Origin of the sequence: Amycolatopsis sp. NBC_00438, from assembly GCF_036026695.1 — a bacterium.
Lineage (GTDB): Bacteria > Actinomycetota > Actinomycetes > Mycobacteriales > Pseudonocardiaceae > Amycolatopsis.
Genome location: NZ_CP107923.1, coordinates 1185501 through 1299098 on the forward strand (window position 1 = coordinate 1185501; position 113598 = coordinate 1299098).

Annotated in this window: 111 protein-coding genes, 1 tRNA gene and 4 pseudogenes (2 of these 116 running past the window's edge); 67 read left to right on the forward strand and 49 right to left on the reverse strand. The window is 70.8% G+C overall.

All coding sequences use genetic code 11. The features are described 5' to 3' along the window. Positions 1-168: the 5' portion of a C40 family peptidase gene (locus tag OG494_RS05675; RefSeq protein ID WP_328452634.1), read on the reverse strand. 885 nt of this gene lie to the left of the window's left edge; 168 of the gene's 1053 nt are visible here — the first part of the coding sequence; its start codon is at positions 166-168; its stop codon lies beyond the left edge, outside the window. A 368-nt stretch (positions 169-536) separates the two neighbouring features. Here OG494_RS05675 and OG494_RS05680 point away from each other — a divergent pair, with 368 nt between their 5' ends. The 5 genes from OG494_RS05680 (at position 537) to OG494_RS05700 (ending at position 5619) form a co-directional block, all read left to right on the forward strand. Further along, positions 537-740 (forward strand): heavy-metal-associated domain-containing protein, encoded by a 204-nt coding sequence (locus tag OG494_RS05680; RefSeq protein WP_328452636.1) that lies wholly within the window; start codon positions 537-539, stop codon positions 738-740. Beyond that, the gene (locus tag OG494_RS05685) at positions 737-1582 is read left to right on the forward strand and encodes a hypothetical protein (protein ID WP_328452638.1); all 846 of its coding nucleotides are present in this window, start codon (positions 737-739) and stop codon (positions 1580-1582) included. The genes OG494_RS05680 and OG494_RS05685 overlap by 4 nt, the downstream gene beginning before the upstream one ends. Beyond that, positions 1579-3759, forward strand: a complete 2181-nt coding sequence (locus tag OG494_RS05690) for a heavy metal translocating P-type ATPase (protein ID WP_328452639.1) — start codon at positions 1579-1581, stop codon at positions 3757-3759. Before OG494_RS05685 ends, OG494_RS05690 begins: the two co-directional genes overlap by 4 nt. Positions 3760-3839: 80 nt before the next feature. Beyond that, positions 3840-4670: a peptidoglycan-binding domain-containing protein gene (locus OG494_RS05695; RefSeq protein ID WP_328452640.1), complete on the forward strand. Its 831-nt coding sequence runs from the start codon at positions 3840-3842 to the stop codon at positions 4668-4670. A gap of 130 nt (positions 4671-4800) precedes the next feature. Then, positions 4801-5619 carry an LLM class flavin-dependent oxidoreductase gene (locus OG494_RS05700; protein WP_328452642.1) on the forward strand — a complete coding sequence of 273 codons (819 nt, stop codon included), beginning with the start codon at positions 4801-4803 and terminating at the stop codon, positions 5617-5619. Here the strand turns inward: OG494_RS05700 and OG494_RS05705 are convergent. After that, positions 5573-6517 carry a threonine/serine dehydratase gene (locus tag OG494_RS05705; RefSeq protein ID WP_328452644.1) on the reverse strand — a complete coding sequence of 315 codons (945 nt, stop codon included), beginning with the start codon at positions 6515-6517 and terminating at the stop codon, positions 5573-5575. The genes OG494_RS05700 and OG494_RS05705 overlap by 47 nt on opposite strands. An 84-nt stretch (positions 6518-6601) precedes the next feature. Between OG494_RS05705 and OG494_RS05710 the strand changes: the two genes are divergently transcribed. Beyond that, positions 6602-7486, forward strand: a complete 885-nt coding sequence (locus OG494_RS05710) for a LysR family transcriptional regulator (RefSeq protein ID WP_328452646.1) — start codon at positions 6602-6604, stop codon at positions 7484-7486. A gap of 16 nt (positions 7487-7502) precedes the next feature. On the opposite strand, the gene OG494_RS05715 is transcribed toward OG494_RS05710, so the two are convergent. Further along, a complete protein-coding gene (locus OG494_RS05715) occupies positions 7503-8510 on the reverse strand; it encodes an aldo/keto reductase (RefSeq protein WP_328452648.1) in 1008 nt (335 codons plus the stop codon). Between the two features lie 126 nt (positions 8511-8636). On the opposite strand from OG494_RS05715, the gene OG494_RS05720 reads away from it, so the two are divergent. Further along, positions 8637-9485 carry a helix-turn-helix transcriptional regulator gene (locus OG494_RS05720; protein ID WP_328452650.1) on the forward strand — a complete coding sequence of 283 codons (849 nt, stop codon included), beginning with the start codon at positions 8637-8639 and terminating at the stop codon, positions 9483-9485. Positions 9486-9619: 134 nt separating this feature from the next. Here OG494_RS05720 and OG494_RS05725 read toward each other — a convergent pair whose 3' ends face one another. Beyond that, the gene (locus OG494_RS05725) at positions 9620-10543 is read right to left on the reverse strand and encodes a LysR family transcriptional regulator (protein ID WP_328452652.1); all 924 of its coding nucleotides are present in this window, start codon (positions 10541-10543) and stop codon (positions 9620-9622) included. A gap of 73 nt (positions 10544-10616) precedes the next feature. Between OG494_RS05725 and OG494_RS05730 the strand changes: the two genes are divergently transcribed. The 4 genes from OG494_RS05730 (at position 10617) to OG494_RS05745 (ending at position 14920) form a co-directional block, all read left to right on the forward strand. Beyond that, entirely contained in the window at positions 10617-11546 is a 930-nt protein-coding gene (locus tag OG494_RS05730) for a DMT family transporter (RefSeq protein ID WP_328452655.1), read from the forward strand. 10 nt (positions 11547-11556) lie between these two features. Further along, positions 11557-12453, forward strand: a complete 897-nt coding sequence (locus OG494_RS05735) for an NAD(P)H-binding protein (RefSeq protein ID WP_328452657.1) — start codon at positions 11557-11559, stop codon at positions 12451-12453. Further along, positions 12450-13067, forward strand: coding sequence for a CPBP family intramembrane glutamic endopeptidase (locus OG494_RS05740; RefSeq protein ID WP_328452659.1), 618 nt, complete (start codon positions 12450-12452; stop codon positions 13065-13067). The genes OG494_RS05735 and OG494_RS05740 overlap by 4 nt, the downstream gene beginning before the upstream one ends. A gap of 68 nt (positions 13068-13135) precedes the next feature. Then, positions 13136-14920 (forward strand): glycoside hydrolase family 76 protein, encoded by a 1785-nt coding sequence (locus OG494_RS05745; RefSeq protein WP_328452661.1) that lies wholly within the window; start codon positions 13136-13138, stop codon positions 14918-14920. Between the two features lie 88 nt (positions 14921-15008). On the opposite strand, the gene OG494_RS05750 is transcribed toward OG494_RS05745, so the two are convergent. Continuing rightward, entirely contained in the window at positions 15009-16202 is a 1194-nt protein-coding gene (locus OG494_RS05750; protein ID WP_328452663.1) for a carbohydrate-binding protein, read from the reverse strand. A 146-nt stretch (positions 16203-16348) separates the two neighbouring features. Here OG494_RS05750 and OG494_RS05755 point away from each other — a divergent pair, with 146 nt between their 5' ends. Continuing rightward, positions 16349-16966, forward strand: coding sequence for a SecDF P1 head subdomain-containing protein (locus tag OG494_RS05755; RefSeq protein ID WP_328452665.1), 618 nt, complete (start codon positions 16349-16351; stop codon positions 16964-16966). Between the two features lie 10 nt (positions 16967-16976). Here OG494_RS05755 and OG494_RS05760 read toward each other — a convergent pair whose 3' ends face one another. Together OG494_RS05760 and OG494_RS05765 are read right to left on the reverse strand one after the other, a co-directional pair. Next, entirely contained in the window at positions 16977-17738 is a 762-nt protein-coding gene (locus OG494_RS05760) for a hypothetical protein (RefSeq protein ID WP_328452667.1), read from the reverse strand. A 10-nt stretch (positions 17739-17748) separates the two neighbouring features. Then, a complete protein-coding gene (locus OG494_RS05765; protein WP_328452669.1) occupies positions 17749-18228 on the reverse strand; it encodes a MarR family winged helix-turn-helix transcriptional regulator in 480 nt (159 codons plus the stop codon). Positions 18229-18310: 82 nt separating this feature from the next. Here OG494_RS05765 and OG494_RS05770 point away from each other — a divergent pair, with 82 nt between their 5' ends. After that, a complete protein-coding gene (locus OG494_RS05770; protein WP_328452670.1) occupies positions 18311-18952 on the forward strand; it encodes an FMN-dependent NADH-azoreductase in 642 nt (213 codons plus the stop codon). Positions 18953-18999: 47 nt separating this feature from the next. Here the strand turns inward: OG494_RS05770 and OG494_RS05775 are convergent, their stop codons facing one another. After that, complete coding sequence (locus OG494_RS05775; RefSeq protein ID WP_328452672.1) at positions 19000-19713, reverse strand: M24 family metallopeptidase; 714 nt, start codon at positions 19711-19713, stop codon at positions 19000-19002. Positions 19714-19905: 192 nt separating this feature from the next. Between OG494_RS05775 and OG494_RS05780 the strand changes: the two genes are divergently transcribed. The 4 genes from OG494_RS05780 to OG494_RS05795 all read left to right on the forward strand — a co-directional run bounded on the left by OG494_RS05780 (position 19906) and on the right by OG494_RS05795 (position 22640). Continuing rightward, complete coding sequence (locus OG494_RS05780; protein ID WP_328452674.1) at positions 19906-20115, forward strand: TOBE domain-containing protein; 210 nt, start codon at positions 19906-19908, stop codon at positions 20113-20115. An 81-nt stretch (positions 20116-20196) separates the two neighbouring features. Further along, the gene (locus tag OG494_RS05785) at positions 20197-20703 is read left to right on the forward strand and encodes an ATP-binding protein (protein ID WP_328452676.1); all 507 of its coding nucleotides are present in this window, start codon (positions 20197-20199) and stop codon (positions 20701-20703) included. A 98-nt stretch (positions 20704-20801) separates the two neighbouring features. After that, positions 20802-21950 carry a GlxA family transcriptional regulator gene (locus OG494_RS05790; RefSeq protein ID WP_328452678.1) on the forward strand — a complete coding sequence of 383 codons (1149 nt, stop codon included), beginning with the start codon at positions 20802-20804 and terminating at the stop codon, positions 21948-21950. Positions 21951-22013: 63 nt separating this feature from the next. Then, a complete protein-coding gene (locus OG494_RS05795; protein ID WP_328452680.1) occupies positions 22014-22640 on the forward strand; it encodes a response regulator in 627 nt (208 codons plus the stop codon). A gap of 24 nt (positions 22641-22664) precedes the next feature. Here OG494_RS05795 and OG494_RS05800 read toward each other — a convergent pair whose 3' ends face one another. Further along, entirely contained in the window at positions 22665-26084 is a 3420-nt protein-coding gene (locus tag OG494_RS05800) for an indolepyruvate ferredoxin oxidoreductase family protein (RefSeq protein WP_442874384.1), read from the reverse strand. A gap of 177 nt (positions 26085-26261) precedes the next feature. Here OG494_RS05800 and OG494_RS05805 point away from each other — a divergent pair, with 177 nt between their 5' ends. After that, on the forward strand, positions 26262-26708 hold the full coding sequence (locus OG494_RS05805; protein ID WP_328452682.1) for an Lrp/AsnC family transcriptional regulator: 447 nt from the start codon (positions 26262-26264) through the stop codon (positions 26706-26708). Further along, on the forward strand, positions 26698-27435 hold the full coding sequence (locus OG494_RS05810) for a GNAT family N-acetyltransferase (RefSeq protein WP_328452684.1): 738 nt from the start codon (positions 26698-26700) through the stop codon (positions 27433-27435). Before OG494_RS05805 ends, OG494_RS05810 begins: the two co-directional genes overlap by 11 nt. A gap of 25 nt (positions 27436-27460) precedes the next feature. On the opposite strand, the gene OG494_RS05815 is transcribed toward OG494_RS05810, so the two are convergent. The 3 genes from OG494_RS05815 to OG494_RS05825 all read right to left on the reverse strand — a co-directional run bounded on the left by OG494_RS05815 (position 27461) and on the right by OG494_RS05825 (position 30973). After that, positions 27461-28462, reverse strand: a complete 1002-nt coding sequence (locus OG494_RS05815) for a hypothetical protein (protein WP_328452686.1) — start codon at positions 28460-28462, stop codon at positions 27461-27463. Positions 28463-28571: 109 nt separating this feature from the next. Next, entirely contained in the window at positions 28572-30203 is a 1632-nt protein-coding gene (locus OG494_RS05820) for a thiamine pyrophosphate-binding protein (RefSeq protein ID WP_328452688.1), read from the reverse strand. Beyond that, on the reverse strand, positions 30200-30973 hold the full coding sequence (locus OG494_RS05825; RefSeq protein WP_328452689.1) for a cyclase family protein: 774 nt from the start codon (positions 30971-30973) through the stop codon (positions 30200-30202). Before OG494_RS05825 ends, OG494_RS05820 begins: the two co-directional genes overlap by 4 nt. A 118-nt stretch (positions 30974-31091) precedes the next feature. Between OG494_RS05825 and OG494_RS05830 the strand changes: the two genes are divergently transcribed. From OG494_RS05830 to OG494_RS05875, 10 genes are all read left to right on the forward strand, one after another. Then, positions 31092-31493, forward strand: coding sequence for a GntR family transcriptional regulator (locus OG494_RS05830; RefSeq protein ID WP_328452691.1), 402 nt, complete (start codon positions 31092-31094; stop codon positions 31491-31493). A 22-nt stretch (positions 31494-31515) separates the two neighbouring features. Continuing rightward, positions 31516-32409, forward strand: a complete 894-nt coding sequence (locus tag OG494_RS05835) for an ABC transporter ATP-binding protein (RefSeq protein ID WP_328452693.1) — start codon at positions 31516-31518, stop codon at positions 32407-32409. Further along, positions 32406-33374, forward strand: a complete 969-nt coding sequence (locus OG494_RS05840) for a transporter (RefSeq protein WP_328452695.1) — start codon at positions 32406-32408, stop codon at positions 33372-33374. The genes OG494_RS05835 and OG494_RS05840 overlap by 4 nt, the downstream gene beginning before the upstream one ends. A 275-nt stretch (positions 33375-33649) precedes the next feature. Further along, positions 33650-35200: a S1 family peptidase gene (locus OG494_RS05845; RefSeq protein WP_328452697.1), complete on the forward strand. Its 1551-nt coding sequence runs from the start codon at positions 33650-33652 to the stop codon at positions 35198-35200. After that, positions 35200-38343 (forward strand): serine/threonine-protein kinase, encoded by a 3144-nt coding sequence (locus tag OG494_RS05850; RefSeq protein WP_328452699.1) that lies wholly within the window; start codon positions 35200-35202, stop codon positions 38341-38343. Before OG494_RS05845 ends, OG494_RS05850 begins: the two co-directional genes overlap by 1 nt. A gap of 8 nt (positions 38344-38351) precedes the next feature. Then, a complete protein-coding gene (locus tag OG494_RS05855) occupies positions 38352-39788 on the forward strand; it encodes a VWA domain-containing protein (RefSeq protein WP_328452701.1) in 1437 nt (478 codons plus the stop codon). Further along, entirely contained in the window at positions 39785-40915 is a 1131-nt protein-coding gene (locus tag OG494_RS05860) for a hypothetical protein (RefSeq protein ID WP_328452702.1), read from the forward strand. Before OG494_RS05855 ends, OG494_RS05860 begins: the two co-directional genes overlap by 4 nt. Further along, entirely contained in the window at positions 40912-42225 is a 1314-nt protein-coding gene (locus OG494_RS05865; RefSeq protein WP_328452704.1) for an ABC transporter substrate-binding protein, read from the forward strand. Before OG494_RS05860 ends, OG494_RS05865 begins: the two co-directional genes overlap by 4 nt. A 29-nt stretch (positions 42226-42254) precedes the next feature. Then, positions 42255-42638: a CU044_2847 family protein gene (locus OG494_RS05870; protein WP_328452705.1), complete on the forward strand. Its 384-nt coding sequence runs from the start codon at positions 42255-42257 to the stop codon at positions 42636-42638. Between the two features lie 145 nt (positions 42639-42783). Then, a complete protein-coding gene (locus tag OG494_RS05875) occupies positions 42784-45216 on the forward strand; it encodes an RICIN domain-containing protein (RefSeq protein WP_328452708.1) in 2433 nt (810 codons plus the stop codon). Positions 45217-45288: 72 nt separating this feature from the next. Here the strand turns inward: OG494_RS05875 and OG494_RS05880 are convergent, their stop codons facing one another. Together OG494_RS05880 and OG494_RS05885 are read right to left on the reverse strand one after the other, a co-directional pair. Then, positions 45289-46143: an SAM-dependent methyltransferase gene (locus tag OG494_RS05880; protein WP_328458880.1), complete on the reverse strand. Its 855-nt coding sequence runs from the start codon at positions 46141-46143 to the stop codon at positions 45289-45291. Positions 46144-46218: 75 nt separating this feature from the next. Beyond that, a complete protein-coding gene (locus tag OG494_RS05885; protein WP_328452710.1) occupies positions 46219-46422 on the reverse strand; it encodes a hypothetical protein in 204 nt (67 codons plus the stop codon). 234 nt (positions 46423-46656) lie between these two features. On the opposite strand from OG494_RS05885, the gene OG494_RS05890 reads away from it, so the two are divergent. Continuing rightward, a complete protein-coding gene (locus OG494_RS05890) occupies positions 46657-47391 on the forward strand; it encodes a sugar phosphate isomerase/epimerase family protein (RefSeq protein WP_328452712.1) in 735 nt (244 codons plus the stop codon). Next, a complete protein-coding gene (locus OG494_RS05895) occupies positions 47388-48491 on the forward strand; it encodes a Gfo/Idh/MocA family protein (protein ID WP_328452714.1) in 1104 nt (367 codons plus the stop codon). Before OG494_RS05890 ends, OG494_RS05895 begins: the two co-directional genes overlap by 4 nt. Here the strand turns inward: OG494_RS05895 and OG494_RS05900 are convergent. After that, complete coding sequence (locus OG494_RS05900) at positions 48488-49075, reverse strand: TetR/AcrR family transcriptional regulator (RefSeq protein ID WP_328452716.1); 588 nt, start codon at positions 49073-49075, stop codon at positions 48488-48490. The two genes, OG494_RS05895 and OG494_RS05900, sit on opposite strands and share 4 nt — an antisense overlap. Positions 49076-49198: 123 nt before the next feature. Between OG494_RS05900 and OG494_RS05905 the strand changes: the two genes are divergently transcribed. From OG494_RS05905 to OG494_RS05915, 3 genes are all read left to right on the forward strand, one after another. Further along, on the forward strand, positions 49199-50011 hold the full coding sequence (locus OG494_RS05905) for a DeoR/GlpR family DNA-binding transcription regulator (protein WP_328452718.1): 813 nt from the start codon (positions 49199-49201) through the stop codon (positions 50009-50011). Beyond that, positions 50008-51204 (forward strand): MFS transporter, encoded by a 1197-nt coding sequence (locus tag OG494_RS05910; protein WP_328452720.1) that lies wholly within the window; start codon positions 50008-50010, stop codon positions 51202-51204. The genes OG494_RS05905 and OG494_RS05910 overlap by 4 nt, the downstream gene beginning before the upstream one ends. Before the next feature lie 132 nt (positions 51205-51336). Beyond that, complete coding sequence (locus OG494_RS05915) at positions 51337-52281, forward strand: ketopantoate reductase family protein (RefSeq protein WP_328452722.1); 945 nt, start codon at positions 51337-51339, stop codon at positions 52279-52281. Positions 52282-52308: 27 nt separating this feature from the next. Here OG494_RS05915 and OG494_RS05920 read toward each other — a convergent pair whose 3' ends face one another. Further along, the gene (locus tag OG494_RS05920; RefSeq protein ID WP_328452724.1) at positions 52309-53298 is read right to left on the reverse strand and encodes a cation diffusion facilitator family transporter; all 990 of its coding nucleotides are present in this window, start codon (positions 53296-53298) and stop codon (positions 52309-52311) included. Positions 53299-53352: 54 nt separating this feature from the next. Here OG494_RS05920 and OG494_RS05925 point away from each other — a divergent pair, with 54 nt between their 5' ends. Further along, positions 53353-53721, forward strand: a complete 369-nt coding sequence (locus OG494_RS05925; RefSeq protein WP_328452726.1) for an ArsR/SmtB family transcription factor — start codon at positions 53353-53355, stop codon at positions 53719-53721. Here OG494_RS05925 and OG494_RS05930 read toward each other — a convergent pair. Genes OG494_RS05930 through OG494_RS05940 form a run of 3 tightly spaced genes read right to left on the reverse strand, consistent with a single transcriptional unit; the run spans position 53718 to position 56396 of the window. Beyond that, on the reverse strand, positions 53718-54251 hold the full coding sequence (locus tag OG494_RS05930; protein ID WP_328452728.1) for a hypothetical protein: 534 nt from the start codon (positions 54249-54251) through the stop codon (positions 53718-53720). The genes OG494_RS05925 and OG494_RS05930 overlap by 4 nt on opposite strands. 23 nt (positions 54252-54274) lie before the next feature. Next, positions 54275-55084, reverse strand: a complete 810-nt coding sequence (locus OG494_RS05935; protein WP_328452730.1) for a MerR family transcriptional regulator — start codon at positions 55082-55084, stop codon at positions 54275-54277. Positions 55085-55091: 7 nt separating this feature from the next. Further along, a complete protein-coding gene (locus OG494_RS05940; RefSeq protein ID WP_328452732.1) occupies positions 55092-56396 on the reverse strand; it encodes an amidase family protein in 1305 nt (434 codons plus the stop codon). A 524-nt stretch (positions 56397-56920) separates the two neighbouring features. Between OG494_RS05940 and OG494_RS05945 the strand changes: the two genes are divergently transcribed. Next, the gene (locus OG494_RS05945; RefSeq protein ID WP_328452734.1) at positions 56921-57367 is read left to right on the forward strand and encodes a nitroreductase family deazaflavin-dependent oxidoreductase; all 447 of its coding nucleotides are present in this window, start codon (positions 56921-56923) and stop codon (positions 57365-57367) included. A gap of 894 nt (positions 57368-58261) precedes the next feature. On the opposite strand, the gene OG494_RS05950 is transcribed toward OG494_RS05945, so the two are convergent. Together OG494_RS05950 and OG494_RS05955 are read right to left on the reverse strand one after the other, a co-directional pair. Then, complete coding sequence (locus OG494_RS05950) at positions 58262-58900, reverse strand: maleylpyruvate isomerase family mycothiol-dependent enzyme (RefSeq protein WP_328452736.1); 639 nt, start codon at positions 58898-58900, stop codon at positions 58262-58264. 66 nt (positions 58901-58966) lie between these two features. Next, the gene (locus OG494_RS05955) at positions 58967-59758 is read right to left on the reverse strand and encodes an ANTAR domain-containing protein (RefSeq protein ID WP_328452738.1); all 792 of its coding nucleotides are present in this window, start codon (positions 59756-59758) and stop codon (positions 58967-58969) included. A 105-nt stretch (positions 59759-59863) separates the two neighbouring features. On the opposite strand from OG494_RS05955, the gene OG494_RS05960 reads away from it, so the two are divergent. Both OG494_RS05960 and OG494_RS05965 read left to right on the forward strand, forming a co-directional pair. After that, entirely contained in the window at positions 59864-60463 is a 600-nt protein-coding gene (locus tag OG494_RS05960; RefSeq protein WP_328452740.1) for an HSP18 transcriptional regulator, read from the forward strand. A gap of 29 nt (positions 60464-60492) precedes the next feature. Continuing rightward, positions 60493-60678 (forward strand): hypothetical protein, encoded by a 186-nt coding sequence (locus OG494_RS05965; protein WP_328452742.1) that lies wholly within the window; start codon positions 60493-60495, stop codon positions 60676-60678. 150 nt (positions 60679-60828) lie between these two features. On the opposite strand, the gene OG494_RS05970 is transcribed toward OG494_RS05965, so the two are convergent. Next, positions 60829-61611, reverse strand: a complete 783-nt coding sequence (locus OG494_RS05970; RefSeq protein ID WP_328452744.1) for a cellulose-binding domain-containing protein — start codon at positions 61609-61611, stop codon at positions 60829-60831. Between the two features lie 162 nt (positions 61612-61773). On the opposite strand from OG494_RS05970, the gene OG494_RS05975 reads away from it, so the two are divergent. From OG494_RS05975 to OG494_RS06000, 6 genes are all read left to right on the forward strand, one after another. Next, on the forward strand, positions 61774-62721 hold the full coding sequence (locus OG494_RS05975) for an NmrA/HSCARG family protein (RefSeq protein WP_328452746.1): 948 nt from the start codon (positions 61774-61776) through the stop codon (positions 62719-62721). A gap of 11 nt (positions 62722-62732) precedes the next feature. Beyond that, a complete protein-coding gene (locus tag OG494_RS05980) occupies positions 62733-63803 on the forward strand; it encodes an LLM class flavin-dependent oxidoreductase (RefSeq protein ID WP_328458881.1) in 1071 nt (356 codons plus the stop codon). Positions 63804-63831: 28 nt separating this feature from the next. Next, on the forward strand, positions 63832-65535 hold the full coding sequence (locus OG494_RS05985) for an AfsR/SARP family transcriptional regulator (RefSeq protein WP_328452748.1): 1704 nt from the start codon (positions 63832-63834) through the stop codon (positions 65533-65535). An 81-nt stretch (positions 65536-65616) separates the two neighbouring features. Further along, positions 65617-65700: transfer RNA gene (locus OG494_RS05990), tRNA-Leu, on the forward strand. A 140-nt stretch (positions 65701-65840) separates the two neighbouring features. Next, complete coding sequence (locus OG494_RS05995; RefSeq protein WP_328452750.1) at positions 65841-66311, forward strand: hypothetical protein; 471 nt, start codon at positions 65841-65843, stop codon at positions 66309-66311. Beyond that, positions 66308-67375: a tyrosine-type recombinase/integrase gene (locus OG494_RS06000; protein WP_328452752.1), complete on the forward strand. Its 1068-nt coding sequence runs from the start codon at positions 66308-66310 to the stop codon at positions 67373-67375. Before OG494_RS05995 ends, OG494_RS06000 begins: the two co-directional genes overlap by 4 nt. A 39-nt stretch (positions 67376-67414) precedes the next feature. Here OG494_RS06000 and OG494_RS06005 read toward each other — a convergent pair whose 3' ends face one another. Further along, on the reverse strand, positions 67415-67756 hold the full coding sequence (locus OG494_RS06005) for a hypothetical protein (protein ID WP_328452754.1): 342 nt from the start codon (positions 67754-67756) through the stop codon (positions 67415-67417). A gap of 218 nt (positions 67757-67974) precedes the next feature. Here OG494_RS06005 and OG494_RS06010 point away from each other — a divergent pair, with 218 nt between their 5' ends. Both OG494_RS06010 and OG494_RS06015 read left to right on the forward strand, forming a co-directional pair. Further along, positions 67975-68331 carry a transposase gene (locus OG494_RS06010; RefSeq protein ID WP_328458882.1) on the forward strand — a complete coding sequence of 119 codons (357 nt, stop codon included), beginning with the start codon at positions 67975-67977 and terminating at the stop codon, positions 68329-68331. After that, the gene (locus tag OG494_RS06015; protein ID WP_328452756.1) at positions 68282-68779 is read left to right on the forward strand and encodes an IS5 family transposase; all 498 of its coding nucleotides are present in this window, start codon (positions 68282-68284) and stop codon (positions 68777-68779) included. Before OG494_RS06010 ends, OG494_RS06015 begins: the two co-directional genes overlap by 50 nt. Positions 68780-69654: 875 nt before the next feature. Here OG494_RS06015 and OG494_RS06020 read toward each other — a convergent pair. Beyond that, a complete protein-coding gene (locus tag OG494_RS06020; protein ID WP_328452758.1) occupies positions 69655-70002 on the reverse strand; it encodes a hypothetical protein in 348 nt (115 codons plus the stop codon). A gap of 625 nt (positions 70003-70627) precedes the next feature. Here OG494_RS06020 and OG494_RS06025 point away from each other — a divergent pair. After that, the gene (locus tag OG494_RS06025) at positions 70628-71236 is read left to right on the forward strand and encodes a hypothetical protein (protein ID WP_328452760.1); all 609 of its coding nucleotides are present in this window, start codon (positions 70628-70630) and stop codon (positions 71234-71236) included. Positions 71237-71241: 5 nt separating this feature from the next. Here the strand turns inward: OG494_RS06025 and OG494_RS06030 are convergent, their stop codons facing one another. Beyond that, entirely contained in the window at positions 71242-72438 is a 1197-nt protein-coding gene (locus OG494_RS06030; RefSeq protein ID WP_328452762.1) for an IS110 family transposase, read from the reverse strand. A 233-nt stretch (positions 72439-72671) separates the two neighbouring features. Here OG494_RS06030 and OG494_RS06035 point away from each other — a divergent pair. The 3 genes and pseudogenes from OG494_RS06035 to OG494_RS06045 form a co-directional block, all read left to right on the forward strand. Next, positions 72672-73212: pseudogene (locus OG494_RS06035) on the forward strand (transposase); the annotation flags it as partial. Positions 73213-73308: 96 nt separating this feature from the next. Further along, positions 73309-75687: an McrB family protein gene (locus OG494_RS48305; RefSeq protein ID WP_442874466.1), complete on the forward strand. Its 2379-nt coding sequence runs from the start codon at positions 73309-73311 to the stop codon at positions 75685-75687. Further along, positions 75665-76870, forward strand: coding sequence for an McrC family protein (locus OG494_RS06045; RefSeq protein WP_328452764.1), 1206 nt, complete (start codon positions 75665-75667; stop codon positions 76868-76870). The genes OG494_RS48305 and OG494_RS06045 overlap by 23 nt, the downstream gene beginning before the upstream one ends. A gap of 31 nt (positions 76871-76901) precedes the next feature. On the opposite strand, the gene OG494_RS06050 is transcribed toward OG494_RS06045, so the two are convergent. From OG494_RS06050 to OG494_RS48310, 4 genes are all read right to left on the reverse strand, one after another. Next, positions 76902-79220, reverse strand: a complete 2319-nt coding sequence (locus OG494_RS06050) for a tetratricopeptide repeat protein (protein ID WP_328452766.1) — start codon at positions 79218-79220, stop codon at positions 76902-76904. Beyond that, positions 79217-79612: an RIP homotypic interaction motif-containing protein gene (locus tag OG494_RS06055; RefSeq protein ID WP_328452768.1), complete on the reverse strand. Its 396-nt coding sequence runs from the start codon at positions 79610-79612 to the stop codon at positions 79217-79219. Before OG494_RS06055 ends, OG494_RS06050 begins: the two co-directional genes overlap by 4 nt. Positions 79613-80296: 684 nt before the next feature. Beyond that, positions 80297-80455 (reverse strand): hypothetical protein, encoded by a 159-nt coding sequence (locus OG494_RS06060; protein ID WP_328452770.1) that lies wholly within the window; start codon positions 80453-80455, stop codon positions 80297-80299. Next, positions 80391-80864 (reverse strand): tetratricopeptide repeat protein, encoded by a 474-nt coding sequence (locus OG494_RS48310; protein ID WP_442874385.1) that lies wholly within the window; start codon positions 80862-80864, stop codon positions 80391-80393. Before OG494_RS48310 ends, OG494_RS06060 begins: the two co-directional genes overlap by 65 nt. Positions 80865-81045: 181 nt before the next feature. Here OG494_RS48310 and OG494_RS06070 point away from each other — a divergent pair, with 181 nt between their 5' ends. Continuing rightward, complete coding sequence (locus tag OG494_RS06070) at positions 81046-81390, forward strand: hypothetical protein (protein WP_328452773.1); 345 nt, start codon at positions 81046-81048, stop codon at positions 81388-81390. 322 nt (positions 81391-81712) lie between these two features. On the opposite strand, the gene OG494_RS06075 is transcribed toward OG494_RS06070, so the two are convergent. After that, entirely contained in the window at positions 81713-82507 is a 795-nt protein-coding gene (locus OG494_RS06075; protein ID WP_328452774.1) for a MerR family transcriptional regulator, read from the reverse strand. 78 nt (positions 82508-82585) lie between these two features. On the opposite strand from OG494_RS06075, the gene OG494_RS06080 reads away from it, so the two are divergent. Continuing rightward, positions 82586-82948, forward strand: coding sequence for a nuclear transport factor 2 family protein (locus OG494_RS06080; protein ID WP_328452776.1), 363 nt, complete (start codon positions 82586-82588; stop codon positions 82946-82948). A gap of 40 nt (positions 82949-82988) precedes the next feature. After that, entirely contained in the window at positions 82989-83819 is an 831-nt protein-coding gene (locus OG494_RS06085; RefSeq protein WP_328452778.1) for an SDR family NAD(P)-dependent oxidoreductase, read from the forward strand. Positions 83820-84000: 181 nt separating this feature from the next. On the opposite strand, the gene OG494_RS06090 is transcribed toward OG494_RS06085, so the two are convergent. From OG494_RS06090 to OG494_RS06100, 3 genes and pseudogenes are all read right to left on the reverse strand, one after another. Next, the gene (locus tag OG494_RS06090) at positions 84001-84633 is read right to left on the reverse strand and encodes a GNAT family N-acetyltransferase (RefSeq protein WP_328452780.1); all 633 of its coding nucleotides are present in this window, start codon (positions 84631-84633) and stop codon (positions 84001-84003) included. Next, positions 84630-87071: pseudogene (locus tag OG494_RS06095) on the reverse strand (PHP domain-containing protein). Before OG494_RS06095 ends, OG494_RS06090 begins: the two are co-directional and overlap by 4 nt. Positions 87072-87841: 770 nt before the next feature. After that, entirely contained in the window at positions 87842-88339 is a 498-nt protein-coding gene (locus OG494_RS06100; RefSeq protein ID WP_328452782.1) for a MarR family winged helix-turn-helix transcriptional regulator, read from the reverse strand. Positions 88340-88428: 89 nt separating this feature from the next. Between OG494_RS06100 and OG494_RS06105 the strand changes: the two genes are divergently transcribed. The 4 genes from OG494_RS06105 to OG494_RS06125 all read left to right on the forward strand — a co-directional run bounded on the left by OG494_RS06105 (position 88429) and on the right by OG494_RS06125 (position 92397). After that, positions 88429-89457 (forward strand): amidohydrolase family protein, encoded by a 1029-nt coding sequence (locus OG494_RS06105; RefSeq protein WP_328452784.1) that lies wholly within the window; start codon positions 88429-88431, stop codon positions 89455-89457. Between the two features lie 813 nt (positions 89458-90270). After that, a complete protein-coding gene (locus OG494_RS06110) occupies positions 90271-91473 on the forward strand; it encodes a cytochrome P450 (protein ID WP_328452786.1) in 1203 nt (400 codons plus the stop codon). Between the two features lie 14 nt (positions 91474-91487). Then, on the forward strand, positions 91488-92099 hold the full coding sequence (locus OG494_RS06115) for a TetR/AcrR family transcriptional regulator (protein WP_328452787.1): 612 nt from the start codon (positions 91488-91490) through the stop codon (positions 92097-92099). Between the two features lie 145 nt (positions 92100-92244). Continuing rightward, entirely contained in the window at positions 92245-92397 is a 153-nt protein-coding gene (locus OG494_RS06125) for a hypothetical protein (RefSeq protein ID WP_328459241.1), read from the forward strand. Positions 92398-92449: 52 nt separating this feature from the next. On the opposite strand, the gene OG494_RS06130 is transcribed toward OG494_RS06125, so the two are convergent. Together OG494_RS06130 and OG494_RS06135 are read right to left on the reverse strand one after the other, a co-directional pair. Continuing rightward, positions 92450-93133, reverse strand: coding sequence for an SDR family NAD(P)-dependent oxidoreductase (locus tag OG494_RS06130; RefSeq protein WP_328452789.1), 684 nt, complete (start codon positions 93131-93133; stop codon positions 92450-92452). A gap of 120 nt (positions 93134-93253) precedes the next feature. Continuing rightward, entirely contained in the window at positions 93254-93907 is a 654-nt protein-coding gene (locus OG494_RS06135) for an NAD(P)-dependent oxidoreductase (RefSeq protein ID WP_328452791.1), read from the reverse strand. 133 nt (positions 93908-94040) lie between these two features. Between OG494_RS06135 and OG494_RS06140 the strand changes: the two genes are divergently transcribed. Beyond that, on the forward strand, positions 94041-94721 hold the full coding sequence (locus OG494_RS06140; protein WP_328452793.1) for a TetR/AcrR family transcriptional regulator: 681 nt from the start codon (positions 94041-94043) through the stop codon (positions 94719-94721). A 490-nt stretch (positions 94722-95211) separates the two neighbouring features. Here OG494_RS06140 and OG494_RS06145 read toward each other — a convergent pair. Then, positions 95212-95778 (reverse strand): annotated as a pseudogene (locus OG494_RS06145) (IS256 family transposase); the annotation flags it as partial. Positions 95779-96329: 551 nt separating this feature from the next. Here OG494_RS06145 and OG494_RS06150 point away from each other — a divergent pair. Beyond that, the gene (locus OG494_RS06150) at positions 96330-96743 is read left to right on the forward strand and encodes an ATP-binding protein (protein ID WP_328452795.1); all 414 of its coding nucleotides are present in this window, start codon (positions 96330-96332) and stop codon (positions 96741-96743) included. 174 nt (positions 96744-96917) lie between these two features. Here OG494_RS06150 and OG494_RS06155 read toward each other — a convergent pair whose 3' ends face one another. Beyond that, on the reverse strand, positions 96918-97502 hold the full coding sequence (locus OG494_RS06155) for a hypothetical protein (RefSeq protein ID WP_328452797.1): 585 nt from the start codon (positions 97500-97502) through the stop codon (positions 96918-96920). A gap of 945 nt (positions 97503-98447) precedes the next feature. Here OG494_RS06155 and OG494_RS06160 point away from each other — a divergent pair. Beyond that, complete coding sequence (locus OG494_RS06160; RefSeq protein ID WP_328452799.1) at positions 98448-98780, forward strand: helix-turn-helix domain-containing protein; 333 nt, start codon at positions 98448-98450, stop codon at positions 98778-98780. Positions 98781-99015: 235 nt separating this feature from the next. Here OG494_RS06160 and OG494_RS06165 read toward each other — a convergent pair whose 3' ends face one another. Then, on the reverse strand, positions 99016-99282 hold the full coding sequence (locus OG494_RS06165; protein WP_328452801.1) for a hypothetical protein: 267 nt from the start codon (positions 99280-99282) through the stop codon (positions 99016-99018). Positions 99283-99837: 555 nt separating this feature from the next. On the opposite strand from OG494_RS06165, the gene OG494_RS06170 reads away from it, so the two are divergent. Further along, complete coding sequence (locus OG494_RS06170; RefSeq protein ID WP_328452803.1) at positions 99838-100050, forward strand: hypothetical protein; 213 nt, start codon at positions 99838-99840, stop codon at positions 100048-100050. 145 nt (positions 100051-100195) lie between these two features. Here OG494_RS06170 and OG494_RS06175 read toward each other — a convergent pair whose 3' ends face one another. Continuing rightward, complete coding sequence (locus OG494_RS06175; protein WP_328452805.1) at positions 100196-100357, reverse strand: hypothetical protein; 162 nt, start codon at positions 100355-100357, stop codon at positions 100196-100198. Between the two features lie 247 nt (positions 100358-100604). Continuing rightward, positions 100605-101090, reverse strand: a complete 486-nt coding sequence (locus OG494_RS06180) for a hypothetical protein (protein WP_328452807.1) — start codon at positions 101088-101090, stop codon at positions 100605-100607. A 291-nt stretch (positions 101091-101381) separates the two neighbouring features. On the opposite strand from OG494_RS06180, the gene OG494_RS06185 reads away from it, so the two are divergent. Beyond that, a complete protein-coding gene (locus tag OG494_RS06185) occupies positions 101382-101969 on the forward strand; it encodes a DMT family transporter (protein ID WP_328452809.1) in 588 nt (195 codons plus the stop codon). 282 nt (positions 101970-102251) lie between these two features. Further along, positions 102252-102610 (forward strand): annotated as a pseudogene (locus tag OG494_RS06190) (IS5/IS1182 family transposase); the annotation flags it as partial. Positions 102611-102714: 104 nt separating this feature from the next. Here the strand turns inward: OG494_RS06190 and OG494_RS06195 are convergent. The 4 genes from OG494_RS06195 to OG494_RS06210 form a co-directional block, all read right to left on the reverse strand. After that, a complete protein-coding gene (locus OG494_RS06195; RefSeq protein ID WP_328452811.1) occupies positions 102715-103008 on the reverse strand; it encodes a hypothetical protein in 294 nt (97 codons plus the stop codon). Between the two features lie 25 nt (positions 103009-103033). Then, positions 103034-104236: a non-hydrolyzing UDP-N-acetylglucosamine 2-epimerase gene (gene wecB / locus OG494_RS06200; RefSeq protein WP_328452814.1), complete on the reverse strand. Its 1203-nt coding sequence runs from the start codon at positions 104234-104236 to the stop codon at positions 103034-103036. 92 nt (positions 104237-104328) lie between these two features. After that, a complete protein-coding gene (locus OG494_RS06205; RefSeq protein ID WP_328452816.1) occupies positions 104329-104508 on the reverse strand; it encodes a peptidase in 180 nt (59 codons plus the stop codon). Between the two features lie 38 nt (positions 104509-104546). Continuing rightward, positions 104547-105320, reverse strand: coding sequence for a choice-of-anchor P family protein (locus OG494_RS06210; RefSeq protein WP_328452818.1), 774 nt, complete (start codon positions 105318-105320; stop codon positions 104547-104549). Between the two features lie 615 nt (positions 105321-105935). On the opposite strand from OG494_RS06210, the gene xrtP reads away from it, so the two are divergent. The 3 genes from xrtP (at position 105936) to OG494_RS06225 (ending at position 108847) form a co-directional block, all read left to right on the forward strand. Continuing rightward, the gene (gene xrtP, locus OG494_RS06215) at positions 105936-106502 is read left to right on the forward strand and encodes an exosortase P (RefSeq protein ID WP_328452820.1); all 567 of its coding nucleotides are present in this window, start codon (positions 105936-105938) and stop codon (positions 106500-106502) included. Further along, positions 106502-107887 (forward strand): glycosyltransferase, encoded by a 1386-nt coding sequence (locus OG494_RS06220; protein WP_328452822.1) that lies wholly within the window; start codon positions 106502-106504, stop codon positions 107885-107887. Before xrtP ends, OG494_RS06220 begins: the two co-directional genes overlap by 1 nt. Before the next feature lie 642 nt (positions 107888-108529). Continuing rightward, a complete protein-coding gene (locus tag OG494_RS06225; protein ID WP_328452824.1) occupies positions 108530-108847 on the forward strand; it encodes a hypothetical protein in 318 nt (105 codons plus the stop codon). A gap of 632 nt (positions 108848-109479) precedes the next feature. Here the strand turns inward: OG494_RS06225 and OG494_RS06230 are convergent. Both OG494_RS06230 and OG494_RS06235 read right to left on the reverse strand, forming a co-directional pair. After that, positions 109480-110652, reverse strand: coding sequence for a CU044_5270 family protein (locus OG494_RS06230; RefSeq protein WP_328452826.1), 1173 nt, complete (start codon positions 110650-110652; stop codon positions 109480-109482). Continuing rightward, positions 110645-111253 carry an RNA polymerase sigma factor gene (locus tag OG494_RS06235; protein WP_328452828.1) on the reverse strand — a complete coding sequence of 203 codons (609 nt, stop codon included), beginning with the start codon at positions 111251-111253 and terminating at the stop codon, positions 110645-110647. The genes OG494_RS06230 and OG494_RS06235 overlap by 8 nt, the downstream gene beginning before the upstream one ends. A gap of 156 nt (positions 111254-111409) precedes the next feature. Here OG494_RS06235 and OG494_RS06240 point away from each other — a divergent pair, with 156 nt between their 5' ends. Continuing rightward, positions 111410-111634, forward strand: a complete 225-nt coding sequence (locus OG494_RS06240) for a hypothetical protein (RefSeq protein WP_328452830.1) — start codon at positions 111410-111412, stop codon at positions 111632-111634. A gap of 13 nt (positions 111635-111647) precedes the next feature. Here the strand turns inward: OG494_RS06240 and OG494_RS06245 are convergent, their stop codons facing one another. The 3 genes from OG494_RS06245 to OG494_RS06255 form a co-directional block, all read right to left on the reverse strand. Further along, positions 111648-112421: a hypothetical protein gene (locus tag OG494_RS06245; RefSeq protein ID WP_328452832.1), complete on the reverse strand. Its 774-nt coding sequence runs from the start codon at positions 112419-112421 to the stop codon at positions 111648-111650. A gap of 155 nt (positions 112422-112576) precedes the next feature. Next, entirely contained in the window at positions 112577-113230 is a 654-nt protein-coding gene (locus tag OG494_RS06250) for a response regulator transcription factor (protein WP_328452834.1), read from the reverse strand. After that, positions 113227-113598 carry the final stretch of a sensor histidine kinase gene (locus tag OG494_RS06255; RefSeq protein WP_328452836.1) on the reverse strand. 795 nt of this gene lie beyond the right edge of the window, so only the last 372 of its 1167 coding nucleotides appear in the window; its start codon lies off the right edge, out of view; its stop codon occupies positions 113227-113229. The genes OG494_RS06250 and OG494_RS06255 overlap by 4 nt, the downstream gene beginning before the upstream one ends.

The following is a 113598-nucleotide window of genomic DNA, read 5'->3' on the forward strand; positions in this document are numbered from 1 at the left end:
GGCCGCGAGGTCGCGGTACTTGGCCAGGGCCTCCGACCCGGTGGGCGGAGCCTGGAGGGCGGGGATGGGGGCGGCGGTGGCCGTGGGGTCGGCCACGGTGATCATGGCGATCACCGCGGCGGCCGCGAGGGCACCTGACACCACGCGCTTGACGGGATGCGAATGCACGGTCGCGCGGGTCTCCTTTGCTGTTCGGCCGCCGGTCGGGGGACCGGGGCGGCGAGTCGGGGGCCTCGTCCGCGCTGTCCCGTCACGATGCGCGCTCTCCCGCAACAGGTGAGCCACGCGGTGTGGGGGTCCGGTACCCGGCAGGGGGGTATCGGCGGCGATCTCGCGTAGCCACCTGTCGGTGGCGCGGGGCCGCGAGATCTCGAACAGGTTACGAAAAGAACACGGGAGAGTCCATAGGCATCACGTGGGAACTCTCCGTGACGCCGTCAAACACGGCTGGACCAGGGGCGGCGCGAATTTTTGTGTCGGTCCTTACAAGCCGTCACAGCGTTGCTTACCCTACCCCCCTAGGGTATATCTGGGGCATGAGCGACAGCACCTACACCGTCAGCGGCATGACCTGCGGCCACTGCGCCCGGTCGGTCGAGGAGGGGATCCGCGCACTCGACGGCGTCACGGCCGTCGCCGCCGACCCGGCCACCGGCGCCGTGACCGTGAGCAGCGCCGCCGCGCTCGCCGTCGAGGACGTGCGCGGCGCCGTCGAAGAAGCCGGATACCGGCTGCCGTGAACACCGCGGCAAGGCTTTCCGCCTACGGCGCGGCCCTCGTCCTGGTCGCCGGGGGCGCCTGGGCGCTCGGCGCCGCCGTCGGGCCGTTCCCGGGCCAGGCCGAGGCGCACGGCGGCGAGGAGATGACGCACGGCGAAGCGGTCGTCGACCTGCCCGGCGGCTTGGCGTCGTCCCAGGACGGCTACACCCTGACGCCCGCCGATGTGACGCTGACCCCCGGCGCGCCCACCCGCTTCACGTTCCGGATCACCGGCCCCGGCGGCGCGCCCGTGACCGCGTTCGACGTCGAGCACGAGAAGCGGCTGCACTTCATCGTCGTGCGCCGGGACACCGCCGGCTATCAGCACCTGCACCCCGATCTCGGCCCCGACGGCACGTGGACCGTGCCGCTCACGGTCGCCGACGCGGGCAGCTACCGCGCCTTCGCCGATTTCACGCCTTCGGGTGCGAAGCCGCTGACGCTCGGCGTAGACCTCTTCGCGCCGGGGATGTTCCAGCCGGCCGGGCACCCGGAGTCGCGCTTCGCCGACGTCGGCGGCTACCGCGTCCGGCTCGACGGCGACCTCGTCCCCGGGCAGTCGTCCCGGCTGACGGCGACCGTGACGAAGGACGGCCGTGAGGTGACCGACCTGCAGCCCTACCTCGGCGCGACCGGCCACCTCGTCGCGCTCCGCGGCGGGGACCTGGCGTACCTGCACGTCCACCCGGCCGGGCCGGGGCTCGCGTTCGCGGCCGAGGTGCCCTCGGCCGGGACCTACCGGCTGTTCCTGGACTTCCGCCACGGCGGTGTCGTCCGCACCGCCGCGTTCACCGTCACCACCGGAAAGGAGGCGGCGCGATGACCGTCGACCTCGCGATCACCGGCATGACCTGCGCGTCCTGTGCGATGCGGATCGAACGCAAGCTCAACAAGCTGGACGGCGTCACGGCGACCGTCAACTACGCCACCGAGAAGGCGAAGGTCGCCTACACCGGTGACGTCGAGCCCTCGGACCTCGTGGCGCAGGTCGAAGCGGCGGGCTACGGCGCGACGCTGCCCGCGGAAGAGCCGCCCGTGATCGAGGAGGACGACGGCACCCGCACGCTGCGGCAGCGCCTCGTCACCTCGGCCGTGCTGTCGCTGCCGGTGGTCCTGCTGGCGATGGTGCCCGCGTGGCAGTTCACCTACTGGCAGTGGATTTCGCTGACCCTCGCCGCGCCGGTGCTGGTGTGGGGCGCGTGGCCGTTCCACCGCGCCGCGTTCGTCAACCTCCGCCACGGCGCCGCCACGATGGACACGCTCATCTCGCTCGGCACCCTCGCCGCGTTCGGCTGGTCGCTGTACGCGCTGCTGTTCGGCAGCGCGGGCACCCCCGGCCTGCGCCACCCGTTCGAGCTCACCATCGAGCGGATGTCCGGTGACGGCGCCATCTACCTCGAGGTCGCCGCAGGCGTCACGACGTTCATCCTGGCCGGGCGCTACTTCGAGGCCCGTTCCAAGCGCCGCGCCGGTGCCGCCCTGCGGGCGCTGCTCGACCTCGGCGCCAAGGACGTCGCCGTCCTGCGCGACGGCCACGAGCAGCGCATCCCGGTCGGCGAGCTGGCCGTCGGCGACCGCTTCGTGGTGCGGCCGGGGGAGAAGGTGGCCACCGACGGCGTCGTCGAGGACGGCGGGTCCGCGATCGACGTGAGCCTGCTGACCGGCGAGAGCGTGCCGGTCGAGGTCGGGCCGGGGGACGCCGTGGCCGGCGCGACGGTCAACGCCGGCGGCCGGCTCGTCGTCCGGGCCACGAGGGTCGGCGCCGACACGCAGCTGGCGCGGACCGCGCGGCTCGTCGAGCAGGCCCAGACCGGGAAAGCCCAGGTCCAGCGGCTCGCGGACCGCGTCTCGGCGGTGTTCGTCCCGATCGTCATCGCGCTGGCCGTGGCGACGCTCGCCTTCTGGCTCGGCGCGGGCGGGACGCCGTCGGCCGCGTTCACCGCCGCGGTCGCCGTGCTGATCATCGCCTGCCCGTGCGCGCTGGGCCTGGCCACGCCGACGGCGCTGCTGGTCGGCACCGGCCGCGGCGCGCAGCTCGGGATCCTGATCAAGGGGCCGGAGGTGCTGGAGTCGACCCGGCGCGTCGATACCGTCGTGCTCGACAAGACCGGCACCGTGACCACCGGCCGGATGTCCCTGGTCGAGGGCGACGGCGAGGTGCTGCGGCTCGCGGGGGCCGTCGAGGCCGCCTCCGAGCACCCCGTGGCCCGCGCGATCGCGGACGCCGCTCGCGGGCGATTCGGCGAGCTGCCCGCGGTTTCGGGCTTCCGCAACACGCCGGGCCTGGGCGTCGAGGGCGTGGTCGAGGGCCACCGGGTCGCCGTCGGCCGGGCGGAGTTCGTCGGCGGCGAGCCCTCCGGGTCCTCCGAGACCGCCGCGATCCACGTCGCCTGGGACGGCGAGGTGCGCGGCCGGCTGGTCGTCGCGGACACCGTCAAGCCGACCTCGGCCGAGGCGGTCCGGCGGCTGCGCGCCCTCGGCCTGACGCCGATCCTGCTGACCGGCGACAACGCCGCGACGGCCCGCGCGGTCGCCGCCGAGGTCGGCATCGAGCGGGTGATCGCCGAGGTGCTGCCGCAGGAGAAGGCCGACGTCGTCCGGCGCCTGCAGGCCGAGGGGCACGTGGTGGCGATGGCCGGCGACGGCGTCAACGACGCGGCCGCGCTCGCCCAGGCCGACCTGGGTCTGGCCATGGGCACCGGCACCGACGTCGCGATCGAGGCGGCCGATCTGACGCTCGTGCGCGGGGACCTGCGCGCCGCCGTCGACGCGATCCGGCTGTCGCGGCGGACGCTGGCCACGATCAAGGGGAACCTGTTCTGGGCGTTCGCCTACAACGTGGCCGCGCTGCCGCTGGCCGCGGCGGGCCTGCTGAACCCGATGCTCGCCGGGGCGGCCATGGCGGTCAGCTCGGTCTTCGTGGTGACGAACAGCCTGCGCTTGCGTCGCTTTCAGAGGAGCCTTTCAGAGGAGCACAGTCGGACGAGCACGAACGGGTGATTGGAGCCCGTTTGTACGTCCCTTGTATCCGGCCGGGTGATCGTGGTGGCGTAACCGGATCCGACCGATGGAGGACAGGGATGTTCACGAAGGCCGCCGTGTTGACGGCACTCACCGCCGCGACGCTCGCTGTGGCGGCGCCGGCCCAGGCCGCGCCGGCAGCCACGACCGCGCTGCCCACGGCGAACATGGAGGCCGTGCTCAAGGCGGCCCAGATCGACCCGCGCCGCGCCGACGACACCCAGACGCCGGGCGCGCACGACAGCGTCCTGCTGGTGGAGCAGGCGCTGCAGGCGAAGGGGCTGCTGGACAGCAAGTACGTCGACGGCTACTTCGGCACGACGACGATCACGGCGTACTCCCAGTACCAGAAGTCGCTGGGGTACACCGGGATCGACGCGTCGGGCCTGCCCGGCAAGACGTCGCTGGAGAAGCTGGGCACCAGCCGCTACACCGTGACGAGCGCGGTGTCCGCGGGCAGCCGGGTGGCCTACCGCGGGGTCACGATCAACACCCGCACCAAGGCGATGCTGCTGGCGGCCGAAAAGATCGCCGGCCTCACCGTGAGCCTGACCCAGGGTTCCTACAACCCGGGCGGCGTCGACGCATCGGCCGGGACGCACGACGGCGGCGGCGCGATGGACATCTCGGTGTCCGGCATGTCGGCGGCGACCCGGACGACGCTGCTGAAGGCGTTGCGCAACGTCGGGTTCGCGGCCTGGTACCGCACGCCGGACCAGGGTTTCGCCTACCACATCCACGCGATGGCGATCTCCGACCCGGACCTCTCGTCGGGTGCGCAGCACCAGACGGGCGACTACTACCTGGGCAAGAACGGCCTGGCCGGCCGCGGCGCCGACGACGGCCCCTCGGTCCCGAAGGTCACCTGGGAGGAGTACCAGCGCGGCTGAGGTCGCTCCCGAAGTCCGTGAAGGCCCCCTTGAGGGACTCAGAGTCCCTCAAGGGGGCCTTCACGGACTTCGTGGTGGCACGACGGGGCGCGACGGTGGTTGGATCGGAAGCGGAAACAGGGGTGATTGGATGTCCGAGAAGGCGTTCCGGTTCGGTGTGGTCGCGGCGGCCCAGGAGGGCGGCGCGAAATGGCGGGAGACCGCGCGCCGGGCCGAAGAGCTGGGTTATTCGACGCTGCTCTCGCCGGACAACCTGAACCTCCCGACCCCGACGGCGTCGCTCGCGACGGCCGCCGCGGTCACCACGACCCTGCGCGTCGGCTCGTTCGTGCTGGCCAGCCCGCTGCGCACGGCCCGCGCGGCCGCGTGGGAGGCGCACAGCCTGACGGTCATGACCGACGGCCGGTTCGAGCTGGGCCTCGGCACCGGCCTGCCGTCGATGCGGCAGCAGGCCGAGGAGCTGGGCCTGCCCTACGGCAACGGCCAGGAGCGGCTCGACTCGATCTCCGAGACGATCGACCACGTCCGCCGGCTCGACGGGGACGCGCACACGCCGGTGATGCTCGCCGCGGGCGGGCCCAAGGCACGGCGGCTCGCCGGGGCGAAGGCCGACATCGTCACCCTGGCCGGCGGCGTGCTGACCACGCGTGACGAGTTCAAGTCGCACGTCGAGGAGATCCGGACCGCGGCCGACGGCCGGGACCTCGAGCTGGCCTTGAACATCTTCGTCGTCGGCGAGGTCGTCCCGCCGTGGATCCGCGGGTTCATCGGTGTCGACGCCGAGACGCTCATCGAGCACGACTCGCTGACGATGCTGCGCGGCAGCGTCGAGGACATGGCGGGCGAGCTGGAACGCCGTCGCGACGAACTGGGCGTCTCCTACGTCAGCGTCAACAGCGCCTTCATCGAGGAGTTCGCGCCGCTGGTGGCGCGGCTGACGGGGAAGTGAGTGTCGCGGGGTCGGTGTTGGCCCCGCAGAGCAGGACGGCGACGCGCTCGCCCGGTGCGGGCGTGTAGGCGCCGCTGAGCACCGCGGCGAACGCCGTCGCCCCGCCCGGTTCGACGGCGAGGCGGTAACGGTCCCACAGCGTCGTCCGCGCTTCGGCGATCGCGGCGTCCTCGACCAGGACCGAGCCCGCGCCCGTGCGGGTGGCCACGGCGAAGGCGATGTCCCCGAGCCGGGACGCGCCGAGCGAGTCGGTGGCCAGGCCGGACACCTCGACCCGCACCGGCTCGCCCGCGTCCAGCGCCGCGTGCAGCGTCGGGATCGTGCGCGGTTCGACGCCGATGACGCGCGCCCGGCCTTCGACCGCCGCGGCGATGCCCGCCAGCAGGCCGCCGCCGCCGACCGCGACCAGGATCGTGTCGAGCGCGTCCACCTGCTCCAGCAGTTCCAGGCCGACCGTGCCCTGGCCGGCGCAGATCTCGGGCTGGTCGTAGGCGTGGCAGAACAGGGCGCCGCTGTCGGCCGCGTGCTTCACCGCGGCGTCGTAGGCGTCCTGGTACTTGTCGCCGGCGAGCTCGACGGCCGCGCCGAGCGCGTGCAGCTTCGCCACCTTGACCGCGGGCGCCGTGGCGGGGACGAAAACCCGTGCGGGTACAGCGAATTCGCGGGCGGCGTACGCCACGGCGAGGCCGGCGTTGCCGCCCGACGCGGCGACCACCCCGGCCGCCGACAACGCACCGGCGGCGATGATCCGGTTGAACGCGCCGCGGGCCTTGAACGACCCGGTGTGCTGCAACTGTTCCAGCTTGAACCACACGCCGTCGTCCGCGAAGACCGGCGTCCGGCGGACCCGGCCGCGGATCCGGGTGGCGGCCTGTTCGACGTCCGAAGTGCTGATCATGGCCTCAGCATGCGCGCGGCCGGACGTAAGCACCAGCGACGTCTCCTATGCTGCCATCAGCAACGCTTACGGCTGGAGGCCCCCGTGCTCGACGCCCACCGCTTGGCCCTGCTCGCCGAAGTCGCGCACGCCGGGTCCATTGCCGGTGCGGCACAACGGCTTTCGTTCACGCCGTCCGCCGTCTCGCAGCAGCTGGCCAAGCTCGAACGCGACGTCGGTGCTCCGCTGGTGCACCGCAACCCGCGCGGCGTCACGCTCACCGCCGTCGGCGAAGCGCTGCTCACCCACGCCGAAACGATCGTCGGGGAGCTGCGGACCGCCGAGCGGACCGTGCGGGCCCTGCTCGGCGAGGAACCGGCGCAGCTGACCGTCGGCACGTTCGCCAGCGCGGGCGCGACCCTGGTCCCGCCCGCCCTCGCCGGGTTCCGCGAGGCGCACCCGGCGGTCGCGTTGCGCCTGCTCGACCTGGAGCCGCCCGACGGGTACGGCCTGGTCAGCTCCCGCGAGCTGGACCTGCTCATCACCCACCGCTATCCCGGGGCGCCGCTGCCCGATCCGCGCGGCCTCGAGCGGACGCTGCTGCGTTCGGAGCGCTTCCGCCTGATCCTGCCCGTAGGCCACGCGAAAGCCGGCGTCCGCCGCCTCACCCTGCGCGGGCTCGCGGGGGAGGATTGGATCTCGGGCAGCCCCGGCGTCCCCAACCGGGTGTGCCTCGAGCAGCTCGCCGACGCCGCCGGGGTGCGGCTGCGCGTCGCCCACGAATCCCGCGACTACCAGGTGATCCTGGCGCTGGTCGAGGCCGGGCTGGGGATCGCGTTCGTGCCGGAGAGCGTGCTGGAGCGGGCCGGCCTCGCCCGGATCGAAGTCCGCGACGCGACCGACGCCCAGCCGGCCCGTGAGGTCTTCCTGGTGCACCACAAGCGCCCGGGCCGGCTCGTGACGGAGATGGCGGACCGGCTGCGGGCCTGAACTCAACGGGTCTGATTCATCGCCGCCGCAGCCGCGGGTTCTCGATCGCCGGCGCGGCGGCCTGGTAGTTGTCGTGGCGGTTGACCTCGGTGCCGGGCGGCACGATCGCGTCGATCCGGTCCAGCACGTCGCCGGGCAGCGGTCCGGACGCGGCCAGCAGGTCGTCGAGCTGCTCCGGGGTGCGCGGGCCGATCAGCACCGACGTCACGGCCGGGTGACTCAGCACGAACCGCAGCGCGAGGTGGGCGAGCGGCAGGCCCGCTTCGGCGGCGACCTTCCGCAGCTGCTCGACGGCCTCGGCCCGGGCGCGGTTCTCCGGGATCGAGAGGTCGAACACCTCGGGGGACATGCCGGCGCGGTGGCCGCGCGCCGGGTCGCGGTCGGTCAGCCAGCCGCTGGACAGCGGCCCGTAGGTCAGCACGCCCATGCCGTGGCGCTGGGCCGTCGGCAGGACGTCGTTCTCGATGATCCGCGTCAGCATCGAGTACCGCGGCTGCTCGGTGCGGAACCGGTGGTGCCCGCCGCGCCGTGCGGCCCACTGCGCCTCGACCATCAGCTCGGCGGGGAACGTCGAGGACCCGATCGCGCGCACTTTGCCCGCGCGGACGAGCTCGGACAGCGCGCCCAGGGTCTCGTCGATGTCGGTCAGGTGATCGGGCCGGTGGAGCTGGTAGAGGTCGATCCGGTCGGTGCCGAGCCGCTTCAGGCTGGCTTCGACGGCCAGCTTGATCCAGCGCGGCGAGGCCCCCGCCTGGTTGGCGTCGGGACCCATCGGCATGGAGAACTTCGTCGCGAGCACGACGTCGTCGCGGCGGTCCTTGATCGCCTCGCCGACGATCACCTCCGACTCGCCGTGGGAGTAGACGTCGGCGGTGTCGACGAAGTTGATCCCGGCGTCCAGCGCCGCGTGGATCATCCGCACCGACTCGGCGCGGTCGGTGTTGCCCATGGCGCCCAGCATCATCGCGCCGAAGGCGAAGCGGCTGACGGACATGCCTGTGCCGCCCAGGATTTCGCGTTCCATCTCGTTCTTCCTTCTCGGTGACTTGCCTCCAGGTAACCCCCGCCGCCCGCCCGGGTGGGAGGACTGGCCCTACCGGGGGTCCAGCAGACCCCCGCACGCGCGCCGCGGCCGTCCTACGCTGGACGGATGAGCGAAGGCAACCCGGAACTGCGGGACTTCCTGCGGGCCCGCCGCGCCCGGGTGACGCCCGAGGACGCCGGGCTCCCGCCGGAACCCGGAGTCCGGCGCGTCCCGGGGCTGCGGCGGGAGGAGGTCGCGCGGCTGGCCGGGGTGAGCGTCGACTACTACGTCCGGCTCGAACGCGGCCGGAACCTGAACGTCTCGGAGTCGGTGCTGGACGCGATCGCGCGGGCACTGCGGCTGGGCGAAACCGAGCGGCGGCACCTGTTCGCGCTGGCCAAACCGAGCCGGCGGCGGCCACGGACCCCGGCACCCCAGCGCGTCCGGCCCGGGCTGCTGCGGGTGCTGGAGACGCTGACCGACGTCCCGGCGATGGTCACCGGCCGGCGCCTGGACGTGCTGGCCGCCAACCGGCTGGCGAAGGCGCTCTACCGCGACTTCGACGCGCTGCCGCCGCGTGAGCGCAACATGGCCCGGTTCGTGTTCCTGGACCCGCTGGCCCGCGAGCTGTACGCGGATTGGGAGTCGTCCGCGCGCAGCGTGGTGGCGACCCTGCACCTCTACGCGGGCCGCAACCCCCACGACCCGGCCCTGGCCGAGCTGATCGGCGAGCTGTCGGTGCGCGACCACGACTTCCGCGGCTGGTGGGCCGACCACGACGTCTACCAGCGCACGCACGGCACGAAGCACTACCGCCACCCGGTGGTCGGCGACCTGGTCCTGGGCTACGAGGCGATGGCCCCGACGGGCGACCAAGACCAGGTGCTCGGGGTGCACACGGTGGAGCCGGGCTCCCCTTCGGCGGAGGCGCTGCGGCTGCTGGCGAGCTGGGCGGCGGAACCGGCGACGTCCTGACTCGGCCGGCCGGCCCGGTGACGCGTGTGGCCGACCGCCGGCTCGCTTGGGCAGCAGTGCCGGATCTCTGTCGTCGGACGCGCGGCACCGGGTGCCCTCGTGGTGTCCTTCAGCGGCTTTCGGCAGTGGGCAGCTCAGGCGACCGGGCGCATCGCGCTTTCGAAGCGCGCCGACGCCTCGCGCAGTGCGTCCAGGCACGCTCGGACCGCGCCACGGTCCTCTTCGCCCGCTCGGCAGATCGCGTGGATCGTGCGGGTCAGCGCCGGCCTGGTCGTGAGGATGCGGACGCCGTCCGGGACGCGCTCGCGGGCCAGGCGGGGGACCAGCGCCGCGCCGACGTTGCCCGCCACCAGGGCCAGCTGGGTCGGGTAGCCGCCCACCGTGCAGCTGATCCGGGGGTCCAGCCGCTGCTTGCGCAGCACCTGGACCAGCCACTCGTGACACCCGGAGCCGGCGCTCCAGCCGATCCACGGCAGATCGTCCACTTCGGACAGATCGACCGCCTTGCGGTGCGCGAGGCGGTGGCCGGCCGGCAGGGCGAGGTCCGCGACGTCGGCGAACAACGTGATCCGGGTCGTCTCCGGGGGCAGGACCGTCGGGCGGTCCGCCCAGCTCTCCAGGACCGCGACGTCGAGGTCGCCGGCCAGGACCCGGGGCATCGTCTGCTCGGCCTCGCCCTCGTGCAGCGTCACCTCCAGCCGCGGGTGCTGGGCGGCCAGCGTCGCCAGCGCCGGGGGCAGCAGCGCGTGCACGGTCGTCGGGATCGCCCCGATCCGCAGCGGGCCGATGACGTCCTCGCGCAACAGCTCCAGGTCCGTCTTCGCCGCGGCGACCTGCGCGAGGATGCGTTCGGCGTGCCCGGCCAGGACCTGGCCCGCCTTCGTCAGCCGGACGCCGCGGCCGCGGGGCTCCAGCAGCGGCTGGCCGGCCTCCCGTTCCAGCTTCGCCAGCTGCTGCGAGACGCCCGACGGCGTGACGTGCAGGGACGCGGCCGCCGCGGCGACCGAGCCCTGGGTGGCGACCGCGTGCAGCGCCCGCATCCGCTCGAGTCCGAACACGGTAGTGATGCTACCGAAATCCCCGCAGAAACATTCGCTTGTCCTTGACAGTCGACGCGCTCACGCTGGAGGCGTGACCACGACCGCGCCTCGCCCCGCCACCAAGACCCCCTTCACGCAGCGCGTGGACCCGCGCCTGCTCGCCGCGCTCGGTAGCTTCTGCATCTCGCTGTCGTCGGTCTTCATCAAGGTCTCGCACACCAGCGGCGCCACCAGCGCGTTCTGGCGGTGCCTGCTCTCGCTGCCGGTCCTGCTCGCGCTGGCCTGGTGGGAGCGGCGCAAGGCCGGCCCGGAAACCCGGCGTCGCGTGCTCTTCCCGCTGCTGGCCGGCGCCGGGCTCGGCCTGGACTTCGTGCTCTGGGGCGAGGCGATCCCGCGCGTCGGCGCCGGCATCGCGACCGTGCTGCTCGCCGTGCAGGTCGTGATCGTGCCCGTGCTGGCGTTCGCGTTCCTCGCGGAACGGCCGTCCCGGCGGTTCCTCGTGGCCGCGCCGGTCCTGCTCGGCGGGGTCGTGCTGGCCGGCGGCTTCGCCGGGACCGGCGCGTTCGGTCCCGACCCGGTCACCGGCGCCGTCGCCGCGCTGATCGCCGGCGCCGGGTACGCCGGCTACCTGTTCCTGATCCGGCTCAGCGGCGGCGCCGGGACACAGTCGCACTCGCTGCTGCTGGCGACGATCTCCGCCGGCGCGGTCGCGCTGGTGCTCGGCGTCGGGTCCGGCACGCTCGACCTGGCGCCCGGCGGGCCCACGTTCGGGTGGCTGATCGCGCTCGCGCTCGTCGGCCAGCTGACCGGCTGGCTGCTCATCTCCGCCGCGCTGCCCCGGATGTCCGCCACCTCGGGCGCGACGCTCATGCTGCTCCAGCCGGTCGGCGCGGTGCTGCTGGGCGTCGGCCTGCTCGGCGAGTCGCCCGGCGTGCTCCAGCTGGTGGGCTGCGCGGGCGTGCTCGCCGCCGTGTGCTTCGCCGGGACCGCGCGACCTGCGGGACGGCGCCGTCGCGGCTAGCGTCAGCGGCATGCGAGTGCTGGTAGCGGGAGCGTCGGGGTTCGTCGGCAGCAAGTTGTGCCCGGCGCTGGAAGAAGCGGGGCACGACGTGCTCGCCATGACCCGCCGTCCCGACAGCTACGAGGGGGCCGGGGAACCCGTCCGCGGCGACGTGGCCGACGTCGGCTCCCTGCGGGACGCGCTGAAGGGCGTCGACGCCGCGTACTACCTGGTCCACTCGCTGGACAGCTCGGACTTCAAGCGCCGGGACGCCGAAGCGGCGCGCGCCTTCGCCCGGGCCGCGTCGGACGCCGGGGTCGGCCGGATCGTCTACCTCGGCGGTCTCGGCGACGACGGCGACACGCTGTCGGAGCACCTCGCCAGCCGCCGCGAGGTCGAAGAGCTGCTCGGCGAGACCGGCGTGCCGGTCACCGTGCTGCGCGCCGGGATCGTGATCGGGCACGGCGGCACGTCGTGGGAGCTGACCCGCCAGCTCGTCGAGCACCTGCCGGCGATGATCACCCCGCGCTGGGTCGGCACCCGCACCCAGCCGATCGCGATCGCCGACGTCATCCGCTATCTGGTCGGCGTGCTCGACCACGCCGACGCCGCGGGGCGGGCGTTCGACATCGGCGGCCCGGAAGTCCTGGCCTACCGGGACATGCTGCAGCGCGTCGCGGAGATCGAAGGCCGGCCGTTGATGATCGTGCCCGTGCCGCTGCTCTCGCCGCGGCTGTCGTCGTACTGGCTTTCCCTGGTCACCGACATCGACGTGCAGACCGGGCGCTCGCTGATCGACTCGATGACCAACGAGGTCGTCGTCCGCGACGACAGCATCCGCCGGATCGTCGAGTTCGAGCCGATGGGCTACGACGAGGCCGTGCTTCAGGCCCTCGGCGAGCGCGCGAAGAGCCGGCGGGCCGGATGAGGCGGCGGTTCCTGACCGCCGTGACCGCCGCCGGGACGGGGCTGCTCGGCGCGTCCCTGTCCAGCCCACCCGGCTCGGCCCGGTTCTACGGCCTCACCGCGGGAGTCGCCGCGACCTGGCTGGCCGGCGCCCGCGCGGCCGGGCCGGTGCACCGGGGCCGGCGCGACGTCGTGCAGCCGGTGCTGGCCGGCGCGGGCGCGTTCGGCGTGTTCTACGCCGGCGCCCTGGTTTCGCGGCACATCCCGCCGTTGCGCCGCGCGATCGCCGGCGTGCTCGACTACGCCCATCGCGGTTCGACGGCGTCGGTGGTCGTGACGACGCTCGCCACCGGCGCGGCGGAGGAGGTCTTCTTCCGCGGCGCCCTCTACGACGCCGCGGGCGCGCGCCGCTCGACCGCCGTGTACGTGCTTTCCACCTTCGCGACCCGCAACCCCGCTCTGGTACTGGCCTCCGCGGTGATGGGGTCGCTGTTCGCGTGGCAGCGCCGCCGCTCCGGCGGCGTCCAGGCGCCGGTGCTGACGCACGTGGTCTGGTCCGCGCTGATGCTGGCGGTCATGCCCCGCCTGTTCGCGTCGCCGTCGGCCGATGTCCGGAACGAGCCAGAACCGCGCTGAGTCCTTTTCTCCCGGCACCGGATTTCCTATCCTGAAAAGAAAAACCCGGTGCGTGGAGAGGGATGTCGATGCGGACATTGCTCGTGCTCCTGCTCGTCCTCGGTTCCCTGTCACCCCTCTCGCCCCGGCCCGCCGCGGCGGCCACCGCGGTGTGCGTGACGTCCTGCGACACGCTGGATCCCTCGCGAGCCGCGCGAGAGAGCTTTCCCTTGCCCGACAAGGTGATCAACGGCCGGGTCGTGCGGCTGCACGTCTCCGACCCCGACGGCATGGCCTGGGCGAGCATCGACAACGGCGTGGCCAACGACGCCGTCTGGCTCGACCGGTCCTGGGACGGTGGCGCGAGCTGGGAAGGCCTGCTGGGCAAGGCGACCGTCCCGGGTTCGTGGACCGGCACCCGCACGCTGATGTACAACCTCACCGATCCGGCGCACCACCGCCGAGGTCTGGTCCGGGCCTGCGGGGACGCGCAGGGTGTCGCCTGCACCGCGTGGATCTACCCGGACGTCTGCGACGCCGCGTGCGACCGGAGCGCTCCGGGCACCGGGGACGCCCAGCCGGTCGCGCCGACGACCCTGTTCGGCCGCACCATCCGGCTCCACTTCGACGGCCGGGGCATGGCGTGGGCCGGGATCGAAGCGGGCGGCGCCGGCGACGAGATCTGGCTCGACCGCTCCTGGGACGCCGGGGCGAGCTGGCCGGACGGTTCGTCGCTGGGCCGCACGAGCGTCGCTTCGGGCGCGACCGGCACCCGCACCACGGCGTTCGCCACGCGGGACCCGCGCGGCCGGCTGTACGGCGGCGCCGTGCGCGCGTGCGGCCGGGAAGCCACACACGCCTCGGGCAGCTGCACGGCCTGGGCGCGTCCGGCGACGACCCGCGCCGCCGGCGCGGTGGACGCGCTGATGTGGTCCTACGACCCCTACACCGCGTGGTGGCCGTCGAGCTGGTGGAACTCGGCCGTCGCGGTGACGGCCGTCGCGGACGCGGGCGGGTTCGACGCGGCCATGGCGCGCACCTTCGACGTCAACAAGGCCGCTTTCCCCGCCGGGGGACGCAGTTCCGACCCGATCGAAGGCGACTTCGTCAGCCGCGCCATCGACGACAGCGGGTGGTGGGGCCTGGCCTGGATCGCCGTCTACGACCGCACCCACGACGCGCGTTACCTCACCGAAGCGGTGACGATCGCCAACTACGTCAACGGTTTCTGGGACACCGGGAGCTGTGGCGGCGGGGTGTGGTGGAACCGCGAGCGCACGTACAAGAACGCCGTCACGAGCGGGTTGTACCTGCGGCTGACCGCGTCGCTGCACACGCGGATCGCCGGCGACACGGTGTGGGGCCGGCGCGCCCGGACCGCGGGCGACTGGTTCCTGAACAGCGGCCTGATCAACGCGAACGGCCTGGTGAACGACGGCCTGACGTCGTCGTGCGCGAACAACGGCCAGACGGTCTGGACCTACAACCAGGGTCTCGGCATCGGCGGGCTCGTGGAACTGTGGCGCGCCACCGGCGTCACGTCCTATCTGGACGCCGCGAAGAGACTGGCCGACGCGGCGATGTCCCGGCTGACCTCGAACGGCGTGCTCGTCGAGTCCTGCGACGCCGCGAACTCCTGTGACGACAACCAGAAGCAGTTCAAGGGCATCTTCATGCGCTACTTCGGCGACCTGGCGAACGCCACGGGGTCGGCGGCTTATCGCACCTTCGCGCAGAAGCAGGCCGACACGCTGTGGGCCGGCGATCGCGACTCGCTCAACCGGATCGGCCAGCGCTGGAGCGGGGCCACGCCGAACACGACCGACTGGCGGACCCAGGCGTCCGGGCTGGAAGCCGTGCTCGCCGCGGGATGACCGGAATGGCCGAGGCGGCACTTTCACGTGAAAGTGCCGCCTCGGGGTCTCGGCCCGGCACTTTCACATGAAAGTGCCGGGCCGTGGTTCAGCAGTGGCCGAGGTCGGCCCACTGCGCGGTAAGGCCGGGCTCGGAGCCCTGCGTCCACCAGTTCGCCTGCCAGAGGTGGTTGCTGTGCTTGACCCGCTGACCGCCGAGGTAGACGGTGCCCCAGTCCCATTCCGCCGCGCTCGAACAGTTCGCCGGCTGGGTCGGGGTCGTCGGCGTGGTGGGTGTGGTCGGGGTGGTGGGCGTGGTCGTCGGCGGCGGGCTGGTCGGCGTGGTGCAGTTGCCGGAGCCGACCGTGTCGACGTGCGCGGTGCCCGCGCCGCGGTAGGTCGAGGCCTGCGCGACCGCGGCGGCGGGGGTGACGACCTGGTTGCCCGCGTAGTAGGTCCAGTCCACCTGCTCGGTGTAGGTGCTGGTGCCGCTCGTGTGGCCGGCCGTGTCGATGAACCACATGTTGTAGTTGATCGACATCGGCGTGCGCGGGTAGACGGGATCACCCTGGGCGTCGGTGGTGTGGTCCGCGGTGAGCACGCCGTCGAGGTAGTACTTCACGTGCCCGCCGGAGACCTGCGTGACGATGTCGTGCCAGCCGTCGAAGCTGCGGTTCTGCGCGGTGGAGGTGCGCAGGCCGTCCCAGGTCGGGTTGTTCCAGTAGGTGTACCAGGACGTCTGGTAGTTGGCGGTCGAGCCGCCCCAGCCGCCGTTGGGCAGGTACTCGGAGAAGTCGAGCTCGCTGTAGAGCGGGTCGCGGTCGTACCGCAGCGGCGAGATCGTGAAGTAGGTTTCGTTGACGTGGTCGCCGTCCGTGCCGCTGGCCGGCGCGTCGGTGAACTTCACGCGGCTGGCGTAGGTGCCTTCCTGGAACCGCAGCTGGTTCTGGTACATCTCCGCGTGGGTGGTGCCGTTCGCGCTGCCGTCGGTGGAAGCGTTGAGCTGCGCCACTTTCTCCCCGTTGACGGTGGGGAAGCTGATGTTGCCCGTCAGCCAGCGCGCGCCGGGCACGCCGGGGCTGCCGACGTCGTTGCGGGTGGTCCAGCCGGCCGCGCCGAAGGCGGAGTCGGTGGGGGAGGCGTAGTGGAAGTCGTCGAACAGGACGCCGCAGGCGGCTGCGGCGGTGGTGGCGGGGGCGGCGGCCGGGCTGGCGTCGGCGCCGTGGGCGAGCACGAGCGCGGCCGCCGTGGCCGTCGCGGCGGCGAGCGCCGCGGCCGTCTTGGCCGGTTTCCGGGGGGACATGGGTGGTGTCTCTCCTCTCGGGGGAGGTGCCTCGAAGAGCGGACAGATTGGTCTAGACGAATTCGCCTCAGTAGCGTGAGGCTTACCATTGGTAAAGTCAAGGAGTTACCAGTGGTAAGTTCCCGATCCGGGCCGAGGGCGACACAATGACTGCCGTGCGGACCTACCTCGCGGCGCTGGCCGTCCTCGTCACCGTCGCCGGCTGTTCGACCCAGGTGCCGGGTTCGGCCCGGCCGTCGGGGGACGGCTTCGTCGTCAAGGGTGCGCAGCTGCGCTTCCGGCCGGTCCTGGCGGAGCTGGAGCCCTCGCCCACGACCGGTTCGGCAGCGGATCGGCAGAGCACCGATCCCGCGGCGCAGCAGGCCGCGGCGCGGGCGCTCGACTGCGCCCAGGGCGCCCCGGATCCGCTGGCGGGCAAGGACGATCCGGCGTTGCCGCTCGTCAGCTGTGACCGCGCGAAGGGCACGAAGTACGTGCTCGGCCCGGTGTTCCTCACCGGCGCCGACGTCGGCTGGGTCGACGCCACGGTCGATCCCCGGACGGGGAGGCCGGTCATCGGGATCCGGTTCACCGCGGCGGGCACCAGGACGTGGGCCGGCTGGACCGGCGGGAACCTCGGCAAGCAGGTGGCGATGGTGCTCCAGAGCCGGGTGCTCACGGCGCCGCAGATCCAGTCCGCCATCACCGGCGGCGAAACGCAGATCTCGGGAGCGTTCACCCTGCCCGAAGCACGGCAACTGGCCCGCGACATCGCCGGCGGTTAGCGGCCGGCCCTCAGGGCAGCCGGACCGCTTCGATCTCGACGTCGCTCACCAGCGCTTCGACCAGGAGCGGGGACCCGGCGACCTTGGTGGCCCACAGGTCGTAGTCGGTGCACAGGCACCATGAGCGGTCCTCGGCCCGGAAGTCGGACGGGCTGAAGCCGGTTTCGGGGTTGTCGTACAGGATCCCGGCGTCGCCGAGGTTTCCCGTCCGCACGTGGAGCTTCTCGAACTCGGTGGTCCCGAGCGTCAGCGGGCTGTAGTAGGCCAGGCAGCGGGTTTCCGGGCCCGCGGGACTGTGCTCGGTGAGGATGCCGATCAGCCGCGTCCAGGTCTCGCGGTCGAGACTCCCCTCGGTGGGCGGAACGATGCCGAGCGGCCAGCTGCCGTCTTTCTTGGCCGAGGGGAAGCACCGGTGCGAGGGCAGCAGCCCGTCCGGGACGACGGGGTCGCCGGTGCGCCGGGCGAGCTCCGCCCAGCGCAGCCGCCACCCGGGGCCGGGATGCTCCGCGCGGCCCAGTCCGCCTCCGGTCACCGTGCTCCCGGCTTCGAGGTCGACACCGTTGACGGTGTGGGGCCGGACGCTTCCGTCCGCGATACGTGCCCGGCGGTATTCCTGGTAGGACATCCCGGCCGGCCCGTCGTCGTGCTCGTACATCGCGTTGAGCACCCAGGCCGCGTCCGGCATCGGCGGCGGCATGAAGCCGGTCAGGCCGTCGCCGCACAGTTCCCGCAACCAGTCCGTCGTGCCGGACGCCGCGAGCGGCCACCGCATCGGCTGAGCCTCAGCAGGTGGGGCGTGTGACGGCTTCCGTGCACGCTTCGACGTTCGTCGTGTTCGTGACCTGCTGCAGCAGCGTGTAGAGCGTCTCGCGCTGGTTCTCGTCGAGGTCGCTGAACACCTCGTCCTCGACCGCGGCGAGCGCGAACTCCGCGCGTGCCAGCAGCTTCGCGCCGACGTCGGTGAGCTCGACGATGTGCCGGCGGCGGTCGACCGGGGAGCGGCGGCGCTCGACCAGGTTCTCCGCCTCGAGCTCGTTGAGCAGCCCGACGACGTTCGTGCCGTCGATCGCCAGGATCTTCGCCAGGTCCTGCTGCGAGCTGCCGCGCTGGTCGCGCAGCACCGTCAGGGCGATCAGGTGACGTGGTCGCAGCCCGAGCGGGGTCAGCACGGACTCGCTGCGCAACCGCAGGCGGCGGGCGAGCTGGTCGAGCAGCGCGCCGCAGCGGTGGGGCGGCTGGTTGACGACCGGCAGCGAGGTCATCTGCCCAGTATATGGCCACGCGGATGATCGATGTGCTATTAATGGTTTGTCTAACACCAACGATCGATGGACGGCAAACAACATGGCGCATCTCCTGCACATCGACTCGAGCATCACCGGCGAGGCTTCGGTGAGCCGCAGGCTCAGCGCGCGGGCCGCGGCCGCGTGGCGGGCCGCCCACCCCGACGGCACGGTGACCTACCGCGACCTGGGGGAGAACCCGCTGCCGCACCTCGACGCGGCGAGCGGGACGGCCCGCGCGGTCCCGCCGGAGCAGCACACCCCCGCGCAGGCGGCGTCGTGGGCGCTGACCAGGGAACTCGTCGGCGAGATCCAGGCGGCCGACACCGTGCTGCTGGGCCTGCCGCTCTACAACTTCGGCCCGCCGAGCAGCGTCAAGACGTGGGTCGACCACCTCATCGCGCCCGGGCTCTCGGTCGACCACGCGACGATGTCCGGCCTGCTCGGCGGCCGTGAGTTCATCGTGCTGGCCAGCCGCGGCGGCGGTTACGGCGAAGGCACGCCCCGCGCCGGCTGGGACCACGCCGAGGCGTGGCTGCCGCACGGCCTCTCGCTGACCGGCCTGGAGCCGCGGTTCGTCACCGCCGAGCTGACGCTGGCGCACGTGAACCCGGCGATGGCGGAGCTCATCCCGCTGGCCGACGCCAGTCTCGCCACGGCCGAGCGCACCATCGACGAACTGTGGGCGACCGCGCGGGTCTGACGTGACCTGCCTTCCTCACCGGCGTCGGGGGCCGGTGAGGAGGGCTTTCACGACGCGGCGGGGCCCAGGTCGAGCAGCTGCTCGAGAAAGCCGCCGATCTCGCGTTCGCGGTCGACGAGGTGGACTTCCAGGATCCAGTGCGACGTCTGGCCGTTCCGGTCCGGCCGCCGCATCGGCTGGTCGCTGCCCGGCGCGATGTAGGACGCGATCTTGGCGCCGTCGATCGTCTCGTGCGGGAACCGGCCGACCAGGTGCCCGGCGATCTCGCCGCCGAACTCCCAGCCCGCCTCGTGCGCCAGCTGGACCATGTGCGCGTACAGCTGCTCGCCGGTGATGTCGGGCAGGGCGTCGAAATACGCGCGCCCGGCGTCGAACACTTTCGGCAAGGCGTCGCGCAACGCGTGCTTGACCGGATCGTCGCCCAGCACGAACGTGCGGCCGAAGTCGGCTTCCCAGTCCTCGAAGATCGGCCCGAAGTCGGCGAAGGCGATGTCGTCTTCGCCGAGCACGCGGTCCGGCGGGTTCTCGCGGTAGGGGCGCAGCGTGTTGACGCCGGCGCGGACGATCCGCTTGTGCCAGTAGCGGCGGATGCCGAGCAGGTCCCCGGCCAGGTCGCGGATCGCGTCGCTCGCCTCGGTCTCGCGCACGCCCGGCGCGAGGATCCCGCGCTCCTCGACCGCGGCGAACAGCTCGACCGCCTTCGCCTGCGCGTCCAGCAGCCGCTCGGCCCGCAGCGCTTCGTCCTCGACCACGTCGCCCATGGGCCGACGGTAGCAAGTCACCCCGGGTTCGCGGGTGCTGCACGGCGTACCGCCGGCGTGACGCAGGTGCGGTGATCCGGCCGGACGCCGTACCGCACCACCCGTTGGTGTGGCGCTCCTTCCGGGGGCGTGACCAGCGAAAAGGTCGTAGCCTGACGCCGTTCACAGCCCGGCTAACCCGTTAGGACGGCCATGCGTCTCTCCACCCGCAACCAGCTCACCGGCACCGTTTCGGCCGTCAAACCGGGCGCGGTGATGTCCGTGGTGACCGTCGAGCTCGACGGCGGCCAGCAGGTCGTCGCGTCGATCACGAAGGACGCCACCGAGGAGCTGGAGCTGGCGCCGGGCAAGCCGGTGACCGTGCTCGTGAAGTCCACGGAGGTCATGCTCGGCGTCGAGTGACGTCCTCCTTACGGGTGGTTCCCGGACGGGTGGCATGATGCGTGACTCGAACAGTGGCACCCGGGCCGAGGAAGGTCAGGTTTGAGCGCGCACACCTCCCAGATGGACGACCTCCGGCTGGTCGCGCAGCCCAGCGCGCTGCCGGTGACGGACCTGTTCGTCCGGCTGATTCTCACCGACTGGTCCTTGAAGCCGATGTTGGAACAGGTCACGGCCACGGCGAGACGCCTGGTCGAGGCCGTCATCAACGCCGGCGACCCCAAGGCACCCGCCTTCGTCACCCTGCGGCTGCGGCTGACCGCCGAGGTCCTGCTGGTGGAGGTGGACGACACCCTGCCCCACCTGCCGGCGCCCCAGGCCCGGCCCGGCGAGCGCATCGGCGTCGACCCGGCACCCGGCGGCGGCCGCACCACCTGGTGCGAGCTGCCGCTGCCGGGCGGGATGACCGCGAAACAGGTGCGCCTGCCGCGGCGCGGCGACCGCCGCACCCTGGTCGACGAGCCGGTCTCCGGTGACCCGGTGGCGGCGGACCCGCAGGTCCTCGAACGGCTGCTCACCCGGCTGAGCGGCTGGTCCGGCGACAGCTGAGCGCCGGCTCTCCCGCCGCGGTCGCCGCTCGGCCCGGAGGTCGACATCGCCGCGCGCCGCGTCCACGCCGTCGAAGGCCAGTCGTTCGTCGTCGCGCCGTGCGGGGTGGTCGGGCGCCCGCGGCCCAGGACATGCTCTGCGACACCGAAACCGAGCGGCAGCTGCTCGCCCGCGTCCACGGGCCGGAGGGCAGTGAGCTCGCCGAGCCGCTGCCCGAGACCGAAGAGAGCTTGCTGTTCGCCGATCCGGACTTGTCGCTGATCGCTGGTGATACTGGACAGGTGAAAGCCCGTCCCGTGCTCGTCGTGCTCTACGACGGCGTCCGCCTCCTCGACGTCTCCGGTCCGCTGGAGGTGTTCGCCGAGGCCAACGAGCACGGCGGGCGGTACGAGCTGCGGACGGCGTCACCCGGCGGCGCGGACGTCCGCGCCAACACGGGCACGCGCCTCGGCGCCGACCTCGACCTGGCGGCGGCCGACCCGCGCGGGGCGACCGTGCTGGTGCCCGGCGGCCCGGAGTGGGTCCGCACGATCGCCGACACGGAGCTGGTGGCCCAGATCCGCCGCCTCGCCGACGGCGCGAGCCGGACGGCGTCGGTGTGCGCCGGCGCGTTCGCCCTGGCCGCGGCGGGCGTCCTGGACGGCCGGCGCGCGACGACGCACTGGGACCTGACCGGTCAGCTGGCCCGCCGCTTCCCGCTGGTCCACGTCGACACCGACGCGATCTTCGTCAAGGACGGCCCGGTGATCACCTCGGCCGGCGTCACCTCGGGCATCGACCTGACGCTGGCGCTGGTCGAGGAGGACCTCGGCCCGGAGATCGCGCGGCTGGTGGCCAAGCACCTGGTGGTGTTCCTGCAGCGGCCGGGCGGGCAGTCTCAGTTCAGCGTCCGCCTGGAGACGGGCCGCCCGCGCAACGAGGTGCTGCGGGGCCTGCTGGACGCCGTCGCGGCGAACCCGTCGGCGCCGCACACGCTCGGTGACATGGCGGCCCACGCGGGGGTCAGTGTCCGGCACCTGACGCGGCTGTTCCACGAGGAGCTGGGGCGGACACCCGCCCGGTTCGTCGAGCAGATCCGCCTGGAGTTCGCCCAGCAGCAACTGGAGGGCACGGTGGATCCGCTGGACGTGGTGGCCCGCCGGTCCGGTTTCGGCTCGGTGGAGACGCTGCGGCGGGCCTTCGCGCGTGGCCTGGGCGTGACGCCGAGCGACTACCGCTCCCGGTTCCGGACCACGGGCATTTCCTGAACGTTCCGGCCACCTCGTCCGTGGTTCCCGGTAGGGGGCATCGACGTGAGGAGGCCGGCCGTCGTGCGGATCGTGATCGCCGAGGACGACGCACTGCTGCGGGAAGGGCTCGTGCTGCTGCTGCGCAGCGCCGGGTTCGTCGTCGCCGCGGCCGTCGACCACCCCGACGACCTGCTCGCCGCCGTGGGGGACGCGGCGCCCGATCTGGCCGTGGTCGACGTGCGGATGCCGCCCACCTTCACCGACGAAGGCCTGCGCGCCGCGCTCGAGGCGCGCCGGCGGGTGCCGGGCCTGGCGATCCTCGCGCTCTCGGCGTTCGTCGAGGACGGCTACGCGGGCGACCTCCTGGCCGCGGGCGGCGGCGGAGCCGGTTACCTGCTCAAGGAGCGCGTCGGAAAGGCCGACGAGTTCCTCGACGCGCTCCGCCGGGTCGCGGCCGGCGGCACGGTCCTGGACCGCGACGTGGTCGCCCTGCAGCTGGACCGGCGGCGGCCCGGCGACCCGGTCACCACGCTCACGGCGCGCGAACGCGAGGTCGTCGCGCTGCTCGCCGAAGGCCATTCGGTCCCGGCGATCGGCCGGCTGCTCGGCATCGGTACCGACGCGGCGCGGCAGCACGCCGGGGACGTCAGCGCGAAGCTGCGCGTCCCCGACGAGGCCCAGGCGATGCTCGGCTACCTGCGGGCGTGAAGGCGGTGCTTCCCCGGCGGTGCCTCAGCTGCTCGCGTGCGTGAGGGCCAGGACCTCGGCCTGCTTCTCCCGGTACCGCGCCACGTTCGCCAGCTTGACGTCCTCGTAGCCGCGCACCAGGTCGGGCAGCTCGGCCAGCGCCAGGACCTGCGCGAGGTCGACGTCGTCGGCCCGGAACGCGCGCAGCACCACGCCGCGGTACTCCTCGACCAGCTCGCGCTCCACCCGGCGCACCTCGGCGCGGCCGAACGGGTCGAACTTCGTCCCGCGCAGCCGGCGCAGCGCGTGCAGCAGCCGGAACGCCGGGCGGAACCACGGGCCGAGGCTGATCTTGCGCTTCATGCCGAGCGCGCGCAGCACCGGCGGGTGCAGCCGGTACGCGAACCGCGTCCCGGTGCCGAACTGCGCCTCGAGGTCCGCCGCGAACGCCGGGTCGAGCGACAGGCGGGCGACCTCGTATTCGTCCTTGTAGGCCATCAGCTTGTACAGGTGCTTCGCCACGGCCTCGGTGACCGCCGTCGGCCCGTCCTCCAGCACCCGCACCTGCTCGACGTACTCCGCGTACGTGCGGGCGTAGGCCGCGTCCTGGTAGGCGACCAGGTCCGGGATCCGGATGTCGAGCAGCCGCGCCAGTTCCGACCCGGGCTCGGCGTGCACCAGCGCGCGCACGGCCGGGGCGGCGGGCTTCGGCGTCGGGGCGGGCGCCGGAGCCATGGCGGCCTCCAGCGCGGCCGGGTCGGCGACGAGCTGGCGGCCGCGGCGGAAGGCCTGCAGGTTCGCGGCCACCGCGGTGCCGTTCAGCTCGATCGCCCGCTCGATCACCGCGACGGGCAGCCCGATCACGCCGGTCTGGAAGGCCGCGCCGAGCTGCAGGACGTTCGCGAACTGGTCGTCGTCGAACAGCCTCTCGGCCAGGCCGCGCGCGTCCAGGGAGACCGTGCGCGCCGCCGCGGCTTCCAGCGGCGCGAGGACACTTCCGGGGCTGGGGAACGCCACCGTCGTGTCGACGACCATCCGGCCGGTCGGCACCTCGGTGGTCGACACGACCGCCGTCGTGCGCGCCGGGTCGGCCACGCTCAGGTTCGTCGCGTCCGCGCCGACGAGCGCGTCGCACGCCAGGTAGAGGTCGCACTCCGCCGTGGCGAGCTTCGGGGCCTGGTCGACCGGCTCGGCCGTCACCTTCAGGTCGGACACGACGGCGCCGCCCTTCTGCGCCAGGCCGGTCTGGTCCAGCGTGCGGACGTGCCGGCCGTCGAGCACCGCGGCCGTCGCGAGGATCTGCGTCACGGTGACGACGCCGGTGCCGCCGATGCCGGTGATCCGCACGGTGAAGTCCGGGGACGGCGCCGAGGCGGGCGCGGGCACGGCGTCGGCGGCCAGCTCGCCGAGCTTGCGGTGCTGCTTGCGGCCGGTCGGCACGACGGTGACGAACGACGGGCAGTCCCCGGCCAGACAGGAGTAGTCGACGTTGCAGGACGACTGGTGGATCGTGGTCTTGCGGCCGAACTCGGTGGCCACCGGCTGCACGGACAGGCAGTTCGACTTGGTGCCGCAGTCGCCGCAGCCCTCGCAGACGCGCTCGTTGATCACCACGCGCGTCGCGGGCGTCTCCTGCTTGCCCCGGCGGCGTTTGCGCCGCTTCTCCGCCGCGCACTCCTGCTCGTGGATCAGCACGGTGACGCCGCGGACGGCGGCCAGTTCCTCTTGTGTGCGCAGGAGTTCGGTGCGGTCGCGGACCTCGACGCCGGCGGGCAGCTTCCGGCGGCGCAGGGGCCCGGGCGCGTCACTGGTGATCACGACCTGCTTCGCGCCCTCGACGAGCAGCAGTTCGGCGACCTTCTCCACCGGCAGCCCGCCGACCGCGTCCTGGCCGCCGGTCATCGCCACGGCCGAGTTGTAGAGCAGCTTGTAGGTGATGTTGACGCCGGCCGCGACGGCCGCGCGCACGGCGAGGCTGCCGGAGTGGGTGAACGTGCCGTCGCCGATGTTCTGCACGAAGTGCTCGGCCTCGACGAAGGGCGCCATGCCGATCCACTGGGTGCCCTCACCGCCCATCTGCGTCACGCCGAGGACGGTGCCGACCTGGTCGGGTTCCATGAACAGGGCCATCGTGTGGCAGCCGATGCCGCCGCCGACGAGGGTGCCCTCCGGGACCTTCGTGGACGAGTTGTGCGGGCAGCCGGAGCAGAAGTACGGCGTGCGCGCGAGCAGCGGAACGGAGATGCGCTCGCGGCGGCGCCGGCCGCGCCAGGCCTCGACCGACGGGATCTCGTGGTGCGCGGCGAGCTGCCGGGCCAGGCCGGTCGCGACGACGTCCGGGTCCAGCTCGCCCAGCTCGGTGAACAGCGTGCGGCCGTCGGCGTCCTTCTTGCCGTGGACGGCGGGCGCGCCGGACGCGCCGTAGAGGACGTCCTTCAGCGCGGCCTCGATGAACGACCGCTTCTCTTCGACGACGATGATCTCGTCGAGCCCGTCGGCGAACTCGCGGACGATCGACGGCTCCAGCGGGTGGATCGCGCCCAGCTTGAGGACACGGATGCCGTGCCGGTGCAGGGCTTCCTCGTCCAGGCCGAGGGTACGCAGCGCCTGCTGGACGTCCAGAGAGGACTTCCCGGCCGAGACGATGCCGATCCGGTCGGCCGGGCCGCGCGTGGTGATCCGGTTGAGGCCGCTCAGGCGCAGGTACTCGACGGCCAGCGGCAGCCGCACGGTGAAGAGGCTGCGTTCCAGCGCGGCGAGGCTCGCGCCGAGCAGCTTCGACGTCGGGGCGTGCCGGTACGCGCCGTCGAGTTCCGGCGCGGTCCACCCGGGACTGACCCGGGCGGTGCCGGACGCGTCGGCGACGTTCGTGACGAGCTTCAGCGACGACCACAGGCCGCTGGCGCGGGACAGCTCGACCGCGTGCATCCCGAAGTCGAGGACGTCCTGCGAGTCGGCCGGGTACAGGATCGGGATGGCCAGGTCGGCGAGCGTGAGCTCGGACGCGCAGGGGATCGTCGAGGACTTGGCGTTCGGGTCGTCGCCGACCAGCGCGACCGCGCCGCCGCGGGGGTCGGTGCCGGCCAGGTTGGCGTGGCGCAGGGCGTCGGACGCGCGGTCGAGGCCCGGCGCCTTGCCGTACCAGTACCCGGTGACGCCGCGCTGCCCACCGGCGCCCGCGACCAGCTGGCTGCCCATCACCGACGTCGCGGCCAGCTCTTCGTTCAGCCCGGGCCGGTGCACGACGGCGTGCTTCTCCAGCAGCGTCGCGCGGCGGCCCAGCTCGAGGTCGTACCCGGCCAGCGGCGAGCCCTCGTAGCCGGAGACGAACACGGCGGGGTCGCCACCGCGGGCGCGGTCGTGGCGGACGCGGTCGAACAGCAATCGCACCAGGGCCTGCACCCCGGTGAGGTGCACGGTTCCCGCCTCCCGCAGATAGCGGTCCTCCAGCGTGAACGTCTCCACAGCGCGACTCCCTTCGCCCTCGCGGCTGTGCTCGGGCGCACAGTGCGGTGCGGGCCACAGCACACGCTATCGGCCCCGCACGCAACAGCCGACGCGGGATCACCGCCTCTCACGCAAACTTCGGCACTCGTGATCGACGATTGGCCCCGATTTTTGCGCGGAGTTACGCTCGCCCGCATGACCGAAGAGCCGCTCGACGCGACCGACCACGAGATCCTCGGGCTGCTGCGCGAGGACGCGCGGCGGACGCTGTCGGACATCGCCGGCCGGGTCACGTTGTCGACGGCCGCGGTCAAGCGCCGGATCGACCGCCTCCGCGAGACGGGGGTGATCACCGGCTTCACGGTCCAGGTCGACCACGCGAAGCTGGGCTGGGGCATCGAGGCGTTCACCGAGCTGCGGTTCGTCGGCAACACGAAGGTCGCCGAAATCCTCCGCACCACGACGAGGATGCCGGAGGCCCAGGCCGTGTTCACGATCGCGGGCGATCCGGACGCACTGGTGTGGCTGCGTGTCCGGGACATGGCCCACCTCCAGAAGACGATCGACGAGATCCGCCGCCACCACCAGATCACCGGCACGAAGACCTTGATCGCGCTGGAGTCCTGGTCCCGTGGGCACTAGCGTCACGCTCTCGCGGCGGCCGGACCTCGCCGCCGCGACCTACGCCATCCCGTACCCGCCGGGTTCGCCGCGGTTCATGGAAGGCAGCCTCGCGAGCCTGCTGGTGCGCGGCCGCCGGGTGGCGCGCCGGTCGCCGCACCTGGTCGTGGCGCTCCTGGAGGACGACCGGCCGGTGGCGCGCGGGGTGATGGTGCCCTTCCGCGGCCGCGAGCCGTTCCCGGCCCGCGGCTGGGACGAAGTGGCGGTCTGGGCCGCCGAAGACGCCCTCGACGACGTCACCCCGGACACCGCCGGCGCCCTGGAGATCGCCGTGCACCCGGACCACCAGGGCCGCGGCCACTCCGCCACGGTGCTGAGGGCGATGCGCGAGGCGGTCGCCGCGGCCGGGCTGACGTCGCTCGTGATCCCGGTCCGCCCGCCGGACAAGGCCGACGTCCCGGCGACGCCGATGGCGGACTACGCCGCCGCGACCCGGCCGGACGGCCTGCCCGCCGACCGCTGGCTGCGCACCCACGTCCGCGCGGGCGGCCGCATCGAGGCGATCGCGCCGTGCTCGGCGACCGTCCAGGCGCCGCTCGCCGACTGGCGGCGCTGGACCGGCCTGCCGTTCGACCGCGACGGCGTGGTGACGGTCCCCGGCGCGCTCGCGCCCGTGTTCGTGTCGACCGCCCAGGACTTCGCCGTCTACGTCGAACCCAACGTCTGGGTCTCGCACCGCGTCGCCTGACGCCCAGCCGCACGCCCGACACTGCCTAATCGCCCAGCAGCACGCCCGAGTCGCGCTCCCGTTGCAGGAAGAACTCCGGCCATTCGAGCGAGCCCGGCGGTGCTTCCAACGCGGTCGCCCGGCGGCGCATCTCGGTCAGGAAGTCCGTGTCCAGCACCGTTCGCGCCGAGATCGGCTCGCGCAGCAGGGTGCCGGCCGGGCCTTCGTACAGGTACGCGTCCACGCCGGGGTAACCCTTCGTGCCCGGCGGGAAGTCGCGGTCCAGCGGGAAGTACGACGAATCCAGCCGGCCCAGCCACGAGTTCTTCAGCGTGGTCAGCGACGGCCACGAGCCCAGCTGCCTTTCCAGCCGCGCGTTGTCCTTCACGAACCCGCTGTGGTCCGCGACGACGAACGCGCTGCCCGGGTACTCCTGCTCCAGCCGGCCGACCGCGCTGCCCGTGTGGTGCGTCAGGTGCCCGAGTCCGAACAGCAGCAACGCTTTCCGGTGTTCTTGCAGCACCTGTGTCGTGAGGACGGACACGATCGCCGGGTCGCGGTCCTCGAACGGCGTGAAGTCCGCCGGGTGGTGGATCCTGCTCCAGTCGACCGGCGGATCGCAGGCCAGCACCCGGATCTTCGCCGCGGCCGGCAGTGTCGTGTTGACCTGCCGGACCAGCGGGAACAGCTGCTCGTAGAACGTCGAGAACCCGCAGCTGGGCTGGGTGGTGTTGCGCCACACCGCCCGGACTTCGGCGATCGGGACGTCGGCGCCGGCGATGTAGGCGTCGAGAACCGGTTGGTACAGCGAGTTCCCGCACTCCACGGCGATGTCGTTGACCTTGCCGGGCAAACGTGGATCGCGAACCAGGTCGAGCAGGAAGCTCCCGACGTCCGGACTGGACTTGGCGACGAGCGCGTGGTCGTCGAACGCGGCCAGCAACGCGCCCGCGGCGTCCGGCGACGACCGCGAGTGATCGGCCGTGGCCGATGTGGCCGGCGTGACCAGCAGGCCCATGGCCGCGAGCACGGCCAGGAAGATACGCATGAACGGCTCCTCGGAGCGATGAAGTTCCCCCACTGTCTTACGTCTGTAAGACAACTCGGTCAGCATCCAGCCGCGCCCGAGCCGTTGTCAAGGGCGTCCCGCGATCGTGTCAGTGCCGGAAGGCCTCCGCGAGCCACCACGAACCGCCGTCGTCGGCGATCTTCGCGTCGATGACCAGGGGCGCGTCGCGTGGTCCGGCGAGCCAGTCCTTCACCGCGAAGAGGTCCTCCGCCGACCGGACGGTGACGCCGGCGCAGCCGAACCCGCGGCCGATGGCGGCGACGTCGGAGTCGGGGAACCGGACGGTGGTCATGTCGGCGTCGCCGAAGTGGTGGACCTCCGCGCCGTACGCGGCGTCGTTGTACACGATCACGACCAGCGGCAGGCGCAGCCGGACCGCGGTGTCCAGTTCGGACAGTGCCATGTGGAACCCGCCGTCGCCGGTGCCGAGCACCGGCAGCCGGTCCGGGCGGGCGAGCGCGGCGCCGATCGCCGTGCCCAGCCCCAGGCCGACGCTCTGGAACGCCTGGGTGAAGCAGAACCCCAGCTCGTCGGGGACCGAAAGGTACGCACTCGGGTAACCCATGAAGTTGCCGGAGTCGATCGAGACGATCCGCTCGGCGGGCAGCAGGTCGTCCAGGAGCTTGCTGAGCGTCCGCGGGTCGATCCGGCCGCCGCGGGACAGGTCGTCGTGCTCGACGTCGTTCCAGCGCCCGGTCGCCGCGATCCGGCCGGCGACGTCTTCGGTCCGGTAGCCCACCGCCTGGTGGTCGCCGAGTTCGCTCAGGACGTCTTCGGCGGTGCAGCCGGCGTCGCCGACGATGCCGAGGTCGATCGGCCGGTGCGCCCCGAGCGCACCCTGCTCGAGGTCGACCTGGACCAGCTTCGCGTGCGGGCTGAGCAGCGTCCCGTGGCGGGTGGTCCACATGTTCAGCGCGCAGCCCCACCCGACGACGAGGTCGGCGCCGACGATCAGCTCCGCGGCCGCCGGTGAGGCGAACCCGCCCGAGATGCCCAGCGCGAACGGGTCGTCGTGGAAGAGCCCGTGTGCGACGGCCGACGTCGCCAGGAGCGCTCCGCTGCGCGAAGCCAGCTCCCGCAGCGGTTCCCGGCTCCCGCGGGCGCCGCGCCCGGCGACGAACACCGGCCGTTCGGCGGCGATCAGGAGGTCCGCCAGGTCGGCCGCCGCGCCGATGTCGGGGCGCATCGGGGCCGGTCCGGAGATCGACGGCAGCACGTCCGGCAGGCCGGGCGCGGCCTGCGCCTGGACGTCGAGCGGCAGGTTCAGCACCACCGTCCGGCGCTGCTGCCGGGCCGTCCGGAAGGCCCGCACGGTGTCGGCGACCGCGGTCGCGGCGGAGTGCACCCGCTCGGGCACCGCGCCGACCGACGCGGCCAGCGCGTCCTGGTCGATCCGGAAGTTCGACAGCACCGACGAGCCCGCGGAGTCGGCGGTCAGCACGAGCATCGGCGTCCGGCTCTTGGCCGCCTCGGTGATCCCGGTGACGGCGTTGCTCAGCCCGCAGCCCTGGTGCAGCGACAGCACCGAGACCTTCCCGCTGATCCGCGCGTAGGCGTCGGCCATGCTCGCCGCGCCGCCCTCGTGGCGGGCCGCGACGAACCGGACGCCGCCCGCGCGCAGTGCGTTGGTGACCTCGAAGTTCCCGCTGCCCACCACGCCGAACGCCGTCCCGGCGCCGAGGCCGGCCAGGGTGCGGCCGACGAGTTCGGCGACGTTCACCGCTCCACCAGGGCCAGCACGCGCGCCGGGCTGCCGGAACCGCCGACGATCGGCAGCGGGGAGACGATCAGCAGCACGCCGGCCGGCGGCAGCGACGCGAGGTTCCGCAGCTGCGTCAAGCCGTGTTTCCCGGCGCCCAGCAGCAGATCGTGGCAGGGGAACATCGGCTCGAGCCCGGGCGCCTGGCCCGCGTCGGTGCCGACGGTCTCCACGCCGAACCCGGTGATCGGGGCCTCCTCGGCGAGCCACCGCGCGCACTCCGCCGAGACGCCGGGGGTGTGCGAGCCGGTCTCGTCGGCGTTGAGGAACTCGTCCTGGTTCTCGCTGCGCGTGTCCCAGCCCGTGCGGTAGAGCAGCCAGCCGCCGGCCGGCAGCGGCCCGTGGTCGGCCGTCCACGCCGTCACGTCGTCGACCGAGAGCAGGAAGTCCGGGTCCTCGGCCGCCCGCGCCGAGAAGTCGAGCACGACCGCCGGCGCGACGAGCGTCTTCAGCGGCACCTGCGAGACGTCGTGGCCGTCCTTTCCGGACACCCAGTGCACCGGCGCGTCGAGGTGGGTGCCGGTGTGCTCGCCGGTGTGGATGTCGTTCCAGTACCACCGCGGGCCGCGCTCGTCGTAGCGGCTGATCTCCTCGAGGCGGAACGGGATGGTGTTGGCGAAGGGTTCGGGCAGCCGGAGGATCGGCGTGCTCGAGCTCAGCGGGGCGGTGAGGTCGACGATCTCGACCGCCCCCGAGGTGATCGCCTGGCCCAGTCCGTCCAACAACGACATGCCTGCCTCCCGGTGCGGGTGAACGTCTCGTCCGAGACCCTATGCCGGTAGCCCGGTCCTTGACAGGGCCGCGGATCCGGTGTTGTCTTAATGTCGTAGGACAGTAGGAGGGTGTGGGGTGATCGAGTTCGTCCTGGACGGCCGCTCGCGGGTCGCCACGTACATGCAGCTCGTCCTGCAGGTGAAACAGGCGCTGCGCGTCGGCCTGCTCCGGGACGGTGACCAGCTGCCGAAGGTGCGTGAAGTGGCGCAGGCGCTGGCGATCAATCCGAACACGGTGCTCAAGGCCTACCGCGAGCTGGTGCTGGAGGAGCTCGCGGAGGGCAAGCCGGGAGTGGGCACGTTCGTCACGGGCACCCTCGCCGGGCCGTCGCTGGGGTTCCAGGCGCGGTTGCGCGAGGAGCTGGTGGCCTGGCTGGAGCGCGCGGAAGAGGCGGGGATGTCGGGCGACGACATCAGCGCGCTGATCGACACGACGATGCGCGGCAGCACGCCGCCGTTCGACCAATCGAAGCTGTAGTGACCCCGAGGGGAGTCCGACGATGGAGCTGGCGGTGGAGGCCAGGGCGCTGGGCAAGCGCTACGGGCGCAGCTGGGCGCTGCAGGACTGCGCGCTGACACTGCCCGCCGGGCGGATCGCCGCGCTGGTCGGCCCGAACGGCGCGGGCAAGTCCACGCTGCTGCACCTGGCCGTCGGGCTGCTGCGGCCCGACGCGGGGGAGGTGCGCGTCTTCGGCCGCGATCCGCGTGAGGGCCCCGCGGTGCTCGCCGACATCGGGTTCGTCGCGCAGGACACCCCGGTGTACCGGGACTTCACCGCGGCGGAGCTGGTCACCATGGGCGGCAAGCTGAACCGCCACCGGTGGGACGCCGCGCTGGCCCGCGAGCGGCTCGCCGCGCTCGGCATCCCGCCGGACAAGGCCGTCGGCAAGCTGTCGGGCGGCCAGCGGGCGCAGGTCGCGCTGGCGCTCGCCCTGGCCAAGCGTCCGCGGCTGCTGCTGCTCGACGAGCCCATCGCGAGCCTCGATCCGTTGGCGCGCCGCGAGTTCATGCAGGCGCTGATGGGCGCGGTGGCCGAAAGCGAGACCACGGTGCTGCTGTCCTCGCACCTGCTGGCCGACCTCGAACGCAGCTGTGACTACCTGATCGTCCTGCAGTCCTCCCGCGTCCAGCTGACCGGCGCGGTGGACGAGCTCCTCGACGCGCACCGCACGCTCACCGGTCCACGCGCCGGCAGCGAGTCCATCGGCGGGGTCGCGGAAGTCGTCCGCGCCAGCCACACCGACCGCCAGTCGACGCTGCTGGTCCGCCGCGGCGCCGGCCCGATCGATCCACTGTGGACGGAACACGAAGTGACCCTGGAGGACCTGGTGCTCGCCCACCTCGCCGCTGCCGGACCCCGCGTCGCCCCGTCGGCCTGGGAGGTGCCGGCATGATCTGGCTGACCTGGCGCCAATACCGCAGGCAAGCTTATTTCACCCTCGCCGTCCTCGTGGCGCTCGCCGCGATCATGGTCCCGACCGGCCTGGCGATGCACACGAAGTTCGTGGACTCGGGTCTGGCCGCCTGCCGCGCCGCGCTCGGCAAGGCGCCGATGATCACGCAGACGGACTCGGTGGCGAACTGCGACAGCCTCGCCCACCAGTTCCAGCAGCAGTTCGGCGGCCTGGTGTTCGTCGCCGTCCTGTTCGTGATCCTGCCGGTGCTGGTCGGCGTGTTCTTCGGCGCGCCGCTGATCGCCCGTGAGGTCGAGCAGGGCACCCACCGTCTGGTGTGGACACAGGGCGTGAGCCGGCAGCACTGGGCGCTGGTCAAGTTCGGGCTGGTCGGCGGGATCACCGCGGTCCTGGCCGTCGGGTACGCGCTGGGCGTGTCGTGGTGGTTCGAGCCGCTGGTCGCCGCGACCGGGCGGCTGGGCTACTTCGCCTTCGACGTCCAGGGTGTCGTCCCGATCGCGTACACGCTGTTCGCCCTCGCACTGGGGATCTTCGCCGGGACGTACTGGACGAAGGTGCTGCCCGCCATGGGAATCTCGCTCGTCGGCTACGCGGTCGTCCGGGTCGCGATCGAGGCCTTCGCCCGGCCGCGGTACCTGCCGGCGCAGACCCTCACGTTCGCACCGGACAGCAACCAGACCCCGAACACCGCGGCGGGCGACTGGGTGATGGACCAGGGCGTCCGCAACGCGGCGGGCGACATGGTCCTGCCCGACGCCCAGATCGGCCCCTGCGGAGCCGAGGGGTGCGGCACCGGTGGTGCCGGCCCGGGCGCCTACAACTGGGTGCAGTTCCAGCCGGGGGACCGGTTCTGGACGTTCCAGGGCATCGAGACGGGCGTCTTCGCGGTGCTGACGGCGGCGTTGGTCTTTTTCGCGATCCGGCGAGTGCGTGTGCTCGCCTGACGGTCGTGGGCGCGCGCTGCTCGGTTGCACGGCGGAGCGGAGTGGTCGCCGGGGTGGCGTCACGGCGAGAGCCGGCGCGATGCTGACGGCGGCTGATCCGCGGCCTGCATCCGATGATCGCGCAGCGCCTGCGGCCCGGGCCGGCGAACCGTCCGAAGCGCGAGAACTCCGCGGCGCGTGACCCACGCCGGCGCTGCGGCCGTTCGGGTGATCTGGTGGCCGAACCGGCCGAAGGGCACCCGGAGTGTCGGTGCGCCGCCGTATGGTCGCCGAAAATGAGGGTGGACAACGGTGCTGCCGGAGGGCGCGCGGAGGATTCGGAGCCGTGGCGGGTGTGTGTGCTGGACTCGTCGGGCCGGACACTGGGTGCCGGCATGCTGCTGGGCGAATCCACGGTGCTCACCTGCGCGCACGTCGTCCAGGCCGCCGCCGGGGAGGACCAGGCTCCGGCGCCTCCCCGTGAGGTCCTGGTCCGGTTCGTCGGCCTGCCGGGTGCCCCGGAGACCGCCGGCCGGGTGCGGCCCGGCTGCTGGGCGCCGCCGCTGGCCGACGGCCGGGCGGACGTCGCGCTGCTGGACCTGAGCGAAGGGTTCCCCGGGGTGCCGGGTGCCCCGCTGGTCCGGCTCGGCGCGGTGCGCGACCGGGTGGTGCACACCTACGGCTTCCCGCACCCGCACCGGCACGGCGTCTGGGTGAACGACGCGGAGCTGGCCGGGCCGGCCGGCGCCGGCGGCGAATGGGTCCAGCTGAACTCGAAGCCGCCCGGGGAACGCGTCCGCCGCGGGTTCAGCGGCGCCGGCGTGATCGACAAGGCGACCGGCGCGGTGCTCGGCATGGTCGTCACGGAGTACACCGACGAACGCGTCGGGCTCGCGTACCTCATCCCGGTCGAGACGATCGTCCGGCACGTCCCGGCGGTGGCACGGTGGGTGGGTGAGCCGCCGCGGCCGCCGGCCGGCCCGATCGTCGTCCTCATCGGCGACCGCGAATCGGCCGTCGTCCGGGATTTCCTGGCCCAGGCGCGGCGGGAGCGGCGGGTGTCCCGCCCACGCGCGCCGGGCCCGGGGCTCGGCGAGCGGCTCGCCGCGGTCGTCGACGCCACCGGCAAGACCGCCGGCGAAGTGGCCGAGCACGTCAGCGCCGGCATCGGCACCGAAGAGGTCACGACCGTGCTGGCGACCAACCCCGAGGAGGTCGCGGTGGCGGTGGCCGGGGTCGACGCGGCCCAAGCTCCCGAAGAAGTCCTCACCGAAGCGGTGAAACCGTTGATGGACAAGGGAGCCACGGTGCTCGTCCAGTTCAGCACGCCGGACTCGCCCGGCGTCGGTCTCGCCCGGCGCTGGGAGGGCGAACGCAACGCGCGCCGCCTCGACCGGCTGGCGCTGCTGGTCGAAATGGTGGACCACGAAGAGGAACGCACCCGCGACCTGGCGTCGCACGCCCACCCGGGCGTCGAAGTGCCCGGCCACGCCGCGGACCTGCGCCTGCGGCTGGCCGCGCTGCAGTCGGCGGGCGAGCACGTCGAGCCGGGCCGGGTGCGCCGCGCCCTGGCCGTGACCGAGCGCGACGCCGAGGCCGCCCGGCTGGAGCTCATCCGGCTGCACACCGAACTCGACGCCCGCGCGGCCCGCCACGACGAACTGCGCGGCCGGCTCCGCGGTTACAACGCCAAGGCCACCGACGCGGGCCTGATGGAAGACGAAGAACTGGGCGAGCTGTACCGCCCGGCGATGGCGGCGCTCGCCGCGGCCTCGGACGAGACGTCGGTAGCCGACCTGGTCGAGCGGTACGTGCGCGCGGTGCGCCGCCGGCTGGAGGGCGCGTGATGACCGAACCGGTGTGGTGCCACGGGAAACCGGTCGGGCCGATCGGGTTCTGCGAGGTGTGCGGCCGCCGTCGCCTCCCGGCCGAACCGCCGCCCGCGGACCCCGCGCCGAGCACGGAGAGCACCCGCCGCAGCGTCGAGTTCTGGGGCGGCGAGGCCGACTTCCAGTCACTGCCCGCGATCGAGGTGCCGGACCCCGAGAAGCTCGTCCTCGCCGACCCGGACTACCCCGAGCAGCACCGGTTCTGCGGCCACTGCGGGGACCCCGTCGGCCGCGCCTACGCCGGTGAGCCGGGGTTCGCCGAGGGGTTCTGCGAAAGCTGCGGTGAGCGGTTCTCCTTCCTGCCCAAGCTGAAGTCCGGCGACCGGGTCGGCGATCGCTACGTCGTCCTCGGTTGCTTCGCCCGCGGCGGCCTCGGCTGGGTGTACCTGGCCACCGACACCGCGCTCGGCGACCAGCACGTGGTGCTCAAGGGCGTGATCAACAGCGGCAGCGCCGTGCTGCGCGCGCTCGCGCGGGTCGAGCGGGACGTGCTCACCCGGCTCGACCACCCGAACATCGTGCGGATCGGCGACTTCGCCGAGCACCCGGCCCCCGGCGGCGGCGAGCCGGACACCTACATCGTGATGGAGTACGTCGGCGGCCGGTCGCTGCGCGACATCCTCGCGAAGGGGCCGGCGCCGCGGGTCGACCACGTGATCGTCTACGGCCGGGCGATCCTCGCCGCGCTGGACTACCTGCACGGCGAAGGCCTGCTGTACTGCGACATGAAGCCGGACAACGTGATCCACGGCGACAAGCGGGTCAAGGTCATCGACCTCGGCGCGGCCCGGCCGGACGACGGGTCGCCCGGCACCGGGGTCGGCACCGAAGGGTTCCAGGCCCCGGCGCACGAGCTGGCCCGGCACGGCCTGACCGTGCGCTCGGACCTGCACACCGTCGGCCGGACCCTGGAGGCGCTGCTGGACGCCGCCGCCCCGGACCCCGACCCGGCCCGCATCGCCGGCGGTCTCGGCTCGCTGCGGCGGGTGCTCGGGCGCGCGGTCGGGCCGTTCGAGCGGCGGTTCGCCTCGGCGTCGGAAATGGCGGAGCAGCTCGACGGCGTGCGCCGCGAAATCCTTTCCCTGCGCGACGAACGGCCGCGTCCGGTGCCTTCGGCCCTGTTCGAGGACACCGCGGAACTGCTCGACACCGGGCTGGGCGCGGTCCCCGGCCTCGACCGCTGGGCCGGCGGCGAGTTCCTGCGCGGACACCTGACAACGGGCCTGCCGGACGCGGCCGAGGGCGCGGCGTGGCTGCCGATCCCGCGGATCGACCCGGACGACCCGGCCGCGGAGTTCATCGCCGCCGCGGGCGCGCACAGCCCGCAGCGCTGGCTGGACAAGCTGGCCCTGTTCGACGGGAGCTCCGTCGAGATCGAGTTCGCCCGGGCCCGGGCGCTGATCGCCCTGGCGGACCGCCGCGGCGCGGCGGAAGCACTGTCCACGGCGGAGACGCTGCTGGGCCCCGAAGCCACCCGCGACTGGCGGACGTCCTGGCACCACGGCCTGCTGGCCCTGGTCCGGTGCACCGCCGAAGCCACCGAAGCCGCCGAAGCCGCCGAAGCCGCCGAAGCCGCCGAAGCCGCCGAAGCCGCCGAGACAGCAGGGGCCGCCGAGGAGGCCGGAGGCGCGGCGCAGGCCTGGTCTGCCGGAGCCGGCGAGTACGCCGGAGCTGCCGGATCCGGTGGGACAGCGGGGACTGCCGGAGTTGCCGGTGCGGCGGGGGTAACCAGGGCCGTTGGTGCGGCTGGAGAAGCGGGGCGAACTGGAACTGCCGGATTCGGCAGAGCCACGGGGATCGCCGGAGCAGCCGGGCCGGCCGGAGCAGCCGGGCCGGCCGGAGCCGCCGGGGTGGGCAGAGCCGCTGGGGGAGCCGGAGCTGCCGGGGTCGACAGAGGCGCCGGGGCGACCGGCATCGCCGGGGGAGCCGGAGTTGCAGGGTCCAGTAGAGGTGCCGGGCCGGCCGCCGCCGGGGGAGCCGGCGCCGCTGGGGTAGCCGGAGTCTCCGGGGGAGCCGGAATCGCTGGGCCCGGCAGTGCTGCCGGGTCTGCCAGACCTGGTGGAGCAGCCGGGCCGGTCAGAGCCGCCGGGGTAGGCAGAGCCGCCGGGGTAGGCAGAGCCGCTGGGGGAGCCGGACTTGCGGGGTCCGGCAGAACCTCCGGGCTGGCCAGAGTGGCCGGGGTTTTCAGAGCTTCCGGGGTGGTCAAAGCCTTGCGAACCACCCGCGCCGCCAAGACCGCCGGAGCCGCCAGGACCACCCGCGCCGCCAGGACCGCCGGAGCCGCCAGGACCGCCGGTGCCGCCGGAGCCGCGACGGACCTCGGGACCGTCAAAGACCCCGCGGCCGTCAAGGCGGCTGCGTCCGCCAGAGCCGCCAGAGCCGCCAGAGCCGCCAGAGCCGTCAAGGTCGCCGAAGCGCTCGAAGCCGCCGAAGGGGCGTTCGATCGGGTGCACCGGAACCGGCCCGGTGAGCTTGCTCCGAAACTCGCGCTCGGCTTCTGTGCCGAACTGCGCGCGGCCGCCGAGCCGGCCAAGGCGCCCGAGACCGCGGCCGAAGCCGAAGCCGAGATCGCCAGGGTTGCCGATCTCGTCGAGGTGGCCGAGGGCTGCTACCGCTCCGTGTGGCATCGCGACCACAGCCAGGTCAGCGCCGCGTTCGGGCTGGCTCGCTGCTACCTCCGCAGCCGGGGGCGGGACGCCGCCGTCGCCGTGCTCGACGCCGTGCCGCCCGTCTCCCGGCACTACGACGCCGCGCGGATCGCCGCCGTGCGGATCCGGGCCGGGCGGCTGCCGTCCGGGCCGCCCAGCCGGGACGACCTCGCCGACGCGGCCCGGCGGTTGCCGGAGGTCTACCTCGATCCCGAAGCCCAGGACCGGCTCGAGACGCTCGTGCGCGAGGCCGCACTGGCCACGTTCGACAACCCGGACGACAGCGAGGCGTGGACCGGCGGGGCGCTGCTGGGCGAGCCCGTCACCGAGAACGGCGTGCGCGCCCGGCTGGAGCAGTCCCTGCGCCGGCTCGCCGAGCGGGCGCGCGACCGGAACGAACACGGCGTGCTGGTCGATCTCGCCAACTCCGTCCGCCCCAAGACCGGAAGGTGATCCCTCCGATGCCCGACCGGGACAGCCCGTCGTTCACCCTTCAGCTGAGCCAGAACAAGTACCTGGCCCCGTCGGACGACCGGATGGACGCGGTCCTCACCGTGCGCGTGGGCGAAGCCGGCGCCACGGCGGCGGCCGGGCTGCCGGAGACCGCCGAACTGCTGCTGGTGGACTGCTCCAGCTCGATGGACTGGCCGCCCACGAAGATCGAGGCCGCGCGGCACGCCTGCAAGGTCGCGGTCGACTCGCTGCGCGACGGCGTCCGGTTCGGCGTCGTCGAGTGCACCGGGCACGCCCGGCTGGTCTACCCGCCGGGGCCGGAGCTGGCCGTGGCGGACGAGCGGACCCGGCACGAGGCCAGGACCGCGGCGGCCGGGCTGATCGCCGGTGGCGGCACCGCGATGAGCACGTGGCTGGAGCTGGCACGGGAGCTGTTCCGGGCGAGCCCGGGGGCGATCCGGCACGCCGTGCTGCTCACCGACGGCAAGAACGAGTCCGATCGGACGGGCGCGCTGGAGGCCGCGCTCGACCGTTGCCGCGGCGAATTCGCGTGTGACGCCCGGGGGATCGGCGACGACTGGGAGCCGCGGGACCTGCAGCGCATCGCGTCCGTGCTGCGCGGCACCGCCGACGCCGTGCTGGAGGACGCCGAGCTGGCCGGGGACTTCCGGCGGCTGGTCGAGCGGGCGATGGGCCGGACGGTGCCCGACCTCCGGCTGCGGCTGACCACGCTGCCCTACAGCCGGTTGCGGTTCGTCAAGCAGGTCTTCCCGTCCGAAGTGGACCTCACGACGCAGTGCCGGGCCGAAGACCGCGCGATCGAGCTGCCCACCGGCGCCTGGGGCGACGAGCTGCGCGAGTACCACCTCTGCCTCGACGTCGCGCCGGCCGAGCTGGGCCGGAACGAAGACCGGCTGCTCGGCACCGTGACCCTGGTCGTGGGGGACGAGGAGGGTGCCGTCGTCGCGGTCGGCGAGGCCCAGGCGGTCGTGGCCTACCTGACCGACGACCTGGCGTTGTCGAGCGTGCCGGACGAGCACGTCGCCCGCGCCACCGGCCAGGCCGAACTGGGCCGGGCGGTGCGGGCCGGCTGGGACGCCTTCGCGCGGGACGACCGGGCCGAGGCGGTGCGGGAATGGGGTGCGGCGGTCCGGCTCGCGACCGGGCTGGGCAACACGGAGATCCTCAAGCGCCTGGGCCGGCTGATCGACGTGGGCGACGACGGCGAGGTGTCCGTCAAGGACGGCGTGCGCCCGCGCGACGGCTTCTCGCTCGTGCTGGGCTCGACCGTCTCCGCGATTCCCGGCGCCGCGGCGCCGGCCGCGGCTGCCGCCCCCGGAAGCGGCGGAGCGCCGCGCAAGTGCGTCCACTGTGGACATATGGTCCGGCCGACGGCGAACCGGTGCGGGCACTGCGGGAAGCCGCCGGCGGAGGTGCCGTCGTGACCGGGCCCGCACGCAGCACCACCCGGGCCACCCTCTGGTGGCTGCGGCTCGGCCTGGTGGCCGGCAGCGTGCTGGTGCTGGCCACCGCGCTGGTCACCCTCCTCCAGGCGCGGGCGAGCATCACCGAGGTCCGCGAGCGCACCGCGCCCGCGGTGCTCGAGGTGTCGCTCGCCAAGGAGGCCCTGGTCGCGGCCCACGGCGCCGCCGTCGCCGCCTTCGAGCACGGCCAGGCGCGCCTGACCGGCCCCAGCGAGCAGTACGAAGACCAGATCGCCCGAGCCGGTCAGCAGCTCGCCCAGGTCGCCGAGCACAACGCGGCCGGCGAGCCGGGCAGCCAGACGCTGCGGCTGATCGAAGGGCTGCTGCCGGCGTACAACAGCTTCATCGGGCAGGCCGACGCGCACTTCCGGCAGGACGCCGGCGGCCCGCTCGCCGCGAGCAACCTGCAGTCCGCGTCCGACCTGCTGACCGCGGGGGAGAACGGCATCCTCGCGCGGCTCGACACACTCGCCGCGGCCGAGCGCGCCGCGCTGGACGAGCAGCTCGCCACCGCGTGGCTCGACCCCGCGATCACGCTGCTGTGGGCGATGCCGCTGCTGGCCCTGCTCGGCGGGCTGTGGTGGACGCAGCGCTTCCTCGCCCGCACCTTCCGGCGTGCGGTGAACCCCGCGCTGCTCGCCGCGACCGCGGTCCTCGTGCTCCTGGGCGCGGCGACGGCGTTCCTGCTCGGGGTGCAGTCCGCCGCGCGTGACAGCGGGACCGCGCTGGAGCGCACCGTGGACACGGTCTCCGCCACCACGGCGGCCGGGGCCGGCCAGGCCCAGCGGACGCTCGCCCAGGTCCTGGTCGCCCAGTGCGGTGGCGCGGGGGCCACCGCCTGCGGCGACACGGTGACCGCGTTCGCCGCCGCCGCGCCCGCCGCCCAGGCCGTGCCCGCTGCGGCGTCGGCCGACGTCGGCGAGGCGGTCCTGCTGGGGCCGGGGCTCACGGCGCCGGGCTGGACCGGCGTCCTGGGCTGGGGGATCCCGGTCCTGGCCGTCGGGGCCGGGCTCCTGGTCGTCGCGGGCCTGCAACCGCGGCTCGACGAATACCGGTTCCGCGAGACGAGAGGCGGGAGCCGGTCGTGACCAGGCGACGCGTTGTCCTCGGGGTGATCGCGATACTGGCCGTCCACTTCGGACTGTCCGGCTGCGCGGCCGGCACCGGCCCGGACGTGGTGAGCGTGCTCGGGCCGTGGACCGGCGACGAGCAGACCGCGTTCGAGCAGGTGCTCGACGGGTTCACCCGGGAGACCGGGATCGAGGTGCGGTACCAGGGCACCCGCGCGCAGAACCAGGTCCTGCGCGGCGACCTGCAGCAGGGCACGCCGCCCGACGTCGCGGTGCTGTCCAACCCGGCCGAGCTCGCCGGGTACGCCGCCTCGGGTGAGCTGAAGCCGCTGGACGACGTCCTCGGCGCCGAAGCGGCCGGCGCGTACAGCCCGCAGTGGCTGCGGTTGCAGCGGCTCGGCGGCACCGCGATGTACGTGGTGGCGGTGAAAGCCGACCTGAAGAGTGTCGTCTGGTACAGCCCGGCGACGTTCACCCAGCCCGAGCCGGCCACCTGGGAGCAGCTGGTGGCCATCGGGCAGCGGCTCGCCGCGGGCGGGCAGCGACCGTGGTGCCTCGGCATGGGTGCGCCGCCGAACTCCGGGTTCCCCGGCACGGACTGGATCGAGGACATCCTGCTGCACCGCGCCGGGCCGTCGGCCTACCGCGCCTGGGCGGCGGGCCGGCTGGCGTGGACCGACGCCGGCGTGCGCGACGCGTGGCAGAGCTGGGGCACGCTGGTCCTGGCGCCGGGCGCGGTCCGCGGCGGCAGCACGGCGGCGCTGCTCACCTCGTTCGCCGACGCCGGCAAGGCCCTGTTCACCGACCCGCCGGGGTGTGTGTTCGAGCACCTGGGCTCGTTCGCGATCGGCGGTTACACCGCGATCCGCCGTCCCGGCGGCCCGCCCGTGCCCGACCGGGACTTCCGGTTCTTCCCGTTCCCGGGCGCCGGCACCACCGGGCCGTCCGAAGTCGCCGCCGACCTCGCCGGGATGTTCCACGACACCCCCGCCGCGCGCCGGCTCATGGCCTACCTGGCCGGAGAGCAGGGGCAGCGGATCTGGCCGTCCGGCGGGACCACGTTCTCCGTGGACCAGCGCCTGGTCGATCAGGACGTCTACCGCGGCGACGTCGGCAAGCGGATCGCCCGCACCCTCGCGCAGGGCACGGACCTGTGCTTCGACGCGTCGGACCTGATGCCCTCGGCGATGAGCAGCGCGTTCTACCAGGCGGTGCTCGAGTACCTGGCCCACCCCGACCGGCTCGGCACCCTGCTCGGCGAACTGGAGCAGGTGCGCCGCAGCATCGGCCCGCAACAGTGGCTCGACCTGCCGTGCGGGCCGGCCTGAAGCGTTTCCCTACGACGAAAGGACATCCGGTGCCGGAGTACGTGCGGTTCCCGCTGACCGGCGGTGGCTCGGTGGTGGTCGAGGTCGAAGTCGAACCGGGCTTCGAACGGGCGGCGCTGCCCTCGGGCGCGCTCCGCAAAGCGGCGACGACCTTCGAGCACGCGCTGGCCGAGGTCCGCACGGCCGCGGGCGCGGCGCTGGCCCAGTTCCGCGACCTGGGCCCGGATGAGGTCGAGCTGAAGTTCGGCGTGAAGCTGGACGCCCAGGCGGGCGCGGTGATCGCCCGCACGGGTCTGCAGGGCCAGTTCGAGGTCAAGCTGAAGTGGGTCCGCGACGGCGCCGAGCCGTCCACTGAGGACAGTGCGGACGCCGCGGAGGAAGCGCCGGCTCCGGGGTCGCCGGGCGCGCCGTAGCCCCGGCCCCGGCCCCGGCGACGCGCGATCGGCGCCGATTGCGCCCCCGCGCGTCCGGCCTCCGACGAACGGCGGATTTACAACGTTGTATCCAGCGGGTAGGACTGTTTTTACAACGTTGTAACGAACGCGGAGGCTGATTCCCGTGCCGCTGAGCCGCAGGCAGTTCGTCGCCGGAGCCGTCGCCGCCGGTCTGTTCGCGAGTACGCGGGACGCCGGGGCCGCCGTTCCCGGCGGCCGCACCGTCGCCCCCGCGGCCGGCGGGCTCTACACGCCGAACGCGGCTCCGCTCCGGCCCACCGCTTTCCTCAAACTCCCGCCGGGCGCGGTCACCGCGCGCGGCTGGCTCGCCGGGCAGCTGCGCCTGCAGCTCGACGGCCTCTGCGGGCACTACGCGCAGACGTCGCACTTCCTCGACTTCGCCACCAGCGGCTGGGTGCACCCGGAGCGCACCGGCTGGGAGGAGGTGCCGTACTGGCTGCGCGGGTACGTCGACCTCGCCGCGGTCACCGGCGACGCCACCGCGAAAGCCACCGCCGGCAAGTGGATCGACGCGATCCTCGCCACTCAGCAGTCCGACGGCTTCTTCGGCCCGACGGCGCTGCGCACCGCGCTCGACAACGGCCCCGACTTCTGGCCGTACCTGCCGCTGCTGCAGGCGTTGCGGTCGTGGCAGGAATGGACCGGCGACACACGCGTCGTCCCGTTCCTGACCCGCTTCCTGCGCTACATGAACGCGCAGGGGCCCAGCGCGTTCGACTCCGGCTGGGTGTCCGTCCGCTGGGGTGACGGGCTCGACAGCGTGTTCTGGCTGTTCAACCGCACCGGCGACACGTTCCTGCTCGACCTCGCCGACAAGATCCACACCTACGGGGCCAACTGGGTCGGGAACCTGCCGAGCCTGCACAACGTCAACGTCGCCCAGGGTTTCCGCGAGCCCGCGCAGTACGCGCTGCGCACCGGCTCGGCGTCGCTGACCCAAGCCACCTACCAGGACTACAGCACGGTCATGGCCACCTACGGCCAGTTCGCCGGCGGCGGCTTCGCGGGCGACGAGAACGCGCGCCCCGGCTTCGGCGACCCGCGGCAGGGCTTCGAGACGTGCGGGATCGTCGAGTTCATGGCCAGCCACCAGCTGCTCACCCGGCTGACCGGCGACCCGGTGTGGGCCGACCGCTGCGAGGACCTCGCGTTCAACTCGCTGCCCGCCGCGCTGGACCCGGCCGGGCGCGCGGTGCACTACATCACCAGCGCGAACAGCGTCGACCTCGACAACGTGCCCAAGAGCGAAGGCCAGTTCCAGAACGGCTTCGCGATGCAGGCCTACCTGCCCGGCGTCGACCAGTACCGCTGCTGCCCGCACAACTACGGCATGGGCTGGCCGTACTTCACCGAGGAACTCTGGCTGGCCACCCCGGACAACGGGCTCGCGGCCGCGATGTACTCCGCCAGCAGCGTCACGGCGAAGGTCGCCGACGGCACCCCGGTGACCATCACCGAAGACACCACCTACCCGTTCTCCGAGCAGGTCACCTTCACCGTCCGGACGCCTCGGAGCCTGGCTTTCCCGTTGTACTTCAGGATTCCCGCGTGGTGCGCGGCGCCGCGGCTGGTCGTCGCGGGCGTGTCGGTCGCGGTGACGGCCGGGCCGTCGTTCGCGAAGGTCTCGCGGACCTGGGCGGACGGCGACGTCGTCACGCTGACGCTGCCGCAGCGCACGACCGTGCGGACCTGGAGCGCGAACCACGACTCGCGGTCGGTCGACCACGGCCCGCTGACCTACTCGCTGAAGATCGGCGAGAGTTACCAATCGCTGGGCGGTTCCGCGCAGTTCCCGCAGTACGCCGTGCACGCGACGACGCCGTGGAACTACGGCCTGGCCCCCGACGCGGCGCTGACCTTCTCGGCGGCCGGGGGAACGTTGCCCGCCAACCCGTTCACCCCGGACGCCGTCCCGGTGAAGATCACCACCTCGGCGCGGAAGATCGCCGAGTGGACCGCGGACGACCAGCACGTCGTCACGCCGCTGCAGGCGTCCCCGGCGAAGAGCGACGCGCCGGTCGAGACGATCACGCTGATCCCGATGGGCGCGGCGCGGCTGCGCGTCACGTCGTTCCCGACGGCGGCGCCGGACGGGCACCCGTGGCTGCCGGGCGGCGGGGGAGCGGCCCTCAGGATCGTGAACCGCAACTCCGGCAAGGTCTTGGGTGTCGATCAGATGTCCACAGCGGACAGTGCGCGGGTGGTGCAGTTCGCCGACAACGGGACCGACGACCACCTCTGGTACCTGGTCGCGAACGGCGACGGCTGGTACCGGATTCGCAACCACCACTCGGGCAAGGTGCTCGGTGTCGACCAGATGTCCACAGCGGACAGCGCGCGCGTGGTGCAGTTCGCCGACAACGGCACGGCGGATCACCTCTGGCAGCTGGTCGACAACGGCGACGGCTGGTGGCGGCTGAAGAACCGCAATTCCGGCAAGGTCCTCGGCGTCGACCTGATGTCGACGGCGGACAGCGCCCAGGTGGTCCAGTTCGCCGACAACGGAACCGCGGACCACCTCTGGCAGCTGCGTTAGCGAGTCTGCCGCGGCTTGTCGTGAGTGTTCAGGGCGGTTCTAACCGCCCTGAACACCCACGACAGGGCGGGCTCAGCGCTTGACGCCGACGATCCCGGCCACGCACTTCGCGGAGCCGCTGAGCGGGGTGAGCCGGGGGCCGTCGGGCCACCACTCGTCGCACACCGACAGGCCCGGGGCGGACGTCGCGTTGGGCTGCAGGAACTCCAGGCCCGGCAGCATCGCCTCGATCTCGGTGCGGGTGCGGAACCGGCCGGCGCCGAGGGGGCCCTGGGTCAGGATGTCCTCGATGCGCTTGGCGATCGCGGTCAGCTCCGGCACCTCGGGGTCGAAGAAGTGCGACAGCACCACGTACGAGCCCGGCGCGAGCGCGTCGATGTACTCGCGCATGACGTCGGCGGCGCCGTCACCCTCGAAGTGGTGCATGGTGCCGACGTGCAGCAGGGCGACCGGCTCGGCGAAGTCGATGTGCCGCAGCACTTCGTCGTTGCCCAGCACCGCTTCCGGCTTGAAGATGTCCGCCTCGACCATGTGCGTGAAGTCGTTTTCGGCGAGCAGCGCGCGGCCGTGCGCCAGGACCACCGGGTCGTTGTCGATGTAGACGACGCCAGTGTCCTTGTCGATGCGCTGGACGATCTGGTGCGTGTTCTCCGCGGTCGGCAGCCCGGACCCGCAGTCGACGAACTGCCGGATCCTGGTCTGGGTGGCGAGCATCCGCAGCGCGCGGTTGTGGAACCCGCGGTTGCCGCGGGCGATGTCCACCGCTTCCGGGACCGCCTGCCGGATCTTCTCCATCACGACGCGGTCGACTTCGTAGAAGTTGTGACCGCCGAGGAACCCGTCGTAGATCCGCGCGATGCTCGGCCGCTCCGGATCCACCCCCACCGGCTTCTGGCTGGGGGAACCCGGGGACGGGACGTCGGACATGGCGACCTCGCAGGACATCGGCGCGGCGTTGGGCCACCGAGCGTAGTAGGTCGCGTCCCCGCGGTAAACGCGAGGTCAGCCGCTCGGCCGAAGCCGCTGGTCCGGGATGTCGTCCCGGAAGTCGTCACGGCGTCCGACGCGTTCCCGGCGCAGCCGCGCCAGGTGCTGTTCGATCCGCCGGTCGAGGTCTCGCGCGGCCTCGGACAGTTCCGTCAGGTCGCGACGGGACCCCGGGTGGCCGAGCGCCCCCGTGTCCACTTCGTCCCCTGTCCTGTCCACTAACGGCACCTCCCGCGTCGGTTCGGTCCCTTCCCGTGCTGCGTTACTGCCCCATTCGGAGCACCCCAAAACCCCCGGGCGCCGGTGAGCCGGGGCACGCACGAGCACGTCCGGCAAAACCGCAGATCTGTCCGGCCGGGTCACCGGGAAAGCCCTGGTGCCAATTTTGACCAGGTGGTAGAAATCTTGTGGAGCTGTGGCGGGCCTCCGCCACCTTGATCTCAGGAGCTGGGGATGAGCCTGCTTTCCGTGCAGCTGTATTCGGTCCGCGACGCCTTCGCGGCCGATCCCGCCGACACCCTGCGGCGTCTCGCCGCGATCGGCTTCACGCAGGTCGAGCCGTACGGCGTCGTCGAGAACGTCGACGCCCTGCGGGCCGGGCTGCCGGCCAACGGCCTGACCGCGCCGACCGCGCACGCCCGGCTGATCGGCGCCGACCAGGCCGCCGTGTTCGCCGCGGCCGCCGAGCTGGGCATCGGCCTCGTGATCGACCCGCTGGTCAAGCCCGAGCAGTGGCAGGACCCGGCCGACATCGCCGCCACGGCCGACGCCCTCAACGCCGCCGCGAAGGTCGCGGCCGAGCACGGCGTCGGCGTCGGCTACCACAACCACTGGTGGGAGCTGGAATCCCGGATCGACGGCCGTGCCGCGTTCGAGGTGTTCGCCGACCAGCTCGACCCCGCCGTCGCGCTGGAGGTCGACACCTACTGGGCCACCGCGGGCGGCGAGGACGCGGCCGCGTTGCTGGGCCGGCTCGGCGACCGCGTCAAGGCGATCCACGTCAAGGACGGCGGCCTTGCCACCGACGCCACCGGCCAGCTCCCCGCCGGCCAGGGCCAGGTCCCGATCGCCGAGGTGCTCGCCGCCGCGCCGAACGCCCTGCGGGTGGTCGAGTTCGACGCCTTCGACGGGGACCTCTTCGAAGCCATTTCCGCCAGCCACGCCTTCCTGACCGGCGCCGGGCAGTGACCGGCGGGCCGGTCGGCGTCGGGTTCGTCGGCGCCGGCGTCATCAGCGGCACCTACCTCGAGAACCTGACGAGCTTTCCGGACGTCCGCGTCCTGCGTGTCGCCGACCTCGACACCGAGCGCGCGGCGGCGCGGGCGGCCGAGTATGGCGTGCCGCGCTCGGGCACCGTGGCCGAGCTGCTCGACGACCCCGACGTCGAGCTGGTGGTCAACCTGACCACCCCGGCTTCGCACGTCGATGTCGGGCTCGCCGCGCTCGAGGCGGGCAAGCACGTCTGGGCGGAGAAGCCGCTCGCGCTCGACCGCCAGACCGGCCGCAAGCTGCTGGACCGCGCGCGGGAGAAGGGCCTTCGCGTGGCCAGCGCGCCCGACACCGTGCTCGGCGCCGGGCTGCAGACCGCGCGCCGCGCGATCGACGAAGGCCGGATCGGGCAGCCGAACACCGCGCTCGCGCTGTTCCAGGTGCCGGGCCCGGAGAGCTGGCACCCCGCGCCGGAGTTCCTCTTCCAGGCCGGCGGCGGGCCGCTGCTGGACATGGGCCCGTACTACCTGACGACGCTGGTGCACCTGCTCGGCCCGATCCGCCGGGTCACCGGCGCCGGCGGCCGGGCGCGCGACACCCGCGTCATCGGGTCGGGGCCGCGCGCCGGGACGGAATTCCCGGTGACGGTGCCGACCACGGTCACCGCACTGGTCGAGTTCACCTCGGGCGGGTCCGCCCAGGTCGTGCTGAGCTTCGACTCGGCGTTGAGGCGCACCGGGTTCGTCGAGCTGACCGGCACGCTCGGCACGGCCGTGCTGCCGGACCCCAACCGGTTCGACGGGCCGACCGCGCTGCACCTGTTCGGCCGGGACGAGCCGGAGGAGCTGGCGCCGGAGGGGCACGCGGCGTCGCGCGGCACCGGCACGTTGGAGCTGGCGCGGGCGATCCGCGCCGGCGTGCCCGAACGCGCGTCCGGCGAGCTGGCCTACCACGTGCTCGACGCGATGCTGGCCATCGACGAGTCGCTGACCCGCGGGCAGCCGGTGGAGGTGGCGAGCGTCGTCGCCGTGCCGCCCGCGCTGCCGCTGGCCTGGGATCCCCGCGAGAAGACGCTCTAGAGCGGGACGGTGAGCAGGTTCTGCAGGGAAAACCGCAGCGAGCCGACCAGGTCCACGTCGCCGGGCACGGTCAGCCACTGCACCTGCAGGCCGTCCATCAAGGCGATGAAGGTCAGCGCCGCCACCCGTGGATCGACGCCGTCGCGCAGCTGGCCGCGCGCGGCCAGGACCTCGAACGACTCGCGCACCCCTTCGCGGGCGGCCCGGTAGTGCTCGACGAAGTAGTCGTGCGCGGGGTGGTCCGGGGCCACGGCTTCGGCGGCGAGGCGCGAGTAGAGGTCGACGATCCCGGGGTGGCGGACGTTGTGCTCGGCCAAGGCGACGAAGTGGCGCAGGACGTCGAGCCCGGCCGGGACGCGCAGCTGCTCGCGGTCGGAGTCCTCGGCGTCGCGGCGTTCGAGGACGGCGGCGAGCAGGGCTTCCTTGGTCGGGAAGTAGTAGAGGAGGCCGGCGTGCGTGATGCCGACGCGCTTGGCGATCTCCCGCAGCGACGAGCTGTGGTACCCGAGCTCGCCGTACGCCGCGGCCGCCGCCGTGATGATGTCCTCGCGGCGGATCCGGCCCTTCAGGTAGCCCCCGGTCACGGGGCTGCGGTGGTCTCGGCGACGTGCACGATCCCATCATGCCGCAGCGGCGATTCGCACAAGCGCAGTGATCGGTCGAACAAATCAGTTGTGCGAACGCTCGGTTCTTGCGAGCATCGCCGGGTGAAGAGCGCGGAACGGCAGCGGGTCATCGTCGAACGGCTGCGCGGCACCGAGCAGGTCGGCGTCGCCGAGCTCGCCGAGGTGACCGGCGCGTCGGAGATGACCGTGCGCCGGGACCTGGACCACCTCGCCGCCCGCGGCGTGCTGCGGCGGGTGCACGGCGGGGCCGTCCCGGCGTCGCCGTCCGGGGTGGAGCCGCCGTTCGCGGCCCGCGCGACGGCGTCCATCGCGGCTAAGCGGGCCATCGCGGCCGCGGCGGCCGAGCTGATCTCCGACGGCGAGACCGTCGTCCTCGACAGCGGGACGACGGCGCTGGAGCTGGCCCGGCTGCTGCGCGAGCGCTCGGTCACCGTGATGCCGCTGTCGCTGCACGCCGCGCGTGAACTGGCCGACGCCCCGCACGTACGGCTGCTGCTGCCCGGTGGCGAGCCGCGACCGGGGGAGCAGGCGCTGGTCGGCCCGTTGACGCTCGCTTCGCTGCGGGCGCTGCGCTTCGACGTCGCCGTGCTGAGCCCGTGTGCGTTCGGCCTCGAAGCCGGGCTGACCGCGTTCGACCTCGCCGACGCCGAAGTCAAGCAGCAGGCCCTGGCCGTGTCGGCGCGGTCGATCGTGCTGGCCGACAGCGCGAAGTGGGGCCGCGTCTCGCTCGCCCGCGTGTGCCCCGCCGACCGGCCCGACGTCCTGATCACCGACCCGGGCGCCCCCGCGGACCAGCGTGCGGCACTGGCCGAGCGCGGGGTGCTCGTGCACGTCGCCGTCCCGCCCGGGAACTTTGCCGAAGACGCCCCAGAGAACCACACGGAGAACCGATGACGACCGCTCCCGCCCGTCCGCGCGCCGCCCGCGTCGCGACGTGGATGTTCTTCGCCCTCAACGGGTTCGGCATGGGGATGTGGGTGGTGCACATCCCGAACGTCGAGCGCGCGACCGGCATTTCGCACAGCACGCTGGGCGCGCTGCTGCTGGTGCTGGGCGGCGCGGCGTTCGCCGGGATGCAGGTGTCCGGCCCGCTCGTCGACCGGCTCGGCCACCGCAAGCTGGTCCCCGCCGCCGGGGTGTTCCTCGGCTTGGCGCTGTGCGCGCCGGGCTTCGCGAACTCGTGGTGGACGCTGGGGCTTTCGCTGATCCTCTTCGGGTTCGGCAACGGCGCGATCGACGTCGGGATGAACTCGCACGCGGTCGTCGTGGAACGCGCGTACCCACGCCCGATCATGGCGTCGTTCCACGCGATGTGGTCGATCGGCGGCGCGCTGGCCGCGGCGATCGGTGCCGCGACGCTCGGCGCGGGGGTCGCGACCGGCGTCACGCTCACGGGCACCGGCCTGCTGTGCATCCTGCTTTCGCTGGTCGCGGCCCGGTTCCTGATCGAGCCGGCCGACGCGCCGGCCGACGTCGCGCAGGCGGCGCCGGCGGCGACGTCCACCCGCCGGACCCCGGGGCGGCTGATCTGGCTGCTGGGCGCGCTGGCCCTGGCGCTGATGCTGTCGGAGGGCGTGGCGAACGACTGGGCGGCGCTGCACCTGGAGAAGGACCTGGGCACGTCGGCCTCGACGGCGGCGTTCGCGTACGGCGCGTTCGCGGTGGCGATGACGACCGGCCGGTTCCTGACCGACCGCGTCGCGGCCTGGGCGGGCCCGGCGGCGATCGTCCGCTACGGCGCGGCGATGGCGGCGGTCGGGCTCTCGGTGGCCGCGGCGGCCCCGTGGGTCCCGCTGTCGCTGGTGGGCTGGGCGATCTTCGGCCTCGGCCTGTCGGGCGGGGTACCGCAGCTGTTCTCGGCGGCGGGCAACCTGGACACGCGCAACTCGGGCGCGCTGATGGCCCGGGTGGTCGGGCTGGGTTACGTGGGTCTGCTGGCGGGGCCGGCGTTGATCGGTGGGCTGACGCGGTGGATGCCGCTGAGCGTGACGTTCGCGGTGCCGGTGGTGCTGTGCGTGCTGGCGGCGGTGTTCGCGGGGGTGCTGACGCCGAAGCCGGCACCGGCGGAGGAGCCGGTGCGCTCCTGAGCTTCCCGTACGTGAGTCGGTCCGGTCGCTCTCTTTCTCACTTGCCCGTGGTACGGCGGGAAATTCTCCGTTCGCCTCTACTGTGGACGGTGAAGGAGGCGTCGCCCGCCGTCTCGTGATGAGGGAGAATCAGTGAAGATCCTGATGTTCGGCCGCGGCACGATCGCGACGCTCTACGGCTGGGCGCTGGCGGGTTCGGGACACCAGGTGGAGTTCTACGTCCGGCCCGGACGGGCGGCCGAGTACGGTCCGGAAGTGGAGCTGGACATCCGGGACGGGCGCACCGGCCGCGGCGTGCCGGTCCGGCGCCGGTGGCCGGTCACCCTGCGGGAGGACCTGGACGCCGGCCACGATTACGACCTGATCTTCCTGAGCGTCAACCACGATCAGCTGGACGCCGCCGTCGGGTTCCTGAGCACCCGCGCCGGTGCCGCCACCGTGCTGGTGTTCAACAACGTCTGGGCCGACCCGGCCGCCGCCGTGTCGGCGCTGCCCGCCGATCAGGTCGTCTGGGGATTTCCCGGTGGTGGTGGCGGGTTCCTCGGCTCCACGCTGCACGGTGGCGTCGTCAAGAACGTGTTCTTGGGGTTCTGCGGCGACTCGAACCGCACCGACCGCTACGGGGCGGTTCGCGGGCTCTTCCGCGACGCGGGGTTCTCGGTGTCTGAGAGCAAGGATTTCCGCAGCTGGCTCTGGTTCCACTTCATCCTGGACGCCGGCCTCATGACGCAGGCGCTGGCGGTGGGTGGGCAATCGGCACTCCTCCGCTCACCGGCCGCCGTCAAGGAGTCCGTCCTGCTCGTGCGCGAGATGATCCCGGTGCTGACGGCCAAGGGCGGCAGCCCGGGGATGGGCGCCGCGCTCGTCTCGCGGGTCCCGGCGGGCGTGCTGGGCTTCGCCGTGCGGAAGCTGCTCGGCGCGGAAAACCTGTACAGCTTCCTCATGGAGCAGCTGGAACGCACCGGGCAGATCACTCGCGACTCGGCGGGCGCGTACGCGAGGGACGTGCTGGTCGAGGCCCGCGGGCTCGGCGTCCCGCTGCCCCGGCTCGCGGCGCTGGAGCCGGTGTTCGAGTAGGCGCAGCGCCTGCTGTCCGCTCCTCGCTCAGTGGTGGTGGGCCAGACTTTCGTGGACCAGGTCGGCGCCGGTCGCGGGTTCGGTGTGGACGGCGACCGCCGTCAGCCGCGGAACCGCGTGCAGCAGCCGGTGTTCGACGTCGTGGGCGATGCGGTGGGCCTGCTCGACGGTCAGCGTCGTTTCGACCGTGACGGCGAGTTCGGCGCGCAGGTGGTGCCCGATCCAGCGCATCCGCAGTGGCCCGGCGCCGAGCACCCCCGGGACGTCGCGTGCGGTGGTTTCGGCCAGCTCGACCGTCGCCGGGTCGACGGCGTCCAGCAGCCGCCGGAACACCTCCTTCGCCGCGTCACGCAGGACGAACAGGATCGCGACGGTGATGCCGAGCCCGACGATCGGGTCCGCGGCGGGAAACCCGAGCGCGACGCCGGCCGCGCCGAGCACGACGGCCAGTGACGTGAAGCCGTCGGTCCGCGCGTGCAGGCCGTCCGCGACCAGGGCGGCCGAGCCGATCTCGCGCCCGACGGTGATCCGGTAGCGCGCCACCAGCTCGTTGCCGGCGAAGCCGACCACTCCGGCGGCCGCGACCACCCACAGGTGGCCGACCGGGCGCGGGTCGAGCAGCCGCAGCACGGACTCGTACCCGACGACCACGGCCGACGCGGCGACGACGAGCACCACGACCACTCCGGCGAGGTCTTCCGCGCGCCCGAGGCCGTAGGTGTAGCGGCGCGTCGCGGCCCGCCGGCCCAGCAGGAACGCGATGCCGAGCGGGACGGCGGTCAGCGCGTCGGCGAAGTTGTGGATGGTGTCGCCCAGCAGCGCGACCGAGCCCGTGACGAGCACCAGCACCAGCTGCGCGACGGCGGTGACGAACAGCGCGGCGAAGGACCGCACGAGCGCCCGCATCCCGCGCCGGCTGGTCTCGAGGGCGTGGTCGACGCGGTCGGCGCTGTCGTGGCTGTGCGGCCGCCACCGCGAGTGGCGGTGCCCATGTCCGTGCCCGTGTCCCTTGCTCATGGATGTCATGTTACCTGCGCAGGCACGCATATACGCAAGTAGTAGGGTAGCTGAATGCACGCGGAGCTGCCGGAGTTCGACATGCCCACGGACGAGCAGGTCCACTTGGCCGCGGAGTCGTTCCGCCTGCTGGCCGACCCGACCCGCATCAAGGTCCTCTGGGCCCTGCTCCAGGGCGAGTCCTCGGTGGCGTGCCTGGCGGACCTGGCGGGCGCGGCCCCGACGGCGGTCAGCCAGCACCTGGCGAAACTCCGGCTGGCGGGCCTGGTGAAGGGCCGCCGCGAGGGCACGTTCGTCTACTACTCGGCGGCCGACAACCACGTCCGCGGCCTGCTGGCCCAGGCGTTGCACCACGCGGACCACCTGGACCGCGACCTGCCCCCGGGCGAGCACGCCCAGCCGCACCACCCGCGGGCGGACTAACCCAGCGGGGCCGCCAGCCGGGCGACGAGCCCCTCGGCGATCTCCCGCGACGCCTGGCGCAGCTCGCCGGGCGAGAACGCGTCCTCGGTCCCGATCCGGATCCGCCCGGGACTGCTCACGCTGCGGGCGGCGACCTTGATCGTCGAGGCGACCGGATCCAGCCCGATCGCCGGCGCGAGGCTGCCGGGCACCGCGAGCCCGAGGTCCAGCAGCGTGTGCAGCCGGTCCGCGACGCGCGCCGCGAGGTCGTCCTCGCCGAACGGGAACCAGCACGTCCGCTGGCCGGTGCTCAGCACCGCGAGACCGCGGTCCTCGGCCGCCGAAAAGGCCCAGGCCCCGCCCGCGGAGGAACCGGCGCGGGTGAAGTCCGCCGCGAGCTCGTCGCGGACCCGGTCGAGCTCCGGCGTCCCGTGGTGCGTCGCCGGGACGGCCGGAACCAGGTGGACTTCGACGAGCGGACCGCGCGGCTCGTACTCCCGCGGGAGGATCGCCGATCGCCAGACGACCGTGAGTTCTTCGAGGTGCTGCACGCCGCGGAACGATAGCAACGATCTCAGCCGATCGGTTCCTGCAGCTCGGTCACCCACCCCGCCGGATCCTCCGGGCAGTCCAGGTACAGCTCCCGCTGCGCCCCCGCCGAGCGGTGGCCGTGCTCCTCGATCCACCGCACGACCGCCTGCCAGCTCGGCAGGACACCGTCGATCGCGCCGCGGTGGACCAGCGTCGCCGCGCGGGTCGCCGGGAGGTCCGCGACGCTCAGGCCGTTCAGGTCACCGGAGCCGACCGACGCCGGGATCGCCGCGTGCACCATGACTTCGTCCTCCGCGCGCTGCTCGTAGAAGCACGTCAGGCGCCCGGCCGGCGTCACGTCCGCGGCCGGCAGCCGCCGGCCCAGCTCCGCGCACAGCGGGCGGACCACCGGGCCGATCGCTTCCGGTGCGAACCCCGCCGCGACACCCGTCAGCTCCACCAGCCGCACGGCCGGCAGCTCCTTGACCACGACGTCGTACGCGGGCGCGCGGCCCTCGTCCTCGATCGTCCGCAGCCGGGCCTCGACCTGCGCCAGCTTCGCCGCGGTCTCCGCCACAGCGGCTTCCAGCTCCGCGCGCCGCAGCGTCAGCATCCCGCGCACCCGCTCGACCGGCACCTCCTCGGCCAGCAGCGTCGCCACCTGCTCGAGGGTGAACCCGAGATCCTTCAGCGCGACGATCCGGTTGAGGCGCGCCAGCTGCCCCGCGGTGTAACTCCGGTAGCCCGTCGCGGGGTCGACGCGGGCCGGGCGCAGCAGCCCGAGCGCGTCGTAGTGGCGCAGCATCCGGACCGACACCCGGCCGTGGCGGGCGAAGTCCCCGATCGAGAACACCCGCCGATCATTCCCCAGGCGGGACGAACCCGCCCACGACGTCCGCCGCGAGCTCGGCGAACGTGATCGCCGTGTCGTCCTCGTGCGCCGGGCCGACCACCTGCAGCCCGGCCGGCAGCGCACCCCCGGCCGGGGCGGACACCGCGGGCAGCCCGGGCAGCGACGCCTGCGCGATCCAGAACACCTGGTCGTCGTAACGGCTTTGCCCGCCCTCGTGGGGAAAAGCGGTCGTGAAGACCGTCGGGCAGAGGAAGACGTCGGTGTCCCGGAAGTACCGCGCCCACGCCGCCGTCGAGGCCAGCCGCCGCCGTTCCTGCTCGACGACCCCCGCGAGGTCGCCTTCGTGCATCGCGAAGAACAGCTCGACCTGGAAGCCGAACGACTCCGCCTGGGCGGCCGGGTCGACGCCGTCCGGCCAGCCCTCGCCGACCCGGACCCCGGCGCGGGCGAGCGCGTCGACGACGTCCGAGAGCGCGTCGCCGACCTCACCGGTCACCGGGCAGCGCGGGTCGTCGAGGACGACGCCGACCCGGAAGTCCGCCGGCCGGGTGCGCCGCGGGGGCGCGAGCCGCCACGAGTACGCGTGCGCCTCGGCGCCGTCCGGCCCGCCGGTGACGCCGAGGGCGAGCCGCAGGTCGGCGGCCGAGCGCGCCAGCGGCCCGGCCGCCGACGGGAAGTCGCGGCCGGGGCCCGCGGGCGGCCCGGGCGGCTGGAACCCGCGCAGCGGCACGGTTCCGGCGGTCGGCTTGAGGCCGTAGACGCCGCAGTAGGCCGCCGGGATCCGGATCGAGCCCGCCAGATCCGAGCCGTACTCCAGGTACGACAGCCCCGCGGCGACCGCGGCCGCGGCGCCCCCGGACGAGCCGCCCGGCGTGCGGGCCGGATCGCGGGGGTTGAGCGTGCGGCCGTACAGCGGGTTCACCGTGCGGCCGAAGTCGGCGAGCATGTGGTGCACGTTCGACTTGCCGACGACGATCGCGCCCGCGGCGCGCAACCGTTCGACGACGGCCGCGTCCCGGTCCGCGACGTGCTCCGCGAACGCCGGCTCACCCCAGGTCGTGTGCATGCCTTCGACGTCGAAGGCGTCCTTGACGGTCATCGGGACGCCGTGCAGCGGCCCGACGTCATCACCGCGCGCGACGGCCCGATCCGCCTCCTCGGCGGCCTTGAGCGCGACGTCGCGGTGGGTTTCGACGACGGCGTTGAGCGGGGACTTCCCGACGCGGTCGAGGAGTTCTCCGGTCAGGTCACGAGCCGAGAGCGCCCCACGGCGGATCCCGGCGGCCACCTCGGTGGCGGTTCGGAAGGTCATGCGCCGAGGAGTACGGCCTGACACGGTGTCAGGGTCAAGCGCCGAGCCCCGGCCGGGTTCGTCGCGGCGCTGATCGGGGGACGCGCCGTCGGCGGGTTCGGAGAGGAAGTGCTGCGGCGCCCGGTGGCCGGCCGGTCCACAGAGGATGACGAACGGGACGACGGTATCCCGGCACGGAGCGCCGCGGGGTTCCCGGACGCGCGGGATGGGTAACCAAGAGTGACAGCCGCCCGACCCACGGACGGCGGAGGGAGAGCGATGCCGATCGCAGCGGAGCGCCTGACCGCACCCCCGGCACCACCCGAGCCGATCCCGGCGGACCCGGTCGGACCGAGTCCCGACCCGGCACCGCCGGGCCCGGATCCGGTGCCGCCGGGCCCCGGCCCGGACCGGCCGACGCCCGAGCCCAGTGGCGTACCGGTCCCGGACCCCATCCCGCCCGAGCCGACACCCGGTCCCGACCCGACATGAGTTACGGCTTTCGGATGATATGAGTTCCGTATGAGTTGGTGTACGCTCGGGTCATGGCAACAGCGCAGAACTACCGGCGGATGGTCAACGCCGGGAACAAGCTCGTCGTCGGGCTCCAGCGGCTCGGCATCGCCTTCGGCCCGATGCAGCTGCTCACGGTCGCGGGACGCCGCACAGGCGTCCCGCGCACCTTCCCTATCGCGGTGATCCCGCAGGACGGCGAGCGGTACATCATCCAGGCCTACCCGAAGGCGGCCTGGGTGGCGAACGTGCGCGCCGCGGCCAGCGTCACGCTGACCCGCGGCCGCCGTTCGGCCACCGCGCGCCTGGTCGAGGTACCGGTGGAGGAGCGGCGCCCGATCCTGCGCAAGCTCGTGGAAACGAGCCCGCCGAGCGTCGGCAACCGTTACGTGACAACGGGTCTCGCCGAATCCGCCAACCCGGACGCGGTCGCCGACGCGGCAGGCCGGATCGCGGTGTTCCGTGTCGAGCAGGTCTAGAGCATGCGGTCCCGCAGCGAGCCGCCGACGCCCCCGCGCTGTCGGCGGGCTTCACCCCGCGCATCGCCCAGCTGCGTCTTCAGCCCGGCACCACGCGGGTAAGCGCCCCGCTGGGCGGCAGTGCGCTCCTCGAGAAGCCGACCTACGACCCGAGCCCGAGGGCCGGGCCGTCCAAGTCGGAGACGGCAACAACGTGCCGCCGGGCGTCGTGCTTGCGCACCGTGTCGTACTGAAGGCCCATACCTGCCCCAGCCGGTCGGAGCGCCTGGAACGCCATCCCACAGCACCGGGTCGGAAGCCGGGCCGACACCCCGAGCCCGGCCCTGGCGGCCGGACCGTCCGAGCCGGTTCCGGCAAGGATGCGTGGCCGGGCGTCGTGCGCCAGTTCACGCGGAAGGCCCGGACCGGGCCCGTCCAACCGGATCGCCTGGGAAGCCGTCTCGCGGTGCGCGGCCGGAAGCTGTGCCAATGTCCCAAACCCGACAACCGGACCGTCCACCCCGGATCTGGCAAGGATGCGTGGCTGAGCGTCGTGTGCCAGTTCGCTCCGAAGGCCCAGACCGGGCCCGTCCAACCGGATCGCCTGGGAAGCCGTCTCGCGGTGCGCGGCCGGAAGCCGTGCCAACGTCCCAAACCCGACAACCGGACCGTCCACCCCAGATCCGGCAACGACGCGCGGCCGTGCGCCGTGTGCCAGTTCGCACCGAAGGCCCAGACCTGCCCGCCCGACCGGATCGCCTGGGAAGCCGTCTCGCGGTGCGCGGCCGGAAGCCGGCACAACGCCCCAAACCCGACAACCGGACCCTCCAGGTCGGTTCCGGCCACGACGCACCACCAGGCGTCGTGCGTCGGTTCGCGCCGAAGCCACAGACAGGACCTGCCCAACCGGATCGCCTAGGAAGCCACCCCGCAGCGAGCCGAAAGCTGCTCGACCCCGGGCCCGGAAAGCTCGTCGAGCACCGCGTCGCGGCCGGTCATGGCCAGCACCAGGGCGAGCATCGGCCCCGTCACCTCGGGCCCGCTCCCGGTCGACCAGCCCGCGTCGCTCGCCCGCAGCGTCAGCCCGGCGATCCGCTTCTTCGCGCCGATCAGCAGGTTGGACCGCCGGTAGAACTCGGCGACCTGCACCAGCGTCGCGATCGGGAACGCCCGCTCGAGCCCGAGCGGGCGCCGGATGTCGGTGCCGTGCACCACGATCTCGCCGAGCCACGAATCCGTCGGCCCCGGCGGCCCGCTGGTGTCGTTCGCGTGCTCCCGCAGCTGCGCGAGCGTCGCCTCCGGGCCGGCCGCGGTCTCGCGGGCGACGTTCTTCGCGGCCATCGCCTGGAACCGGAATCCGGAACCGGCCAGCCGCCCGACGAACGACCCGGGCGTCAGCTTCGCGGTCGCGACGACGTGGCCGAGTACCTCGTGGACTGTCCACCCGCGACACAACGACGGCGTCGACCACGCCGCCGCCGGCAGGTTCGCGAGATCGTCGGCGAGCGCGGCGCGTTCCCGGTGGATCTCCGGCCAGGCACTGGCGTCCGCCATCGGGACCTCCTGCGTTTCCTCCGGGCTGGTCCCGGTGCACGCAGGTCGTCGGGACGCCCGGAAGTGTTACAACCCCACCGGTGCGCCGTCGAACACCTGCAGCAGCTGTTCGGCGGCGGTGCGGGCCGCGCTGCCCGGCCGGATCGTGCGTTCGCCGTCCGGCTGGGGCGCCGGCGCCCCGGACATCAGCTCCACCAGCGCGACGGCGAGCTCGCGGACCTTGACGTTGAACTCCTGGCTCGCCCGGCGCAGCGTCGCCCAGGCCTCGTCGGGGCTGCAGCGCCGCAGCGCGATCACGATGCCCTTCGCCTCCTCCAGCGCGGCCCGCGACTGCAGCAGGTCCAGCATCTGCTCGGTCTGGTCGGGCCACGCGGACTCGGCGAGGACGAGCGCCATCGCCGTGAGCTTTTCGTGGCGCCGCAACACGGTCATGGTCTCTTCGGTGGCGGGGCGGTCGAGCGTGGCCGAGAGCACCAGGCCGCCGTCGGCGTCCCAGGCGGCGGGCAGTGCGGCGACCCCGCGGATGCGCAGCCAGTCCGCGGCGAACTCGGGGGCGTGCTCGGTCATGCCGACGAGGGTGAGCGCGGGCCACCGTTCGTCGGCGAAGACGTCGGCGGCGAGCACCGGCTCGCCCGTACGGCAGGCGAGGGGCACCGGGCCGCCGAACCGGTCCAGCTGGGCGGTGATACACGCGGCCGAAAGCCCGCGGGCGGCCGCCACGCGCAACGGGCCGTCGCCGTGCTGGACGGTCACGGCGGCGCCGAGCGCGCCCGGCACCTCGGCCGCGACACGGTCGAGCAGCTCGTGCAGCAGTGCGGTCAGCGGCGCCTGGTCGTCGGCCGCGGGTCTTCCGTTCACCTCGAAACCTTCCTCGGCTTCTTCGAAACTCTGGCGTCGGCACGCACGGTCGTTTTAGCATGTCGTCGTTACGACGACAAGATACCCGTCGTCGAAGGGACGACCATGGACGACACCACCACCACCGGCGCACTGGGCCGGATCCGGGACGCGGTCACGGCCGCGCGGGCGGGCGCGGCCGACCGGGAGCAGCTGGTCACCGCGCTGAACGGGCTGCGGCTGCTGCGGGACGAACTGGCCGGCTGGGAGCCGGAGCTGATCACGGCGGCGCGGGCGGCCGGCGCCAGCTGGGTGACGCTCGCGCCCGCGCTGGGCGTCGCCAGCCGGCAGGCCGCCGAACGGCGTTACCTGCGGCTGCAGCCGTCAAGCACCGGGGAGAAAACCGGCGAAGCGCGGGTCGACGCCGAACGCGACCGGCGGGCGGGGGACCGGGCCGTCGCGGACTGGGCGCGGCGCAACGCCGCCGTGCTGCGCCAGCTCGCCGGCCGCGTGAGCGCGCTCGACGGCCTCGACCCGGCCGCGCAGGTCAGCGCGGATCACCTCGTCGCCGCCCTGGGCGACGACGACCCGGCGAGCCTGCTCTCACCCCTGGTCGCGGCCCGGCCGCACCTGACCGGCGATCTGGGTACCCGGGTGGGTGAAATCTCCGCCGAAGCGGCCCGGTTACGCCGTGACGCCGCCGGCAGCCGTCGCTCCCGGGACTGAGCCGCCACCCGCGTGGGTACCAGGCGGATATGGCACAAGAAGCGGAACAGAACCCCGACGAGCGCACCGCGGGCCGGGCCGAGCTGCTGCCCGAGGAAAAGGCCGTCGAGAGCGCCGATCCCGAAGCTCAGGCGCGCGAAGTGCTGCGCGACTCCGACCGCCGGAGCGCGGACCCCGAGCCGACGATGACCCGGCGTCCGGAGGAGACCACCTGAGGGATCAGCCGGCGTCCGGGTCGCGGTCTTCCCGCTCGTCCTCGGTCCGGTCGTCCACCGGGTTGCCGCTGGAGTCGCCTTCGTTCGTCTCGTGGTGGGGTTGCGTCATCTCCGGCGTCTACCCGGCCCGGACGGGGACCAATCCCGCGGTCAGCCCGCGTCGCAGGAGGCGCCGTTGAGCGTGAACGCGCCGGGCGCCGGGTTGCCGCCGCGGATCGCGCCGTTGAACCCCGTGGTCACGGTCGCGCCGGGCGCGAGGGTGGCGTTCCACTCGGCGGCGTCCACCGTGACGCGCCCGCCGCGCTGGCCGTAGTCGCCGTCCCAGCCGTGCGTGACCTGCTGGCCGCCGGTGAAGGTCCAGCTCAGCGTCCACGGCGAGAGCGTTTTCGAGCCCTTGTTGGTGATGGCGACGGCCGCGGTGAAGCCGTCGTTCCACTGGTTCTGCACGGTGAACCGCACCGAGCACGGTGCCGGGGGAGGGGCCGCGCTCGACGACGGCGGTGTCGCCTTCGTCGACGGGGCGGTCTGCCGGCCCGCCATAACGGTCGGGATCGGCGTCGGGCTGGGCGGCGGAGGCGCGCTCGTGGACGGCTTCGGGGTGGTCGCGGGCAGCAACGGCACCAGCGCGGGCGACGCTTCCCGGCCGGGTGAGCTGGTGGTCACGACGATCACGACGACGCCGCCGAGCACCGCGACCAGTCCGCAGACCGCGCTGACCCACCGGATCCGCGACCCGGCCCGCTGCTGCGCGGCGGCGGCTTCCCGGGCCCGCTGCTCGATCCGGTCCACGCGCTCCGCGGGCGACAACCCGTCGGGCACCGGCGACCGCGGCGGCGGGGAACCGCCGGTCAGGGGCCGCGCGGTGGCGCCGGTCGCTTTCAGGAGCTCGTCGACGGAAATCCCGTCGTCGTCTCGCCGGGCGCGACGCGCCATGCAGAACCTCCCGTCCTGGTGCCCGGCGAATCCTAGGAATCCGCGCGGGTCTTGTAAACCGCGTGCACGCGGCGTGCATCCGGCGTGCACGAGCCGCCAACATCGCGGCGGTTACCTGGGTTCACGACCGGATGTGCCGGTCACCGAAACCAGGAGAACCCCATGACCGAGAAGAAGACCATCGTCGTCGTCGGTGCCACCGGCCAGCAGGGCGGCGGCCTCGCCCGCGCCATCCTCGACGACCCCGCCGGCCGCTTCGCACTCCGGGCGATCACCCGCCGCCCCGGCTCCGACGCGGCGCAGGCGCTCGCCGCGCGGGGCGCCGAAGTCGTCGCCGCGGACCTCGACGACGAAGAAAGCCTGGCCAAGGCCTTGCAAGGCGCGTACGGCGCCTACTTCGTCAGCGCGTTCTGGGAGTACAACGACGTCGAGCGCGAGCAGAAGCAGGCGCGGGCGATGGCCGCGTCCGCCAAGACCGCGGGCCTGCGGCACGTCATCTGGTCGACGCTGCCCGACACCCGGCTGCACCTGCGCCTCGACGACGACCGCGTGCCGACCCTGAACGAGCGCTACAAGGTCCCGCACTTCGACGGCAAGGCCGAGGCCGACGCCTTCTTCGTCGACGCGGGCGTCCCGACGACGTTCCTGTCCACGACGTTCTACTTCGAGTCCTTCGCCGACTTCTTCCGCCCGGTCCGCGACGACGACGGCGTCCTCGCCCTGCACCTGCCGATGGGCGACCGCAAGCTGCCCGCGATCGCGGCCGAAGACATCGGCCGCACCGCGTTCGGCGTCTTCGAACGCGGCCCCGAGCTCGCCGGCGCCACGATCAGCATCTCCGGCGAGAACCTGACCGGCGAGCAGTACGCGGCGGCGTTCGCCAAGGAGCTCGGCGAAGACGTCGCCTACCGGCCGATCAGCGTCGAAGCCGTGCGCGCGCAGGGCTTCCCGGGCGCCGACGACCTGGCCAACATGTTCTTCTACTACGCCGAGTACGAGAGCGTCTTCGCCGGCGCGCGCGACCCCGGGGCGGTGCGCGAGCTGAACCCGCGACTGCAGGACTTCGGCACCTGGCTCGCCGCCCACCACGACGCCTTCAAGGGGCTGTGATGGATTCTGGGATGCAGTTCGGGATCTTCGGGGTCGGCGACATCGCGACCGACCCCGTGACCGGCCGCGCGCCGACCGAGCACGAGCGGATCACGCGGATGGTCGAGACGGCCGTCCGCGCCGAAGAGGCCGGCCTCGACGTCTACGCGACGGGGGAGCACCACAACCCGCCGTTCGTACCGTCGTCGCCGACCACGCTGCTGGGGTTCGTCGCGGCGCGCACCAGCCGGATCGTGCTCTCGACGTCCACCACGCTGATCACCACGAACGACCCGGTGAAGATCGCCGAGGACTACGCGATGCTGCAGCACCTCGCGGACGGCCGCCTCGACCTCATGCTCGGGCGCGGCAACACCGGCCCGGTGTACCCGTGGTTCGGCAAGGACATCCGCGACGGCATCGCGCTGGCCGTGGAGAACTACGCGCTGCTGCGGCGGCTGTGGCGCGAAGAAGTCGTGGATTGGTCGGGCAAGTTCCGGTCTCCGCTGCAGGGCTTCACCTCGACCCCACGTCCGCTCGACAGCGTCCCGCCGTTCGTCTGGCACGGTTCGATCCGCAGCCCCCAGATCGCCGAGCAGGCGGCCTTCTACGGCGACGGTTTCTTCCACAACAACATCTTCTGGCCGGTCGAGCACACCCGGCGGATGATCGCGCTCTACCGCGAGCGCTTCGAGCACCACGGCCACGGCCCGGCCGACACGGCGATCGTCGGCCTCGGCGGCCAGACGTTCATCCGCCGCCGCTCCCAGGACGCGATCGCCGAGTTCCGCCCGTACTTCGACCACTCGCCGATCTACGGCCACGGTCCTTCGCTCGAGGAGACGATGGAGCAGACGCCGCTCGCGGTGGGCAGCCCGGAGCAGGTGATCGACCGGACGATGCGCTTCCGCGAGGACTTCGGCGACTACCAGCGCCAGCTGTTCAACGTCGACGGCATGGGCCTCCCGCACGAGACGGCGCTGGAGCAGATCGACCTGCTGGGCGCGGAGGTCGTCCCGGTGCTGCGCAAGGAGTTCGCACAGGGCCGCCCGGCACACGTCCCGGACGCGCCGACCCACCGCTCGCCCGCCGCGGTGGAATAGCCGCCCGCCGCCGGGGGTTGCGCTGAGCGTGACCGAATCAGTGCGGTTCGAGGTGCTGGGCCCGGTACGCGCCTGGCGCGGCGACGTCGAGATCGAGCTGGGCCCACCCCAGCAACGGGCGGCGCTGGCGGTCCTGCTCCTCCAAGGCGGCACGTCGCTCTCACCCGCCCAGCTGGTCGAGGCGCTCTGGGGCGGCGCGGAGCCGAAAGCGGCGACCGGCATGGTCCGCTCGTACATTTCCCGCCTGCGCCACGCCCTGGAGCCGGCCACCCCGATCAAGTCGCTGGGCGGCGGCTACGCGATCGTCGCGCCGGCGCTGGACCTGACGGAGTTCCAGCACCTCCTGGCCAAGGGCGACGCTGATTCCCTCCGCACCGCCCTTGCCCTGTGGCACGGCACGCCGCTGTCGGGCGTCAACGGCTTCGAAGCCGAGCGCGTCCGCCTGGAGCAACTGCGCCTGAAAGCGATCGAAGACCTGGCCGCCGCCGACATCGAAGCGGGCCACCACGCCGAAGCCACCGCGGCGTTGTCCGAGCTGATCACCGAGCAGCCGCTGCGCGAGCGCCCCCGCGAGCTGCTGATGCTGGCCCTCTACCGCTCCGGTCGCCAGGCCGAGGCCCTGGACGTCTACGCCCGCATCCAGCGCCGGCTGGAGGACGAGCTGGGCCTCTACCCGGGCCCCGAGCTGCGCGAAATGCAGCGCCGCATCCTGTCGTCGGACCCGACCCTCGCGGCGACGATCACCCGCCCCACCCAACTGCCACCCGAGCTCCCCGAGTTCGTCGGCCGCGAGGACCTGCGCCAAGCACTGACCGAAACCCTGCGAACATCCGGCGCGGCAGTCCCCGTGGTCGCCCTGGAAGGCCTGGCGGGCATCGGCAAAACAACCTTGGCAGTCCAGCTAGGCCACACGATCGCCGCGTCCTTCCCCGACGGCCAGCTGTTCACGGACCTGTCGGTCTCGACGGACCCCTTGTCCGAGCTGCTGCGAGGCATCGGCGTCACGGACCTGCCGCCGTCATCCAGCGAGCGAGCGGCCCTGTGGCGCACCCGAACCACCGGCCGCCACCTACTCGTGATCCTGGACGACGCCCGAGACGCCGACGAGATCCGCCCCCTACTCCCCGGAGCCGGAGGCCCAGCGGTGATGATCACCGCACGCCAGCGCCTGTACGGCTTGCCCCACGCCCAGTGGCGGAAAGTGAGCGCCCTGGACCCAACGGCCTCTCTGCGCTTACTGGAGCGCCTGATCGGCCCCCGAGCCCACGAAGACGTCGCCGCGACCAAGGAACTGGTCCGCCGCACCGCCGGCCTGCCCCAGGTCCTGCAGGCGGTAGGAGCCCGAGTGGCGTCCCGCCCGGACTGGACGATGCCCCAGGCCCTGCAACGCCTGGGCCGCCCAGCCCCCGGCTCCCCGGTCACCCCGCCAGAGTGCGGGGCAATAGAGAAACCCTACGAGTCGGCCCTGTCCCAGCTGTCCAAGACGCAGTCCCGAGCATTCCGATTGCTGTCCCACCTGCCGACCCCGTTGGTCCCACTAGCCACAGCCGCCAAAACCCTGAACCTCCCCCTACCGGCAACGGCGGCCATCCTGGAGTCCCTGGTGGACGCCCACCTGCTGAACCCAGCTGGCCCGGACGCCTACCGTTACCAGGAACCCCTACGCGAGTTCGCCCGAAGCCGAGCAGGCCAGGAGGACTGGATCGATACAGCCTTGACGCAAAACGCATGATCATCCCAGCCCTCCCCAGCTCCACGACCCAGACCCCCCTGAACACCCCCACAGGGCGGCCGGGTACTCTTTCTTCAGCAGGTCCGAGTGGCGGAATGGCAGACGCGCTAGCTTGAGGTGCTAGTGCCCTTAACGGGCGTGGGGGTTCAAGTCCCCCCTCGGACACAAATACGTGGGAGATCTTCCAAGCCACAGAGTAACTGGCCCGCCACGGCGGGTCTTTCTCGCGTTCAGCTTCAACCCGTCTCGGCTACGCTGATCACGAACGCGCCCTCCCCTCGCGCAGCTCGCAGGGGAGGTGTGACGTGAGCACCTTCCTCTCACCCCTGGTTCTGCCCGGCCGGATCGCCACGCCGTCTCCAGCTGGGTCGTCGTCTCCGCCTGTCCCGATGGGCCTCCCGCCGCTGCGCGACCTCGGCGCCGTGGACGGTCCGCGGCTGTCGATCGCGCTGATGGACGGCGGGGGAAGACTGCAGGACCGCGGCGCAGTCGCGGCTCTCGACTGGAGTCCCGGCGATCGCCTGCTGATCACGCTCGTCCAGACGTCGGTCGTGATCCGCCGACGTCCGGACGGGGTGTTCGTCATGCCCCGCAAGCCCTACGTCGCCCTCCCTGCCCCGGTCCGCAAAGGCTGCGGTGCCTTGGCGGGCAGTCGGCTGCTGCTGGTCGCCGACCCTGCCCATGACGTTCTCATCGTCTACCCGGAGGCCGTCGTGCAGGCGATGCTGCGCACCTTTCACACCTCATTGGCCGCCCCCGAGGAGGAGGCATCATGAACGCACCCGCGACCCCGCAAGACCTCGAAGCGGCCCGGCTGCTGCTCTCACGTCTCGGTGTCGACCCCGCTGACCTCGTCTCTGGTGCCAGGGCGGACGACGACGTCCTGCCCGATAAGCGGCCGATGCCCACGATCCGCGAGTGGATCCCGGTCGTGGCCGGCCTGGTCTCCCCGAGCACGGCCGCCTCCTACGGCTCGTACTGGAACAAGGCCGAAGCCCAGTGGGGTGATCGGCGCATGGACACCATCATCGCCAGCGAGATCAAGACCATGGCCGAAACCGTGCGCAGCTCCGCCCGGGTCCGGCGCAACTCCCGCGGCGGCCGCAACGCGGCGGAGAACTTCATCGCGGCTATGCGCTGCCTCTACAGGCACCTGGTCAACGACGGACGCCTCGATGAACGCCGCAATCCCGCCATGCGCGTCACCAAGCCCAGCCGCAATGCCTCGACTCGTCGTGCCCTGGCAGGCAACCGGCTGGCCGAGCTGAACGACGTAGTGGCCAGCACCGGCGATGACCCGGAGCTGGACTCGCTGATCTGCCGCCTGCACGAGGAGAGCGCCTGCCGCCGCGGCGGTGCCCTCGCCCTGCGGCCCCGTGACCTCGACCGCAGGCAGTGCACGGTCCTGTTGCGGGAGAAAGGCGAGACTGAGCGCTGGCAGCCTGTCTCGCCCACCTTGATGCGTCACCTCATCGCCCACGACGAGGAACGCGGCAACGGCGACCCACAAGGCCAGCTGCTGCGCTACAGCAGCGGCAAGCCGATCACGTCCCGTCGCTACGACTACATCTTCGGCCGGGTCCAGAACGAGCTCGAGTGGGCCAGGGCTCTGCAGGTCAGCGCGCACTGGCTCCGCCACACCACCCTGACCTGGGTGGAGCGCAACTTCGGCATGGGCGTCGCCCGCGCCTACGCCGGACACGCCGAGTCCGGCAGCGACCTGACCACCACCAGCTACGTGAAAGCCGACATCAGCGAGGTCGCCGAGGCGCTCGCAGGCCTGACCGGGGAACCGCACCCGCTGGCCCCGGCCGGGGCTGGGCGGGCTGAGACGGAGTAATTACCGGTGGGCGCGGCGGCACGCGGCCGCGCCCACCGGTCATTTGGCTGCCGTCCGATGTGGGGTGCTCGCCAGTTCCGTGTGATAGGCGGTGACCATCTCGTGCAGGACGTGTTGCGGATAAACGACCAGGAGGTCGTGCTCCACCAGCGCCGCCAGTAGTACTTGGTCGCCGGGGCGTATTCGGCACTGTGCACGCAGCCGGGCAGGCATCGTCAAGCTCATCTTCGGCGGAACGGACGCTTGCCCTCGCGAGTCGCACGGCGCCACGACAAGCAGACGCGACGACACGCTGAGCCGGATCGTCAAGCCGGTGGCCCAGCCCAGTGCTTCCATAGCCATCCGCGCGGCGACCACGCCGTTTTCGGCGACGCGGACCAAAACTAAAGACGATCGAGCCGCCGTCCACCAACGGCCCGAGATCTGCTACTGGCAACGGAACGAAAGCGTCCAGATTCCGCTTACGCTCGGGTAGGGCCAGCGCCGTGACGATCCGATCCGCCGACCGGGGCACAACCCCACCTGGGAAGGTTCCAATCGCTGGCTTAGAGCGTGTCTCACTTGGATCTTGACGGAGGTGCGGGCAAGATCATGGCGTGATGGACGAGTTGTCACGGCGACTGGTGCCCGACGAATTGTGGGCGCTGGTCGAGCCGCTCATCCTACCGGGCAAGACGCGTCCACAAGGTGGTGGAATGTCACGAGTGGATGATCGGGCGGTGTTCACCGCGATCGTGTTCGTGCTGACCAGCGGGTGCGCCTGGCGTCATCTGCCGCCCAGCTTCGGGGTCACCGTACCGACAGCGCATCGCCGGTTCACCGAGTGGACCGAAGCCGGACTGTGGCGGCAGCTGCACCAGGCGGTGCTGGACGAACTGGGCGGCAAAGGCATGATCGACTGGTCGCGTGCAGTCCTGGACGGAGCATCCGTCAGGGCAAAAAGGGGGGCGGACTGACCGGCCCGAGCCCGGTCGACCGCGGCAAACCCGGCTCGAAATCCACGCTCTGTCCGACCGGGCCGGCCTGCCCTTGACCGTCGGGATCTCCGCGGCCAACACCCACGACAGCCACGCGCTCAAGCCCTTGGTCAACGCGCTGCCGGCGATCCGGTCCCGACGTGGACCCCGGCGCCGGAAACCGGTCAAGCTGCACGCGGACAAGGCCTACGACATTCCCGCGCTGCGCGGCTGGCTCCGACGGCGCGGGATCATCCCCCGCATCGCCCGCAAAGGCATCGAATCCGGCGACAAGCTCGGCAAACACCGGTGGGTCATCGAACGGACGATCGCCTGGCTGACCGGATACCGGCGCTTGACCGTTCGCTACGAACGCAAACCCAGCCACTTCCTGGCCTTCCTCACCCTCGGTGCCGCTATCACCTGCTACAAGAAACTCGCCAAATGAGACGCGCTCTTAGTTACCTCTTACCAAGCTTGCCGCACGGAAACGACATCGGCAATGTTCTGCGTACGGATTCGAGCTTCTGACGACCGCCTTAGGAGAGTGGGTGACGACAGCTCCTGGAGCCTCTAACTGCAACTATGACACCACCGTTGTCTCTCGTGACCCCAAACTTCACATCATTTGACGCAGTTTCGGGTCACGAAACGGGTCACGGATGGCATGCTAGACTGTGGTGTACATCACTGGCGCAGTTGGGAGTGTCTGTGATGGGGACTGTTCCGCATAGGGGTCCTTCTTCGCTGCGGGCCGCCCTCCTGATGGGCTCGGAGCTGCCGCACGACCAACCACGAGCCGCTATCGAACACATGTTCGATAGCGGCTCGTGGTTCGAGTGGGCGCGCGAGGCTGTGCGCCCGAAGCCCCGCCGGTCGACGTCGAGGCCGACATGACCCTGGTCCTGCCGCCGAGGCGGTGCGCTGGAGCAACACGCCGATCTGGGTCCGCGCGGCTGGAGTCGGCGGCAGCTGGACACGCGGCACCTTGGTCGAGTGGTTCCTGGCGGTGTCAGGAGACTGGTGCGGCGTCGTCGAGGTCGAGCTGGTGTCCCAGAACGGGAGACAAAAGTCCATCTGCACCTGCCCCGTGGCTCCGAACCTGCTCCGCGAGGCGGAACCGAGCAGGAGTAGCCGCGCCGGCCTGTCCGCGTGCATCAGCACGGCGCACGGCCCAGCTGGGGACGGCTGCTCCCGCGGCTACGGTGTCGGCGGTGAGTGTGTGCCTCTGGCTTTCAGCCCACGATGCACAGATAGCCCGGCCGCTGGCCGGGCTATCTCGCGTTGCGTGACTCTCCAGGCACGTCAGGTACGCGTGACCAGCTAGCCCGTGATCCATGCCCACAGGGGCGCGCTGAACCAGTTGACAACGAGCCCGAGCACGAAGGCGAGCACAACGCCCGCCCACCAGTAGATCGCGCTCGCCCGGCCCTGTCGCTTGAACTGCCTGCCCACCATGGCGTCGATGGCTTGCGCCTGCTGCGCGTTGATCGATGCCAGCCTCTCGTACTCGTTGGCCTTGGCTTGAGTCGCCTGCAGCAGGGCCACGCGAGTGGACAGGTCGTCCTCCAGCTCCCTAAGAATCTTGCCCGTGGCCGCTAGGTGTCGCCTGACCTCGCCGATCCGGTCCCGAAACCCGGTATCTTCCGAGATGGACGGGAGGGTCTTCAAGAGGGTAACTACCATCACGAGAAAAGAGATAGCAAGCCAGCTAGTGACCAACCTGATTACAGTCTGCCCGAAGACCGAAACGACCAACGCAGCAACCGCGGTTAATACCCCAAGCACGCCTGCGAGGATCGAGCACACCCACCAGCCTCTCAAGGTTTGACCCCCTTGGTCTTTGTCACCGATTCCTCTTCTCGGTCGGTGGTCAGAGTCTGCCGTACTGGTTCAAGGCGTCGCGGTGGGCAGCGAGGTTGTTACGAATCAGCGTCGGGCGGCGGCACCGTTCAGCAGCAGCCCAGCGAGGTTTCGGCGTGCGCCTCGACCCTCGACCCTCGACCCTCGACCCTCGCCGCGGTCGCGCCGGAGCGCGGCCCCTTCGAGCAGACAGGCCAGCGACCTGGTGGAGCAGACCGGCCGGTTCGCAGCGACCGGTCTGCTTCCGGTGAGGGCTTGTCCGGACCAACGAACAACGGCCTCGGCGAGGACGCACCAACCGGCGCTTCCTCGTTTACCAGTGTCGCGCGGAGGCGCGGCAATAACCAAGCAGTTGGTGTTGCCATTCAGTCGGCAATAACCCCTCCGCTGACTTGACCTGCGGTAATATCAGTTACACCCACACCGTCGTCGCTTGATCGGACTGGACGCCGACGGCGCAGCGATCTGCGGGCCGTGCGTGGGTAGCCCGCTGGACTTCGCGTGCCACCACTGCGGCCGCACCGGCGACAACCACGGGGCGAGCTCGTGCCGACGTTGCGTCCTCGACGCCCGCCTGACGGCATTGCTGGGCGGCGCGGACGGCGCAATCGCCGAACAGCGGCACCCGCTGCAGCGACACCTGGCGTCATCATCGACGCCGGCGTCGCTCATTGCCTGGATCGAGCAATCCGCAACCGCGCGCACACTGCGCGAGTTCGTCTTGCAGGACACGCCCGTCACCCATGCACACGTGGACGCGCTCCCCTCGACGATCTCGGCGCACTACCTGCGCGACCTCTTGGTCCGCGCCGAGGTGCTCCCCGCACGCGATGACGAGTACGTGCATTGGATCGCGCCGTGGCTGCAGACCATGCTGGCCGGCGTGCCAGTGCACCACGTCCCGGTGCTCACGCAGTTCGCCCGCTGGCATCTGCTTCCCAAGGCGCGACGACCGCCGGGATTGTTCCACGAACGGTGTTTCCGGCCCGACACGCCGGGCCGGAGGTCCGGCGAGATGGGCACTGTGAGTGATTCCCAATGATGTTGTCAAGCCGCGGTAGCGGCGGGTTGGGGTCGATATTGCGTGTTGTCGCGCAGCATGGCCCATAGGACGTTGAGTCGTCGGCGCGCGAGCGCGATGACGGCCTGGGTGTGGCGTTTCCCCTCGGCTCGCTTGCGGTCGTAATAGGTCTTCGATGCCGGGCACCAACGGATGCTGGCCAGTGCGGAGAGGTAGAAGGCGCGCAGCAGGCGACGGTCGTAGCGGCGTGGCCGGTGCAGGTTGCCGCTGACGCGTCCGGAGTCGCGAGGTGCGGGAGCGAGCCCGGCGACGCCGGCGAGGCGGTCTGCGGTGCCGAATACGCACATGTCTCCGCCGGTGGAGGCGAGGAATTCGGCGCCGAGCAAGGGACCGAATCCTGGCAGGCTCAGGATGGTCTCGGCGTGTTGATGCTGACGAAATCGGCTCTCGATGAGGGTGTCGATTTCAGCGATTTCCTCGTTTAGAGCGATCACTGCCTTCGCCAGTCTGACGACCATGTCTGCGGCGAGTCCTTGGCCGGGCAGAGTGGTGTGTTGCGCAGCGGCGGCTTCGAGCGCGCTGGCTGCGACGGCAGTGGCGTTGCGGACCTTCCGGTTGCGCAGCCAGGTTTCCAGCCGGGACTGCCCGAGCCGGCGCAGTGCGTCCGGGGTCTGGTAGCCCGTCAGCAGGGTGAGCGCGGCCTTGCTGGCGCTGTAATCAAAAGCTCGTTCAAGAGCGGGAAAGTATTCGAGTATCTGTGCGCGTAGTCGGTTGATGGTGCGGGTGCGATCGCAGATCAGGTCGGCGCGGCGGCCGGTTAGGATCTGCAGGTCCACGCTGATCCCATCGCCTCGCCGCAATGGTTGCAGGTCGCGGCGCATACGGGCCTGGTCGGCGATGATCGCGGCGTCTTTGGCGTCGGTCTTGCCATCACCGCGATAGCTGGCCGCAGCGTGATAGACAGTGCGGCCGGGAATGTAGAGCAATCGTTGGTCGTGGTTGACAAGTAGCGCCAGCAGCAACGCTGCGCCTCCACTGTTGAGGTCGATCGCCCAGGTCGCGGTGTCGTCGTCCGCGAGCTCGGCAACATCGGAGATGAGTGCCAACAACTCGGTCTCGTCGTTGGCGACCCGTCGCGACAGCCGTCGTTTCCCATCCGAGTCCAGCACCACGCAATAGTGATGGGTCTTGCCTGCGTCGATTCCCGCCCAGAGCTCGGGCACGTCCGCCTCCTGCTCGCCTAGAGGTGATTGTGGGGCCCAACAGACGACTTCGCCGTCGCGTCCTTACACAGCGATCCACGTCGCACATCCCAATGAGCGGTCGAGTCGTCGCGGGGTGCCGGGCGGCCAATCACTCAAGGCCATCGGCGGCGGTGACATCAAAGCCATACCCGGCACCCCTGGGTGCCGGAACCCTATGGGCTGGTTCCTGAGCACCTGCAACCACGGTAAGGATGACATCTGAGGCTGTGAATCCACGTAAGCATGAGTCCAAGCCGGCGCAGGAGCTGTCGCCGGAGCAGGCCGCCGCGGCGAGGATGGTGGCCGAAGCGAAAGCTCGCGGGCTGGCCCTGACCGGCCCGGACGGCCTACTGAAACTGTTCACCAAGAACGTCCTGGACCGCCCTCAACGAGGAGATGACCGAGCACCTCGGGCATGAGAAGCATCAGGCGGAGCCTGGCCGTGAGTCGACGAATGTGCGCAACGGCTCACGGCCGAAGACAGTGATCTCGGATGCCGCCGGCGAAGTTCAGATCGAGGTTCCGCAGGACCGGGGGAGCACATTCGAGCCGCAGATCGTGAAGAAGCGGCAACGGCGGCTCACGGATGTGGACGAGATCGTGCTGTCGCTGTATGCGAAAAGGATGACCACCGGCGACATATCCGCGCATTTCGCGGAAATCTACGGAGCCTCGGTGAGCAAGGAGACGATCTCGCGGATCACCGACAAAGTCGTCGTCGAAATGAACGACTGGGCCAATCGCCCGCTCGATGCCGGGCGGTTGCGGCCGCCCCTTGCGCTCCGTTCGCACTTCGTCGCCACGCCGGTACGAATCGCAACCACCGAGGTCCTCTGTTCTCATGGGTGCATGACCCGGACACGGATTCCGTACCCGTCAGTGCAGCCCGTGTACGCGGTGGTCCAGCGATGGCGAGACCGCTGCCTGCTCGACGAGTCGAGCCTGTTCGACGACGACCACATCTCGACCGCTGACAACGCCGACATCCTTGTGCGCGACTTCGTCGAGCAACCCGATCTCGGCAAGGACAGCTTCCTGACCAAACTGCGCGGCCAGCTGTCGGCGTCGCCTCCTGCTGCGGTCCGGCTCGCCGCGGAACTGCTCTACGTGCACCTGCTCATCGCGCGAAGCACCACGATCGGCGGGACCAAGAAGACAGCTCTCGTGCAGGATGTGCTCAGCCTCGCCGGTGGCGGCGATGACGTTCCTGCCGAGTTCGCCACGCTGCTGCAGTCCGGCTTGGTCAGCCCTGGACGAGGTTACAACAGCAACCGCTGGCGGCAGTACGGATACCTGATCCGCGTGGTCGCTGCACTGAAACAGCTCCTGGAACGTGACCGCACGCGCGCGGTCACCGAACCCCGCGCATTCGTGACCATGTTGGACGGCATCGACGAGGACGGAGGCGCGATCCAGCGCTTCTCGCTCGAGCATCTGCTGTTCCCTAACGTCTTCGCGCCCGTCGTGAGCCGCGAGCACCGCCAGCACATCCTCAACCGATGGTCGGATCTGGCCGGGCCGGACACCGAGCTGCCCTCGTTCCGGCTCGCGTCCGTTGCCAACAACCTCACGCCCAACGGAGGCTGGGGGCCGGCGGAGGTCACCAACTTCTACCGCTCACCGTACCGGTGGGAGTGGCTCGGAGAGGAAAGCCGCTGGAAAACGCTGGTGCAGTGGGGTGAACACCTCCGCGGTTCAGTCGATCTCGAGCAGGAGGAACGCGGCTATAAGCTCGACGCCGCCGCAGCGTTGAAGGCGGCGAGGCAGGCCGGGCCACCAACCGACCTGCAAAAGCTACGGGCGCTGAATCTCATCGACTGGCGCGCGACGGACAGTTTCATGGGCTGGCTGGCGCAGGCCCAGGACGGCGAGACCGCGCTGGCGCGGCTGTGGGACGACGCCGGGCCGGCGTCGGTCGACCGTTTTCTCGACTTGGTGCCGGAGACCGCGCTCGCCGGCAGCGGCGCCCGGCTCAGCCTGGCCTCAGTGCTGCTCGCCGCCGTCGACATCGTCCGGTTTCCCCCCTGGCGGGCGCGCGCGGTCGACGCGGCCTACCGGCTGACCGGATACACCAAACCGGAGCCGTCGGCGACCGACGGGGAACGGTACGAGACGTTCCTCGTCTTCCTCGACCAGGTCATCGACGCGTTCGGCCGGTACGGGAGCCCGCTCACCGACCGGCTCGAGGCCCAGTCGCTGGTGTGGGCTCTGATGACCTACGAACCGCCCGACCAGTGGTCCGAGTCCGACGTCGTGGCGTTCCGCGGGTGGCGTCAGGGCAGCGGTGCTCTGCCGGGCACCACTTTCACCGCCGCCGAGCCAAAGCACGACAGTCCGGTCTCCGGCGCCGCGTCTGGAAGTGCCGAACGTCCGCTGAGTGAGCTCGCGGCGAAGCTTTACCTGGATGAGTCGTTCCTCGACGAAATGGTCCAGCTGTTGCTGGAGAAGAAGCAGGTCGTCTTCCAGGGCTCACCGGGCACCGGCAAGACCCACGTCGCGCGTGAGCTGGCGGCGTGGTTGACCGGGGCGCCGGACCGCGTGCGGCTGGTGCAGTTTCATCCGACCTACTCCTATGAGGACTTCGTCGAAGGATTCCGTCCCCAGCACGACGGCAACGGGTTCCGTCTCGTGACCGGTCCGCTGCTGAGGATCGCTGAGCAAGCTCGGAAGGACCCGGACCACCAGTACGCGCTGATCATCGATGAGCTGAACCGGGCCAATGTGGCGCGGGTATTCGGTGAGCTGTACTTCTTGCTGGAGTACCGCAAGGAGAAGGTGCAGCTGCTGTACCGGGACGAGCCGGTCGACTTGCCACCGAATCTGATGGTGATCGCGACGATGAACACCGCCGACCGCTCCATCGCGCTGCTTGACAGCGCCCTGCGCCGCCGGTTCTACTTCGTCGATTTCGATCCTCAGTCGGGACCGGTGTCCTCGGTCCTGCGCCGATACCTGCAGGAGGAACAGCCGGGCTACGAGTGGGTGGCAGACCTCGTCGCCACGGCCAATGAACGGATCGCCGACCCCGACGCCGCCATCGGGCCCAGCCACTTCTTCCGCGACGGCTTGCCGATCGACGATGCTTGGCTGGAGCTGGTCTGGGAACACGCCGTCCTTCCGACGCTGCGCGACCACTTCCACGGCCGCCTAGACAAGCTGGCCGACCTCTCCCTGGCTGCGTTGCGGGCGGAGGTGACCGGCGCGGATGAGGACGCTGAACCTGCGTGAGTACGAAGAGAAAAGCTGCTCACTCACCCCTGCGGAGATCGACGTGCTACGCCACCGGCTTGGCTGTCAGGTCACCCGCTCCGACACCGGCGAAGATCACTACCTCGTGCGGCCGCAAGACACGGTAGGGGCCGCCATCGCCGGGAATACGGCGATCGTCATCCGACCGAAGCTCCCCGTGGCCCGCGTCATGTTCCTCATCGCCCACGCCCTCGATCCGCAATGGACCCGCGACGCCAAGCTCGCCGCCGCCGACTCCGTCACCGACGCCGTCGCCGGCCTGTTCGCCCACCTCTGCCACCCGGCGCTGCGTACCGGGCTGCTGCGGGGGTACCGCGACAACCACGAGCGGCTCCATACCGTACGTGGCCGAATCGACTTCACCGAGCAGCTTCGCACCTCCCCCGGCCGCAGTCTTCCACTCGCGGTGTCCTACCAGTCACATGACGAAGACATCCTGGAAAATCAGCTGCTCGCGGCAGCCGTTGACACGCTGCACAGGCTGCCGGGTTACCCGGAGGACTCACGCCGTTCCCTCACGCAGTTGCGGATGACGCTGGCGGGTCTCACACCACCGCGCTTGCGTGCCCACCGAATTCCGCCGGTCCGCTGGACTCGTCTCAACCAGCACTACCGTCCGGCGGTCGAACTGGCTCGGCTCATCCTCAGTGGCGCCGAAGCAGACCTTGCCGCGCGAGACGTCCAGGCGGCGGGGTTCGCGATCCGGATGTCCGAGGTGTTCGAACACTTCGTCCGCAATGCCCTCCGCCGCGCACTCGGCGTCGATGAGCGCGGCTTCCCAGTCGGCAAGCAGACACCGAAGCTGTACCTGGACGACCGGCGACGACTCAACGTCCAGCCGGACCTGAGCCGGTGGGCCGGCGGTCGATGCCGCTTCGTCGGCGAGCTCAAGTACCGCTATGACGCCGGCAACGGCGCCGCGCCGAACGTCTACCAGACCGTGGCCTATGCGCTGGCCGCCGGCGTCCCGGACGCCATGCTCATCTACGCGCACGGCCCCGCAACCGGGACAGCGCATTACCTGCCCGGCCTCGGTGCCCGAATCCACGTCCGGCACCTGAACTTGAACACCGAACCGGCCGAGCTGCTGAGCCAGATTCAGTTACTGGCCGACCACATCGATCGGCTCACGATCGCGAGCCTCCGCGGCGACCTTGTCTAGCTGGATGAGGCCTCACGTCGAGCCGCGCGTCTCACAACCGACCGCGCCAGTACTCAAGGTGCTCCTTGCTGGCGCGGGTGTGGGGGTGGTCAGGCCCGAGCACGCGTGTCCGGTCTCGCAGAACCTGTTCGGTTTCGGCGACGGCCTGAGCCACGTCACCACATCCACCGCGCACGGTCGCCAGGCTGCCGCGGGTGTTCAGCGTCTCCGGGTGATCGGGACCCAGTACTCGTGTTCTGTCCGCGAGGAGCTGCTCCAGCTCGCGTGCGACCTCGGGCAGACTGCCCGTCCGGGCACGATGGCGCAACAGACCACTTCGGGCGCTCAAGGTGGCAGGGTGATCCGTTCCCAGCAACCGGGTACTGTCCGCGACAAGCTTGTCGAAACCGGCGATTGCACCGGTCACGTCTCCTGCTATGCCCTGCCAGTCCACCAATTCGTGGCGTGCGGCAAGCGTGTGAGGGTGCTGGGCACCATGCACTCGCATCTGGTCGTTGACCAAACCTCGGAACTCGATCACCGCACCCGTGGGATCCCCCGCTTTGCCACGGCAACGCGCCAGCTCGTGACGGACCGTGAGCGTCCCAGGATCGTTGGCCCCGCGCACTCGCAGCCAGTCGGCGAGAAGATCCTCAAAATCGGTGACAACCTGGTCCGCACCGTCCACGGAAGACCGCCACAGCGCGCGGGTGTATCGAGTCGTCAGCGTGGCCGGATCACCAGCACCCAGAACCTGACGTTCGATTTCCAGCAGCCTGTCCAATTCTGCCACGGCACCGCGCAGGTCCCCGGCTTTGCCCCGCCAGCACGCGAGATTGTGACGCGTGGCCAGCGTGGCGGTGTCGTCGCGCCCTTGGAGTCGTACGCGGTCTGCGAGCAGTCGTTCGACCTCGACGATCGCGCCAGCGACATCGCCGGAGTTTCCCCGCCACGTTCCCAGCTCACCGCGCATGGTGAGCGCCGACGGATGGTCGGCGCCGAGGACCTGAGCGGCTGTCGTGGCCATGTTCTCAAAGTGCGCCGCGGCCGAGCTGACGAGGCCAGCTTCGCCCAGGCTTTGGCCGTACCGGTGCAAAATAGCGTGCCCGCCGCGGCTCCAGAGGTGGGTGAGGGAATGACGTAGCAGCTCGGCGGCGTTCGCACGAAGGCTTTGCCCGAGGACGGCGTCCTGCTCGATCTCGGGCCAGCAGTCGGCCAGGGCCTGGGCGGCGAAGGTGGCGATCAGACTTTCGTCCTCGATCTCCGCGCGGGTCGCATGTTGAACGAGGGCGTGGACTCGGATACCGCGGTGGGGCTGTGCCAGGTCGGTCTCGGCGAGGCTGAGACGACGCAGGATCTGCAGTGCGCGCAAGGCGTCCTCGGCGGAGACCGCCGCGTTGGCGCGGACACCGAGATAGGCCAAGGTCACAGCGGTGGTCACTACCGCCGTGACGGTGCCGTTGGGATCCAGGAACGAAAGCAACTCCAGCAACGGCCGGGCCACGGCCGCTGGTGTCAGCCTGTCGGCGCGTTCCACCGACAACGCCCATGCCCGTTTGACTGTGTGCTGGTGCTCGTCCGGGAGAACGTCCGGCGTGACGTCGCGGCCGGTGCGAAATTGACGGACATACTCCGCGCAGGTGATCTCGACGTCCTGTACGTAGCCTGCTGCCTGAGCCAGGGCCAGCGGGAGCCCGCCCATCTCGGAGGCGAGCTCCGCAGCGCCGTCGAGCAGATGCGGCTGCGTCACCGTGGAATGCAGGTAGGCCAGTGATTCGCCCGAGGTGTAGAGGCCGACCTCCACCATCTGCCAGGTGGTGCGCCGCAGGGCAGAGTCCCGACGGCGGGTAGTCACAATCGTGCTGCCGCCTTCCGGTGGCCAGAGACCGTGCACGTCGGCCGGGTCCTGCAGGTCGTCGAGCACCACCAGCCAGCGGCGTTTTGTGGTTGCCATCCAGTTCACCAGCGCCTGGGCGCCGGTTACTGCGTCATCACCCGGGGCAGCTTGCCCGATCGCACGAGCGGCCTGTGCGAAGGTGTCGATGATTGTGTCCCGGTCCGCTGCTGTCGTCCACACAGCCAGGTCGACAGCAGGATCGCTCCACAACCTACGGGCATACTCGGCGACGATCTGAGTCTTTCCGACCCCGCCCATCCCGGTGATGACCGTCGTGGCTGTGCCGCCGAGCTGCTCCTCGACCGTGCGCATTTGGTAGCAGTCGGCAACCATGGGAACCCTGCCGACGCGCACGGGCCACGGCGATCTCGCAGGCGCGTGGTAGTGGATGATCTGCTGGTTTCCGGAGCCAATCTGGATCCCGGTGCCGCCGGTGAGGTGGACTACCCGTTGATCGCGTGGTGGTTCGCTCACGAGCGCGGCTCACCCGGATTGATCGTCATCTGATTGTGGTCGCCGACTTGTACCCCGGTGCTGTCGTGCAACGTGACGTCATACTTTGGGGGTTGATCCGCCAGGTCCACCAGTCGCCGAGCTGTCGCTACCAGCTCTGCGTCGCTGCCGAGAGCAAGAGTTGTCAGCAGGTCTTTGCTGGCCTCAGGGTTGGTTTCCACCTGCGCGAACAGCTCATCGGCTGCGACGTCCGGGTCGCCGTCGATGTCTCCCGTCTGTGCCGCGCGGCGAAACAACCGTCTCACACCATGCTTGACTCCCGCATAAGCATCGGTTACCGCAGTTGTGGCGGTAGACGATGCGCCTGCGGCCGCCCCCAGAACCAAGGCGTTCACGATCAACTCAGCAGACACCAGCACTCCCGCCCAGGGTGTATTCGCACCATCAGGGACGGAATTTAACAGTCAGCCCTCACGTCTATCCAGCCCCGAGTCCCGAGTGCGAGGCTTCCAAGATCGATATGCCTGCGTCGGTAGGGTCAAGTCGTCGAACTGGTGAAGCAGTTCGACGATCCTGAACTCTGGTGAACGAGAAGGCGCCCGCCACCCCTCGAGGCACCGCGGGGTGCCTGCTCTCGATGACCCGGCTTGGCGGTGTCTGCGATCCGAGTCCAGGCGCCTGCGCACAACGGCGATATCCGATCGTTACCTGAATTGAAGAACTCTGTGAGCATGCGGGCTGACGATGCAACGAAGCACGACGCCTCGATCAGTTCAAGCACGAGCGAGGGAAGAAGTCCCACGCATTGCCTCCGGCCAGGCGGTGGTTGCGCCACTGGGCCATCACTCATCACTCATCACTCACTGGCGATCCTTGGTGACGTAGCGGACGTCGACCGTCGTGGGTGTTCCGGGCGAATTCGTTGCCGGCACGGTGCCGGGCAGGCCGCGATGCTGAGCGGGGCTGTGGTCCCGTCGACGGCGCCGGCCCCGATGTTGACAATGGACAACGAGCACCCCTCAACGGAGCTCGCAGCATCGTTCTCCCTCCGGTCGAACTGCCGCCAGGCGTGGGTCCGCGAGCCGGTCGACGCCAAACTACTGACCAGTGGTCTTTTCGGGCGATGACGATTCTTCGTCACGGCCAACCGTCGTCAGTCGACGCCGCACCAGGGCAGCCGACTCGTCGTCATCAGCATCTTCGAAGGCAGCAACAGCGTCGCGCCAGACCCGGACGACTTCGTCGAACTGCTGCACCTCCTGCAGCGCGCGTCCAAGGTTGTCCCGTGCCCGGCCTTCTCCGTGGCGATCGCCCGCTTCTAGAAAGATCCTTGGCCTGTTGGAAGACAGTGATCGCCTCGTCGAACAGGCGCACTTCCCGCAACAAGACCCCGAAATTGGTGCAAGCACCGCCTTCGCCTTGGCGATCACCCAGCTCTCGAAACATAACGCCAGCCTGCTGGTATGCGGTAATCGCCTCCTCGAACTGCCGCACCTCCTGCAACGCGAGCCCGAGATTGTTCAACGCGATGCCTTCGCCGTAGCGGTCGCCCAGCTCTCTGCTGATCGTGAGACCGACTTCATAAGTAGTGATTTGCTTCAAGGGCTCCGCCCTTTCGGGTGGTTGCCTCGGTTTGCGCGCCGCTACCCGGCCGGTCTTTCCCACACTGACGGGGAAGGACGCATCCAACCAGCTCGGGAACGGGGGACATCGTGGGCGCGCTGCTGAAACCGACCTCGCAGATGGGGCACTGGGCAGTCGAGATGTTCACCGACAGCGCCCGTCTTCGCCGGACCGCGCCCGCAGACACCGCCCCCACCGCACGCGCACCCAATCCGCACATGCCGTGTCGGACGATGTGACCCTGCCCCAGCTGGACGTCGAGGAGGCGTCGGCCGAACGCGGATTCGGGTTCGAGATCGTCGACCTCGACCCGGTGATCACCACACTCGACCAGGTGCTCGGCGATGCCCTGTACTGCGACTACCTCGGCCGGGTGAACAGCGACCTCGGTCGCTGGCGCCAGCCGCGGGCCGAGGACGGCTGGGTCACGATCGACGGGCCCGTCGTCGAGGCTGTCACCCGCGTTCACGACCGTGCAGTGGAGCTGCGCTACGTCCACGTCGCCGAACTACACCAGGCGCTCATCGACTTCGCCGACACTCGCGCGGCCGACGATGCCTCGTGGTGAGCGACAGTGCGTGCGAGCGCCGACGTGCCCCAGGTATGGCTTCTGTCGGCTCTAATCACCGCGACGAACTCGGTTACGCCCGCACCCAGACCGTCAACCGAGTGCCCCGCCTGCTGCTGGAACTGCTTGCCGGCGGGGCGAAGAAGTTCCTGTCCGCCGCGGCAGACCAGGGGATGCTTTTCGCAGCGGGTTGCCTGGCTGGTCGATCTCGTCCGCGACGGCGACAGCCCCGGCCGACGCGAACGTGCTCCAGGCTAACCTCTGCAGTGAGCCTGCGATCAAGGCGTACGCCGCGTTGTTCCACCCCCCGGCGCCGACCGCCTCAGGTGACGCGGAAGACCGGCCAGCCGATCTCGGTGCGCCACGCAGCGGGATCACTCGCGTCACGGGGGCCGACGACGTAGACCTCCCGCACCGGCCCAGCCACCGACATCGCGTTCTCCACCACCCAGGTCCCGAGTTCGCCGTAGGTGACCTCGACGCCGTCGTGCTCGCCGGCATGGGTGGTGACGGCCAGTTCCGCGGCCGGAAGTACCGCCGGGTGCACGCGTCCGGTGCGGGGTGGCGCGGCGGTCGGCAGGTAGACGAGCGCGTGACCGCGCTCCTGTTCGAAAAGGGCGTTGTCGTAGCAGCCGCCCGGCGGTCCGGTCGCGGCGGCGCCGACGGCCGCTTCCAGTTCGGCCATCGCGCCGGCGAACCAGGCCGCCACGTCGCGACCGCCGATCACGGCCTCCACCGCCGCGACCGTCCGGGCGGGCTCCGCCCGCAGTTCGACGGCGATCGGCGCGGGGTCGGGCCGGAGCAGGCGCCGCAGCGACACGACCGCGGCCCGGGTGCGGTCGAGCACGTCTTCGAGGCGTTGCAGGTGGTCCGCGACCAGGGCCGCCCGGACACCGGGGTCGGAGGTCCGCAGGATGCGCTGCACATCATTCAGGGGGACGTCGAGTTCGCGAAGCCGGTGGATGACCTGCGCGGCCGGGATCTGGTCGAGCGCGTAGTAGCGGTAACCGGTGGTCTCGTCGACCACGGCGGGTTCCAGCAGGGCCGCCTCGTGGTACCGGCGCAGGGTCCGCACGCTCAGGTGGGTCAGCCGCGAGAACTCCCCGATGCTCAGCACCGCTCCATTCTGGACTCTCTCCCTGGGGGAGGGTCCACGGCTTGACCCTCCCACGCGGCGAGATCACACGATGGGTTCATGACACAGCACACCGATCTCCCGTCCGAGATGCTTCCGGCCACCGTGCGCGAGTTCTTCGCCGCCCACGTCGTCCGCGACGCTGACACCGCCTCGTCGTTCCTCACCGGGGACGCGGTCGTCGTCGACCAGGACGAGACCTTCCGCGGCCGGGAGCAGATCCACGCGTTCCTGCGGGACGCCGGGTCCGAGTTCGAGTACACGACCGAACAGATCGGCGCCCACCGCGTCGACGACACCCACTGGGTGGTGACCGTGCGGCTCGAGGGCACGTTCCCGGGTGGCGTGGCCGAACTCGACTACCGGTTCACGGTGCGGGACGACCTTATCGCCGAACTCGTCATCGCCAACCACGCGGCCTGACCGAACCCATGTCATCTCAATCTTCGACGGAGGAAAAATCATGAAGACTTGGTTCATCACTGGTGGGACGCCCGGAGGGTTCGGTCTGGTCTACGCCGAGGCCGCACTGGACCAGGGCGATCGAGTCGCGGTGACCGCGCGTCGGCCCGCTGAGCTGCGGGAATGGGCTGAGCCTTACGGCGACCGCGTGCTGGTTCTTGAGCTCGACGTCACCGATGCCCAGCAGGTGCGTGCGGCGGTCAAGGCGGCGGAGGAGCGGTTCGGCGGAATCGACGTGCTCGTCAACAACGCGGGCCGCGGCTGGTTCGGCTCGATCGAAGGGGCCCCTGACGAGACGATCCGCCGCACGTTCGACCTCAACCTGTTCGCCGTGGTCGACGTGGTGCGTGCGGTCCTGCCGGGTATGCGGGCACGCGGCGGCGGCTGGATCGTGAACATGTCGTCGGTGGCGGGCCTCGTCAGCGCGCAGGGGTTCGGCTACTACTCGGCGGCGAAGTTCGCGGTCGAAGGACTGTCGGAGACGCTACGGCTCGAGGTCGAGCCGTTCGGTGTGCGGGTGCTCGTCGTAGAGCCGGGAGCAACCCGCACCAAGGCCTTCGCCGGCTTCCAGGACCAGCCCGTCAACGAGGTCGTCGACGCTTACGTGCCGATGGTCGAGAGCGTTAAGGCGGCGTTCGTGGACCACAACGGCAAGCAAGAGGGCGATCCCGTGCGGGGAGTGCGGGCCGTGATCAGCGCGATGAACGCACCCGTTCCGCCGCGACGGATCGTGCTCGGCAACTCCGGCTACGACGTCGTCACCGCGATGCACGAGAACGCGCTCGTGGAGCTACGCGCCAACGAGAAGCTTTCACGCAGCACGGACTTCTAGCCTATCGGCTCCGGTGAGTCGCCAGGTCCCACTCGATCGGCCCATCGGTGAGCCGGCAAGATCAATCCCAGAGCGCATGGCCCAGGGGCCATCAGGGGCCAAGATCTTAGAGAAAGGGCCATCGAAATCGGGACCCTGCAGTGTCTCCCGCGTGTCAGGGCGGCGGACCTGCTCACCATGATCAGTGGCCGCCGCGATGTTCCCGATGGACACACGGCGCGCCCGTTTTCGGATACTGGATGCGGGCGCGGAAGGCTTGCGCGACGACACCGTCAGGCAGCGGCGCGGTCCACCGGTACTGGGGTGCGCCGGCGTGAGCCGCAGCGACGAGGGTGCGGCCGTAGCCGAGGCGCCGGTACGCGGCGACGACATGGACGTAGTCCAGACTCGCGGTGCGGCAAGCCGCACAACAGCTGACGGTTGCGGTGGTGGCGGCGGCGCCGTCGAGCTGCAGCTCGGTCCGCTCAGGCTCCGCCCCGGCCGCGGCGGGATGGGCGACGAGCACCAGTCCCTGCTCTGGTGCGGCGGCCGGCAGGTGCCGGACGGTGACGTCGAGCTGAGCCCATTCGGACAGGCGCCCTTCGCTGGGATCGCAGGCTTCAACTCGTCGGCAAGTTTCGCAGAGCGTGCAGTGCAGCCGGTAGCGATGGCTGAAAGGCCGGGTCATGCCGTAGTAGACGAGGAACTCCCCGCGCAGGCACTTAGCGGGGATGCCGGTGCCGGGGCGAAGGGGGATCAGGTCGCCGTATTCGCCGCGCGCTCCGGATCGGGGGCCGCCGACAGGACCGCCGACGGCGGGCTGGCCGGCGGTCACCGGAAGTCGCGCGACGGTGCGGTCGCCATCGACAGGTCGAGCGCTTCGATCCGGTCGGCGACGAGGGTGACGACTCCGTCGGCAGCCTGGACCTGACCGCGGATCAGCAGCGCGGCGCTGGCACGGGCGACCACGCGCTGGCGCTGCCACAGCCCGGGTGAGACCAGGACGTTGGCCATTCCGGTCTCGTCCTCGAGGTTGAGGAACGTGATCCCGCCGGCCGTGGCCGGCCGCTGCCGGTGGGTGACCGCGCCGCCGACCCAGACCCGGGTGCCGTCCTCGACGCCTGCGAGGGCGGCGGTGGTGATCGCGCCGCGCGCGTCGAGCATCTCCCGCAGGAACTGCACGGGATGGGAGTCGGGAGAGACGCTGGTGGCCCAGAGGTCGGCGGCGGTGACCTCGAAGCGGGTCATGCCGGGCAGGGCAGGGGCATCCAGGCCGGGAACGAGGCCCGGCAGGTGCCCGGGCGGCCGGTGAGGTCCCCGATCCCGGTGTAGGGGCCGCGGGCGTGGCGTTCGGTGACGATCTGCTCGGCCACCTCGTTGCCGAGGTGCCGGACGCCGGCCAGGCCGAGGCGAAGCGCAACGCCGCCGGTGCTCTCGGGATCGGGTTCGAGGGTGGCGTGGGCGAGGTTGGCGTTGATGTCCGGCTCGCGGACGCGGACGCCGTGGCGGCGGGCGTCGGCGACCAACGACTGCGGGCTGTAGAACCCCATCGGCTGGGCGCGCAGCAGCCCGGCGCAGAACGCGGCCGGGTAGTAGCGCTTGAACCACGCGGATGCGTAGACCAGCAGCGCGAACGACATCGAGTGGGCTTCGGGGAAGCCGTAACCGGAGAACGCGTGGATCTGCTCGAAGATCCGGGTCGCCAGCTCGCGGTCGAGGCCGTTGGCGGCGCAGCCGGCGAAGAATCGCGCCATCAGCGCCTTCATCTTCGTACTCGACCGCTTCGCGCCCATGGCGCGGCGGAGCTGGTCGGCTTCGGCGCCGGTGAAGGAGGCGACGTCGACGGCCATCTGCATCACCTGCTCTTGGAACAGCGGCACCCCGAGCGTGCGGTCCAGGGAGCCGGCGAGTGCTGCCACTGCTCCTCGCCGCGGCGGCGCCGGATGTAGGGGTGCACGGAGCCGCCCTGGATGGGGCCGGGGCGGATGAGGGCGACTTCGACGACGAGGTCGTAGAACTTCCGCGGCCGCAACCGCGGCAACGTCGCCAACTGAGCGCGGGACTCGACCTGGAACACCCCGACCGCGTCGGCCTCGCACAGCATGTCGTAGACGGCCGGGTCGGCGAGGTCGAGCTTGCCGATGTCCACGACGGTGTCGTGGTGTTCGGTGACGAGGTCGATCATGTAGTGCAGGGCAGAGAGCATGCCGAGGCCGAGCGCTCGAACCGGCGCTGCTGCTCGATCCCCGAGCGCAGGAACGCCTGCCCCGAAGGTGGCCGCCACCCCTCCAACTCCTCGGTCGACCGACGGGCCCGCACCGCGGCCACTGCGTCGGCGACTGGGGCGTCGGCGGGGGTGGCGTAGTGGACGTTGTTCGACACCACCGTCGGCAACCGCAGCTCGCGGGCCAGCTCGTCGAGCAGGTCGTTGGCGTGGTCGTCGAGGGGCTGGCGGTGGTTGATCAGCTCGACGACGACGTGGGAGTGTCCGAACCAGTCGACCAGCCGCGCCAGCTCGGCCCGCGCCACGGCCGGGCCGTGCTGGGCGAGGGCGCGGCGGACGCGGCCTTTGCGGCAGCCGGTGAGGACGACGACGTGCCCGGCCAGCTCGTCGATGACCTCTTCGAGGTTGTAGACGGGGCGGCTTTTCTCGCCCCCGGCGATCTGGGCGTGGGAGATGACGCGGCAGAGTCGGTGGTAGCCCTCCTGCTGCCGGGCCAGCACCAGCAGGTGCGACCCGGCGGGATCGGGCTCGCCGGCCTGCGGCGCGGGCAGGTCGAGTGACAGTTCGGCGCCGAATCCGACTCGGACGCCGAGTTCGCGGGCGGCGTCGTTGAATCGGACGGCGCCGTACATGCCGTCGTGGTCGGTGAGCACCAGGGCGTCGAGTTCGAGCCGGGCGGCCTCTTCGACGAGGGTTTCGGGGTGGGAGGCGCCGTCGAGGAAGCTGAAGTTGGAGTGGACGTGCAGCTCCGCGTAGGGCGCGCGGAGGCGTTCGCCGCCGTCGTCGCGGCCGCGGCGGTCGCGTAGGTCCGGCGGGGCGCCGGCGTAGCCGTCGCGCTTGCGCGACCAAGCGGGGGAGTCGCTGCCATCACCGAGGACGGGTGCTCGCCCGGAGGCGACCCGTTCGACTTCGGACCAGGGCACGTTCGGGTTGTTGAATTGGAGAGACGGTTCGTGTCTGACCGTTGACCGGTCGGTTGTGTGCCGGGTTCCCACTGGCGGTACCACCCTGTCGTGCTCGGGTCGCCGTGGGGAAGACAGCGTAGTCACTTCCCGCTGGCAGCCGCCGCCGTCAGGGGAACGGGTGTTCGATTGTAGGTCTCATGATGGCGGAGTCAACCGCTGCCGGTCTAACTCACTATCTGGTTGACCAGGCCCCCGCAGCGCAGAGCCCTCACGCCACTGTTCTCAATTGAGGCGCCTACGCAGCGTATGTGTGATGCAACACCGGGTTGCTCCGGGTGTGCGGGCGGCTGCCGGTGTCGGCTTCTTGTCGCGATGACAGCGACACACTGCCCGGACTTCACGGACGGTTACCAGAGCGTGCAGCCGCGCCTCCATTCTCGTCCCCGGAGCCTGGGAGGAAGTTACTGTGGCGCGCTGGGGTCGGCCGCCTTCGAGAAGGATTCGCTGATGAGGCCATCTCGCACCCGGGTCCTGGTCGAGGCGGTCTACGCTGCCGGAGCCCATGACCGGCGCGAGGCCGCGATGACGGTGCTGAGGCTGCTCGAGCCGGTGACTCATCACGACGCCGGCGCCTTCGTGGTCTGGGACCCGGTGGCTCAAGCACGCCGAGCGCTGGCCGCGGTCACCTATGGTGACGAAACGGTCGTTGCGCTGGGTGGCCGCTATGCGGCGAGCATCGAAAACCGGCTGGTCCGGGAGCGGCGCCTGCCGATGCGGATCGACGACGTGCCGGGCGACACCGGCAGTCCTCGATGTACCAAGAGGTGCTCAGGCCGGGCGAAACTGGGTGGCCGCGATGAGTATCGCCTCGCGGCTGCGTGTCGCCCGCGGATCGTCGGAGTAGCTCACGTCATTCATTCTACGAGACGTTGTGTCTCAATGGTGCCGGATCGGTTGATCTCTTCGACGACAGCGGAAAGCCTGCGCAGAAAGGAGACCAGCTGTTTCCGTTCGCGTGGGCTGAAGGCGGCAAGCGCGCGAGTTTGCCGGGCGCGGCGCTGGGCCAGCATCCGGCGCAGGCGTGTGCGGCCGTCGCGGGTGAGGCTCACCAGCACCTTGCGCTCGTCCTCCAGCGAACGTTCGCGCACCACGACTCCGGCGGCCTCGAGCTGCTTGAGCATGCGCGTCGCGGTGGGGATGGTGACGTCTGCGGCCGTCGCGAGCCTGCCAACCGGTTGCTCGGCCTCGTCGATGAGCGGCTCCAGCAGCGTCAGCTGTGGCAACGTCAGTCCCGCGTCCCTGTCCGCACCCGCCGATCGCGCCTTGCGCGCGACGAAGAACAGGTGCTCGGCGGCCTGAATGATTTCCTTGGCCTCGGCGAAGCTGGGCGGCGAGTTGCCGATCTTTTCCACGAGCAGTACTCTAGCATAGTAGTAACTAGCAAGCTAACTATTTTGGACACAACGAATCGCGTTGATGAGGACAGTCGGAGGTTGGCGACATGCCAGGCAAGATCGATGTTCACCAGCACCTGCTTCCGCCCCGCTACTTCGAGGCGCTGGCGGCGGCGGGAGATCGGGCGACAGGGGATTCGCAGGCTGTGGCTGGCGGGACGGCGCAGTGGAATCCGTGGGATGCGAGCGGCGGGACGGCGGCGCGGCAGGGTTCGCGAACCGTTGGTGGCTGGCTGATGCCGGAGTGGGATCCCCGGGCGGCGATCGCGATGATGGACGAGGCGGGAATCGAAACGGGCATACTGTCGATCAGCGCACCGGGCGTCCACTTCGGTGACGACGCCGCGGCCCGCGAACTCGCCCGCGAGCTGAACGACTACCAGGCCGAGCTGGTCAAGGAACAACCGGACCGCTTCGGGCATTTTGCCGTGCTGCCGCTGCCGGACTTCGACGGCGCGGTCGCCGAAGCCGTGCGGGCACTCGACGAGCTTCACGCCGACGGTGTGCTCCTGTTGTCGAACGCGCACGGGCGTTACCTCGGCGATCCCGCGTACGAGCCACTGTGGACAGAGCTCGCCGCGCGCTCGGCCGTGGTTTTCGTGCATCCCACCGCACCGCCGATCCAGCAGTTGCCGGGAATGCCCACTGCACTGCTGGACTTCCCGTTCGACACCACGCGCACCGCCGTGGACCTCGTCGCGCACGGGGTGTTCGACCGGCATCCGGACCTGCGCGTGATCCTTTCGCACGCCGGCGGTTTCCTGCCCTACGCCGCGAGCCGATTCAGCGCCGCCGCGATGTTCAACCCCGGCACCACGCCGGAGAGTATCCAAGCGGGCCTGCGCAAGTTCTACTTCGACACGGCCTTGTCCGCGACACCCACCTCGCTGCCGTCACTTCTGGCGTTCGCGGAGCCGGGCCACGTCCTCTACGGCAGCGATTTCCCCTACGCACAACCGGAATGGCGCGCCCGCTTCGACCACTGCCTGGCCACCTACGACGGCCCCGGCGCGGAGCGGCTGGGCGAGGTACACCGCTCCGCCGCCGAGAAACTCTTTCCCCGCTTGGCAAAATAGGGCGAAAGCGCCTGCGAGGACTCGCCGAAAGGAGGGTGATCGCACGATCAGCGGCATGTGCGGGCGTTCGGCATCGGGGTTCGCTGAGAGTTGGATGGGTTGCCGACGGACCGTGCGGCCGGACACGATCTGTCCCATGGTTGCATCAGTGGCGGTGTTGTCCGACATCCATGGCGTTCTCCCGGCCCTGGAGACTGTGTTGAACGATCCCGACGTGGCCGGTGCCGAGCGAATCGTGCTCACCGGCGACATCGCGGCCGGCCACAACCGGCGGCGGTGCTCGACCGGCTACTCGACCTCGGCGATCGCGTCACCTGGGTACGCGGCAACGCCGACCGGGAACTGGTCACCCTCGCGCGCGGCGGCACCACGGCATCCCCGACCCCATCGCCCCATGGGCGGCGACGCAGCTCAGCCACGACCACATCGACTGGCTCGCCCGGCTACCGCACCCGGTGACCATGGCTCTCGACGGATTCGGCGATGCCGTGTTCTGTCACGGAACACCCCGTGACGACAACGAAGTCGTCCTCGTCGACACGCGCCTGGACCGCTGGGCCGAGGTACTCGCTGGTCTGCCCGACCAGACACGACCGTCGTTCGCGGACCCACGCATATGCCCTTCCAACGCCTCGCGCACGGGCGCCAGATCATCAACCCCGGCAGCGTCGGCATGCCCTACGGCTGCCAAGGCGCGCACTGGGCACTGCTCGCAGATGTGCGACTCTGGCCGAACGCTAACCGATAGGCGCCTATCGTTTCGGTGGTATCGTCGTCACCATCCGATGTGGTCGACGACAAGACGGGTGGAAAATGACCGAAGCGCCTGAGTTGCCCTTGCACATGCGGCGACACCGGTTCGATCCGGTCGAGGAGCTTGCCGAGGTTCGAGAGGGGGACGGCCTTACCCGCGTCATGACCCCGTTCGGCACGTCCGCGTACCTCGTGACCCGGTACGACGACGTCCGTGAGGTGCTGGCGGACTCGACGCGGTTCAGCAACGCGGCCACGCGGCAGGTCCGGCCGCCCGGTGTGTCCGACGTCAGTGACGAAGAGCTGGAGGAGCTGCGAGCCGGGCAGATGCTCGCCTTCGATCCTCCCGACCACACCAGGCTGCGCAAGATGCTGACCTCGGAGTTCACCGTCAAGCGGATGCGGCGGCTGGAGCCGCGGATCGTCGAGATCGTCGATGCGGCCTTGGACGACCTCGAACACGTGGGCAAACCGGGCGACCTCGTGTCGACCTTCGCGCTGCCGGTGCCGTCTCTGGTCATCTGCGAGCTGCTCGGTGTGCCCTACTCCGACCGAGCGGAGTTCCAGCACCGCACCGGCCGCTCGCTCGATGCGTCCCTGCCGGTGGAGCAGCGGATGAAGGTGCAACGGGAAAGCCGCGAGTACATGGCCGGGCTCGTCGCGCAGGCCCAGGCGGAGCCGGGCGACGACATGCTCGGCATGCTGGTGCGCAAGCACGGGGACGACCTGAGCACCGCCGAGCTGATCGGCATCGCGTCGCTGCTGCTGGTGGCCGGCCACGAGACGACATCGAATATGCTCGGCCTCGGCACTCTCGCTCTGCTGCGCCACCCCGACCAGCTGGCGATCATGCGCGACGACCCGGCCGCGGTCGAGCCCGCGGTGGAGGAATTGCTGCGCTGGCTGTCGATCGTCCACTCCGGGGTGCCCCGCACGACGACGGCCGAGGTGAAGATCGCCGGGCACACCATCCCCGCCGGCGAGCAGCTGGTACTGGCTCTCCCGGCGGCCAACCGGGATCCGGCGCTCGCCGAGCACCCCGAGCGCCTCGACATCACCCGGGAAGCGGCTCGCCACGTCGCGTTCGGGCACGGCGTGCACCACTGCCTCGGCGCGCCGCTCGCGCGGATGGAAATGAAGGTCGCGTTCCCTGCGCTGCTGCGGCGCTTCCCGGACCTCGCACTCGCCGTGCCCTACGAGGAGATCGAGTTCCGCGCCTTCCACGTCGTCTACGGACTGCACGCGCTTCCCGTCACCTGGTGAGTTAGCGTGCGGGAATGACGGCAGCGCGCGGACAGGGTTTGCGGGGCGACGCGGTGCGCAACCACGAGCGCATTGTCGTCGCGGCCGGCCGGGCCTTCGAGGAGGACGGGCCGGCCGCGACGCTCGAGGACGTCGCGAAGCGCGCGGGGGTCGGTGTCGCGACGGTGTACCGACGCTTCCGCAACCGCGATCAGCTGGTGCGCGCCGTCTTCGAACACATCCTGACCACCGTGATCGAACCGATCACGATGGTGGAATCCGATGATCCGTGGTGCGATCTGACCGAGGCTCTTGAAGCCACGGTCGAGCTGGTCGCCCGAAACCAGGTGGCGCTGGCGTTGGCGCGGGAGATCGACGCCATCGACGTCAACGGCCTCCAACGCTACGTCAAGGCCGCCGACCGTCTGGTGGGCCGGGCGATCGACGCCGGTGTGGTGCGCCCGGACCTGATGGGCCGCGACCTGGCGGCGGTGATCGTGATGGCCCTGGCCACCGCGCACCCGGGCGATCCGGAAGGCGCGGACCGTAAGCGGTACCTCGCTCTGCTGATCGACGGCCTCCGTCCCGCGCCGGCCGACCTGCCACCACCGTCGACGAGCCCGATCCTGCCCGACTCGTCCTCATGAACGTCGGCGGCCGTCAGCGTTTCGCCAGCTCGGGCGGATCTGGGAGAGCACCTTGGTGCCGAGGAGCTCGGTGTCGGCCACACCTGGGTGCGCGGCCACGGCGATCGTCGAGCCGTGTCGCATGAGCCGGCGCTGTAGTTCGTAGGTGAACAGCAGGTTCGCCGGCTTGGGCTGGGACGCGGTGCGGGGCGACGCCGGCGGCAAGGGCGGGGCGCAGGTCGGCGTCGGGATCCAGTCCGGTGCGTCGGGCGGCGAGAACTCCGCGTCCGGGCGGATGTGGTCGCCGCCGGCCGCATGATGAGGCTGGCGCGCTGCGCCCCGCCAAGGGCGTAAGGCTCAACCATGTGTGTTCAGGATGCGGGTTGGTCACTGGGGAAGAAGACCTTCTCGACCTGGTCGTGGTGGGTGTGCAGCTCCCAGTACAGCGGCGCGATCTCTTCCGGTGCGGTGGCGCCCGGCTGGCGGCCGATCCACGCGCCGATCGCTATGTGGCCGACCTGTACTCCTCGGGGAGCGGCGGCGGCGTGCAGACCGTGGGCCCAGTTGCGCAGCCACGCCGCGGCAGGGGCGACGTTGCCGAACATGTCGTGACCGAGCTCCGGGCGCACGGACGAGGCACCGGTGGTGAACAGGATCGTGCCCGAGCCTCGGGCGAGCATCTCCGGAAGCACCTGGTTGACCGCCGCCACGGCGCCGTGCACGTAGAAGTCGAGCTGGATCTGCACATTGTCATGAGTCAGCTCGGTGGAGGAAGCCGCCGGCAGCGCCGGGTTGGCCGGCGAGTACTCCAAGACGTCGATCGGCCCGAATCGCTGCTTGACCGCCGCGAGGCCGGAGACGATCGATGGCCGGTCGAGTACGTCCGCGGCGAAGGCCGCCGCTTCGATACCCTGGTCGGTCAGTTCGGCCACGACCGGGTCCAGCTTGGCCGGAGTACGCGACAGCAGCGCGACCTGGTGGCCTTCCTTGCCGAAGGTTTGGGCGATGGCGAGCCCCATTCCGGGACCGGCACCCATGATGGCGATGGTAGGCATGACTTCTCCTTCGATGAGAACAGCGTTGTCGACAGCGGGATTCCGCGTGCCGCTCGAGTTGGTGAGGCGGAAGAGGGGCCGCCGCGTACAACTGCGCGGCGGCGGAGTGCAGGGCCGGTGTCAGTTGCTGATCCGCAGCTCCTGCTGTGCGTATCGCGGGTCATCGGCCTGAGTGAGCATGAACTCCGCGAGGTCGGCCCGGGAGATGCGTGAGCCGACCCGGTCCCCGGATCTGGTCGCGGTGCGCACCTTGACACTTCCCGATCCGGGCGTGTCGTTGGGCGCGGTGACGGCCACGATGGTCCAGTCGCGATCCGAGCCGCGAATGGCCTCGCCCGCCGCGGCCGACTCGTTGACCATGGGGCGGGTGGCGGGCAGCAGCCTGAACAGGGCGAAGCTCGCGCCGCGCAACGCGCGCAGCAGGGGGTTGCGGGGAATCAAGATGCTCGGCCCCCAGCTGTAGACGAGCCTGCGGACGCCGTGTGTGCGCATCGCAGCCAGGATGGTGCCCGTTCCCGACGCGAGGGGCAGGTCCCGGGGCCTGCCGAAGATCTTGGGGCTCAGGGCGGCGAGGACGGCGTCGGCGCCGCGGACGGCGTCCTCAACGGCCACCTCGTCGGTCAGTTCGCCCTGCGTGATCCGCAGCCGTTCGTGGCACAGGGTGAGCTTCGCCGGATTTCGGATCAACGCCACCACGTCGTGTCCCGCGGCGAGCGCCTGCTCGACCAGGTGCGTGCCAGTGCGCCCGCTGGCGCCCAAGATGGTCAGTTTCATCAAGTCTCCCGAACCGGGTCCGAGCCGAATCGCGGCACAGTCGCACAGCCGCACAACACGAGGGGTGCCTCACCTTTCGACGTCAGCGTAACACGGAAGTCGAGGTACCCCTCACGTTGGTAGGCTGTGGAGCATGCCCCCTGAACGCGCACCAGCCGCGACCACGGCCTCCGCGCCCGCCCGGCCGCTGCGTCGGGACGCCCAGCGCAACCGCGACTCGCTGCTGGCCGCAGCCCGGGCCATGTTCGCCGAGCACGGGATGCAGGCGTCGCTGGAGCAGGTCGCCAAGCGCGCCGGGGTGGCCATCGGCACGCTCTACAAACACTTCCCCACCCGGCTCGACCTGGTGCAGGAGGTCTTCGCCGGCAAGCTCGCGATCTGGGTCGCTGCCGCCGAGCAGGCCCTGAGCATGGACGACGCCTGGGAAGGGCTGTGCCTGTTCCTGGAAACCATGTGCGAACTCCAGGCCCGCGACCGGGGCTTCAACGACTTCGCCTCGATCCGGCTGCCGGAGAACGCCTGCCTGGCCGGCCAGCAGACCCGGATCCATGACCTCGGCGTGCGCATCGTCGAACGGGCGCAAGAGCAGGGCAGCCTACGACCCGACCTGGCGCCCGAGGACCTCGCCTTCATCATCTGGTCCCACAGCCGGATCATCGAGGCGACCGACGGGATCGCCCCGCACGCCTGGCGCCGCCACCTGCACCTGATGCTCGACGGCTTCCGCGCCGAGCACGCCCACCCACTCCCCGAACCGCCCCTGACCGCCCAACAGCTCTACCGCGCCATGCTCCGCCTCGGCGGCGCCGACTGACTACCCGGACTCCGAGCTGATCACCGTCATGCCGGACGAGCGCGTTCCCCATGTCGACCTTCCGGCCACCACCAACGCGCAGCCTTTGCCCCCGCCCGCCTACCTGCCTTAACCGGCACGTTCCGGCCATGCTGCGATCCACGGCGCCTCGGTAGGAGCCCTGCTCGGCCATAACACCATGCGAGCGACCGTGGGGAGCGACGACGGGACCGCGACATCGGTGGCCTCCGGTCGTAGTTGAACACCCGCCACGCCAACGCATCCACGACCGAGCGCAACTGCCCGGTCGACCCGCTCACAGACATCCGCCTCCAGCTCCCACATCTCAGGGTTGGCCGATCGGCGGACCTCGGCTCGAGCGCATCCACCGGCACTGCTTTGCGCTGCCGAAGCAGACTCTCGACGCGCCGACACCCCGCCCGATGTTCCTGAACGGCCAACACCCCGCGTAACGGGTCTGGCCCGTGATCGGTGTTTCCGGCGTTGCTGATCAGTAGGTCTCGGCGGTCGGCCAGCGGTCACCGAACGTGATAGCGAACGCATTGATCACAGGCTTCCACCGCATCGTCCACCGAGCGCGGCCCGTCCCGGTCGGATCCAGACTACGAGTCACAAGATACAGACACTTCATCGCAGCCTGCTCCGTCGGGAAGTGCCCACGTGCGCGAATCGCCCGCCGGTAGCGGGCGTTCAACGATTCGATCGCGTTCGTCGAGCAGATCATGCCCCTGATCTCGACGTCATAGTCAAGGAACGGAACAAATTCCTCCCAGGCGTTACGCCACAGCCGAATCATGGCCCCGTATTTCGCACCCCATTTCTCGGCCAGATCCTCAAGCGCAGCCAGTGCGGCCTCGGGATTGGGCGCCGCGTAGATGGGTTTGATGTCTCGCTTCACCGCATCCCAGTCACGCCTCGACGCCAACCTGAATGTGTTCCGGATCAGGTGAACAATGCAGGTCTGCACAATGGTCCGCGGCCACACGTTCGTCACGACCTCAGGCAGACCTTTGAGACCGTCACAGACGAGGAAGAACACGTCACCGACCCCGCGGTGGAACGGCCTACACCTCTGATCGGAGTGCGGTACTGGGCTGATCAGCGGAGCGCCTCGCCGAGGCGTGCAGCAGCAGGGGAGCTCGTGTTCGCCGCTGGATACGGGCTCTACGCCGAGTGGTCCGGCGACGCCCTCACCGTTGTCGTCACCGGCTCAGGGTGCGGTGTCGCCGCAACACCACGGCGCCGCCTGAGCGCGTCCACGTCCGGAGGCTGCGGACTCCTCTTGATCGACAAGGTTACCGATCAGCTGCACGTCGACCCCGGACAGCACGGAACTCGGGTGACGGCGACCTGGCGACCAGCCGCGCTGCGGCAGAACGCGACGTGACATTCACGATGCTGTGCCCTCAGCACGACGCGGACGTGGCGGGCGCTGGTCGTGGAACTGCTCGCGTATCGCCCGTCCGGGTGAGAATGATGATTTGGCACCCCGGCGTTGGGGTACCGGCCAGGTGCCGACGTCTTCAGCAGCGAGGACGGATGCCCGGAAAAGGTGATGTCGTCATGCCCGAGGGAGCCACTGGTCGGAGCGGGCCGACGCCGTGGTCGATGGACTTACGGGACACGACGGCCCCGGCGCTGGTGGGGGTTCGGCGCTGGGCGTCCCGCACATTGACTCAGGTCGACGACGCGCACCTGGGGGACGTGCTGCTCGTGGCCACGGAGCTGGTGACCAATGCCTACGACCACGGACAGGGCCCGGTGCAGATCCGCACGAGCCACACCACCGCACCGTGCCGGGTCCGGATCGAGGTGGAGGACAGCAGCGCCGAGCACCCGGTGATCGCAGCCCCGTCGCTCAAGAGGGCTGGTGGCCGCGGCATGCGCATCGTGGACAAGCTCGCCGCGGACTGGGGCGTACAAGAGCATCCGGCGAACGGGGGCAAGACAGTGTGGGCGGACGTGTCCTGTGACGGCGTCGACGCCGTGCCGTGCGCCGCGGCGTCCCGCCGCCGGATCTGACTCGCCGTTGCCCTACGCCGGCGCTTGCCTGCCGCCACGACCGGCAGTCGCAGCGGACCCGGATGCGGTGCGACGTTCGCTGTAGATCGGTGATGAACCGACATCGCGAATGTGGCGAACGCCGGGCGCCGTCCCTGGTTCGACCACGAAACCTTCTACCCTATCGACGATGCGTCACTCGTGCGGGTCCAGCGGTGACGCGGCGCCGTCGTCGGCGTCCGGCGTCGTCCACGCGCGGCGCAGCTGAGCGACCAGACCGGCCAGCCGGGCGTCTTCGGCACGAGCGATGCCGCGCATTTCCTCGATCGCCGCGTCGGTGACGCGGGTGAACTCCACCTGCGCCGCTGTCACGGCAGCGAGCGCGGCATCACGGCTGTCGTGGTCGCCGGTCTGCTCGGCGACCCAGAGAGCGTCCCGGGCTGCTGAGAGCTGCCGGGCCGCGGCGTCTTGCGCGGTGAGCAGGCTTCTGCCGCGAGCCGCGGCGACCACGCTCTCCGCGGAGCTGACTGCGATCTGCTGCGCGAGCACCCGGTGTTCCCCTCGCTGGTCGGCTCGGCCGGCATCGCTCCTCCTGGTCATGTGAACAACTCGATACGGCAGTTCGTCCTCGGCGCCGCTCGGTCGGCTGGTTCGGGCGCCAAGGCTGTAGAGGCGACTGGCCAGAGACGCGGCCAGCCGGTTCAACGCGGCGGGTGGAACGAGCAGGGCGAACTGCCCGAGCAGCTCCGCCGCGGCGTAGGCCTCGGCCTCCGACAGCACCGCGGCGCACCGTTCCCGCCGTCCCCGTTCCAGCAGCCGGGTCAGGCGTCGGCGTACTCGTCCAGGTCGCGTACGTCTGCCAGGCCGTACCGCGCACCGAGCTGATCGATGGTGACCTCGTCACTCATCGTCGTGCGCCCCTCTCTTGTCGTCAGCTGACCAGCCCAGAGAAAATCTATGCCGCCCGGAGTAGACATTCAACGACCGGCGTGTGTAGTGTTCTCCTCGTACCGAGAGAGACAACGTCAAGCAGGCGCGGGAGATGACGTAACTACCCGCGAAGTGAGACAAGGCGGTCAGGCAGCACGGAGCCGATCAAGGGAACAAGGTTTCGGCTGGTGACCGGGAGTAGTACTCCAGGACCGGGTCGTGAAGAAGGTTCGACCGAGCAGTACCGGTCCGGAGCGGATGTGCAGGACTCGGGCAGAGCTAAGGTGCCCGTGAAGAACAGCAGTATCTGTGTTTACGGCAGTTGCAGTACCGCTAGTCGAAGATCAGCAGTACCAGTAGTTGTTGTGTGTGCGTGCAGTAGCAGGACCGGTCAGGTGGCCGGGGCCGATCAGTGAACGGGGCTCCGGGCAGTGACCAGCGGCGTCAGCGTGCTGGGACCGATCAGTGGAAGGGTTCCGGCAGTGACGTCCGCAGCAAACGAAGTTGAAGTTGCAGTTGCAGTACCGAGTAAGTGGAAAACACAGGAAAGAAGGGAACGGGAACATCATTGGATCGCCCGCAGCGGCCGGGTAGTGCCGCGCGGGTGCCGCAGTTCCATCGAGTTCGGAGGTGGTGCTCGGTCACGAGTAAGCGATCCCCGCGGAATCCGGCTTTCGGCTGGACGCGGGTGCAGGACGCCGGCGGTCGCGCCGGTTGACAATGGTGAAAGTCCCAACCCTTGAGGACCCCGGGTGCCGCAGTGGCACCCGGGGTCCTCTGTGACGTGGAGGTGCGATGATCCCTGACCAACAAGGCCCGGCCACGCCCAGAACGGCCGACAAGTTCGACGACGAGCACTACCCCGCCTACACGATGGGCCGGGCCGCCGACATCCTCGGCGCCACCCAAGGCTTCCTGCGCAGTCTCGACGAAGCCGGACTGATCGCCCCGCAACGCTCCGCCGGCGGGCACCGTCGCTACTCCCGGCACCAGTTGCGCCTGGCCGCGCGGGTGCGGGAACTGGTCGACAGCGGTACCGCCGTCGATGCCGCGTGCCGCATCATCACCCTCGAAGACCAGCTCCACGAAGCGCAGCGCCGCAACACCGGAATCCGCACCGGCGGCTGAATCTCCGACTCGGCACGCGGCCTGGCGCTGCGTGCCGATCGACAGCGCAAGCCGCGATCGTCCTGGGCCACCGTGGACGGTCCGACCACCGGCGCCTGGTATCCGCTACCGCACCCGGTTAGGCAAGGCCTGATGGCGTCGCGCGTGCCGGCCGACCCCGACCTGAGAATCTCCACGCTGCCTTGGATTGCGTCTCGCGGTGGCCCAGCTGCCGCGACGGTGGCAGGGCGGCGGGTCAGGGCCGCTCGAAGGTCCAGCGCAGTGCCTGGTGCAACACCGTGATCAGCTTTTCGTCGTCGGCGTAGGACGCGGTCTCGCCGATCGGCAGCCAGAATTCGCTGTCAGTGCTGTCACCGCAGATGCGGGAGACCAGGATTCCGGCGTAGGACACGCCGGCGTGGTCGGTGGTGTCCGTCGACGCGTCGGTTCCGGTGGGTTGGGGGCCGAGGGTGACGCTGCGGTGTTGGGAATGCAGGGTGACCCGTCGCGGATGATCGGTCATGACGGTGCAACTTCTCGTGATCGCGGCGGACGAGGAAGGTGGCGGGCTGCATGCTTGGAATGAAGATCGCGTTGGCGTTCCCGCTGGTTACAGCGGTCAGGGGCGGCCGCAAGTGTTTCCCCCTCGTGGGGGAGGTGCACGCCTGCCGAACATCGTGCGAAACGACCATTGCGACGTGCTCGCCACTGTGGGCAAACGAGCAAGATCGTGCCGTCGTGAACGCTGCCGGACCGGTAAGTGGGTGGGCTCGGGGCCGGATACACGGGGTCGGACGGCACCCGTCACGATCAGCCGATCCACCTACGCCATAAGCTCCGCCACCCGTTCACTCGGCCGAGTGATAAAGCTTGATCATTTGAGTGACGCTGTATGTCCGCCGGTAACCCATGCGGTTGTCGTGACGACCTTCAAAGCAGCACCGTGGCCGCGCGGCGTCACCGGAGACGCTGCCCGGGTGGTGTGGAAGGAGGCCATCCGTTGATGATTGCGGTTCCTGCACGCCGGCTCGGTCTGACCCCCTGGGCTTGCTCTGCCCGGCGCGCCCACTCGGACCGGTTGCGACGGTTGATTGTGCTGCTGATCGCCGCGGCCGCGGTCGTGCCTGCCGACATGATCGCCGGGACCTTCGCCCCGGTCCTCGCCGCGGTGGCGGCGGTGGCCGCCGCGCTGGTGCTTGTCGCGATCTGGCGGTGGCGTCACCGTACCCGCCAGCTCGAGCAGATCCTCTCCGACGAACTCGACCACCACCACCACCGCCGCCGCACCTGACTGGTCGCGTTTCTCGGCCGCGGCATAGGGCGGCAAACGCCGTGAGGCTTCCCGAGGGGTTGTTCGTCGGGAAGTCGAGTGTGGCGAGGTCGATGTCGCTGGAACCGTACTCGTTCAGATGCAGCTGGCCTTGATTTTCAGGCTGCTACCCGGTGGCTGGAACTGCCCGGCCGCTCGCCTGCGCCGCGGCGCGCTCATCGTGCTCGGAAAGCAGGTCACTGCGGGCCAGCCGGGCAAGATCGTCGGTGATCCGCCGGTGCAGATCGGTGGCAGCCAACCTGAGTTGGGCCAGCTCGGCCAGGGTCACCTTATGAGTCCTGGCCGCTGCTGACTCCGAGGGCCGGGATTCTGGTGAGGCTTGAGTTTGGTCGTCTGTAAAGCTCACCACACCTCCAGCGGCTGTCAAGATCGACCATGGTAATGCGGTTAGCGCTACGCAAACGATGCGAGGTGGAGATCAACGCGCCACGTCACTCGGTCGGGTCTGCGAACCCGCGGATCGGTGCCGACCGGAAAGTCCCGACGCGCGCCCCGGGTGGCGGCACGGCGGGAGATCAACGCAAGCCCGGAAGGCCGCGAAGGGCGAAGGCGGTGACCGCAGCCGTGGTCGCCGCCATCAACAAGCCACCGAGGACACCGATCAGGATCGTCAGCGCCAGGCTCTGGCCGGGCTGCCACAGCGGCATCGTGACACCCAGGAAGACCGCCAGGCCGAGCAACCACGCGCCGGCGGTGGTGGCGATCCGGCGTGCCGAACCGGAAATGTGGTGCCGCAGGATCAGCCACTGGGCGAATCTGATCGAGAACAACAGTGCCAGGCCGAGGACCGCCCCGGCCGGCCAGAGGATCAGGGGTGGCCAGTCGCGGAGCCGGGTGGCCCACGTGCTCGGCGCCAGTCCGAGGACGTAGGCGAACGAAGCTGCCGCCGCGGTGGCCGCGACCCAGCGACCTGCTTTCACTGCGGGCAGGGCGCGGCGCAGGACGAGCGCTTGACCCGCCCCCAGCATGGCACCTTCGATCGCTCCGGCGGCCACCAACACGGGGACCGCCGTTCACCCTGACGTTCCTGCGGTTCGCGGTGGCCACCGTCTGCATGGCGATCATCGCCCGCCCTCGCTGGCCGCGCCCGGTGGCCGGCGATTTGCCGGGAGCTCGGCCACATCGCGTTCGCCGGGACCCTCGTGCAGAGGGGTGCAGTTCCTCGGCGTCTACGGCGGGATCAAACTGGGCGTGCCCGCGGCGATCTCGTCACTGGTGATCGGGGTCAGTCCCGTGCTCACCGCCCTGCTCGCCCGGCCGGTGCTGGGCGAGCGCACCACCCGCCTGCAACGGTGGGGTTCGCGCTCGGCGTGGCCGGCGTCGTGCTCGCCGTCTCCCAGGGTCTCCACGTGTCGTCGCACGCGTTCGCCGGCCTCGGCCTGACCCTGCGGCCTGCTCGCGCTCAGCGGCGGCACCGTCTACCAGAAGCGTTTTGTCCCGGCATGGACCTGCGCAACGGCCAGACGGTGCAGCTGCTGGCCTCGACGGTCCTCGCCGGCGTCTGCAGCTTCGCGTTCGAACCGTTTCCCCCGAGCGATCCCGCGACCCTGGTGGTCAGCGTCGCCTGGCTGGCCCTGGTCAACTCGATCGGCGCGGTCAGCCTGCTCTACCTGATGGTCCGGCGCGACCACGCCGGCCGGGCGAGCACCATGTTCTTCCTCGTGCCTTCGGTGACCGCGGTGCTCGCCACCGTGATCCTCCACGAACCGCTGGAACTCCCGGTGATCGCCGGGTTCACCATCGACGCGGCCGGCGTGCTCCTCGCGATCCACGACAGCACCGGCCGGTCACGGCCGGGACGCCCCGCAGATCACCGGCGTAGTCACCGAGCCGTCGTGCAGCCGGAAGAGCACGAACTTTTACTTACCTCGGTGCGCTAGTGCATCTGCGTGGCGAGAACGAGGAAGCCATGGCCTGGATCCGGAAAGCCCGCGGCCCCGGTGGCGTCTCGGCACCGGGGCTTTTTCGGGTAATCGTGGGTTGAGACGCGGCTTCGCATGCCGCCGACGCCGGCATCACCGCGACGATGGTCGATCTCGGGGCTGCTGAAACACCGCGGTGAGGTCGAGAAGACCGAGTTCTGGTTCAGGAAAGCCGCCGAAGGCGGCGACACCTCGGCGGTGTGGCACCTGGGAACACTGTGGCACTACGCGGAAACGGAGGTGGGGACGGCGTGGATCCGGAAGGCGGCGATTGGTGATCGCCCGCAGGGTTGTGGGCCGGCGCGGGTGGATTACCGGGCGACCTGCACGGCGATCGTGTTCGGGTTGACCAGCGGGTGCTCGTGGCGGTGTCTGCCGACCGCTCATCGCCCGTTCGCTGAATAGGCCAAGGCCGGGTTGTGGCCACGGGTGCATCGCATGGTTCTTGATGAATTGGTGCCAGGGCATGATCGACTGGTTCCGCGCGGTCTGTGACGGAGCGTCTGTCCGAGCGAAAACCGGGGATCCATGACCGGGCCGACCCGGTCGATCGCGGCAAGAGCGGCTCGAAGATCCACATCCTGTCCGACCTGACCGGCGCCCGATACGACAGCTACACCAGTCACTTCCGCGCCTTCCTCGCCGCCGCCCGCACCTGCGTCAGACACTGCGTCGATTCGGGCTTCTGCTATTGCAGCCGAGATCAGCTGAGCCGGCGGCTCGGTTGATCGACCGGACGGAGTTCCTCGGCGAGGATGGTGCTGGCCTGTCGCGCAGCCCGGCGCAACGCTCGGACGGCGGCCGCAACCACCAGTAGCGCACTGGCGAGCGCGGCGGCCAGCACCGGGGGGAACGACCCGTTCACGAGGAGGAGGACGGCTGTGCCGGTGATCAGCACCGTAGCCGTCACCTGGATGGTGTGTCGCCAGGCCACCCCGGCGTGAACGTCAAGGGTGCGGTGGAGTTTTCGGCTCAGGATGTCGGCGTGGCTGTGCATCGGATACCTCCGGCGTGACGGGGCGTTATGAGGATGTCGCCGCTACGGCAGGTGCGGGCAGGTCGCGGGGCGAAGGGGTGGGAACCTGTTCCGCGCGGGTCGTGGGCCGGGGCACCTGGAGCAGGTGCTCGATAGCGGCGACGGACTTCTCCGCGGCGTCGCCGGCGCCATAGGGGTTCGAGCCCTGGGTGGGTCGCAGGGTGCCGTCGAGCAACGATGTCGCGGTGGTGGTGATCAGGTCGACGTCGGTGCCGACCAGCCAGGCGCGACCCGCAATCACGCCTTCGGCGCGTTCGGTGTGGTCGCGCAGCACGAGGACGGGGGTGCCGAAACTCGGCGCCTCCTCCTGGATGCCGCCGGAGTCGGTGAGGATCACCGAGGCGATCCGCAGAGCCCGAACAAGATCGGGGTAGCCGAGCGGTTCGGTGATGCTCACCCGGGGGTGGCCGGCCAGCGCGGCCTCGACCTGCCCCCGTACGGCCGGGTTGGGGTGGAGCGGAAAGAGGATGTGCACGTCGGAGTGTTCGGCGAGGATCCGGCGGATCGCGACCAGGATGCGGTCGAGGGGCCGGCCCCAGGACTCGCGACGGTGCGCGGTCACCAGTAGCAGCCGCCTGCCGGTCTGGGCGACCTCCATCTCCAGAAGGGCCAAGGTGGCGTCGCGCGCGGGCAGGTCTCGCGCGGTGATGGCCTGGACGGCGTCGACGATGGTGTTTCCCGTGATGGTGATGCGATACGGAGGAACACCTTCCGCTCGCAGGGCGGCTGCGGCGGCGACGGTCGGTGCCAGGTGCAGCGCGGCGATACGGGAGATCATCTGCCTGTTGCCCTCTTCGGGAAACGGGGAAGCCAGGTCGTGGGTGCGCAGGCCCGCTTCGAGGTGCACGACGGGTACTTGCTGCCAGAACGCGGCCAGCGCGCCGGCCAGCGCCGTGGTGGTGTCACCCTGCACCACGACGGCGGCCGGCGGATGCCGGCGCAGCAACTCGGCCGCGGCGGGCAGAATACCCGCGACCAGTTCGGCTTGTTCGCCGGTGGCGCGGGCCGGGGTGGGCAGCCAGGCGCCGACCTTCAGATCGAAGGGCGCGAGGGCCTGCTCGACCATGACGGGGTGTTGGCCGCTGTGCACGATGATCGGCCGCAGGACGGGATGGTCCTGCAGGGCTGTCGTCAGCGCTGCGATCTTGACCGCCTCCGGGCGGGTTCCTGCCAGCACCATGATGTCCACGTGCGACTCCTCGCTGAAGGGGTGTGGTGTGGTCGGGCCGGACAGCGGCTGCCTGGCGTGCAGGCAGCCGCTGTCCCGCTGCGTGGGCCGAGTCAGCGCCGGCTCTGGCCGAGCCGTCTGCGGCGGTGGTGCAACGCGACGAGAATGCTGGCGCCCAGGAGCACCAGGAACACGCCGATGGCGAGCCACCACCCGACGTCGGCGCCGGTGTAGGCCAGGGTGCCCACACCGCCACCGGCCACCCCGACGCCCGCGCCTGGCATCTTGTACATCAGAGCCTCACTTCACTCGGTGCGGTGAGCCGGCGTTGTCAGAACGATGTCGCCGAGCGGCGGCGGATGACACCGACACCGACAGGGACGGCGAAGACGCCGAGCAGCCCGAACGCGATCCACATCCCGGCGCCTGACGCGAGTGGCACAGGCAGTCCGGCGGGGCCGCAGGTAACCGAGGACACGATCACGTCGCCGGAGCCCAGCGAGCCGAGCACGCCACCGAGCAGTTTCACATGCAGTGCGTTGACGGTGAGGCTGCCGTCGGGATTGTGGATCTGCTCGTTGAGGATGATCGTGGCGATGTGCACCGTGGCGACGTTGACCGCGAGAGTGGTGTTCGGTGCCGGGGTGGCCGCGACCGCGCCGAGGCTGCCCAATGTGGCGTTGAGGAATGTGCTGCTTCCGGTGACACCTTGCTGCGTCGCGGTGCAGTCGGCCTCGATGGCCTGTGCTTTGACGGTTCCCAGCGGAATGTTCAGCAGCGGCAGACCGACGTTGGCTGTGCTCGCCTTCGCGGTCACCGCGCCGGTGGTGGTGTCACGGGTGGCGGAGGTGGTGATGACGCCGGTGGTGAGGATGCCGGGCGCTGTCACCGTGGCGAGGGTGTTGGTCGTCGGTCCGTTGGTGTTCGACGCGGCCAGCGGGCCGACGTGCACCGCGGGGGAGCCCACCAGGGTGACATCGACGTCGACCCCGTACGCGGAGCCGTCACCGGCGGCCGCCATGGCGGCACCCGCGTCAAGGAGGACTGTGCACGCGACCACGGCGGCGAGGATTCCACCTCTGCGCACAACAACATGCGTTGTCATCAATTGTTCCTCCGAACTATCTCGGCGATGAATGTGTGCGGCCCGCTGCTGGGCACGTCCGGCCGGAGTGAGTCGCTTGGCGTAGTGGTTATCGAATGTCGGCCACCGGAAGATACGAAACGAGCAATTTGATCACCCCTCCGGGTGAGTTTCTGATCCCTTCCCGCAAGTCGGACGCATACTCCTTACCAAGCGTGTGCGCAGCTGTTCGGCAGCCGGGCCGGCCCCCAGACGGCTGGCGGCGCGCGGGACAGCCCGAATGGTCTCGGGTGTCGGTTCCGCGGCGGTGGAGCAGTTGCCCGTGCGCCTGGCAAGGCCGGAAACCCTTTCGGCGTAACGTGATCAGCGGATCTCGGGCGGGCGACGCCGGCGTCCTTCCGCTGTGGACTGACGATTGATGCCCGGTGTGCACCACGCGATATCCCCGGCTGTCGTCCAATGGGGACAGCCTCGATCTACGCGTGCTGCAGCAGTTCTTCGCAATCGGCACCTGGCTGCTCGGGCTTCGTCCAGGCTGAGCGGCTACCGGTAACACGATGGACGGAATGTCGAACCAATGAGGGTAGCCGTCACCGGCACGGCAGCGGCTCCTCCACAACGGCCAGGAGGTCAATTGTGACTGCCTTCAGTGCCCCAATCCCAGGTCGCGGCCGATTTCGCAGGGGGGCAACGGTCGGCGCGCTGGTCGTATCCGTGCTGGTGCTGGTGGTCCTCGAGCGTGGTTACCGGGTCCTCGAGGTGCAGGTCGCGGGCCTGATTCTTCGTGGCGTGACATCGACGGGAGTCGAAGTGTCCGCCGCTCGGGAGACCGTGTACTTCGGGTTGACAGGCCCCGCTCCGCTGGGGTTGACGATGACTCCCGAGTGCTCGTCGCTGTTCCTGCTGCTGCCGCTAATTCTGGTGGCCGCGGTCATGATCCACTACCGGCCACTCGGTCAGCGGAAAGTGCTGATCGCGTTGGTCATCTCCGTTGTCGCATTGTTTTTCGTCAATCAGTTGCGGTTGCTCATGATCGTCGGCCTGGTGCGGTGGCTGGGTGTCAATAAGGGCTATTACTGGGGTCATACACTGCTCGGCTCGATGGTTAGCGTCTTCGGCGGCGCGGTCGCGCTGGTGTTGTTCGTGTGGCTCGGTACCCGACGCTCCGGTGGCGCACGATTCACTCGAAAGAGTGATATCTGATGGGCGTCGGGTCGCTGAAGGTGTTGCTGGCGGTCACCCAAGCGTTCGCCCTGACGATGAGCGTGGCGTTCATCGTCTACGTCGTGGTGATCGTCGTGCCGTACCTGCGGCGCACCGCGGCGCCGGTGGGAGACCCAGCCGACTTCACGTGGCACTTCTTCGTGCCGTGCCGCGACGAGCAGGCCGTGATCGGCGATACCGTCCGCTACCTGCGGACCACGTTCCCCAGTGCCCACGTCTGGGTCGTCGACGACGATTCCGAGGACGCCACGGCCCAGGTCGTGCGCGCGCTGCGGCGCCGCGGCGGTGGCCATGACCCGTACCTGCACCTCGTCGAACGTCATCGACCGCAGGCCAGGACCGGCAAAGGTGACGCGCTCAACGCCGCTTACGACGCCCTCAACGACTCGATAGCCGCCGGCGTTGCGCGCGACAGCGTCGTGGTCGTGGTCGTCGACGCGGACGGGCGCCCGGCATGGAACTGTCTCGAGGTGTGCGCGGCCGCCCACCTCTTCGGTGACGAAACCATGGGCGCCGTGCAGGTCGACGTCCGGATGAGCAACGTCGATGCCCGGGCGCCCGGGCGGAACCGGTTTTCCCGCGCGTTCGGATCGAAGCTGGCGCAGTTGCAGGATCTCGAGTTCCGCACGGCGATCGCGGCGATCCAGACCTCGCGCGGCTTCACCGGCACGATCTCGATGGGCGGCAACGGCCAATTCACCCGGCTCACCGCGCTCGACTCGATCGCGGGCGACAGTGGCCGGCCGTGGCGCGGTTCCCTGTTGGAGGACTTCGAGCTCGGCGTCCACCTGCTGACCGCAGGCTGGCGTACCGGGTTCACCCCTGACTCGTTCGTCGCGCAGGAAGGCTTGTACAGCCTGCGACGGTTCCTGGTGCAGCGCACCCGCTGGGGCCAGGGCACCATGCAGTGCGCGCGGTACCTGCGCCAGATCTGGGATTCACCCCACGTCAGCACCCTCGGTGCGGCCGAGATGATGTACTACCTCGCGCAGCCGTGGCTGCAGTTGCTCGGGTCGCTGCTCTACCCGATCCCGTTCATCTTGTTACTGATCAGCACCGCCGGCGACCCGGCGCAGGTGTGGACCTGGTTCACCGGCGGCGCGTGGATCCTGTTCGCGATCTACGGATCGTTCGGACTGCTGCCGTTTGTCGTGTGGGGCCCGATCTACCAGCTGAAGTGCTTGCACAGCAGGAATATTCTCCGCGGCGTCGGGATGGGCATGGCCTACGCGCTCTACATTTACGCCTTCTACATCACATCGTGGCGCGCGCTGACCCGGTTGGTGCGTGGTCGCAACGGCTGGGCCAAAACCCGCCGGAACACCGACACCGCCGTCGGCGTGAAAACCGCACTCGACACCTGAGAGCTTGTGACTGGCTGCATCTAACGAAAAGTAGCTGATCTCTGCAGTAGACCGGGAACAGGGTCGGGATCGTCGCGCTCGAAGTCACTTCGATACTTCGACCGTCGCGAGTCTCCACGGTTGGCTGCCCGCCGATTGGCGGCTGATATCCGCCCTGCTCGTGTGAAAGGCTTGAACCAAACCGCCGCGTAGATTCCGGTGCCCGGCAGTGCGCGGGGGCAAAACGGCGACAAGAACGGGGTCACCGCTTTCGCAGGTCGGTACAGCGTGAGGGGAAAGGATCAAATCCATTTTTCCTCGGCAGCGTACTTTCACGGTGCTGCTCCTGGTGCTCGCTTTCGCGGGTGTGGGACCACCCGCCCAGGTAGACGTGTCGCACCACGCGGTGTCCATCGCCTGGCACGGACTTTGGTGCAGGACACGGTGGTCATGGTCGAGGGCACGGTCACGACCCCTCGGGCGCGTTCGAGTCCAGCTTCTTCGACAAGGGCTTCGCCATCCAGGACCGTGGCGCCGGGATCTACGTCAGCGTTGCGGTGAACTCGGACCTGACGCCGGGGGATCGGGTTCCGGGTAACCGGCACGCTGCGCGACAGCTCCGGACTGCGCATTCTCGTCCCCGCTGCCCCGGCCGCGGTCTGGGTGCGCGGCAGGGGACCCAAGGTCCACCCGAAGCCGCTCACGACCGGCGCAGTCGGCGAGGCCACGGAAGGGCTGCTGGTGCGCGTGGCCGCCACGATCACCAAGGCCCCGGAGCCGGATTTGCCCTACGGCCGCAAGTTCTACGTCGACGACGGCTCCGGCGAACTCACGATCTTCGCCAACACCGAGACCGGCATCGACCTCAGCGGCCTCGCCGTGGGCGGAACCGTCCGCGTGACCGGCTTCAGCAGCCAGTACGACACCCACTACGAAATCGACCCGCGATCCCCGGCCGACGTCACCGTGCGGCAACCGTAGGACCCCGAGAACAGGACGAAACCGTAGGCACGAGAGAAGCATTTCCCGACTACGCCGACCAGGATTTCCTCAGCACCATCCTGGTCAGCGTCAACCAGTCTTCACCGAGAACTACCTCAACCACGGCCACGCGTGGCTCAGCGCCTGGCTGGGGGAGAACCTGTCCTGGCAGGCCTCGTCCGAACCGGGTCTCGGACCGACGACGGGGCGACCGGCAGCTGGTACGGCGAGATCAAGGATTACGACTTCTCCGCCTCCACCTCCAGCGAGTCGTCCGATACCGGGCACTTCACCCAGCTGGGTGAAGACGCTGCGGGTCGAACTGTTGGACCGCACGCTGATCTGGAACGAGACTCACCTCCGGCATGCGCTCCGTGAGTACGAGCGGCACTACAACCAGCATCGAACCCACCGATAGCTGGCCGCCGCGGCGCCCCTGCGAGCCCGGCCCCAGGCCCTTGAACCCGACCGGATCGAACGCCTCGTGATACGCCGGCAGGACCGACCCGGGGGAGTCCTCCACGAGTACGGACATGCCGTTTGACATGCATGGACGTGACTTCGGCACCCGCAGGGCCCGGCACCCGCCCCGAGCGAGTGCCGAGCCCACTCTGGTCGGCCTCGTGGGCCGGTCAGTTTCCCGCCGGAACGGTCCCCGCCTGGTCGGTGATGGCGGTGTGGACCGAACTGTAGGAGGTCACGGTGTCGGCTTTGATGCCTTCGATCCCCCCGTCGCCTCCTGGCGTGAACTGGGTCGTCCGTTCCCCGATGAACTCGCCGGTGTCGCAATCGACGATGATCTCGTAGAGATAGGTACCGTCCGGGGGTGTGACACCCAGGGCGACGCCCTTGCGGCCGTCGAGGTTCGCCACCTGCGCGGTGATCTTCAGCCCGGGGATCTTGGCCACCGCGCGGTACACCGCTTCCTTGAGATCGGCGGGTACGACACCGGTCTTCAGCAGAGTGGCCGCGACTGCCAGCACACCTCCGCCGCGGGGCTTGTTCGCCAGAAAGGGATCTTTGAGCATGAGCTCGTAGAGCTGTTGCGGGTCGCGGGGCAAGTCGGCCAACTGCTGTTTGGTGGGTGCGCTCCATTCGCCGGCGCCCCGGCCGGCGAAGATCAACGCTTTCTCGGGGAACTGGCCACCCCGCGCGCGCCACTCACCGGACTGACGGATTTCGTTTTTGTTCTGGCCCTCGGTGGTGGGGGTTTGCTCGTTGCCCACCAGCCACTGCTTGTTCCCCGTCTGCCCGATCTTGAGCAGCCATTCACTGTCGAACTCGCTCGGCTGCCAGGTCTGCCTCAGCTCTTCGGCGAGGAAAGCGAACTGGCGCTCTTTGCTGGCGACCAGGTACCAGCCGCGGGTCTCGGTATACCGGAATTTCCCCGCGGGAATGGGTGCCTCGCCCGTGACATGGATCTTGTCGGCCGCTTTGTCCAGCGCCTGCTGCACCGACGCGAATTTCACCGCCGGCACCGACGAGGTCGGCTGGGGCGAGGGGTCACCGTGGTCTCCGCCGGTGATCGCCACGGTGGCGCCGACGGCAACGACCACTACCGCGGCGGCCGCGCTGAGCCACCAGCGCCGTCCGGCGAGAAGCCCTGGCTTTCGTGTCGGCTCGGTCACTGGGTTGGTGTCGGCCACCAGGGTGTCCCTTCCTTCGAGTGAGCGCACTGCGTTCAACAGTGTGTTTCGTGCCTCGGCCAGGGGCTGCCGGTTGGCGAGTTCGCCGGGGCGCATCAAGATCAGCCCTTCGTCCAGCTCTTCGTCGGTCCACAAGCGGTGGACGTTGTCCTCAGTCATCGGCCTGTACTCCTTCCTCATCGCGCGCGGAACTGGAGGCCGCGGACGCCTTCAGCAAGCGCCGGATCCGATGCAAGCGGGAGCGCACGGTGCCGGCGGGAACACCGAGCGCCTCGCCGATCTCGGTCGGCGCCAGTTCCGCCCAACTGGTCAGCAGCAGCACGTCCAGATCGTTCGGCGAGAGTTCCGCCAACGCCCCGGCCAGGTGCTGCACCCGGGTCTGCGCGTCGATCCGTTCGGCCACCCGATCGGCATGCCCGTGCACAACCCGCCTGCTGTGCTCGTGCGCGGCCACGCGCAACTGCCTTCGTTGGGCAGCGACCTCGTTGCGGACCTCCGTGCGCAGTAGGTTCGTCGCGATACCGAACAGCCAGGACCGGGCGCTTCCTCGCTCGGCGTCGTAACGGTCGCGCTGCTGCAATGCGATCAGGAACGTCTCGCTGAGCAGGTCACCGGCAATGTCGACACCGATCCTCCCGACCAGATAGCGGTGTAGGACCGCGGCGTGCTCGTCGAACAGACGCCGGAAAGACTCCTCGAGATCACCGCGGCGCAGGTCAGGCCGATCATCACCGCTTGCCGGAGTTGATTGCCGCGTCATAGTCACAGCAAGTATTGGGTTTGCGCGGCCGAAGCGTTCACGCGGAGCACGCGAACGGGTCTCCGAAGTGGGCCACCCTGTGGGGCTCGAGAAGTCATCGCCGCTGGTGGGAGCCCGTGTGCGCGGCTCCTCTGCGGCGGCTGAGATGCTACCGGGATGATCATTTCGTTGCTGTACCGGACAACTCGTGCGTTGTTGTCCGTACCGGCGATACTGCTGCGCCGGGACGCCGGCAAGGACGTCGAGCTGCTCGTACTCCGACATCAGAACGCGGTGCTGCGGCGACAGGTCGACGGTCCGGTCCGTTATGAGCACGCAGACCGGTTCTGGCTGGCCGCGCTGTCGTCGCTGCTCCCGAGCTACGACGCAGCGCGTGACTGAGCCGCTGTGCCTGCTAGGGAGCGGCCAGAGCGGCTTCGGCGCCGCACGGAAGTTCCATCCGCTGGTCCCGCGCGCTGAGCGACCACACCCGCACCACGCCTTCGACCCGGCGGCCCATCGTGCAGTCCGTGGTCTCGACGCCCGTCCGGGCGAACAGGGCCACACCGACGTCGGTTCCCCGGACCTGGACGAGGACCTCCGGTGGGATCCCGGCCAGGTGGGTCTCGGGATCCACCGGGGGCGTGGGCATCCCGGCGGTCAGCGCCGCGCGGACCTCCGCCACGCCGGCCGTGGCCGGCAGGTGTCCCAGGACGGCCTCGAGCGCCGGGACGAACCCGGCCGGGATGCCCCGCTTCGGCACCGGGGGCGGGGTGATCGCGGCGGCGTTCGCCGGGCAGGTGATCCGCGACGGTCCCGACGACGTCCCGTAGTAGTCGAACTCGACGCGGTAGCAGGCGTCGAAAGCGTCCGGGCCGAGGTTCCAGTCCGTGGGCGGCGGCTCGTGGTGGATCCGCCAGACCAGACGGGCCATCGGATCCCGGGGGCCGTCGTGGGGCAGGTCGGTGACCTCCAGGATGCCGAAGCTCGCGCTGCGCCCCAGCGGCGTGGCCAACGCGGCGCGGGCGAACCCGGCGGCGTCCGCCTGGCGCGGGTAGCCGATCGCGGCGGCGAGCGTGGTCGACTGCCGGTCCGTCTCGGTGTCCCCCGCCGCGACCGGCGGAACGAGCCAGAAGGACCCGACCACGGCCGCGCAACCGAGTACCACGACGATGCGTGAAACCCTCATAGCGCCCAGGTTATCGGCGCCGGATCGCCAAAGCCTGAGTAGTTTCCCCCGTTTCCGGAAGCACCTGAAGTAGTGTCTTGTCCCGACTCACACGCTGCGTTGAGCGTTTTGAGGCGGACAGATCGTGTTCGAGAACGTCGGTACCGCGTGTCGATTCAGCGCACCATGCCGGATTCCCAGGCCCAGACCGCGATTTCAGTGCGGTTGCGCGCCGCGATCTTGCGCTGGATCGACGCGAGGTGGGTTTTGACCGTCGACAGCGAGATCGTCAGTTGCTCGGTGATCTCGGCGTTCGTCCGGCCCCGGGCGATGGCCTGAGTGACTTCGAGTTCCCGCTGGCTCAGGGGCGGGTCGGCGCGGCGGGTGTTACGGCGCGCCGGAGACGCGGTGAAGTGGGCCAGCAGCCGGGTGGTGATCGATGGCGAGACCAGCGCTTCGCCGTTCGCGGCCGCGTGCACCGCCTCGACCAGCAGTCCGGGGCCGGCGTCTTTCAGCAGGAAGCCGCAGGCGCCTGCGCAGAGGGCTTCGTGGACCAGCTCGTCGAGGTCGAAAGTAGTGACGACCAGGACACGCAGTGGATGCTCGACGTCCGGGCCGGCCAGCTGCCGGGTGGCATCGAGTCCGTCGACGATGGGCATGCGGATGTCCATGAGCGTGACGTCGGGCCGCAGCTCCTGGGCCAGCTGGACCGCCTGGTGGCCGTTGTCGGCTTCACCGACCACCTCGAGACCGGGTACCCGTTCCAGGATCAGCCGGAACCCGGTGCGCACCATGGCCTGGTCGTCGGCCAGTAGGATTCGCACGGTCACCGCGACGTTCCCCCTTCCGGCAGCGGCAGTTCGGCGAGGACCCGCCAGCCGCGGTCCCCGTGCTCGCCGGCTGTCAGCCTGCCATCCAGTGCCGCGATCCGCTCGCCCATCCCGATGAGGCCGTAGCCGCCCGGCGCCCGGCGCACGCGGCCCGGGCGGAGCCCGTCGTTGCTCACCTCGACGCGCAGGTACCGGCCGTTTTCCGCCGGCTCGACCACTACGACGACGTGCCGGGCGTCGTGGGCGTGCTTGCCGACGTTGGTCAGCGACTCCAGCACCACGCGGTGAACGGTCGACACGGTTTCCGGCGTAACCACCAGGTCTGCCAGCCCCGGCGCGAGCCGCACAGTGACGCCGTCGCCGTGAGC

Bases quoted from the DNA above. Each gene is read 5' to 3' on its own strand.
- OG494_RS05680 (WP_328452636.1), top strand. From the start codon at position 537: ATGAGCGACAGCACCTACACCGTCAGCGGCATGACCTGCGGCCACTGC.
- OG494_RS05690 (WP_328452639.1), top strand. From the start codon at position 1,579: ATGACCGTCGACCTCGCGATCACCGGCATGACCTGCGCGTCCTGTGCG.
- OG494_RS05695 (WP_328452640.1), top strand. From the start codon at position 3,840: ATGTTCACGAAGGCCGCCGTGTTGACGGCACTCACCGCCGCGACGCTC.
- OG494_RS05700 (WP_328452642.1), top strand. From the start codon at position 4,801: ATGTCCGAGAAGGCGTTCCGGTTCGGTGTGGTCGCGGCGGCCCAGGAG.
- OG494_RS05705 (WP_328452644.1), bottom strand. From the start codon at position 6,517: ATGATCAGCACTTCGGACGTCGAACAGGCCGCCACCCGGATCCGCGGC.
- OG494_RS05715 (WP_328452648.1), bottom strand. From the start codon at position 8,510: ATGGAACGCGAAATCCTGGGCGGCACAGGCATGTCCGTCAGCCGCTTC.
- OG494_RS05720 (WP_328452650.1), top strand. From the start codon at position 8,637: ATGAGCGAAGGCAACCCGGAACTGCGGGACTTCCTGCGGGCCCGCCGC.
- OG494_RS05735 (WP_328452657.1), top strand. From the start codon at position 11,557: ATGCGAGTGCTGGTAGCGGGAGCGTCGGGGTTCGTCGGCAGCAAGTTG.
- OG494_RS05740 (WP_328452659.1), top strand. From the start codon at position 12,450: ATGAGGCGGCGGTTCCTGACCGCCGTGACCGCCGCCGGGACGGGGCTG.
- OG494_RS05745 (WP_328452661.1), top strand. From the start codon at position 13,136: ATGCGGACATTGCTCGTGCTCCTGCTCGTCCTCGGTTCCCTGTCACCC.
- OG494_RS05750 (WP_328452663.1), bottom strand. From the start codon at position 16,202: ATGTCCCCCCGGAAACCGGCCAAGACGGCCGCGGCGCTCGCCGCCGCG.
- OG494_RS05755 (WP_328452665.1), top strand. From the start codon at position 16,349: ATGACTGCCGTGCGGACCTACCTCGCGGCGCTGGCCGTCCTCGTCACC.
- OG494_RS05760 (WP_328452667.1), bottom strand. From the start codon at position 17,738: ATGCGGTGGCCGCTCGCGGCGTCCGGCACGACGGACTGGTTGCGGGAA.
- OG494_RS05765 (WP_328452669.1), bottom strand. From the start codon at position 18,228: ATGACCTCGCTGCCGGTCGTCAACCAGCCGCCCCACCGCTGCGGCGCG.
- OG494_RS05770 (WP_328452670.1), top strand. From the start codon at position 18,311: ATGGCGCATCTCCTGCACATCGACTCGAGCATCACCGGCGAGGCTTCG.
- OG494_RS05775 (WP_328452672.1), bottom strand. From the start codon at position 19,713: ATGGGCGACGTGGTCGAGGACGAAGCGCTGCGGGCCGAGCGGCTGCTG.
- OG494_RS05780 (WP_328452674.1), top strand. From the start codon at position 19,906: ATGCGTCTCTCCACCCGCAACCAGCTCACCGGCACCGTTTCGGCCGTC.
- OG494_RS05805 (WP_328452682.1), top strand. From the start codon at position 26,262: ATGACCGAAGAGCCGCTCGACGCGACCGACCACGAGATCCTCGGGCTG.
- OG494_RS05815 (WP_328452686.1), bottom strand. From the start codon at position 28,462: ATGCGTATCTTCCTGGCCGTGCTCGCGGCCATGGGCCTGCTGGTCACG.
- OG494_RS05825 (WP_328452689.1), bottom strand. From the start codon at position 30,973: ATGTCGTTGTTGGACGGACTGGGCCAGGCGATCACCTCGGGGGCGGTC.
- OG494_RS05835 (WP_328452693.1), top strand. From the start codon at position 31,516: ATGGAGCTGGCGGTGGAGGCCAGGGCGCTGGGCAAGCGCTACGGGCGC.
- OG494_RS05840 (WP_328452695.1), top strand. From the start codon at position 32,406: ATGATCTGGCTGACCTGGCGCCAATACCGCAGGCAAGCTTATTTCACC.
- OG494_RS05845 (WP_328452697.1), top strand. From the start codon at position 33,650: ATGAGGGTGGACAACGGTGCTGCCGGAGGGCGCGCGGAGGATTCGGAG.
- OG494_RS05850 (WP_328452699.1), top strand. From the start codon at position 35,200: ATGACCGAACCGGTGTGGTGCCACGGGAAACCGGTCGGGCCGATCGGG.
- OG494_RS05855 (WP_328452701.1), top strand. From the start codon at position 38,352: ATGCCCGACCGGGACAGCCCGTCGTTCACCCTTCAGCTGAGCCAGAAC.
- OG494_RS05880 (WP_328458880.1), bottom strand. From the start codon at position 46,143: ATGTCCGACGTCCCGTCCCCGGGTTCCCCCAGCCAGAAGCCGGTGGGG.
- OG494_RS05890 (WP_328452712.1), top strand. From the start codon at position 46,657: ATGAGCCTGCTTTCCGTGCAGCTGTATTCGGTCCGCGACGCCTTCGCG.
- OG494_RS05910 (WP_328452720.1), top strand. From the start codon at position 50,008: ATGACGACCGCTCCCGCCCGTCCGCGCGCCGCCCGCGTCGCGACGTGG.
- OG494_RS05920 (WP_328452724.1), bottom strand. From the start codon at position 53,298: ATGAGCAAGGGACACGGGCACGGACATGGGCACCGCCACTCGCGGTGG.
- OG494_RS05925 (WP_328452726.1), top strand. From the start codon at position 53,353: ATGCACGCGGAGCTGCCGGAGTTCGACATGCCCACGGACGAGCAGGTC.
- OG494_RS05940 (WP_328452732.1), bottom strand. From the start codon at position 56,396: ATGACCTTCCGAACCGCCACCGAGGTGGCCGCCGGGATCCGCCGTGGG.
- OG494_RS05945 (WP_328452734.1), top strand. From the start codon at position 56,921: ATGGCAACAGCGCAGAACTACCGGCGGATGGTCAACGCCGGGAACAAG.
- OG494_RS05950 (WP_328452736.1), bottom strand. From the start codon at position 58,900: ATGGCGGACGCCAGTGCCTGGCCGGAGATCCACCGGGAACGCGCCGCG.
- OG494_RS05960 (WP_328452740.1), top strand. From the start codon at position 59,864: ATGGACGACACCACCACCACCGGCGCACTGGGCCGGATCCGGGACGCG.
- OG494_RS05965 (WP_328452742.1), top strand. From the start codon at position 60,493: ATGGCACAAGAAGCGGAACAGAACCCCGACGAGCGCACCGCGGGCCGG.
- OG494_RS05970 (WP_328452744.1), bottom strand. From the start codon at position 61,611: ATGGCGCGTCGCGCCCGGCGAGACGACGACGGGATTTCCGTCGACGAG.
- OG494_RS05975 (WP_328452746.1), top strand. From the start codon at position 61,774: ATGACCGAGAAGAAGACCATCGTCGTCGTCGGTGCCACCGGCCAGCAG.
- OG494_RS05980 (WP_328458881.1), top strand. From the start codon at position 62,733: ATGCAGTTCGGGATCTTCGGGGTCGGCGACATCGCGACCGACCCCGTG.
- OG494_RS06000 (WP_328452752.1), top strand. From the start codon at position 66,308: ATGAACGCACCCGCGACCCCGCAAGACCTCGAAGCGGCCCGGCTGCTG.
- OG494_RS06010 (WP_328458882.1), top strand. From the start codon at position 67,975: ATGGACGAGTTGTCACGGCGACTGGTGCCCGACGAATTGTGGGCGCTG.
- OG494_RS48305 (WP_442874466.1), top strand. From the start codon at position 73,309: ATGACCCGGACACGGATTCCGTACCCGTCAGTGCAGCCCGTGTACGCG.
- OG494_RS06045 (WP_328452764.1), top strand. From the start codon at position 75,665: ATGAGGACGCTGAACCTGCGTGAGTACGAAGAGAAAAGCTGCTCACTC.
- OG494_RS06080 (WP_328452776.1), top strand. From the start codon at position 82,586: ATGACACAGCACACCGATCTCCCGTCCGAGATGCTTCCGGCCACCGTG.
- OG494_RS06085 (WP_328452778.1), top strand. From the start codon at position 82,989: ATGAAGACTTGGTTCATCACTGGTGGGACGCCCGGAGGGTTCGGTCTG.
- OG494_RS06105 (WP_328452784.1), top strand. From the start codon at position 88,429: ATGCCAGGCAAGATCGATGTTCACCAGCACCTGCTTCCGCCCCGCTAC.
- OG494_RS06110 (WP_328452786.1), top strand. From the start codon at position 90,271: ATGACCGAAGCGCCTGAGTTGCCCTTGCACATGCGGCGACACCGGTTC.
- OG494_RS06115 (WP_328452787.1), top strand. From the start codon at position 91,488: ATGACGGCAGCGCGCGGACAGGGTTTGCGGGGCGACGCGGTGCGCAAC.
- OG494_RS06130 (WP_328452789.1), bottom strand. From the start codon at position 93,133: ATGCCTACCATCGCCATCATGGGTGCCGGTCCCGGAATGGGGCTCGCC.
- OG494_RS06135 (WP_328452791.1), bottom strand. From the start codon at position 93,907: ATGAAACTGACCATCTTGGGCGCCAGCGGGCGCACTGGCACGCACCTG.
- OG494_RS06140 (WP_328452793.1), top strand. From the start codon at position 94,041: ATGCCCCCTGAACGCGCACCAGCCGCGACCACGGCCTCCGCGCCCGCC.
- OG494_RS06150 (WP_328452795.1), top strand. From the start codon at position 96,330: ATGGACTTACGGGACACGACGGCCCCGGCGCTGGTGGGGGTTCGGCGC.
- OG494_RS06160 (WP_328452799.1), top strand. From the start codon at position 98,448: ATGATCCCTGACCAACAAGGCCCGGCCACGCCCAGAACGGCCGACAAG.
- OG494_RS06165 (WP_328452801.1), bottom strand. From the start codon at position 99,282: ATGACCGATCATCCGCGACGGGTCACCCTGCATTCCCAACACCGCAGC.
- OG494_RS06195 (WP_328452811.1), bottom strand. From the start codon at position 103,008: ATGCACAGCCACGCCGACATCCTGAGCCGAAAACTCCACCGCACCCTT.
- OG494_RS06205 (WP_328452816.1), bottom strand. From the start codon at position 104,508: ATGTACAAGATGCCAGGCGCGGGCGTCGGGGTGGCCGGTGGCGGTGTG.
- OG494_RS06210 (WP_328452818.1), bottom strand. From the start codon at position 105,320: ATGACAACGCATGTTGTTGTGCGCAGAGGTGGAATCCTCGCCGCCGTG.
- OG494_RS06220 (WP_328452822.1), top strand. From the start codon at position 106,502: ATGGGCGTCGGGTCGCTGAAGGTGTTGCTGGCGGTCACCCAAGCGTTC.
- OG494_RS06230 (WP_328452826.1), bottom strand. From the start codon at position 110,652: ATGACTGAGGACAACGTCCACCGCTTGTGGACCGACGAAGAGCTGGAC.
- OG494_RS06235 (WP_328452828.1), bottom strand. From the start codon at position 111,253: ATGACGCGGCAATCAACTCCGGCAAGCGGTGATGATCGGCCTGACCTG.
- OG494_RS06240 (WP_328452830.1), top strand. From the start codon at position 111,410: ATGATCATTTCGTTGCTGTACCGGACAACTCGTGCGTTGTTGTCCGTA.
- OG494_RS06245 (WP_328452832.1), bottom strand. From the start codon at position 112,421: ATGAGGGTTTCACGCATCGTCGTGGTACTCGGTTGCGCGGCCGTGGTC.